This window comes from Neorhizobium populisoli, from assembly GCF_019430945.1.
In the GTDB taxonomy this organism is placed as follows: domain Bacteria; phylum Pseudomonadota; class Alphaproteobacteria; order Rhizobiales; family Rhizobiaceae; genus Neorhizobium; species Neorhizobium populisoli.
In genome coordinates, this window is record NZ_JAHYCB010000006.1 from 1 (window position 1) to 112,346 (window position 112,346).

108 protein-coding genes, 3 tRNA genes and 1 riboswitch (1 of these 112 running past the window's edge) are annotated in these 112,346 nt (G+C 60.9%); of the genes, 54 read left to right on the plus strand and 57 right to left on the minus strand.

Going from position 1 to position 112,346, the window contains the following annotated elements:
- Positions 1-158 precede the first annotated feature (158 nt).
- Positions 159-359: a hypothetical protein gene (locus KX729_RS33550; protein WP_246617676.1), complete on the minus strand. Its 201-nt coding sequence runs from the start codon at positions 357-359 to the stop codon at positions 159-161.
- A 184-nt stretch (positions 360-543) separates the two neighbouring features.
- Positions 544-1,332, minus strand: a complete 789-nt coding sequence (locus KX729_RS17350; protein ID WP_219743755.1) for a DUF4394 domain-containing protein — start codon at positions 1,330-1,332, stop codon at positions 544-546.
- Between the two features lie 205 nt (positions 1,333-1,537).
- On the opposite strand from KX729_RS17350, the gene KX729_RS17355 reads away from it, so the two are divergent.
- From KX729_RS17355 to KX729_RS17375, 5 genes are all read left to right on the plus strand, one after another.
- Entirely contained in the window at positions 1,538-2,083 is a 546-nt protein-coding gene (locus KX729_RS17355) for a sigma-70 family RNA polymerase sigma factor (protein WP_219744246.1), read from the plus strand.
- Positions 2,080-2,775: an anti-sigma factor gene (locus tag KX729_RS17360; RefSeq protein WP_219743756.1), complete on the plus strand. Its 696-nt coding sequence runs from the start codon at positions 2,080-2,082 to the stop codon at positions 2,773-2,775. Before KX729_RS17355 ends, KX729_RS17360 begins: the two co-directional genes overlap by 4 nt.
- 118 nt (positions 2,776-2,893) lie before the next feature.
- Positions 2,894-4,690, plus strand: coding sequence for a chloride channel protein (locus tag KX729_RS17365; RefSeq protein WP_219743757.1), 1,797 nt, complete (start codon positions 2,894-2,896; stop codon positions 4,688-4,690).
- Positions 4,691-4,776: 86 nt separating this feature from the next.
- Positions 4,777-5,724, plus strand: coding sequence for an alpha/beta hydrolase family protein (locus KX729_RS17370; protein WP_219743758.1), 948 nt, complete (start codon positions 4,777-4,779; stop codon positions 5,722-5,724).
- Between the two features lie 64 nt (positions 5,725-5,788).
- Positions 5,789-6,226, plus strand: coding sequence for a universal stress protein (locus KX729_RS17375; RefSeq protein ID WP_219743759.1), 438 nt, complete (start codon positions 5,789-5,791; stop codon positions 6,224-6,226).
- Positions 6,227-6,468: 242 nt separating this feature from the next.
- Here the strand turns inward: KX729_RS17375 and pdeM are convergent, their stop codons facing one another.
- Together pdeM and KX729_RS17385 are read right to left on the minus strand one after the other, a co-directional pair.
- Positions 6,469-7,200 carry a ligase-associated DNA damage response endonuclease PdeM gene (gene pdeM, locus KX729_RS17380; protein WP_219744247.1) on the minus strand — a complete coding sequence of 244 codons (732 nt, stop codon included), beginning with the start codon at positions 7,198-7,200 and terminating at the stop codon, positions 6,469-6,471.
- Between the two features lie 32 nt (positions 7,201-7,232).
- The gene (locus KX729_RS17385; protein WP_376775996.1) at positions 7,233-9,755 is read right to left on the minus strand and encodes a ligase-associated DNA damage response DEXH box helicase; all 2,523 of its coding nucleotides are present in this window, start codon (positions 9,753-9,755) and stop codon (positions 7,233-7,235) included.
- A 145-nt stretch (positions 9,756-9,900) separates the two neighbouring features.
- On the opposite strand from KX729_RS17385, the gene KX729_RS17390 reads away from it, so the two are divergent.
- The 3 genes from KX729_RS17390 (at position 9,901) to KX729_RS17400 (ending at position 11,862) form a co-directional block, all read left to right on the plus strand.
- Positions 9,901-10,689: a pentapeptide repeat-containing protein gene (locus tag KX729_RS17390; protein ID WP_246617678.1), complete on the plus strand. Its 789-nt coding sequence runs from the start codon at positions 9,901-9,903 to the stop codon at positions 10,687-10,689.
- A 160-nt stretch (positions 10,690-10,849) separates the two neighbouring features.
- On the plus strand, positions 10,850-11,350 hold the full coding sequence (locus KX729_RS17395) for an Rrf2 family transcriptional regulator (RefSeq protein ID WP_219743760.1): 501 nt from the start codon (positions 10,850-10,852) through the stop codon (positions 11,348-11,350).
- Positions 11,351-11,397: 47 nt separating this feature from the next.
- On the plus strand, positions 11,398-11,862 hold the full coding sequence (locus KX729_RS17400) for a carboxymuconolactone decarboxylase family protein (protein ID WP_219743761.1): 465 nt from the start codon (positions 11,398-11,400) through the stop codon (positions 11,860-11,862).
- Between the two features lie 104 nt (positions 11,863-11,966).
- Here KX729_RS17400 and KX729_RS17405 read toward each other — a convergent pair whose 3' ends face one another.
- Together KX729_RS17405 and KX729_RS17410 are read right to left on the minus strand one after the other, a co-directional pair.
- Complete coding sequence (locus tag KX729_RS17405) at positions 11,967-12,527, minus strand: YitT family protein (RefSeq protein ID WP_219744250.1); 561 nt, start codon at positions 12,525-12,527, stop codon at positions 11,967-11,969.
- A 193-nt stretch (positions 12,528-12,720) separates the two neighbouring features.
- Positions 12,721-13,650 carry a class I SAM-dependent DNA methyltransferase gene (locus KX729_RS17410; protein ID WP_219743762.1) on the minus strand — a complete coding sequence of 310 codons (930 nt, stop codon included), beginning with the start codon at positions 13,648-13,650 and terminating at the stop codon, positions 12,721-12,723.
- 137 nt (positions 13,651-13,787) lie between these two features.
- Between KX729_RS17410 and KX729_RS17415 the strand changes: the two genes are divergently transcribed.
- The 3 genes from KX729_RS17415 to KX729_RS17425 are packed head-to-tail and all read left to right on the plus strand — an operon-like array spanning position 13,788 to position 15,917.
- Positions 13,788-14,054 (plus strand): DUF6460 domain-containing protein, encoded by a 267-nt coding sequence (locus KX729_RS17415; RefSeq protein WP_219743763.1) that lies wholly within the window; start codon positions 13,788-13,790, stop codon positions 14,052-14,054.
- A 1-nt stretch (position 14,055) separates the two neighbouring features.
- A complete protein-coding gene (locus tag KX729_RS17420; RefSeq protein ID WP_219743764.1) occupies positions 14,056-14,538 on the plus strand; it encodes a CAP domain-containing protein in 483 nt (160 codons plus the stop codon).
- An 11-nt stretch (positions 14,539-14,549) separates the two neighbouring features.
- Complete coding sequence (locus KX729_RS17425; RefSeq protein WP_219743765.1) at positions 14,550-15,917, plus strand: MATE family efflux transporter; 1,368 nt, start codon at positions 14,550-14,552, stop codon at positions 15,915-15,917.
- Here KX729_RS17425 and KX729_RS17430 read toward each other — a convergent pair.
- Positions 15,893-16,984: a quinone-dependent dihydroorotate dehydrogenase gene (locus KX729_RS17430; RefSeq protein WP_219743766.1), complete on the minus strand. Its 1,092-nt coding sequence runs from the start codon at positions 16,982-16,984 to the stop codon at positions 15,893-15,895. The two genes, KX729_RS17425 and KX729_RS17430, sit on opposite strands and share 25 nt — an antisense overlap.
- A complete protein-coding gene (locus tag KX729_RS17435) occupies positions 16,981-17,331 on the minus strand; it encodes a DUF952 domain-containing protein (RefSeq protein ID WP_219743767.1) in 351 nt (116 codons plus the stop codon). Before KX729_RS17435 ends, KX729_RS17430 begins: the two co-directional genes overlap by 4 nt.
- A gap of 84 nt (positions 17,332-17,415) precedes the next feature.
- On the opposite strand from KX729_RS17435, the gene KX729_RS17440 reads away from it, so the two are divergent.
- The 3 genes from KX729_RS17440 (at position 17,416) to KX729_RS17450 (ending at position 19,534) form a co-directional block, all read left to right on the plus strand.
- Complete coding sequence (locus tag KX729_RS17440) at positions 17,416-17,844, plus strand: hypothetical protein (protein ID WP_219743768.1); 429 nt, start codon at positions 17,416-17,418, stop codon at positions 17,842-17,844.
- 87 nt (positions 17,845-17,931) lie between these two features.
- The gene (locus KX729_RS17445) at positions 17,932-18,579 is read left to right on the plus strand and encodes a response regulator transcription factor (protein ID WP_219743769.1); all 648 of its coding nucleotides are present in this window, start codon (positions 17,932-17,934) and stop codon (positions 18,577-18,579) included.
- 289 nt (positions 18,580-18,868) lie between these two features.
- A complete protein-coding gene (locus KX729_RS17450; protein ID WP_219743770.1) occupies positions 18,869-19,534 on the plus strand; it encodes a S24 family peptidase in 666 nt (221 codons plus the stop codon).
- A 48-nt stretch (positions 19,535-19,582) separates the two neighbouring features.
- Here KX729_RS17450 and KX729_RS17455 read toward each other — a convergent pair whose 3' ends face one another.
- The gene (locus tag KX729_RS17455; RefSeq protein ID WP_219743771.1) at positions 19,583-20,461 is read right to left on the minus strand and encodes a transporter substrate-binding domain-containing protein; all 879 of its coding nucleotides are present in this window, start codon (positions 20,459-20,461) and stop codon (positions 19,583-19,585) included.
- Positions 20,462-20,619: 158 nt separating this feature from the next.
- On the opposite strand from KX729_RS17455, the gene KX729_RS17460 reads away from it, so the two are divergent.
- Positions 20,620-22,461, plus strand: a complete 1,842-nt coding sequence (locus KX729_RS17460) for a glycosyltransferase family 2 protein (RefSeq protein ID WP_246617679.1) — start codon at positions 20,620-20,622, stop codon at positions 22,459-22,461.
- Between the two features lie 187 nt (positions 22,462-22,648).
- Positions 22,649-24,643 (plus strand): methyl-accepting chemotaxis protein, encoded by a 1,995-nt coding sequence (locus KX729_RS17465; protein ID WP_219743773.1) that lies wholly within the window; start codon positions 22,649-22,651, stop codon positions 24,641-24,643.
- Between the two features lie 132 nt (positions 24,644-24,775).
- On the opposite strand, the gene KX729_RS17470 is transcribed toward KX729_RS17465, so the two are convergent.
- Positions 24,776-25,696: an alpha/beta fold hydrolase gene (locus tag KX729_RS17470; protein WP_312991117.1), complete on the minus strand. Its 921-nt coding sequence runs from the start codon at positions 25,694-25,696 to the stop codon at positions 24,776-24,778.
- A 149-nt stretch (positions 25,697-25,845) separates the two neighbouring features.
- Here KX729_RS17470 and KX729_RS17475 point away from each other — a divergent pair, with 149 nt between their 5' ends.
- Positions 25,846-26,295 (plus strand): winged helix-turn-helix transcriptional regulator, encoded by a 450-nt coding sequence (locus KX729_RS17475; RefSeq protein ID WP_219743774.1) that lies wholly within the window; start codon positions 25,846-25,848, stop codon positions 26,293-26,295.
- A gap of 74 nt (positions 26,296-26,369) precedes the next feature.
- Here KX729_RS17475 and KX729_RS17480 read toward each other — a convergent pair.
- Together KX729_RS17480 and KX729_RS17485 are read right to left on the minus strand one after the other, a co-directional pair.
- Positions 26,370-26,443: transfer RNA gene (locus KX729_RS17480), tRNA-Gly, on the minus strand.
- A gap of 69 nt (positions 26,444-26,512) precedes the next feature.
- Positions 26,513-27,607, minus strand: a complete 1,095-nt coding sequence (locus tag KX729_RS17485; protein WP_219743775.1) for a 2'-deoxycytidine 5'-triphosphate deaminase — start codon at positions 27,605-27,607, stop codon at positions 26,513-26,515.
- 71 nt (positions 27,608-27,678) lie between these two features.
- Positions 27,679-27,757, plus strand: a riboswitch (SAM riboswitch).
- Positions 27,758-27,801: 44 nt separating this feature from the next.
- Here KX729_RS17485 and KX729_RS17490 point away from each other — a divergent pair.
- The 3 genes from KX729_RS17490 to KX729_RS17500 all read left to right on the plus strand — a co-directional run bounded on the left by KX729_RS17490 (position 27,802) and on the right by KX729_RS17500 (position 31,079).
- A complete protein-coding gene (locus KX729_RS17490; RefSeq protein ID WP_219743776.1) occupies positions 27,802-28,986 on the plus strand; it encodes an O-succinylhomoserine sulfhydrylase in 1,185 nt (394 codons plus the stop codon).
- A 173-nt stretch (positions 28,987-29,159) separates the two neighbouring features.
- The gene (apaG, locus tag KX729_RS17495; protein WP_219743777.1) at positions 29,160-29,552 is read left to right on the plus strand and encodes a Co2+/Mg2+ efflux facilitator ApaG/CorD; all 393 of its coding nucleotides are present in this window, start codon (positions 29,160-29,162) and stop codon (positions 29,550-29,552) included.
- A 144-nt stretch (positions 29,553-29,696) separates the two neighbouring features.
- The gene (locus tag KX729_RS17500; protein WP_219743778.1) at positions 29,697-31,079 is read left to right on the plus strand and encodes a tetratricopeptide repeat protein; all 1,383 of its coding nucleotides are present in this window, start codon (positions 29,697-29,699) and stop codon (positions 31,077-31,079) included.
- Between the two features lie 33 nt (positions 31,080-31,112).
- On the opposite strand, the gene KX729_RS17505 is transcribed toward KX729_RS17500, so the two are convergent.
- The 4 genes from KX729_RS17505 to KX729_RS17520 all read right to left on the minus strand — a co-directional run bounded on the left by KX729_RS17505 (position 31,113) and on the right by KX729_RS17520 (position 35,207).
- Complete coding sequence (locus KX729_RS17505) at positions 31,113-31,814, minus strand: ankyrin repeat domain-containing protein (protein ID WP_219743779.1); 702 nt, start codon at positions 31,812-31,814, stop codon at positions 31,113-31,115.
- Positions 31,815-31,872: 58 nt separating this feature from the next.
- A complete protein-coding gene (locus KX729_RS17510) occupies positions 31,873-32,862 on the minus strand; it encodes an Hsp33 family molecular chaperone (RefSeq protein WP_219743780.1) in 990 nt (329 codons plus the stop codon).
- A 177-nt stretch (positions 32,863-33,039) separates the two neighbouring features.
- Positions 33,040-33,957, minus strand: a complete 918-nt coding sequence (gene argF / locus KX729_RS17515) for an ornithine carbamoyltransferase (RefSeq protein WP_219743781.1) — start codon at positions 33,955-33,957, stop codon at positions 33,040-33,042.
- Positions 33,958-34,010: 53 nt separating this feature from the next.
- Positions 34,011-35,207 carry an aspartate aminotransferase family protein gene (locus tag KX729_RS17520; RefSeq protein ID WP_219743782.1) on the minus strand — a complete coding sequence of 399 codons (1,197 nt, stop codon included), beginning with the start codon at positions 35,205-35,207 and terminating at the stop codon, positions 34,011-34,013.
- A gap of 409 nt (positions 35,208-35,616) precedes the next feature.
- On the opposite strand from KX729_RS17520, the gene KX729_RS17525 reads away from it, so the two are divergent.
- Entirely contained in the window at positions 35,617-36,159 is a 543-nt protein-coding gene (locus tag KX729_RS17525) for a GcrA family cell cycle regulator (protein WP_219743783.1), read from the plus strand.
- 467 nt (positions 36,160-36,626) lie between these two features.
- On the plus strand, positions 36,627-37,055 hold the full coding sequence (locus KX729_RS17530; protein WP_219743784.1) for a PACE efflux transporter: 429 nt from the start codon (positions 36,627-36,629) through the stop codon (positions 37,053-37,055).
- Between the two features lie 678 nt (positions 37,056-37,733).
- Here the strand turns inward: KX729_RS17530 and phoB are convergent.
- The 7 genes from phoB to phoR form a co-directional block, all read right to left on the minus strand.
- Positions 37,734-38,417, minus strand: a complete 684-nt coding sequence (phoB, locus tag KX729_RS17535; protein ID WP_219743785.1) for a phosphate regulon transcriptional regulator PhoB — start codon at positions 38,415-38,417, stop codon at positions 37,734-37,736.
- 74 nt (positions 38,418-38,491) lie between these two features.
- Positions 38,492-39,205 carry a phosphate signaling complex protein PhoU gene (gene phoU / locus KX729_RS17540; RefSeq protein ID WP_219743786.1) on the minus strand — a complete coding sequence of 238 codons (714 nt, stop codon included), beginning with the start codon at positions 39,203-39,205 and terminating at the stop codon, positions 38,492-38,494.
- A 47-nt stretch (positions 39,206-39,252) separates the two neighbouring features.
- On the minus strand, positions 39,253-40,068 hold the full coding sequence (gene pstB / locus KX729_RS17545) for a phosphate ABC transporter ATP-binding protein PstB (RefSeq protein ID WP_219743787.1): 816 nt from the start codon (positions 40,066-40,068) through the stop codon (positions 39,253-39,255).
- A 16-nt stretch (positions 40,069-40,084) separates the two neighbouring features.
- Positions 40,085-41,404 (minus strand): phosphate ABC transporter permease PstA, encoded by a 1,320-nt coding sequence (pstA, locus tag KX729_RS17550; protein WP_219743788.1) that lies wholly within the window; start codon positions 41,402-41,404, stop codon positions 40,085-40,087.
- A complete protein-coding gene (pstC, locus tag KX729_RS17555; protein ID WP_219743789.1) occupies positions 41,401-42,885 on the minus strand; it encodes a phosphate ABC transporter permease subunit PstC in 1,485 nt (494 codons plus the stop codon). Before pstC ends, pstA begins: the two co-directional genes overlap by 4 nt.
- 195 nt (positions 42,886-43,080) lie before the next feature.
- A complete protein-coding gene (locus KX729_RS17560) occupies positions 43,081-44,115 on the minus strand; it encodes a substrate-binding domain-containing protein (protein ID WP_219743790.1) in 1,035 nt (344 codons plus the stop codon).
- Positions 44,116-44,308: 193 nt separating this feature from the next.
- Positions 44,309-45,598: a phosphate regulon sensor histidine kinase PhoR gene (gene phoR, locus KX729_RS17565; RefSeq protein WP_246617680.1), complete on the minus strand. Its 1,290-nt coding sequence runs from the start codon at positions 45,596-45,598 to the stop codon at positions 44,309-44,311.
- A gap of 178 nt (positions 45,599-45,776) precedes the next feature.
- Between phoR and ppk2 the strand changes: the two genes are divergently transcribed.
- On the plus strand, positions 45,777-46,658 hold the full coding sequence (gene ppk2, locus KX729_RS17570; protein ID WP_219743791.1) for a polyphosphate kinase 2: 882 nt from the start codon (positions 45,777-45,779) through the stop codon (positions 46,656-46,658).
- Between the two features lie 32 nt (positions 46,659-46,690).
- Here the strand turns inward: ppk2 and KX729_RS17575 are convergent, their stop codons facing one another.
- Positions 46,691-48,043, minus strand: a complete 1,353-nt coding sequence (locus KX729_RS17575) for a hypothetical protein (RefSeq protein ID WP_219743792.1) — start codon at positions 48,041-48,043, stop codon at positions 46,691-46,693.
- 292 nt (positions 48,044-48,335) lie between these two features.
- Here KX729_RS17575 and KX729_RS17580 point away from each other — a divergent pair, with 292 nt between their 5' ends.
- Positions 48,336-49,292, plus strand: coding sequence for an NAD(P)H-dependent flavin oxidoreductase (locus KX729_RS17580; protein WP_219743793.1), 957 nt, complete (start codon positions 48,336-48,338; stop codon positions 49,290-49,292).
- A gap of 130 nt (positions 49,293-49,422) precedes the next feature.
- A tRNA-Thr gene (locus KX729_RS17585) sits at positions 49,423-49,498 on the plus strand.
- Between the two features lie 178 nt (positions 49,499-49,676).
- Here KX729_RS17585 and KX729_RS17590 read toward each other — a convergent pair.
- The 3 genes from KX729_RS17590 to KX729_RS17600 all read right to left on the minus strand — a co-directional run bounded on the left by KX729_RS17590 (position 49,677) and on the right by KX729_RS17600 (position 52,644).
- Positions 49,677-50,495, minus strand: a complete 819-nt coding sequence (locus tag KX729_RS17590; RefSeq protein WP_219743794.1) for a class I SAM-dependent methyltransferase — start codon at positions 50,493-50,495, stop codon at positions 49,677-49,679.
- 14 nt (positions 50,496-50,509) lie between these two features.
- A complete protein-coding gene (locus KX729_RS17595; protein WP_219743795.1) occupies positions 50,510-51,418 on the minus strand; it encodes a metal-dependent hydrolase in 909 nt (302 codons plus the stop codon).
- 194 nt (positions 51,419-51,612) lie between these two features.
- Positions 51,613-52,644 (minus strand): uroporphyrinogen decarboxylase family protein, encoded by a 1,032-nt coding sequence (locus tag KX729_RS17600; protein ID WP_219743796.1) that lies wholly within the window; start codon positions 52,642-52,644, stop codon positions 51,613-51,615.
- A gap of 164 nt (positions 52,645-52,808) precedes the next feature.
- On the opposite strand from KX729_RS17600, the gene KX729_RS17605 reads away from it, so the two are divergent.
- Together KX729_RS17605 and KX729_RS17610 are read left to right on the plus strand one after the other, a co-directional pair.
- Positions 52,809-53,516 carry a ribonuclease activity regulator RraA gene (locus KX729_RS17605; RefSeq protein ID WP_219743797.1) on the plus strand — a complete coding sequence of 236 codons (708 nt, stop codon included), beginning with the start codon at positions 52,809-52,811 and terminating at the stop codon, positions 53,514-53,516.
- Positions 53,513-54,439, plus strand: a complete 927-nt coding sequence (locus KX729_RS17610; RefSeq protein ID WP_219743798.1) for a dihydrodipicolinate synthase family protein — start codon at positions 53,513-53,515, stop codon at positions 54,437-54,439. The genes KX729_RS17605 and KX729_RS17610 overlap by 4 nt, the downstream gene beginning before the upstream one ends.
- Positions 54,440-54,766: 327 nt before the next feature.
- Here KX729_RS17610 and KX729_RS17615 read toward each other — a convergent pair whose 3' ends face one another.
- Positions 54,767-55,879, minus strand: a complete 1,113-nt coding sequence (locus KX729_RS17615; RefSeq protein WP_219743799.1) for an NAD(P)/FAD-dependent oxidoreductase — start codon at positions 55,877-55,879, stop codon at positions 54,767-54,769.
- Positions 55,880-56,006: 127 nt separating this feature from the next.
- Here KX729_RS17615 and KX729_RS17620 point away from each other — a divergent pair, with 127 nt between their 5' ends.
- The 5 genes from KX729_RS17620 to nadE all read left to right on the plus strand — a co-directional run bounded on the left by KX729_RS17620 (position 56,007) and on the right by nadE (position 60,906).
- The gene (locus KX729_RS17620) at positions 56,007-56,957 is read left to right on the plus strand and encodes a D-2-hydroxyacid dehydrogenase (RefSeq protein WP_219743800.1); all 951 of its coding nucleotides are present in this window, start codon (positions 56,007-56,009) and stop codon (positions 56,955-56,957) included.
- Positions 56,958-56,978: 21 nt separating this feature from the next.
- Positions 56,979-57,812, plus strand: coding sequence for a GNAT family N-acetyltransferase (locus KX729_RS17625; RefSeq protein WP_219743801.1), 834 nt, complete (start codon positions 56,979-56,981; stop codon positions 57,810-57,812).
- 244 nt (positions 57,813-58,056) lie between these two features.
- Entirely contained in the window at positions 58,057-58,314 is a 258-nt protein-coding gene (locus KX729_RS17630; protein WP_219743802.1) for an acyl carrier protein, read from the plus strand.
- A 22-nt stretch (positions 58,315-58,336) separates the two neighbouring features.
- Positions 58,337-59,911 (plus strand): class I adenylate-forming enzyme family protein, encoded by a 1,575-nt coding sequence (locus KX729_RS17635; RefSeq protein ID WP_219743803.1) that lies wholly within the window; start codon positions 58,337-58,339, stop codon positions 59,909-59,911.
- Positions 59,908-60,906: an NAD(+) synthase gene (gene nadE, locus KX729_RS17640; RefSeq protein ID WP_219743804.1), complete on the plus strand. Its 999-nt coding sequence runs from the start codon at positions 59,908-59,910 to the stop codon at positions 60,904-60,906. The genes KX729_RS17635 and nadE overlap by 4 nt, the downstream gene beginning before the upstream one ends.
- Before the next feature lie 71 nt (positions 60,907-60,977).
- On the opposite strand, the gene KX729_RS17645 is transcribed toward nadE, so the two are convergent.
- Both KX729_RS17645 and KX729_RS17650 read right to left on the minus strand, forming a co-directional pair.
- Positions 60,978-62,099, minus strand: coding sequence for a hypothetical protein (locus KX729_RS17645; RefSeq protein ID WP_219743805.1), 1,122 nt, complete (start codon positions 62,097-62,099; stop codon positions 60,978-60,980).
- Positions 62,100-62,205: 106 nt separating this feature from the next.
- The gene (locus tag KX729_RS17650) at positions 62,206-62,598 is read right to left on the minus strand and encodes a PRC-barrel domain-containing protein (protein ID WP_219743806.1); all 393 of its coding nucleotides are present in this window, start codon (positions 62,596-62,598) and stop codon (positions 62,206-62,208) included.
- Between the two features lie 272 nt (positions 62,599-62,870).
- On the opposite strand from KX729_RS17650, the gene KX729_RS17655 reads away from it, so the two are divergent.
- The 4 genes from KX729_RS17655 to KX729_RS17670 all read left to right on the plus strand — a co-directional run bounded on the left by KX729_RS17655 (position 62,871) and on the right by KX729_RS17670 (position 68,535).
- Entirely contained in the window at positions 62,871-64,568 is a 1,698-nt protein-coding gene (locus tag KX729_RS17655) for a long-chain fatty acid--CoA ligase (RefSeq protein WP_219743807.1), read from the plus strand.
- A gap of 142 nt (positions 64,569-64,710) precedes the next feature.
- Entirely contained in the window at positions 64,711-65,955 is a 1,245-nt protein-coding gene (locus KX729_RS17660; RefSeq protein ID WP_246617681.1) for an alpha/beta hydrolase, read from the plus strand.
- 88 nt (positions 65,956-66,043) lie between these two features.
- Positions 66,044-67,669, plus strand: coding sequence for a glucose-6-phosphate isomerase (gene pgi / locus KX729_RS17665; protein WP_219743809.1), 1,626 nt, complete (start codon positions 66,044-66,046; stop codon positions 67,667-67,669).
- Between the two features lie 14 nt (positions 67,670-67,683).
- Positions 67,684-68,535, plus strand: coding sequence for a class I SAM-dependent methyltransferase (locus KX729_RS17670; protein ID WP_219743810.1), 852 nt, complete (start codon positions 67,684-67,686; stop codon positions 68,533-68,535).
- A gap of 3 nt (positions 68,536-68,538) precedes the next feature.
- Here the strand turns inward: KX729_RS17670 and KX729_RS17675 are convergent, their stop codons facing one another.
- The 4 genes from KX729_RS17675 to pyrC form a co-directional block, all read right to left on the minus strand.
- On the minus strand, positions 68,539-69,465 hold the full coding sequence (locus KX729_RS17675; RefSeq protein WP_219743811.1) for a carbohydrate kinase family protein: 927 nt from the start codon (positions 69,463-69,465) through the stop codon (positions 68,539-68,541).
- A 63-nt stretch (positions 69,466-69,528) separates the two neighbouring features.
- Positions 69,529-70,224 (minus strand): orotate phosphoribosyltransferase, encoded by a 696-nt coding sequence (locus KX729_RS17680; protein ID WP_219743812.1) that lies wholly within the window; start codon positions 70,222-70,224, stop codon positions 69,529-69,531.
- Between the two features lie 98 nt (positions 70,225-70,322).
- Positions 70,323-71,504: a GGDEF domain-containing protein gene (locus KX729_RS17685; protein ID WP_219743813.1), complete on the minus strand. Its 1,182-nt coding sequence runs from the start codon at positions 71,502-71,504 to the stop codon at positions 70,323-70,325.
- A gap of 118 nt (positions 71,505-71,622) precedes the next feature.
- Positions 71,623-72,666 (minus strand): dihydroorotase, encoded by a 1,044-nt coding sequence (gene pyrC / locus KX729_RS17690; protein WP_219743814.1) that lies wholly within the window; start codon positions 72,664-72,666, stop codon positions 71,623-71,625.
- A 231-nt stretch (positions 72,667-72,897) separates the two neighbouring features.
- Between pyrC and KX729_RS17695 the strand changes: the two genes are divergently transcribed.
- Positions 72,898-73,824: a tetratricopeptide repeat protein gene (locus KX729_RS17695; protein ID WP_219743815.1), complete on the plus strand. Its 927-nt coding sequence runs from the start codon at positions 72,898-72,900 to the stop codon at positions 73,822-73,824.
- Positions 73,825-73,877: 53 nt separating this feature from the next.
- On the opposite strand, the gene KX729_RS17700 is transcribed toward KX729_RS17695, so the two are convergent.
- Both KX729_RS17700 and KX729_RS17705 read right to left on the minus strand, forming a co-directional pair.
- Positions 73,878-74,915: a 4-hydroxyproline epimerase gene (locus KX729_RS17700; RefSeq protein ID WP_219743816.1), complete on the minus strand. Its 1,038-nt coding sequence runs from the start codon at positions 74,913-74,915 to the stop codon at positions 73,878-73,880.
- Between the two features lie 61 nt (positions 74,916-74,976).
- Complete coding sequence (locus KX729_RS17705; protein WP_219743817.1) at positions 74,977-76,500, minus strand: glycosyltransferase family 39 protein; 1,524 nt, start codon at positions 76,498-76,500, stop codon at positions 74,977-74,979.
- Between the two features lie 152 nt (positions 76,501-76,652).
- Here KX729_RS17705 and KX729_RS17710 point away from each other — a divergent pair, with 152 nt between their 5' ends.
- The gene (locus KX729_RS17710; protein ID WP_219743818.1) at positions 76,653-76,859 is read left to right on the plus strand and encodes a hypothetical protein; all 207 of its coding nucleotides are present in this window, start codon (positions 76,653-76,655) and stop codon (positions 76,857-76,859) included.
- A gap of 103 nt (positions 76,860-76,962) precedes the next feature.
- Here KX729_RS17710 and KX729_RS17715 read toward each other — a convergent pair.
- The 3 genes from KX729_RS17715 to KX729_RS17725 form a co-directional block, all read right to left on the minus strand.
- A tRNA-Arg gene (locus KX729_RS17715) sits at positions 76,963-77,039 on the minus strand.
- Between the two features lie 136 nt (positions 77,040-77,175).
- A complete protein-coding gene (locus KX729_RS17720; protein ID WP_219743819.1) occupies positions 77,176-78,672 on the minus strand; it encodes an ATP-binding protein in 1,497 nt (498 codons plus the stop codon).
- A 170-nt stretch (positions 78,673-78,842) separates the two neighbouring features.
- Positions 78,843-80,885 (minus strand): HAMP domain-containing methyl-accepting chemotaxis protein, encoded by a 2,043-nt coding sequence (locus KX729_RS17725; protein ID WP_219743820.1) that lies wholly within the window; start codon positions 80,883-80,885, stop codon positions 78,843-78,845.
- Positions 80,886-81,401: 516 nt separating this feature from the next.
- On the opposite strand from KX729_RS17725, the gene rpmH reads away from it, so the two are divergent.
- From rpmH to yihA, 4 genes are all read left to right on the plus strand, one after another.
- Entirely contained in the window at positions 81,402-81,536 is a 135-nt protein-coding gene (gene rpmH, locus KX729_RS17730; protein WP_092996667.1) for a 50S ribosomal protein L34, read from the plus strand.
- A gap of 27 nt (positions 81,537-81,563) precedes the next feature.
- A complete protein-coding gene (gene rnpA / locus KX729_RS17735) occupies positions 81,564-81,959 on the plus strand; it encodes a ribonuclease P protein component (RefSeq protein WP_219743821.1) in 396 nt (131 codons plus the stop codon).
- Entirely contained in the window at positions 81,959-83,767 is a 1,809-nt protein-coding gene (gene yidC / locus KX729_RS17740) for a membrane protein insertase YidC (RefSeq protein ID WP_219743822.1), read from the plus strand. The genes rnpA and yidC overlap by 1 nt, the downstream gene beginning before the upstream one ends.
- 140 nt (positions 83,768-83,907) lie before the next feature.
- The gene (gene yihA / locus KX729_RS17745) at positions 83,908-84,567 is read left to right on the plus strand and encodes a ribosome biogenesis GTP-binding protein YihA/YsxC (protein ID WP_219743823.1); all 660 of its coding nucleotides are present in this window, start codon (positions 83,908-83,910) and stop codon (positions 84,565-84,567) included.
- A gap of 90 nt (positions 84,568-84,657) precedes the next feature.
- Here the strand turns inward: yihA and KX729_RS17750 are convergent, their stop codons facing one another.
- The 3 genes from KX729_RS17750 to KX729_RS17760 form a co-directional block, all read right to left on the minus strand.
- On the minus strand, positions 84,658-85,218 hold the full coding sequence (locus KX729_RS17750) for a fasciclin domain-containing protein (protein WP_219743824.1): 561 nt from the start codon (positions 85,216-85,218) through the stop codon (positions 84,658-84,660).
- A gap of 191 nt (positions 85,219-85,409) precedes the next feature.
- Positions 85,410-86,141 (minus strand): anti-sigma factor, encoded by a 732-nt coding sequence (locus KX729_RS17755; RefSeq protein WP_219743825.1) that lies wholly within the window; start codon positions 86,139-86,141, stop codon positions 85,410-85,412.
- The gene (locus tag KX729_RS17760; protein ID WP_219743826.1) at positions 86,138-86,680 is read right to left on the minus strand and encodes a sigma-70 family RNA polymerase sigma factor; all 543 of its coding nucleotides are present in this window, start codon (positions 86,678-86,680) and stop codon (positions 86,138-86,140) included. The genes KX729_RS17755 and KX729_RS17760 overlap by 4 nt, the downstream gene beginning before the upstream one ends.
- A gap of 127 nt (positions 86,681-86,807) precedes the next feature.
- Between KX729_RS17760 and argB the strand changes: the two genes are divergently transcribed.
- Together argB and KX729_RS17770 are read left to right on the plus strand one after the other, a co-directional pair.
- Positions 86,808-87,695 carry an acetylglutamate kinase gene (argB, locus tag KX729_RS17765; RefSeq protein WP_219743827.1) on the plus strand — a complete coding sequence of 296 codons (888 nt, stop codon included), beginning with the start codon at positions 86,808-86,810 and terminating at the stop codon, positions 87,693-87,695.
- Positions 87,692-88,381 carry a transporter substrate-binding domain-containing protein gene (locus KX729_RS17770; protein ID WP_219743828.1) on the plus strand — a complete coding sequence of 230 codons (690 nt, stop codon included), beginning with the start codon at positions 87,692-87,694 and terminating at the stop codon, positions 88,379-88,381. The genes argB and KX729_RS17770 overlap by 4 nt, the downstream gene beginning before the upstream one ends.
- A 14-nt stretch (positions 88,382-88,395) precedes the next feature.
- Here the strand turns inward: KX729_RS17770 and KX729_RS17775 are convergent, their stop codons facing one another.
- Positions 88,396-89,169 carry an isocitrate lyase/PEP mutase family protein gene (locus KX729_RS17775; protein WP_219743829.1) on the minus strand — a complete coding sequence of 258 codons (774 nt, stop codon included), beginning with the start codon at positions 89,167-89,169 and terminating at the stop codon, positions 88,396-88,398.
- A 75-nt stretch (positions 89,170-89,244) separates the two neighbouring features.
- Entirely contained in the window at positions 89,245-90,147 is a 903-nt protein-coding gene (locus KX729_RS17780) for an EamA family transporter (RefSeq protein ID WP_219743830.1), read from the minus strand.
- Positions 90,148-90,253: 106 nt separating this feature from the next.
- On the opposite strand from KX729_RS17780, the gene KX729_RS17785 reads away from it, so the two are divergent.
- A complete protein-coding gene (locus KX729_RS17785; protein ID WP_219743831.1) occupies positions 90,254-90,967 on the plus strand; it encodes a pyrimidine 5'-nucleotidase in 714 nt (237 codons plus the stop codon).
- A gap of 107 nt (positions 90,968-91,074) precedes the next feature.
- The gene (locus KX729_RS17790; RefSeq protein ID WP_219743832.1) at positions 91,075-91,761 is read left to right on the plus strand and encodes an EF-hand domain-containing protein; all 687 of its coding nucleotides are present in this window, start codon (positions 91,075-91,077) and stop codon (positions 91,759-91,761) included.
- Between the two features lie 106 nt (positions 91,762-91,867).
- Here KX729_RS17790 and KX729_RS17795 read toward each other — a convergent pair whose 3' ends face one another.
- Together KX729_RS17795 and KX729_RS17800 are read right to left on the minus strand one after the other, a co-directional pair.
- A complete protein-coding gene (locus KX729_RS17795; protein WP_219743833.1) occupies positions 91,868-93,010 on the minus strand; it encodes a PQQ-dependent sugar dehydrogenase in 1,143 nt (380 codons plus the stop codon).
- Between the two features lie 103 nt (positions 93,011-93,113).
- Positions 93,114-93,974, minus strand: coding sequence for an LOG family protein (locus KX729_RS17800; protein ID WP_219743834.1), 861 nt, complete (start codon positions 93,972-93,974; stop codon positions 93,114-93,116).
- A gap of 136 nt (positions 93,975-94,110) precedes the next feature.
- Between KX729_RS17800 and dapD the strand changes: the two genes are divergently transcribed.
- The 3 genes from dapD to KX729_RS17815 are packed head-to-tail and all read left to right on the plus strand — an operon-like array spanning position 94,111 to position 96,764.
- On the plus strand, positions 94,111-94,965 hold the full coding sequence (gene dapD, locus KX729_RS17805) for a 2,3,4,5-tetrahydropyridine-2,6-dicarboxylate N-succinyltransferase (RefSeq protein ID WP_219743835.1): 855 nt from the start codon (positions 94,111-94,113) through the stop codon (positions 94,963-94,965).
- Between the two features lie 22 nt (positions 94,966-94,987).
- Positions 94,988-96,184 carry a succinyl-diaminopimelate desuccinylase gene (gene dapE, locus KX729_RS17810; RefSeq protein ID WP_219743836.1) on the plus strand — a complete coding sequence of 399 codons (1,197 nt, stop codon included), beginning with the start codon at positions 94,988-94,990 and terminating at the stop codon, positions 96,182-96,184.
- Positions 96,168-96,764, plus strand: coding sequence for a hypothetical protein (locus tag KX729_RS17815; RefSeq protein ID WP_219743837.1), 597 nt, complete (start codon positions 96,168-96,170; stop codon positions 96,762-96,764). The genes dapE and KX729_RS17815 overlap by 17 nt, the downstream gene beginning before the upstream one ends.
- Positions 96,765-96,811: 47 nt before the next feature.
- On the opposite strand, the gene truA is transcribed toward KX729_RS17815, so the two are convergent.
- Genes truA through def form a run of 5 tightly spaced genes read right to left on the minus strand, consistent with a single transcriptional unit; the run spans position 96,812 to position 99,768 of the window.
- Positions 96,812-97,567 (minus strand): tRNA pseudouridine(38-40) synthase TruA, encoded by a 756-nt coding sequence (gene truA / locus KX729_RS17820; RefSeq protein WP_219743838.1) that lies wholly within the window; start codon positions 97,565-97,567, stop codon positions 96,812-96,814.
- Positions 97,567-98,499, minus strand: a complete 933-nt coding sequence (gene fmt / locus KX729_RS17825) for a methionyl-tRNA formyltransferase (RefSeq protein ID WP_219743839.1) — start codon at positions 98,497-98,499, stop codon at positions 97,567-97,569. The genes truA and fmt overlap by 1 nt, the downstream gene beginning before the upstream one ends.
- 19 nt (positions 98,500-98,518) lie before the next feature.
- Positions 98,519-98,938, minus strand: coding sequence for a type II toxin-antitoxin system VapC family toxin (locus KX729_RS17830; protein ID WP_219743840.1), 420 nt, complete (start codon positions 98,936-98,938; stop codon positions 98,519-98,521).
- Positions 98,935-99,192, minus strand: coding sequence for a FitA-like ribbon-helix-helix domain-containing protein (locus tag KX729_RS17835; RefSeq protein WP_219743841.1), 258 nt, complete (start codon positions 99,190-99,192; stop codon positions 98,935-98,937). Before KX729_RS17835 ends, KX729_RS17830 begins: the two co-directional genes overlap by 4 nt.
- Positions 99,193-99,252: 60 nt before the next feature.
- Positions 99,253-99,768 carry a peptide deformylase gene (gene def, locus KX729_RS17840; RefSeq protein WP_219743842.1) on the minus strand — a complete coding sequence of 172 codons (516 nt, stop codon included), beginning with the start codon at positions 99,766-99,768 and terminating at the stop codon, positions 99,253-99,255.
- 111 nt (positions 99,769-99,879) lie between these two features.
- On the opposite strand from def, the gene KX729_RS17845 reads away from it, so the two are divergent.
- The 3 genes from KX729_RS17845 (at position 99,880) to KX729_RS17855 (ending at position 104,608) form a co-directional block, all read left to right on the plus strand.
- Positions 99,880-101,106: a DNA recombination protein RmuC gene (locus KX729_RS17845; protein WP_219743843.1), complete on the plus strand. Its 1,227-nt coding sequence runs from the start codon at positions 99,880-99,882 to the stop codon at positions 101,104-101,106.
- Positions 101,107-101,159: 53 nt separating this feature from the next.
- Positions 101,160-102,059, plus strand: coding sequence for a ribokinase (locus KX729_RS17850; RefSeq protein WP_219743844.1), 900 nt, complete (start codon positions 101,160-101,162; stop codon positions 102,057-102,059).
- A 194-nt stretch (positions 102,060-102,253) separates the two neighbouring features.
- Positions 102,254-104,608, plus strand: a complete 2,355-nt coding sequence (locus tag KX729_RS17855) for a methyl-accepting chemotaxis protein (protein ID WP_219743845.1) — start codon at positions 102,254-102,256, stop codon at positions 104,606-104,608.
- A 63-nt stretch (positions 104,609-104,671) separates the two neighbouring features.
- Here KX729_RS17855 and KX729_RS17860 read toward each other — a convergent pair whose 3' ends face one another.
- Entirely contained in the window at positions 104,672-105,616 is a 945-nt protein-coding gene (locus tag KX729_RS17860; protein WP_219744253.1) for a nucleoside hydrolase, read from the minus strand.
- Between the two features lie 198 nt (positions 105,617-105,814).
- Between KX729_RS17860 and KX729_RS17865 the strand changes: the two genes are divergently transcribed.
- Both KX729_RS17865 and KX729_RS17870 read left to right on the plus strand, forming a co-directional pair.
- Positions 105,815-106,243 carry an Hsp20 family protein gene (locus KX729_RS17865; RefSeq protein WP_219743846.1) on the plus strand — a complete coding sequence of 143 codons (429 nt, stop codon included), beginning with the start codon at positions 105,815-105,817 and terminating at the stop codon, positions 106,241-106,243.
- Between the two features lie 44 nt (positions 106,244-106,287).
- Positions 106,288-106,545, plus strand: coding sequence for a BQ00720 family protein (locus KX729_RS17870; RefSeq protein ID WP_025603158.1), 258 nt, complete (start codon positions 106,288-106,290; stop codon positions 106,543-106,545).
- A 101-nt stretch (positions 106,546-106,646) separates the two neighbouring features.
- On the opposite strand, the gene trmB is transcribed toward KX729_RS17870, so the two are convergent.
- The 5 genes from trmB to KX729_RS17895 form a co-directional block, all read right to left on the minus strand.
- Positions 106,647-107,342, minus strand: a complete 696-nt coding sequence (gene trmB / locus KX729_RS17875) for a tRNA (guanosine(46)-N7)-methyltransferase TrmB (protein WP_219743847.1) — start codon at positions 107,340-107,342, stop codon at positions 106,647-106,649.
- Between the two features lie 81 nt (positions 107,343-107,423).
- Positions 107,424-108,683: a methionine adenosyltransferase gene (gene metK, locus KX729_RS17880; RefSeq protein ID WP_025603160.1), complete on the minus strand. Its 1,260-nt coding sequence runs from the start codon at positions 108,681-108,683 to the stop codon at positions 107,424-107,426.
- 184 nt (positions 108,684-108,867) lie between these two features.
- The gene (locus KX729_RS17885; protein ID WP_025603161.1) at positions 108,868-109,284 is read right to left on the minus strand and encodes a helix-turn-helix domain-containing protein; all 417 of its coding nucleotides are present in this window, start codon (positions 109,282-109,284) and stop codon (positions 108,868-108,870) included.
- Positions 109,285-109,434: 150 nt separating this feature from the next.
- Positions 109,435-111,030, minus strand: coding sequence for an apolipoprotein N-acyltransferase (lnt, locus tag KX729_RS17890; protein WP_219743848.1), 1,596 nt, complete (start codon positions 111,028-111,030; stop codon positions 109,435-109,437).
- Between the two features lie 266 nt (positions 111,031-111,296).
- Positions 111,297-112,346, minus strand: the 3' portion of a protein-coding gene (locus KX729_RS17895; protein WP_219743849.1) for a hemolysin family protein. Its footprint extends 150 nt past the window's final position; 1,050 of the gene's 1,200 nt are visible here — the last part of the coding sequence; the start codon falls outside the window, past its right edge; the stop codon is at positions 111,297-111,299.

Sequence of the window (112,346 nt, forward strand, 5' to 3'; positions counted from 1 at the left end):
AAGTCGTAGAAGAGCTGCGCCGGAGCTGCCTGACATCCCATCATCGTCCAATCCTCCGCAAATCAATGCGGCGATTGAATCATGACAACGCAGCACCGACAACGCCGAGTTTTTCAACGGAATCGGCGCAAAGCAGACGTCACACCAATACGCCCGTTTCAGAGCCTGCGAGCTTCCAGACGCCGCTTATCGCGCGCAACATATTCGGAGCCCATTTCCGTCAGACGGAATTGTCGTTTCTGAAATTCCCCGCGGATAAGGATGAAGCCTTGCTCTTCGGCGTCGCTCAGAGTTTTCAGACTTGTGCCTTTGGGAGGTGACTGCCATTCTGCGCCGGCAGCACTGTGCAGCAATACCATTATCTTGATAATCTCGTTTCTCCATGGCTGATGCCTATCAGCCGGAACGCATAGCTTTTCACCTGGATCGCTGCAATGGCTGCCATTGGCGCAAAGCTGCTGGCATGCTGCATGTCGTCCTTTTTGCAAGTACAAAGGTCGAAAAGAAGGCCGGCGCGATCTGGCCGACCTTCCCTTCTTCGCTTTACATCGCCGGCAGAATGGCGATGTCGCGCACGTCGTTATCGACGCCGGTGATCATGCCGACTTCAGTTGCAGCGCCGGTTTCCAGGTTGACCGTGTAGAGCATCTTGCCGGCGGCGAGATAGGCCGTGTTCTTGCCGTCCGCCATGCCCTGGATGTCGAAGGCATAGGTTGCCGGTTTGCTCGCGATGCCGAGCTTGCCGATTGCCTTCAGCGTGCCGTCGTTCGGCTTGGTCTGCTGGATCAGCGCGCCGATCGTTGCGTCGATGTTATACATGGCGGTTTTTTCCGGCTTGCCGACCGAATTGGTATAGGCGGCCGAGACGACATTCGGGGTTTCGCCCTTGTGCATGTCGCCATCCTCGAAGGCGAGCGTGCCATCGACCGTTACGGCGCCGGTGTCCGGGTGGACGCGGTGGTTGGTCGTGCCGGTCATGAAGCGAAGGCGGTCAGCCATCGGGTTGAAATCGACGACGACGGGCGCCTGCGTCATGGTCAGCATCTTGTCCATCTTGGCGACGTCGGTGGCAGCACCCGTCTCCAGATTGATCGAGACGATGCGGTGATCCGGTGTAACGCCGATCACGGTCTTGTTGCCGGGGCGGAAGTCGATGCCGACGAGTTTGTCGACGCCGGTGACCTCCATCTTCTTGGAAACGGCGGGTTTTGCCGTGTCGAACATGACGAGCGTCTTGTCGCCGGTCAGCCCGAGAACCGGGGCGGCGGACACTGCGGCGGCCGAAAGGCCGAGTGCGGCGGAGGCGATCAGGGCGGTGCGAATGGTGTTCATGTCTTTCTCCCGTACGTTGATCCGTTCGGAAGCTATCCGGCGCTCGGCTCTCGATGCTTCCAATGATGAAGACACGCCGGCAGATGCGTTTGGATGCAGACCTTAAAAATAATTTCTTCGCGCGCATCCATTCGGCCCCTCTCGCGCGTATAGGCATGGAGGGCAGACCGGTCCTCGCCTTCAACGGGAGGACGATGCGATGCTGATGAGTTCAAGGCCCGACGAGCTGGATGTGGCGCTTACCGCCTGCGCCTCCGGCGACCGGGCCGCCTTGCGCCTCATCTTCGATCGGGAAGCGGGCCGCCTCGTCGCCATTGCCGAACGGATCGTGCGGCGGCGCGAGCTTGCCGAAGAGGTCGTGCAGGAAGCCTTCATCCGCATCTGGACCCATGCCCACCAATATGCCCCGGAGCGCGGATCAGCCCGCGGCTGGATCTATGCGATCGTCCGCAACCGGGCGATCAACATGCTGCGCGACGGCCGCCGCGAGCACACGGTCGAGGAAGTGGAAACGCTTCGGGAGACCGAGCAGGCCGACGAGATCATGGCGGCATGGCACCGGCTGGATCGGGAAAGCCGCCTGCGCGACTGCCTTGGCGCGCTGGACGAGACGAAACGGCATGGCATCCTGATGGCCTATGTGGGCGGCTACAGCCATGGCGAAATTGCCGGGCGGCTGCGCATCCCGCTCGGTACCGCCAAATCCTGGATACGCCGCGGACTTTCCGCGCTTCGGGAGTGCATGGCATGACCTTTGATCGCAACGAGATTGCCGGCATCGCCGACGAACATGTACTGGGCCTGCTGGAGCCTGCGGAAGCGGCGGAAATCGAGGCGGAGATGGAACGCGATGCCGAACTGAAAGCCGCGATTGCCGCGAGCCGGGACCGGTTCCTGCCGCTTGACGCCGGCGTCGAGCCCGCGACCGTGGACGAGACATTGTGGCGCAAGATCGAAGCCGCCCTGCCGGCGCAACAGGCCGCCGCGCTGCTGCCCTCCGCCAACGACAACCTGAAAGACGGCTGGCGGCTGACCGCACTTTCCGCGCTTGCCGCTACGCTGCTGCTGGCGATCGGGCTCGGCTGGAGCCTGATGCGGGTGGTGGAGCCGGTGGTGATCGCCGTGCTGATCAACGATGCGGGTGAGGCGCAGGCAGTGGTCGAGGATTTCGGCAACGAAACCGCTACGGTGCGGCTGCTGCGCGATTTCGACGTGCCGGCGGACAAAACGATCCAGGTCTGGACGTTACCTTCCCGCGAAATGGGGCCAATGTCGCTCGGTCTGGTCGACAAGGTTCGTTCGGTCCGGCTGCATGGTCCGACACTGCCGGCGCCGCGCAGCGAACAGCTTTATGAGATCACGCTGGAACAGCAGGGCGGCTCGCCGACCGGCCGACCGACAGGGCCGATCCTGGCCAAGGGGTTTGCAAAACCGGCGCATTGAAGCTGCGCGATAAGGAATGCCGTCTACGCGGCATTTCCGGTCTGCCTCTCGATTCCGGTTTGCTTCTCGGTGCGGCTGCACTAATTAGGCCGCATTGTCCTGCATTTGCATCGCTCCCATGTTCAGCCGCATCATTTCCCGCCTGCCCTCGCCCCGCATCCTGCTCGACCCGGGCGCATTGCGCGTCCTCATCCGGCGCAGTGAATTCGGTCTGATTCTTGCTGCCGCCGTTGTCGGCATGCTTGCCGGCCTGGCGGTGGCGGCGATGAGCTGGGTGTCGCAGGAACTGCACCGGCTGATCTTCAAGATCGAGGTCGGCGAGCGGCTGAGTTCGGCGCTGGAGCCCGACCGGCTGCTCATCCTGATCGGACCGATCGTCGGCGGCGCTCTGATGGGCCTCGTCCTTCTGATCCTGCGCAAGTGGCGCAAGAAACCGATGGTCGACCCGATTGAGGCGAACGCGCTGCATGGCGGGCGGCTATCGCTGACGGACAGTATCGTCGTCGCAGTGCAGAACCTGATTTCCAACGGGTTCGGCGCCTCTGTCGGCCTTGAGGCCGGTTATACCCAGCTTTCCTCCGGCATAGCTTCGAAGCTCGGTTACCTGCTGCAGCTTCGCCGGTCGGACCTGCGCGTGCTGGTCGGCTGCGGGGCGGCAGGCGCGATCGCGGCCGCCTTTAACGCGCCGCTGACGGGCGCCTTCTACGCTTTCGAGCTGATCATCGGCACCTATACGATCCTCAGCCTCGCACCGGTCGTTGTCTCGGCGCTGGCGGCCACCATCGTCACACGGCTTTTCGTCGGCGATGCGTTCATGATCGATGTCGGGCAGTTCGGTGCGGTCGTGCCGGCGGATTACGTGCCGGCGGTGGTGCTCGGCGTGTTCTGCGCCGGCGGCGGCATTCTCATCATGCAGGGCGTTTCGCGCGTCGAGGAACTGGCGCGCAGAAGTTCGATCTCGCCGATCTTCCGGCCGCTGCTCGGCGGTATCGTCGTCGGCCTGCTGGCGCTGATCGACCAGCAGGTGCTGGCGGCAGGCCATGGCGCGCTGCATGAAAACCTCAATCAGAGCATGACCATTCCGGCGCTTCTGGCGATCCTCGCCTTGAAATCGGTTGCCTCGGCGGTGTCGATCGGCTCCGGTTTTCGTGGCGGCCTGTTCTTCGCCTCGTTGTTCATGGGCGCGCTGCTCGGCAAGCTGTTTGCCTATTGCACGCCCTATATCTTCGCGCATGCGACGCTGACGCCGGTCATCTATGCGGTGGTGGGGATGAGCGCGCTGTCGGTCGCCGTCATCGGCGGGCCACTGACCATGACGTTTCTGGCGCTGGAAATCACCGGCGACTTTCCGATCACCGTGCTGGCGCTGGCGGCGGTCATCACCTCCTCGGTCACCGTGCGCTCCACCTTCGGTTACTCGTTCGCGACCTGGCGTTTCCACCTTCGCGGCGAAAGCATTCGCAGCGCCCACGATATCGGCTGGATACGGAACCTCACCGTCGAGCGGATGATGCGCCCCGATGTGCGCACCGCGTCGATCACCGCAACGCTCGAGGAGTTCCGCAAGGATTTTCCGCTCGGTTCCACCCAGCGCGTCATCCTGCTCGACGAGGGCGAAAAATATGCCGGCATGGTTCTCCTGCCGGACATCTATGCGGCGCCGACCGAAGATGCGGAAAACAAGGAAAAGCCGACGCTCGCCTCCTTCGTCAAATACAAGAACGACGTGCTGCTGCGCTCGATGAATGCCAAGCAGGCGGCGGCGATGTTCGACAAGCTGGAGGCGGAAGCGCTGGCCGTCGTCAACAACCAGATCGAACGCAAGGTCATCGGCCAGCTCAGCGAGAGCCATACGCTGCGGCGCTATTCGGAAGAGCTGGACCGCAAGCGGCGCGAAATTTCCGGCGAGATCTGACCGGCATTTTTCGCATGCCAGCCCCTTCTTTCGGATGATTGCGCCGTCTGCCGGCCAAGCTATGGTGCGCGCTGACGGAGGCGGACATGGCAATCGGCGAAGATCGGTCAGCGGCGGAAAGTTCTTTGAAGGCCGCGGTTGCGAGGCCTGCCGGCGAGCGGGTCGTGCTGACCTGCCGCGATGGCGTGTTGCTGCACGGGCATTTCTGGCCGGCTAAAAACCAGGCCATTGCCAGCGTCATCATCAATCCCGCCACCGGCGTTCTTGCCCGCTATTACCATTATTACGCGGATTTCCTCGCCCGCGACGGTTTCGACGTCCTGACCTACGACTATCGCGGCATCGGTCTTTCGCGGCCGCAAACGTTGAGAGGCTGTGGTTACCGCTGGCGGGAATGGGGCGAGCAGGATTTCGATGCGGCACTGCGATATATAGACGAACTGCGCCCGGCTCAGCCGCTGCAGGTCGTCGGCCATAGTATCGGCGGATATCTGCCGGGGCTTTCCCCACGTGCCGGCCGCATCGACCGGATGCTGACCATGGGGGCGCAATACGCCTATTGGCGGGATTACGCCGACGGTCACCGGGCGCGGCTGTTCTGGAAATGGCATGTGGTAATGCCGGTGCTGACGGCGCTTTACGGATATTTTCCGGGAAGGAGGCTCAGCTGGCTGGAGGACCTGCCGGCCGGCGTCGCCAATGAATGGAGTTTTCGCGGGCCGCGGATGGAGTTGACGCATCCAGCTGATGAGCGGGACGATGTGCTGCGGCGCTTCGCGGCGGTGACGGCGCCGATCCTGGCGGTTGCCGTTTCCGACGACGATATCGGCACGCCGGCGGCGATCCGGCGAACGCTTGCCTATTACCGCAATGCCGAGCGGACCGAGGTACTGCTGACGCCGGCTGTCTATGGCCTCGAAAACATCGGCCATTTCAGCCTGTTCCATTCCCGGCACAAGGCCGGTTTCTGGCAGGATACGCTCCGCTGGCTTAAGGACGGCGTCAATCCCTGGGTTGACAACCAACACGGTTGAGCAAGGTCAATGAGGCGAGCGTCCGTATGGCTCACGATGCCTTTGAAAAACCATGGAGGCATTGATGTACAAGCATATCCTGATCCCGACCGACGGCTCGGCGCTTTCGACCCAGGCGCTCGAAAAGGCGCTGGATTTCGCCCATGAGATCGGCGCTGAAGCCACCATCCTCGCCGTCATGGAGCCGCTGCAGGTATTCACCATGAACCCGTCCGGCATGGAAATCGCCTATGCGGAATACGACCGGCAGAACAACGAGGCCGCCGATGGCATTCTCGCCGACGCCAAGGAGGCGGCAAAGAAGCGTCTCGTGGCAGCCGATACGGTGAAGATCGAGAGCATCGACCCGGCCGGCGCTATCGTCGAGATCGCGGAAAAATATGATTGCGACCTGATCGCCATGGCCTCCCACGGCCGCTCCGGTTTCAAGGCCTTCATGCTCGGCAGCGTGACGATGAAAGTGCTGGCGCATTCCAAGGTGCCGGTGCTGGTATATCGGTGAGTTGGGCTTATGCTCCGGTCTCGACAGGCGGGTGCGCGCCATGGGATCGATGAGCTGGCCGCGATGTCCCTTCTCCCCAGCGGGGAGAAGGTGCCGGCAGGCGGATGAGGGGGCTGCGCGGCAAAACGCCTATTGCTGACTTTGATTATTGAAGCTTCGAGGGCAGAGCCCCCTCATCCGACCCTTCGGGCCACCTTCTCCCCGCTGGGGAGAAGGGAAAAGCGGCGCCGTTGGAGCCTCAACTACCCAATCAGGCTGCCATACCGTACCGAATAAATCCGATCCCGACCCAGAAGATGCGCCACCAGCGTCTCGCGGTTGAACAGACCGTGCATGGCCTGATGGCGCAGGTCCAGGCCACCTGCAAGCACACCGAAGGCCGGCATGACCAGACGGTTGCCATCGCTCGCAAAACAGGCGCGGCGGACGGATTTTTCGCGGCGGCGGACGGTCGCGGATGGATGAAGGTGGCCGGCGATTTCGCCCTTGCCGGAAATCAGGCTCGGCTCGTGACGGAAGACGAGGCCGCCGTAGAGGAGTTCGTCGGTGCAGGTGCCGGGCAGGTCGACCGTGCCATCCGGATCGTGGTTGCCGTTGATCCAGATCCAGTCGCGGCCGCGCGCCATCGCCATGATCATCAGGCGCAGTTCCGTCGACAGATGTTCGGAACCCTTGCGGTCGTGGAAATTATCGCCGAGCGACACAACGACCTTGGGATCGTAGCGGTCGATGATGGCGGAGAGGATGTTGAGCGTCGCGATCGTATCGTAGGGCGGCAGCATCATGCCGCGGCGCGCGAAAGCGGCGCCTTTTTCCAGATGCAGGTCGGAGACGATGAGCATCTGGGTTTCCGGCAGATAGAGGCCTCCCATCGGATCGCAGACGGCGACTGTACCGTGCACGACGATCTCTTCCGCGCCGGTGGCGGCTCCGGTCATCAATGTCGAGCGGGCGGCAAGCCCGAGGCGGTGCATCAATTCAACGTCTTCCAATCGGGCGGAGGACATCAGCTCAATGCCTCCGCTATCAATTCCTCGGCAGCCTCCGCCAGCACCGCGTCATGCGCTTCGCCCGGAACACTTTCCTTGCCGATCTCCAGCATGATGGGAACGGCGAGCGGCGAGACGCGGTCGAGATCGCGGTGGGTGATGTGCCCCCTGATTCGTGCCAGCATATCGCCTAACCGGCTCAAATCCAAAAGACCGGATGCCGCATCTCGCCTCGTCGCCTCCAACAATACGTGGTCCGGTTCGTGGGAACGCAGCACGTCGTAGATCAGATCGGTCGAAACGGTCACCTGCCTTCCGGTTTTCTCCTTGCCCGGGTGGCGGCGCTCGATCAAACCGGAAATCACGGCGCAATTGCGGAAAGTGCGCTTCAGCATGTAACTTTCATCGAGCCAGGCTTCCAGATCGTCGCCCAGCATGTCCTCGTCGAAGAGGTCGGAAAGGCTGAGACGCCCCGCATCGATCATCGCGCCGATATCGTTCAGCCCCCAGACTGCCAGCGAATAATCCGTCGCGACGAAACCGAGCGGTCGGGCGCCGGCGCGTTCCAGACGCCGGGTCAGAAGCATGCCGAGTGTCTGGTGCGCCAACCGACCTTCGAAACAATAGGCGATCATGAAGAAGCGTTTGCCGCGCGGAAAGGTCTCGATCAGCAGTTCGTCCTGTTTGGGCAGCATGGAGCGTTCGAGCTGGATGGCCAGCCAGTCGCGTACCTGATCCGGCAGCGCGGTGCGTCGATCGGGATCGGCCAGCATGGCGCGTACCTGGTCGGCGAGATAGGTGGTCAGCGGAAACTTGCCGCCGGCATAAGCGGGGATCTTTGGGTCGAGCGAATGGGCATTGGAAACGAGGCATTCGTTCTCCCGGATGCCTTCGAAACGCAGAACCTTGCCGGCGAAGAGGAAGGTATCGCCCTGCACGAGCTGTTCGAGAAAGTATTCCTCGACCTTGCCGAGCGACATGCCGCCGCGCCCGATGGTCCCTTTGGCATTGCGCTTCACCAGCCGCACATTGAGCTCTGCAGCCTCGACGATCGTGCCGAGGTTCATGCGGTATTGCTGGGCGATCTGCGGATTGGAGACACGCCAGCGGCCATCCGCCATCTTGCGGATCTTCGCGTAACGCTCGTAAGAGCGCAGCGCATAACCGCCGGTCGCGACGAAATCGACGATGCGCTCGAACATTTCCCAGGAGAGATCGGCATAGGGCGAAGCCGAGGTGATCTCGTCGTAAAGTTCGACCGGATCGAAGGGTTCGGCGCAGGCCATGCCGAGCACATGCTGGGCGAGCACGTCCAAAGCGCCCTCACCGACCGGCGGCGTGTCCTGCGCGCCGAGATAATTGGCATCGAGTGCCGCCTGGCATTCCATCACCTCGAAGCGGTTGGCGGGCACCAGGATCGCCTTCGACGGCTCGTCCATTCGGTGGTTGGAGCGGCCGATGCGCTGGGCGAGACGTGACGCCCCTTTCGGCGCGCCGACATGCACGACGAGATCGACATCGCCCCAGTCGATACCCATGTCGAGCGTCGAGGTAGCGACCACGGCGCGCAGTTTATTGGCCGCCATCGCCGCTTCCACTTTGCGGCGCTGACCGGCGTCGAGCGAACCGTGATGCAGGGCAATCGGCAGATTATCGTCGTTGATCGTCCACAGGGTCTGGAACAACAGCTCCGCCTGGAAGCGGGTGTTGACGAAGATCAGCGTCGTCTGATGGCGCTTGATCTCCTCATAGACCTCGGGGATCGCGTAGGTGGAAACATGGCCAGACCAGGGAATGCGGTCCTCGGTGTTCATGATGGTGATGTTGGGTGCCGCACCGCCCGTGACATGCACGAGGCCGGCGGGTGGGGCCGGTTCCTCGCCCTGGGGTACAAGCCAGCGCTGCAGGTCCATCGGGTCGGAGACGGTGGCGGAAAGACCGATCGTGCGGACATCCGGCGCGTGCCGGCGGATGCGCGCCAGACCCAGCGACAGAAGATGGCCACGTTTGGAGGTTACCAGTGAGTGCAATTCGTCGAGGACCACATATTTCAGGTCCTTGAAGAAACGCTCCGCCTCCTTGTTGGCGAGGAGCAGGGCCACCTGTTCGGGCGTGGTAAGGAGGATGTCCGGCGGGTTTAGTTTCTGGCGCTGGCGTTTTGCCTGCGGCGTATCGCCAGTGCGGTTCTCGATGGTGACGGCAAGCCCCATCTCGGTGACCGGCTTCATCAGGTTGCGTTCGATATCGACGGTCAGCGCCTTCAACGGCGAGATGTAGAGCGTGTGGATGCCGGTAAAGGCCGAGCCCGGCGGAATCTTGCCGCGGCGGGTGAGATCGGTGAGCGACGGCAGGAAGCCGGCCAGCGTTTTGCCGGCGCCGGTCGGGGCGATCAGCAGCATGTTTTCGCCGGCTGTCGATCGCGCGAGAAGCTCCAGCTGGTGAGCGCGCGGAGACCAGCCCTTTTCGCCGAACCATTTCAGGAAAGGACGGGGCAGCAGCGCGGCATCACGGCCGGGAGATTGGGCTTCGACGATATTCACCTCGGTAAGATAAGCGGAGGCAACGGAAAATGAAGACTCGGAGTTTAGGTAAAATCTCCATGATCACGCCCAAGAATGGGTGATTTTTTGTTTGCGATCTCCATATCGATATATGAGATAGGCACACTTATCGATGAGCAGGAACATGGACCGAATGGGCAGGCGGTTTACGGCAATTCCAGCAAAAGTGCTTAGCGGCTTTGCATTCGGAATTGCGTCGAAACAAAACGGAGCATTTCAGGCACGTATCCTGCTGGCGCTGGCGGCGCTGGTCTGGTTTGCCGCAGCACCTGCATCCCAGGCGCAGAACTGCCGGTCTGATCCCGGCCCAAGCATCGACTGGCGCGGCTGCAACAAGAAAACCCTGATGCTGGATGGCAGCGATTTCACGCGCGCCAATCTGACCGGCACCGATTTCAGCTATACGGACCTGCGTCACTCGATCTTTGCCGGCGCCGACCTCACCAAGGGCAAGATGATACGCGCCCTCCTGAACAACGCTTCGGCCGACAATGCCATTTTCGAACGGGTCGAAGGTTATCGGGCCACACTTCAGGACGTGCGGGCCAACGGGGCGTCGTTCAAGTCCGGCGAGCTGCAACGGGCCAATTTCACCGGTGCGCAGCTTAGAGGCGCCAATTTCGAAAAGGCCGATCTCAGCCGTGCGGTATTCGACAAGGCAGTGATAACCGGCGCCAATTTCGTCTACGCCAATCTGTCGCGCGCCTCGCTTTCCAGCGCGGTTTTCGAGGGAAGCCTCGATTTCAAGAATGCCTTCTTCCTGTTCGTGCGGATCGAAGGCGTCGACCTGTCCCAGGCTGAAAACGTGACCCAACAGCAGCTGGATATGGCTTGCGGCGACAATGCCACCAAGCTGCCGGCCGGCCTGACCATGCCGTCACAGTGGCCCTGCCCGGAAGAAGCCAAGGACTGAGCAGCCGATTTTATCGCTGACGGACTGTCTTCTGCCCGCCTGTAGGGCGGCAGGGCGCGATCGATGCCAGTCGGGTTCCCTTCATAAAAGCGCCTAAAACAATCGGCTTGACGCCCCATCATAATCATGGATATATTTTATCCATAATAGGGAGATGGCAATGAAACTTGGAGACGGCGTCGAACAGGCGATCCACAGCGTCAGCATGCTGTCCGGTCTCTCGGATGGCGGCGTGCTGTCTGCCGCAGCCCTCGCCGATTTCCACGGGGTTTCGACAAGTTATCTGCTGAAGCACCTGCAGGCGCTTTCCGGCGCAAAGCTGGTAGAGACGGTGCCGGGGCCGAAGGGCGGTTACCGGCTGGCCAAGAAGCCGGCGGATATCAGCCTGCTCGACATCGTGCTGGCCGTCGAGGGGCCGGCACCGGCCTTCCGTTGCGCCGAAATCCGCCAGCGCGGGCCAAACCCGCTGCCGGGCCGCTATTTCACCAAACCCTGCGGCATCAACGCCGCAATGCTGAAAGCCGAAAAAGCCTATCGCGCCGAACTCGCCAAGGTGACGATCGCCGATATCCTGGCGGACCTGAACGCGACCGACGACGGCGGGATCGCCGCCCGCGGTTGCGCCTTTCTGGACATCAACGAACGCAAAGCGGCCCGCTAGACGTCGCGAAACCAATCTTCACCGCGAATAACCCAAGGAGAACGTCCATGCATCAGCCCCGTTTCAATTTCGCCAAGGCTTCGCAGGAGGCCTACAAGGCCGTCGCCGCCCTGGAGCAATATGTCCAGACCTCGGGCCTCGAGCGCCGCTACATTGACCTAATCAAGCTGCGCGCTTCGATCATCAACGGCTGCGCCTATTGCGTCGACATGCATTCCAAGGAAAGCCGTCATGACGGCCTTTCCGACCAGTGGATCAACCTGATGAGCGTCTGGTGGGAATCGCCGGTGTATGACGACAAGGAACGCGCGCTGCTGACCTGGGTCGATTCCGTGACGAAGATTGCTGAGACGGGCATTCCGGACAGCGCCTATGACGCGCTCAAGGCGCATTTCTCCGAAGAAGAGATGACCAAGATCACCGTGGCGATCGGCGCGATCAATGTGTGGAATCGGCTTGCGGTGGGTTTTCGTGCCCAGCATCCGATCGATAAGCCGGCTCAGGCGGCTTGATTGGACGAGCCCCTCCCCCTTGTGGGGAGAGGACTTCACTCTGGGTAAAAACCCCTCCCGCCTGCCGGCCACCCTCCCCACAAGGGGGAGGGTTAAGAATGACCCTACCGCACCACGATATACCGATCCGACCGGTGGTTCACCGCCAGCAGCAAGTTCAGCACCACAGCGCTGAGCAGCGACCAAGCTACCGTCTCCGGGCTGACGATGAAGAAGGCAGCCATCATGACACAGAGGTCGAAGGCGAGCTGCACCAGTCCGGCCGGGATCTTGAACCGATCCTGCAGATAGATCGCCAGGATACCGATACCACCGAGCGAGGCGCGGTGACGGTATAGGCCCAGCAGGCCGTAACCGATCAGGATGCCGCCGAGCAGGGCTGCCCAGAGCGGATGCAGGTACTGGATCAACAGAAACTGTTGCTCGATTTCGGTGATGACCGACACCATGACGATCGCCGCGAAGGTCTTCACCGAGAAGGCGAGGCCAAGGCGCTTGAACGACAGGTAATAGAACGGCAGGTTGACAACGAAGAACAGCACGCCGAACGGCAGGCCGAACTTATAGTGCAGCAGGAAGGCGACGCCCGCCGTGCCGCTGGTGAGCAGGCCGACCTGGTTCAGGAGATAAAGGCCAAGTGCTGCCGTCATCGCGCCGATGATCATGCCCTGCACATCCTCGACCGGCGTGTGCTGCGACGGATCTGCGCTGTAGAAGCCGAGATTGCGCTTCTGGATCTGCTTTTCTTCAGCCAATTCGGTGCCCTTGCTCTCGCGCTATATTGCGCTGCAATATAATTGCTATCAAGAGCGTTCAAGTACTCCTGAGCCGGCAAATGAAAACGCAAGAAACCTGCAGCTAGCCGGGCTTTTTCGACAGAAACAGAATGCCGTTGATCGGTTTTCCGGCATCCATGCGAATGACGGTATTTCGCGTTTCCAGAAGCTCGAGGCCATAACGGGCAAGCAGGCCACGAATGAAGCTTTCCGAATGGGCGTAGCGCAGGGAATCCCGCAGTACGTAGCCTTCGCCCGCGCCGGCATCCTCGACCGAAAAGGCAAACAAACCAGCCGGCGCCAGCAGATCCTGAACTAGGGGAAACACGGTTTCTAACGAGCCGAGATACATCAGCACATCGGCGGCCGAGACGAGGTAGGCACGGTGTTTCGGCAGGTCGGTCGAGAACAGGCCGGAGGCTTCGGCGGAGAGGCTGAGATCGGACTGGCCGAGATGATCGTAAAGGCCCTTGGCGTCCGCTTTCGCCAGCATGTTGGCAGAGAGGTCGAAACCTTCGAGGCGTTCGGTCCGCTCACGGATTTCCGCGCCGAACAGACCTGTGCCGCAGCCGAGATCAACCGTGTTGCGGAACGGCGCGAAGAGCGCGACCAGATCGGCGAGCTTGCTGGGGACGGAATATTCGAGTTTTTCGACCAGTGCCGTATCGAACCGATCCGCGTAGTCGTCGAACAGGCCTTCGACATAACGGCTCGGCGGCTGGTCGGGGATCGCCTCAGCACCGAGCAGCGCCAGCTTCAGGCGCGCGCCAAAGACATCATCCGGTTCCAGCGCCAAAGCCTGCCGGTAGGCATCGGCTGCCGTATCGAGCGCTGCCTTCTCCCGATATTCGCCAAGCCGGAACCAGCCGGCCGCCCAGCCGGGCGTAATCTCCAGCGCCTGCTCGATCAGTTCGGCGGCGGCGGCAAAATCGCCGCCTTCGGCCAGCATGCGGGCGTAATCGGCGCGGCGGTCGGCGATCACGTCGCCGGAAGAGAACTGGTTGGCTGGCATGGATCTTTTCTCAAAAACTCGCCGGTCTTCGCCGAAGCCACAAAAAAACTCAAGTTCTATCTAAGGGAGCATTGAACGGCTTGCGGCTTCGAGAGTGGCCGACTATCTCTCATTTGCAATTTCGGAGAAGGACAAGAATGGCGGACGGGGTCAACAGGATACTGGGCGATACGCCGGGTCGCACGATCGTCAAGCTTCTGGTCGTGTGCCTGATCGTTGGCTTCGTGCTGGCCTTTTTCGGCTTCACGCCGGACAATATCGTCGGCGAGGTCCGCTATTGGTTCCTCGACCTCTGGTATAACGGCTTCCGGGCGCTCGGAAAGGTCGGCAATTACCTGGTACTCGGCGCGATCATCGTCATTCCGATCTTCATCATCCTGCGCCTGATGAGCTACCGTCGCTAAGATGACCGCCATCCTCCACCCTTCCCGACGGCGCTTCCTCGTGTTGTCGGGCCTCGGCCTGATCGCCGGCTGTTCCACCACCACCGTGCTGACGCCGACACCCGGGGCAGACGACGAGACCGTCCAGGCCCTGCCGATGGTCAACAAGCTCAGGCAATCGAAAGGCCTTTCGGCCTTGACGCTCGACGTGCCGGCCCGCAAGGCCGCCGTCATCCAGGCGATTCGTATGGCCAAGGCCGACGAGATGAAGCACCTGATCGGCCTCGGCGACGATTTCGGCGCGCGCATGAAGCGCAGCGACGTGGCACTGCCGGCCGCCGAAAACATCGCCACCGGCCAGACTTCCGTAGATGCCGCCGTGCAGGCCTGGATCGATTCTCCGAAACATCTTGAAAACATGCTCGGTACCTATCGCGGCCTCGGCGTCGCCATGGCGCGTGCCAGCGACAACCGCCCCTATTGGGCCATGGTGCTTTCCGGCTGAGGGGCTGACGAATGGACGGGCGGGGGCCAGAGGTGGAAGAACAAGCGGGACAGTCCGTCAGGCCGTTCGAGGTGACGCACCGTCTGGTGCTCGGCATCGCCATTCCCATGACGCTGGGATTCCTGACGACGCCGTTGCTCGGCCTCACCGACACCGCCGTGGTCGGTCATCTCGGTCAGGCCGAAGCTTTGGCTGGTCTGGCGATCGGCGCGATCATCTTTGACCTGATCTATGGCAGCCTCAGCTTCCTGCGCACCTCCACCACCGGGCTTGTGGCGCAGGCCTTCGGCCGCGGCGACCTGCGGGAGCAGCAAGCCGTCTTCTGGCGGGCACTCCTGAGTGCCGCCGGCCTCGGCATCCTCATGCTGGCGCTGTCGCCGATCATCCTCGCGTTTGCGCCGGACCTGATGACCAGCGATGCGGGTGTGGCCGCCGTGACGCGGCAATATTTCGGTATTCGAGTGCTCACCAGCCCGGCGACCTTCGCCAATTTCGCCATCCTCGGCTTCGTGCTCGGCCGCGGCCAGGGCATGCTGGGACTGGTGCTGCAGATCATCCTGAACGGCACGAATATCGTGCTCGCCATTCTGCTCGGCCTCGTCCTCGATTACGGCGTTGCGGGCGTTGCGTGGGCGACGGCTATTGCGGAAGTCACGGCAGTCATGATCGGACTGGTGATCATCAGCCGCCAATTCTCCGCCGAACACCGTCCGAGCCGCGTCGATATCTTCGATACATCAAAGCTTAAACAGCTCTTCCAGCTGAATGCCGATATCCTGATCCGCTCGCTGGTCCTCAACGCCTCCTACGCATTGCTAACCCGGATCGGCTCGAGCTTTGGTGCCGTGACGCTGGCGGCCAATGCGGTGCTGATGAACATCTTCATGCTGTCATCCTTCTTCCTCGACGGGCTGGCAGGCGCTGCCGAGCAGATCACCGGTCGGGCTGTCGGAGCGCGATACCGCCCGTCATTCGACAGGATGCTGAAACTGACCGGCCTCTGGTCCTTCATCATGGCGGGCGCGGTCGGCCTGTTCTTCATCGCCTTCGGAACGCCGCTCATCCATCTCCTCACCACATCGGAAGAGGTACGGCAGGAGGCCTATATCTATCTCGGCTGGGCGGCGATAACGGGGCTTACCGGTGCGCTCGCCTTCCAGATGGATGGCGTGTTCATCGGCGCCACCTGGTCGCGAGAGATGCGCAACATGATGCTTCTATCCTTCGTCGGATATTGCATCGGGCTCGCCGTGCTCGTGCCGCTTTTCGGCAATCACGGGCTCTGGCTGGCGCTGAACATGTTTCTGCTGATGCGCGGCTTTTTCCTGGCGGCCATGGTGCCGCGCAAGGCGCGTCAGAGTTTTCTGTCGGCCCAATAATCGGTGCGGGTATCGCGCAGCTCACGGATCGACGAGACCTTTTCGCGGTCGATCAGCGACGAGAGACCCTTGACGATAACGGAAGCCAGTGCCGGGCCTTCATAAACCATGCAGGAATAAAGCTGCACGAGGTCCGCGCCGGCACGGATCTTTTCCAGCGCGTTTTCCCGGGTCGCCACGCCGCCAACGCCGATGATCGGCAGAGCCGGCCCGACACGCTGGCGCACCTTGGCGAGCACTGAGGTGGCGCGCTCGAAAAGCGGCGCGCCGGAAAGGCCGCCCATCTCCTTCGCCTGCACCTGATCCTTCAACCCGTCGCGAGCGAGCGTGGTGTTGGAGACGATCAGACCATTCAGTGCATGCGAAGTTGCCTCGGCGGCAATGTCGTCCAGCCCTTCTTCCGTCAGATCCGGAGCGATCTTCAACAGGACCGGCACGGAACGGCCGTGGCGCACAGCCTCTTCGTCGCGAGCCGCGAGTACGGCTTCGAGCAGCGTCTTCAGGCTGTCGCGCGCCTGCAGGTCGCGCAGGCCGGGCGTGTTCGGCGAGGAAATGTTGACCGTGAAATAGGTGGCGAGCGCATAGAACTTGCGGATACCCGCGACATAATCCGCCACACGATCCACCGCATCCTTGTTGGCGCCGATATTGACGCCGACGATGCCCGGCGCATTGTGGCGGGCCATCAGGCGCGCAAAGGCGGCATCATGGCCTTCGTTGTTGAAGCCGAGGCGGTTGATGACGCCGCGATCCTCGACCAGCCGAAAAATGCGCGGCTTGTCGTTTCCGGCCTGCGGTTTCGGGGTCACGGTGCCGATTTCGGTAAAACCGAAACCGAGGCGCAGAACGGCGTCCGGCACTTCGGCATTCTTGTCGTAACCGGCGGCAAGGCCGAGCGGGTTCGGGAATTTTATGCCGGCGATCGTCTGCACCAGCCGCGGATCGGCGGGCAAGCGGCAGGCAGGCAGAAGCCCGCTCTTAAGCGCCTTGATCGACAGGCCATGCGCCTTTTCCGGATCGAACGCGAAGAGGCTGCGGGAGGCAATGCCTGAAAACTGACCGATCATGGCATTTTCTCCGGAAAGGCATGGGCGCCGTCGACGCCGAGCAGAAGCGGCATTTCCCAGAGTACCGCCGAGAAAGGCAGCACGCCATAAAGATGCGGGAAAAGATCGCCGCCGCGCGATGGCTCGAATTTCAGAGCATCGCCCAGCAGCAGCGCATTGACCGCCACCAGCATCAGGCCCGCGACGCCGGCGAAATAAAGCCGTGCGGTCTCCTTGGCCTGAGTGCCGGTGGAGAAATGAATATAGCCGTCCTTCAGGTCGATCTCGGCGCCTTCGAAAACGCCTTTTTCCTTCGACTGGCGCCAGAGCGTTTCCGGCACGATCTTGTACACTATATCCGTCATCATCAGCTCTCGAAGCTCTGTTATTTTACGGGAGCGTTTGCCGCAAAGCCCGGCACTTGTCCACCCGGACCACAGGAGGATCACCTCATGAAAATGCTGACATTGGTTATCCCGGCCGCATTTCTATTCGCAGGCGCAGCATTCGCGCAACAGCCCAAAGCCACAGCCGGCGATCCGCAGAACCGCTTCCAGCTGGAACGCACCGAGCACGGCGTCGTCCGGCTGGACCGGCAAACCGGCGAAATGACGCTTTGCCGCGACGAGAACGGCACGCTCGCCTGCCGGATGCAGCCCGACGAACGGGCGGCCTATGACGACGAGATCGACCGGCTCGAAAAACGCGTCACCGCGCTTGAGGAGCGGTTGAGCCAGACGCCGCCCAATGCATTGCCGACCGATGCCGAGGTCGACCGCTCGCTGTCGATCATGGAGCGTTTCATGCGCACCTTCATGGGGATCGTCGGCGAGTTCGAGGACCGCAAGAAGCCGGACGAGCCACAGCCCAACCGTACCTGAAATCCCGCACTTGTGTCGGGACGGCGGTCGGTTTACAACTTCTAAACAAGCAATAGCACGACTATGCTCTTGGGAGGGGGCGTGGGAATGCAGACACTCTCTATCATCATCGCGGACGACCATCCGCTTTTCCGTGGCGCCTTGAGCCAGGCGGTGCGCGGCATCGCCCAGGAACTCGTGATCATCGAGGCCGGCGATTTCGATGCGGCGCGCCAGGCGGCCGCAAACAATCCGGACGCGGATCTGATGCTGCTCGACCTCGCCATGCCAGGTGTCAGCGGCTTTTCCGGACTGATGACGCTTGGGGCGGAATTTTTCGGCCTGCCGATCATCATTGTCTCGGCCACCGACGATTGCAACACGATCCGTCGGGCGCTGGAGCTCGGCGCTTCCGGCTTCATCTCGAAATCTTCGGGCCTCGACGATATCCGCACTGGCGTACAGACGGTGCTGGACGGCGACATCTGGGCGCCTAAGGGCGATCTCAGCATGCCGGAAGAAGATCCGGGCCTCGCCGAACTGATCGACCGGCTGAAGACGCTGACGCCGCAGCAAAGCCGCGTGCTTGCGATGTTGGGCGAAGGCCTGCTCAACAAGCAGATTGCCTATGAGCTCAGCGTTTCCGAAGCAACGATCAAGGCGCATGTCTCCGCCATCCTGCTGAAGCTGAATGTCGACAGCCGCACTCAGGCGGTGATCAAGCTCGGCAAGATCAACATGGCGTTGGTGGCCTGAGGCAAATCCCTGCCGGTGCGAAGACCCTGTCGTATCCAAGTCTAGGCGCTACCCGGATACCGATGGTTTCCGGGCAGTTTGGCCTATATCAGGCAGGATTTTATTCCTCTTTCATCTTTACGAAGTGCCGCAGCTCCGCTAAAATAACGGTGTTCCATACGGCTTGCCGATCTTCGCGGGCCGGGTGAATGGGTTTCGACTGATGGGCGCCGAGCGCCGGCTTGTCCGGCCCGTCTCGCGCACCGGTCGCGGGTCCGGCATTTCGGTCCGGAAGAGACGGGTAACGGCCATGCTGTCACATGAGACGATCTGGACTGCGATCGATACGCTTGCCGAACGTCACCAGATGACGCCATCGGGCCTTGCGCGTCGTGCCGGCCTCGACCCCACCTCCTTCAATAAATCGAAACGGCTTGGTCCGGACGGCCGTCTGCGCTGGCCCTCGACGGAATCAATCGCCAAGGTTTTGGAAGCAACCGGCGCGTCGGTCGACCAGTTCATGAGCTACCTGCCGTCGCCGGTCGGTCGCTCCTCTTTTCCCGACGGGAATTTTCCGCCGCAGGGCGGCACGATCCCGCTTCTGGGCTTTGCGCAGGCGGGTGCCGGCGGCTTTTTTGACGATGGCGGTTTTCCGGCCGGTCAGGGCTGGGATGTGGTGGAATTCCCGGTCGACCCCTCCCGCAAGGCCGGCGTCTATGCGCTGGAAGTCCAGGGCGAGTCGATGATGCCGCTTTATCGCGATGGCGACGTGCTGATCGTCGAGCCCGGTGCGCAGGTGCGCCGCGGCGACCGCGTCGTGCTGAAGACCAAGGAGGGCGAGGTGATGGCGAAAGTTCTGGCTCGTCAGAGCGCCCGTTCCGTCGAGCTTCTTTCGCTCAACCCGGAACATGCGAACCGCAGTTTCGATATGGCGGACGTGGAATGGATGGCGCGTATCATCTGGGCAAGCCAGTAAACCGATCCCCGACCATTCGATAGGAAAGAATTCTTTGGAAGCCGCCGCTCAATAAAGCCCGTTCGGAAAATAGCGCAGGTAGATATCCTGCAGGCGGCCATTGCGCGAGAGAGCATTGAGCGCCTGATCGAAGGCGGCATTCAAGACAGGATCACCCTTGCGCATCATTACCGACAGGCCTTCGCCCAGGAATTTTTCAGACAGATAGGACCCGTCGAAAAGGGCGCAACATTTTGCCGATGCTTCGCCGGCGATCCAGAAGGGCAGTCGCAGACCATCGGCAAAGACAGCATCCACCTTGCCGGTTTTCAACGCATCCAGCATGGCCTCGAACGTATCGAAAGGCGTTGCCGTCGCCTTTGGGAAAAAGGCTTTCAGCATCACTTCATGGGCGGTGCCCGCCACGACCCCGACGGTTCTGCCGGCCAACGCTGTGGCCGTATTGCCATTGATCTTTGCAGCATTGTTGACCGCAAAGCGCGCCGGGACGCTGAGATAGGGACGGGAAAAGGCGAAACGCTTGCGCAGTTCCGGTGTCACGGCGATACCGGCCATGACCGCCTCGCCCGCGCCGCCTTCCAGCGTCTTTTCGAGATCAGCGAACGGCAGGGCCTGGATCTGGCATTTTGCGGCGATCTGAAGCTCTGTGCAGATTTCGCGGGCAAGATCGATGTTGAAACCGGAAAGCCGACCTGTCTGGTCGGCGAAGTTGAAGGGCGGAAAATCGACCGACGTGAGGATCCGGACGCGCAACACGGTTGACAGGTCCGGACGCGAAAGACGTTCCCTTGCGTCGAATGTCAGCGGCATATCGCTCCCGGCTGCAGAAACAGAGGAGCTGGACGCGAAAACCCCGGCAACAACGACGAAAAGCCGCAGCAAGTTGAAAAACCCCCGGATTTTCGGGGATGCAATCATGGGGTGCATCTCTATGATCCATACTGGAACAGATTGGGGGTGCCTTCGCAAGACGGGCGCCGGGGTATTGGTGTAACAGAGTCATGCGGTTAGGGGAATATCCACCGGCGGCGATACCGGCGCGCGACGATGTGCGGCCGCGTTTCCTTCAGGCCATCGAGCCATCATTGGATGACAGAGCCCGGGACGACAACGATCCGGAGCTTGCAGCACTTGCCAGCCTCGGCTTTTCCAAGCCGCTGCTTGCCACGCTTTCCGAGCGGGCAAGCCGAAACGGAACCAGTGTCGAAAGCGAGCTGCTTCAAAGCGGACAGGTGGAGGAAACCGCCTATTACGCCGCCATGGCGCGTTTTCTGCGCCTCGATTTCCTCGAAACCGTAGATCCGGCCTTCGTCGCCGACAGCCCGGTTCTCGATACCCAATTGCATCTGCCCAATTCGATCCGCATCGCCTATCGCTACCGCGCGCCGCAGAATGCGATCGTGCCCGATGCGGCGCGGCTTGCCGATCTTGCCGCCACGCTCCAGACGCTGCCGCAGCTCAGGCATGGCCTGGCGATCACCACGCCCTCCGCAATCCGGCGCGCGGCCTGGAAGGCCGGGGGCGACCGGCGGGCACGCGACGCCGTCCGCCATCTCTTCGATCGTTTTCCGCTGTTTTCCGCCCGCATCGTGCTGGCCGGACCGCAGGGGTTTTATGCAGGGCTGGGTTTTGCAATCCTGCTTTCGGCTCTGGTCGTCATCCCGGTCGAAACGCTCGATTTCCTGCATGTGGGACTGTCGCTCATCTATCTCGCCTCGCTGCTCCTGCGTCTTCTCGCCGTGGCGCTGCAGCGCATCTCGCCGCGGCCGCATATTCACCTTGCCGATCCTTCCGGCCCGTTGCCGCATTATACGGTCATGGTGGCGCTTTATCGCGAGGCGGCCGTGGCCCGCCAGCTCGTCGACAGCCTGAGACGGATCGACTGGCCGCATTCGCTGCTCGACATCAAGCTCGTCTGCGAGGAAGACGATCACGCAACGATCGCAGCGCTCAGCGCCCTCGATCTCGAACCGCATTTCGAAATCGTCGAAGTTCCGGATTTCGGACCGCGCACCAAGCCCAAGGCGCTCACCTATGCGCTGGTCGCTGCCCGTGGCGAATTTCTCGCCATCTACGACGCGGAAGACCGGCCGCATCCGCAACAATTGCGGGAAGCCTATCGGCGTTTCCGCAACGTAGCGGACAGGATCGCCTGTCTTCAGGCGCCGCTCGTCATCACCAATGCGCGGGAAAGCTGGATCAGCACACTGTTCTCGATCGAATATTCCGGGCTTTTCCGCGGCCTTCTGCCCGTGCTGGCCCGTTTTGGCATGCCGCTGCCGCTCGGCGGTACGTCCAATCATTTCAGGACGGCTGCTCTGCGGGCTGCCGGCGGATGGGATCCGTTCAATGTCACGGAAGATGCCGATCTCGGCCTCAGGCTTTACCGGCTGGGTTACCGGGCCGAAACGCTGGTTCGCCAGACACTGGAGGACGCGCCCACCGAAGCAGGCGTCTGGATGGGCCAGCGCAGCCGCTGGTTCAAAGGCTGGCTGCAGACCTGGCTGGTGCTGATGCGCTCACCTTTGCGGCTCCGGCGTGAAATGGGGACCGGGGCCTTCTTTGTCTTCCAGCTGATGATCGGCGGCATGCTGATGTCGTCGCTCATGCACCCGCTGATCCTCGTCTTTGTCGGCATCGGCGCCTATGCAATGATGGAAGCGCCGGTAGAAGGGGTTTCGGCCCGGGTATTTTCGCTTTTCGTCATCGATCTCACCAATATTCTGGGCAGTTATGCCGTGTTCATGGCACTTGGCATGGGTTCGATGATCCCGCATGAGAAACGGATGGTCGGATATCGCTGGGCCGGCCTGCCGCTCTACTGGCTGATGATCTCGGCGGCCGCCTGGCGGGCGGTGCTGGAGCTGCGCACGAAACCCTTCTACTGGAACAAGACGCCGCACAAGCCTGCGGGAAACCGGCCCTGAAGCGTCTGAAAGGGCAAGCTCTTGGCCTCCACCATTAGGGCAGCATTAAACATTCTCCCTTTTAGTATTGTATGACAAACGGCCAACCGGCCAGACGCATGATGCGGCGTGTCATGCCTCTTCGAGGCGGTTCACAATTTCATAATCCATTACGGCGACGGACAGGCTCCGGCGCGGGCAGGACTCCATGTTGAAGAATATGAAAATCCGGACGAAGATCCTTTCGGTCGTCGTTCTTCTTGGCCTCGTTTCGGTCGCCGGTCTCATCTACATCGTCCACGAATTCAAGGGCGCCGACCAGCAATACGCCACGTTCATCGACCATGAGGCGCTGGCGGCCATGCAGGCCTCGCGCGCCAATGCTTCGGTCCTGTCCTCCGTGCTGCAGGCGAGCTTTTCCTTGAACCTGCCCGCCGGCTCGAAGGAATCGGAAGCAGCCGCCAAGGCCGCCTCGAAATTCGGCCAGGCTCGCGAACGCCTGCAGTCGGCAGCCGAACTGGTGCCGAGCCGCAAGGCCGCCTCCGACGAACTGATCGCCGAAGTAACCGCGCTCGAACAGACGACCCTGAAGGCGCTCGACGTGCGTAAATCCGGCGACGAGAAGGCTGCGGCGGAAGCGATCGCCAAGGTCAGCGCCGGCATTGCCGCGCTGACGCCGAAGATGATCGCCAACAACGACGCGCTGATGAAGCTGCTCGATGATGGCGGTGATGAGCTTTCCGATACCGTCAACAGCCGCATCAACCTCTGCTTCGCCATTATCGGTCTCGCCACGCTGGCGCTGATCGGCTTCGGCATCTATGTCGCCCAGGCCGGCATCACCTCGCCGCTCAACATGCTGCGCGAGCGCATGAAGTCGCTCGCCGACGGTGCCACGGACGCGGAAATCCCCGGCCGCGAACGCCACGACGAAATCGGCTTGATGGCCGAGGCCGTGCAGATCTTCCGCGGCAACGAGATCGAGCGCGTGCATCTGGAAGCCCGCTCGGCTGCCGACCGCGACCTCAGCGACCGTGAACGCCACGACCGCGACACCCAGCGCAATTCCGAACAGCGTGAGCTGGAACAGGCGATCAACTCGCTCGGTGATGCGCTGCAGCGGCTTTCCGCCGGTGACCTTGCCTCGCGAATCGATACGACGTTTGCCCCGAACCTCGACTCGCTGCGCCACGACTTCAACAATTCGGTCGGCAAGCTGAACGAAACGATGCTTGCCGTCGGCGCCAATACGGCGGCGATCAATGCCGGTGCCAACGAAATCCGCTCGTCGGCCGATTCACTATCCAAGCGCACCGAACAGCAGGCAGCTTCCGTCGAAGAGACCGCGGCTGCGCTGGAAGAAATCACCACGACGGTGAAGGATGCCGCCAAGCGCGCTGCAGAAGTCAGCGCGCTCGTCACCCGCACCCGCAGCGGTGCGGAAAAGTCGAGCGAAGTCGTCCGCAAGGCGGTCGGCGCCATGCACGAGATCGAAAAGTCTTCGGGCGAGATCTCCAACATCATCGGCGTCATCGACGACATCGCCTTCCAGACCAACCTTCTCGCTTTGAACGCAGGTGTCGAGGCTGCCCGTGCCGGTGAGGCCGGCAAGGGCTTTGCGGTTGTCGCCCAGGAAGTCCGCGAACTTGCCCAACGCTCCGCCAATGCGGCGAAGGAGATTAAAGCGTTGATCACCGCATCGGGCGCGCATGTCGAAACCGGCGTCGCTCTCGTCGGCGAGACCGGCAAGGCGCTGGAGACGATCCTGCACGAAGTGCTCGAGATCAACGGCCATGTCCACGCCATTGCCGACGCTTCGCGCGAACAGTCGATCGGGTTGCAGGAGATCAACACCTCGGTCAACGCCATGGACCAGGGCACCCAGCAGAACGCCGCGATGGTGGAAGAATCGACCGCCGCCAGCCACACGCTTGCGACCGAGGCGACCTCGCTTGCCAACCTGCTCGGCCAGTTCAAGTTGACGGGTACGGGCGGGTATGTGTCGACCTCGGCACCTGCTACCCATCGCCCGGTCTCTCGCCCTGCGCCGGTTGCTGCAAAACCAGCCGTACGCGCCGTTACCGGCAACGAAGCTCGCCCGGCCGCATCGCCGGCCCGCGCGCTCAGCCAGAAACTCGCCGGCGCCTTTGGCGGCGGGGCTTCTGCTGCCGCCAGCGACAAGGCGGAGTGGACGGAATTCTGAGCTTTAGCCGCATACTCTACCGCTCGAGGAATGGCGCCCCGCAAAGGGCGCCATTTTGTTTTCAGGCACGGTTCTGCGCAATCAGGAAACATCCCGCAATGCGACTGCGTGCAGCCAACGATGATGCGCGTACTATGTCCGGTTGAGGAAGTCGCGGATCAGTCCGGAAATCTCTTCCGGCTTATCCTCGAAGCAGTAGTGTCCTGCATCGGGCAAGATTTCGATCGGGGCCTCGGGAAAGAGTTCTGCAAAGAGTGGCAGGAAGTGTTCCGCGTGAAGTGTCCGGTCCGCCCCGCCCCATATCGCCAAGGCAGGCTTTCCACGGATTTCGCGAATGGCTGCGGCATCGGGCACCTCAAACCGATGTGTGCCGTTTGCAAATCCCTTCGCCCAGCCGATCGCTCCGAGGCAATCGATCGGCGTTGCAAACGGTGCACCATAGGCGTCGATGAAACTATCGTTGATGATCGCATTGTTCTCGAAGCCGTTCAGTTTCAGCGTGCTCAGGATATTGTAGCCGAGCTGCTCGAGAACGGTCTCGAGAGTGCCCTCGCCTTCAGCTTTGAGAATCCACTGAAACCACGGCGAGATTGCCGTATTTGCCTTGGCGCGATCGAACATGCCCGCCTGGCCGAACGGCGTGGGTCCATTCGCCGGGATGACGCGGCGGATACGGTCAGGGTAACGGGCGGCGATCCCCATCCCCACCGGCCCGCCAAAATCGTGCATGACAAGCGTAATATCACGCAGATCGAGCTCCAGAATAAACCTCTCCAGATTGTCGATGTGATCATGGAGCCAATAGCTGCGGTTCGAAGGGGTCTCGCTTTTACCGAATCCCATGTGATCCGGAACGATCACCCGATGCGTGGGGCGGAGCGTGGCAATCAGGTGGCGGAATAGATAGCCCCATGTCGGTTCGCCATGCAGGCAAAGAACAACCTCGCCGTCACGCGGCCCCTCATCGACATAGTGCATTTGAAATCCTGCAGCCGCGGTGAACTGCGGAGCAAAGGGGAAAGTCCCCGAGAAATTGGCATTGGCATGAATCACAATCGTTCTCCAGATGTGGTTTTAATTTGCAACCGCACGGTTGATAGCTCTTGTGGTTTTAATTTGCAACCGATATATGATCGAAGGGCCGGTCGAGACGCTTACGCACACTCCGCCGGATCGAGATGTCCGATGAAAGCGGGTTCGCCATGGCCAAGAGAGTTAGTCACCAAAAGTCCCTTTGCGGTGTGGCCAGACCACTGGACGCGATCGGCGACTGGTGGTCGCTGTTGATTATCCGCGATGCATTCGATGGATTGAGCCGCTTCGGAGAATTTCAGAAGAGCTTGGGCCTGGCGAAGAACATCCTGTCAGCGCGACTTCGCAATCTGGTATCGCATGGGATCATGGAGACCATCCCGGCGTCCGACGGCGGCCCCTATCAGGAATACGTCCTCACCGCGAAGGGGCGCAGCCTCTTCCCGGTTCTCGTAGCACTTCGCCAATGGGGAGAGGAATTCTTCTTCGAACCCGACGAACCGCATGTGATGCTGGTGGATAAGCTCAATGGAATTCCGGTAAAACGCCTGCAGCTTCACGCCGAAGATGGCCGTGTTGTCGATTCAACCGATACCATAATCAGGTTTCCGGTGATCTAAAGCGATCGATCGAAACGGAAGCGACATGATCTGACAGAAGCGACGTGTCGTTGATTTTGAGGTTTTGAAGAAGCTGGAGCGGGTGAAGGGAATCGAACCCTCGTATTCAGCTTGGGAAGCTGCTGCTCTACCATTGAGCTACACCCGCGCGATGGCGCCAGACTTCCAACAGAAGCGGCCGGCTGTCAAGACTATCTCCTTGGCCGGCCATCTCTCGTCAGACGCGAAAATGCTTCGAGAGCTTCAGGCCCTGGGCCTGGTAGTTGGAGCCGACACCGGAGCCGTAGAGGCCTTCGGGGTGTTCCATCATGTGCTCGTAGACCAAGCGTCCGACGATCTGGCCGTCTTCGAGGATGAAGGGGACTTCGTGGCTGCGAACTTCAAGCACGGCACGGCTGCCGCGGCCGCCGGCGGCTTCGTGGCCGAAGCCGGGGTCGAAGAAGCCGGCGTAGTGAACGCGGAATTCGCCGACCAGCGGGTCGAAGGGGGTCATCTCGGCTGCGTAAAGCGGCGGCACGTGGACGGCCTCGCGGGAGACGAGGATGTAGAACTCGTCCGGATCAAGGATCAGTTCGTTGCGGCCGCGACTGTAAAGCGGCTCCCAGAAATCGAAGAGATCGTGCTGCGCCTTCTTGTCGACATCGACGACCGCCGTGTGGTGTTTGCCGCGATAACCGATCAGGCCTTCCTTGTCGCCCGACAAGTCGATGGACAGCGCGATGCCGCCACCGGAAACATTCGGGTTCGAGGCCGCAACCAGCGTCTCGTCATTGTGGAGTTGCTGCAGTTCCGGCTCGCCGAGCAGCGCATTGCCGATGCGGAAGCGGATCTGCGACAGGCGCGAGCCGCGGCGCACGACGATCGGAAAGGTACGCGGCGAGATTTCGAGATAGAGCGGTCCGGAATAACCGGCCGGGATCTTGTCGAATTCCTGGGCGTAATCGGTGATGACGCGCGTGAAGATATCGAGGCGTCCGGTCGAGCTTTTCGGATTGGCGGAGGCCGACATGCCGGTCGGCAGGTCAAGCTTTTCCATCAGCGGCACGATATAGACGCAGCCGGTCTCCAGCACCGCGCCTTCCGACAGGTCGATGACGTGCAGCTTCAGCCGGTCGAGCTTGTCGGAAACGAGATGGTTCGGCCCCGGCATGAAGCTTGCGCGCACGCGAAAAGCCTTGGCACTGAGCCTCAGATCCAAGCTTGCCGGCTGTATCTGGTCGCGGTCCAGCTCCTTCTCGGAGGAGAGCCTGCCACTGTCGAAAAGCGCCGCGATTGCGCGGTCCGCCAGAATTCCTGTTTCGCGAGCCATCATGTCTCTTTCATTGTTGAAGGGACAAAACCAAAAGCGGGGCATTGACGCAAGTCGCGCTCAAGCGTATGCCAATCTTATCCCGTGGTGATTTGGCCGGTCGGCTTGCAGCCACGTTAAATAAGTGGCTAAAAAGACCGGGTGCGAAACCGGTCTGCTATTGCGACCGGTTTTTTTGTTCTGAATGGGGAACACGCATGACTAAGAATTGGCGCCCGGCAACCCAGCTCGTACATGGCGGCACGTTGCGCTCGCAATATGGCGAAATGTCCGAAGCGATCTACCTGACGCAAGGGTTCGTCTACGAGAATTCCGAAGCTGCCGAAGCGCGCTTCAAGGGCGAGACGGAAGGTTTCATCTACGCCCGCTATGGCAGCCCCACCAATGACATGTTCGAAAAGCGCATGTGCATGCTGGAAGGCGCCGAAGACGCCCGCGCCACGGCATCGGGCATGGCCGCCGTTACCGCCGCCATCCTCTGCCAGCTGAAGGCCGGCGACCATATCGTTGCGGCCCGCGCCCTGTTCGGCTCCTGCCGCTGGGTGGTCGAGACGCTCGCTCCGAAATACGGCATCGACTGCACACTGATCGACGGCCGCGACCTTGCCAATTGGGAAAAGGCGATCACGCCGAAGACCAAGGTGTTCTTCCTGGAAAGCCCGACCAACCCGACGCTGGAAGTGGTCGATATTGCCGGCGTCGCCAAGCTCGCCAACCAGATCGGCGCCAAGGTCGTAGTCGATAACGTCTTCGCCACCCCGCTCTTCCAGAAGCCGCTGGAACTCGGCGCGCATATCGTCGTCTATTCCGCCACCAAGCATATCGACGGCCAAGGCCGCTGCCTCGGCGGCGTGGTGCTGTCCGACAAGGCCTGGATCGACGAGAACCTGCACGACTATTTCCGCCATACCGGCCCCGCCATGTCGCCGTTCAACGCCTGGACGCTCCTGAAGGGCGTCGAGACGCTGCCGCTGCGCGTCAAACAGCAGACGGCCAATGCCGCCAAGGTCGCCGACTTCCTGGCCGACCAGAAGCAGGTCGCCAAGGTGATCTATCCGGGCCGCAAGGACCATCCGCAGGCGGATATCATCGCCCGGCAGATGACGGGCGGCTCGACGCTGATCTGCTTTGAGCTGAAGGGCGGCAAGGAAGCGGCCTTCAAGCTGCAGAATGCGCTCGATATCGTCACCATCTCCAACAACCTTGGCGACACGCGCAGCCTGATCACCCATCCGGCCACGACGACGCACAAGAACCTGTCGGACGAGGCCCGCGCGGAACTCGGCATCACGCCCGGCACCGTGCGTCTTTCGGCCGGTATCGAGGACACGGACGATCTCCTGGAAGATTTCGCCAAGGCGCTGGCCGCCGTCGGCGTATAATTTCGGCGGTCGGCCGTATGACTGAGAAATGATGAATCCTTGCGGAAGGATTTACCATTTCAGTTATCCCTAACTTCAAGAAGTGCTCACGCCTGGTTGTTCAAGTCGCGAGATTTCTTGACGTTTCCGCTCCCACGTACAATATCGGATACCTGAGTATCGTGAGGGGCAGTATGTACCGCGCCCGGACAAGAGACATCGAAGTGGCTGTCGAGCCCTTTTATCTGGAGGAGCAATCCAGTCCGGAAGACAGCCGCTATGTCTGGGGTTATCGTATCGTCATCGAAAACCATTCGCTGCTGACGGTGAAGCTCGTGCATCGCTACTGGCACATTACCGATCAGAATGGTCTCGTCGACGAAGTCGACGGCCCCGGTGTCGTCGGCGATCAGCCTCGGCTCGAGCCGGGTGACAGCTACGAATATTCATCCGGCTGCCCGCTGGACACGCCTTCCGGCATGATGTTCGGCCATTACGACATGCAGACCGATGAAGGTGAGACCTTCAAGGTAACGATCCCGGCCTTTTCGCTGGACAGCCCCGGCCTGATGCGCGTCCTCAACTGACGCTCCTCTCATCAACTCCTCCCTTGGTCATCTGATCATTTCTGAAAATCTGAGCTGCGTTTCGTTCGACGCAAGCTTCCAGCACGCTTGCGTCGATATTCCCGATGGGGTTGAGCAGGCGTTGCAGTTGATCAAGGGATTTGAATGACAACGAGTGATAAGGGTGAGGCCGCGGGTCTTGTCGGGCGGTCTCTGAACGAAGCGATGCATTTCCATGCTATGGGAGATCTGGATCGCGCCGAAAAACAATATGTTCAGGTTCTGTCGAAAGAGTACCGCACCACGGACATCCTGCCGCTTCTGGCAAGCGTCGTGGCCAAGCGGGGCGATGCGGAAGCCGCCATCTACTACTGGGACAAGCTGCTCGCCATCGATCCCCGGCATCTGACCGGCTATCTCGAAAAGGCAAATCTGCTGCGCGGCATGGGCAAGACGGCGGAAGCCATCACCTGCTACGAGATCGCGCGCACGATCGCGCCGGAAAACCCGCTGATCCGCAACAATCTCGCCGTCACGATGGCGGAATTCGGCCGCAAGGACGACGCGCTGCAGGAATTCAACCACGTGCTGCGGCTGCAGCCGGGCAATATCAACGCGTATCACCAGATGCGCCGGCTTTCGACCTCGATCGTGCCCTTCTGGCATGTGGCGATGATGAATGACGTCTCACGCAACGACGCCTTCGAAGCCGCCATCCTGAAGGCGATCGAAATGCGCGGCAAGGATGCCCAGATTCTCGATATCGGCTCCGGCAGCGGCCTTCTGTCGATGATGGCGGCCCGTGCCGGCGCCACCAATGTCGTCACCTGCGAAAGCGTGCCGGTGATCGCCCGCATGGCGGAAGCCATCGTCGCAGACAATGGTTACTCCGAACAGGTGAAGGTGGTGTCGAAACCTTCGACGGGTCTTTCCGTCGGCAAGGAGCTCTCTGCCAAGGCGGAAATCCTGGTCTCCGAGATCCTGTCGAGCGACCTTCTGGCCGAGCATGTGCTCAGCACGTTCGAGGATGCGCAGAGCCGGCTTTTGACCGACGATGCGATCGTCATCCCCCAGCGTGCCGCCGCCATCGGCTGCCTCGTCTCCAGCCAGACGCTGACCGACTACAGCCATGTGAAAACTGTTTCCGGCTTCAACGTTCAACGCTTCAACGGCCTCGCCCCGATGGCTCTGCCGATCCACGGCACGATGAGCGACTGGACGCGCCTCTCCGACGACTTCGAGATCACTTCGGTCGATCTCACCCGCAAGACCTTCGAGGCCGAACTGCGACAGGTGGCGATCCCGGTCACGACCAGCGGCACGGTCGTCGGCGTTGTGCAGTGGATGCATGTCGACCTGCTCGACGACATCACCTTCGCCAACCACCCGGACGATTATCACGACGGCGGCTGGCTGCAGATCCTGCACCCCTTCCCCGAGCCGATTGCGGTAGAAGCTGGCTCAAGCCTTAATCTGCTGGTCGGCCACGACAAGAAGAGCCTGATCGTGCTTCCGGGACCGCAAAAGCGGGCGGCGTCAAAGAACTGATGACAATGAGAGCGGCGGGAAAATCCCGCCGTTTCATTCCTGCGCCGGTAGATTCTCCAAGAGGGCCATCGCATCCCGGCGCCACTCAACTTTCGCATGATCGGCCGCCGTTTGTTCCTTCTTATCTCTAAGGCCCGGGTCCGCGCCATGCTTCAACAGGCTTATTACAGTAGCTGTGGAGCCATATCCTGCAGCCATCATCAGCGCCGTCTCACTTTTCTGGTTCTGAAGGTTAGGGTCGGCGCCATGTTTCAGCAGGTTTTCAACGATCGCCATATTCGCGAATCGAACCGCAACCATGAGCGCCGTCTCGCCGGTCTGAGTCTGACGATTGGGATCCACTCCTTTTGCCAGAAGGAATTCCACGTTGGTTTCGGAACCTTCACCGACAGCCAGCATCAGCAAAGTGTAACCTGATCCGGTTTCCTGATGCACATCTGCGCCGTGACTGAAAAGAATTTGTCCGAGCGCAGGATCAGCGAACGGTTTTTGGCATCCGGTATTGTCGAAATACTGAAAAAGCGAAAGTCCATCAAACGACCAGCCCGGCATTCTTGCATTGATGTCCGCCCCGTGAGCAAGAAGGCGATAGACACCAATCGGATTGCCGGAGCAAACTCCGGCAGCGACAGATTCTGGAAGAATCCAAGGGCGTGTAAAATTCAGGAAGCCCGCCACCCAAAGACCGACGATAACGATAATCAATCGAATAGAAAATCTATAGAGCCGCTTCATTCGCCCCCACGACATGACAGCCACAGAAAAGGCGGGAGAAAACCCCGCCTTTTGAAATTCAAGCCGCAGCGAACTCCGCCACTTCATACCGATAGGTGGTCGAGCAGAACTCGCAGGTGACGGCGATCTCGCCGTTTTCCTGGCTGGCTTCGATCTCTTCCGCCGAAAAGCCGGTGAGCACGCCCTTGATCTTGTCACGCGAGCAGCTGCAGCGGTCGTGGACCTTCTGCGGTTCGTAGACGCGCACGCCGCGCTCGTGGAACAGGCGGTAGAGCAGCCGTTCGATCGGCACCTGCGGATCGGTCAGCTCATCCGTATCGATCGTTTCGACCAGCGTGCGGGCTTCCGACCATGCATCGTCTTCCGCCATCTCGAACTCGCGCTCATCGCCGTCACCGCCATGCAGATCCGGCTGGCGCATGCGCTCCGGCGCCTGTGGCAGGAACTGGGAGATAAGACCGCCGGCGCGCCAGTTATGACGCGGCTTGCCGTCAGTACCGCGATCGAACAGTTCGGCAACGCCGAGGCGCACCTTGGTCGGGATCTGTTCCGACTGGCGGAAATAGACGCCGGCAATTTCTTCCAGCGACGAACCGTCGAGGGGCACGATGCCCTGATAGGGCTGCATTCCACGACCCTGGTCGATGGTGAAGGCAAGGATACCGTTGCCCAACAGGTCGGCCGGCGAAGTCTGGCCTTCCTTGACGGCAGCAGCCAGCGCTTCCTCGTCGTAACGGGCATAGGCGCGCAGAGAGTCCGGCGACGAAAAATCAGCCACCAGCAGATCGACCGGACCGTCGCCCTTGGTCTGTACCGTGAACTTGCCGTCGAACTTCAGCGAGGTGCCGAGCAGCGCCGTCAACACGATCGCCTCGGCGAGCAGGCGCGCGACTGGCGCCGGATAATCGTGGCGAGCAAGGATCGTGTTCAGGAGCGGTCCGAGCTGCACCGCGCGGCCGCGCACATCGAGCCCTTCCACCTGGAAAGGCACGACACGGTCGTCGCCGGCAAAATCGAGCTGGTCCAGTTCAACATTCGCTTCGGCCATCATTTCACTCCTTCGCGTCGACATTTCTACACGAGCGCGCGCCCGAGCGGAACCGCGGGCGGGAGGAAAAGATATCGACGATGTGTGTTGAGGCGTCGTGACACTGCGGAACACAACGCATTCGGGTTTGACCGGTAGATGGTCCCGGCCATCCGCAAAATCAAGCCGCCGGGTTCCTCAGATGGCGCCGAAGCACCAGGCGAGCACGGACTTCTGGGCGTGAAGCCGGTTTTCCGCCTCATCGAAGACGACCGATTGCGGGCCGTCGATGACGGCGTCGGTAACTTCCTCGCCGCGATGGGCCGGCAGGCAGTGCATGAAGAGCGCGTCCTTGTCCGCCTTCTTCATCAGCGCCTCGTTGACCTGATAAGGCTGGAAGATGTTGTGGCCGCGGGCCTTGTGTTCCTGGTTCATCGACACCCAGGTATCCGTGACGATCATGTCGACGCCGGCAACCGCGCGATCCGCATCGTGGCAGAGCATAACCTCGCCGCCGTTGTTGCGCGCCCAGTTGAGGAATTTATCGTGCGGCTCGGAGCCCATCGGCACAGCCATATTCATCTTGTAGCCGAAACGGGCAGCACCCTCGACGAAGGAATGCAGCACATTGTTGCCATCGCCGGTCCAGGCGAAGGTCTTGCCCTTTACCGGGCCGCGATGCTCTTCGAAGGTCATGATATCGGCCATGATCTGGCAGGGATGCGTATCGTCCGTCAGCGCGTTGATGACCGGCACGGTGGCGTGCTCGGCAAGCTCCAGCATGCGGGCATGGTCTGTGGTGCGGATCATGATCGCATCCACGTAACGCGACAGGACCTTGGCAGTATCGCCGATCGTCTCGGCCCGACCGAGCTGCATTTCAGTGCCTGACAGGAACAACGTCTCGCCGCCGAGCTGGCGCATGCCGACATCGAAGGAAACGCGGGTGCGTGTCGAGGGCTTTTCGAAGATCATCGCCAGTACCTTGCCGGCGAGCGGCTTTTCGGCGGTGCCGGCTTTAGTCGCCTGCTTGCGGACCTTGGCGTCATCCAGAATGGTGCGCAGGTCCGACGAAGAGACGGCGGAAATATCGAGAAAATGCTTCGGAGATGCCATTAGAATGTTCCCTATGAAGAGGGAACCATCAATGGCGCCCCCTTCCCTGCCCCTCAGGCCGATTTCTTCATTTCGACGGCGGCGAGTTTTTCAGCCGCCTTTTCGAGACGGGCGAGGCCTTCGCGGGCCTCTTCGACCGTGACCGTCAGCGGCGGGATCAGGCGCACGACATTGTCGCCGGCCGGAATGCCCAGCATCTTTTCGTCGCGCATCGCCAGCATCAGTTCAGCCGCCGGGACCTTGGCCTTGACGCCGAGCAGCAGGCCTTCGCCGCGAACATCTTCGATAACCTCAGGGAAACGGTCCTTGAGGCTCGCAAGCCCCTGACGGAAGATCAGCGAGACGTCGCGGATATTTTCCATGAAGCCGTCGGCCAGCATGACATCGAGCACGGCATTGCCGACGGCCATGCCGAGCGGATTGCCGCCATAGGTCGTGCCGTGCGTGCCGGCGGTCATGCCCGATGCGGCCTCTGCCGTTGCAAGGCAGGCGCCGAGCGGATAACCACCGCCGATGCCCTTGGCGAGCGCCATGATATCCGGCGTCACGCCAGCATATTCATGCGCGAAGAGCTTGCCCGTGCGCCCCATGCCGGTCTGGACTTCATCGAAGATCAGCAGCAGGCCGTTATCGTCGCAAAGCTGGCGCAACGTCTGCATGAATTCCTTCGGCACCGGTCGGATACCGCCTTCACCCTGGATCGGCTCGATCAGGATTGCGGCGGTCTTTTCGGTGATCGCCGCCTTCAGTGCGTCGAGGTCACCGAACGGCACCTGATCGAAACCTTCGACCTTGGGGCCGAAGCCCTCCAGATATTTCGCCTGGCCGCCGGCGGCGATGGTCGCCAACGTACGGCCATGGAAGGCGCCTTCGAAGGTGATGATATGGAAGCGTTCCGGGTGACCCTTCACATATTGATAGCGGCGTGCGGTCTTGATCGAGCACTCCAGCGCCTCTGCGCCGGAATTGGTGAAAAACACCTTATCCGCGAAAGAGTTGTCGGCGAGACGCCGCGACAGGCTCTCCTGGCCAGGCACTTCATAAAGGTTCGACACATGCCAGACCTTCTCCGCCTGGCTCTTCAGCGCCTCGACGAGATGCGGATGGGCATGACCGAGAGAATTCACGGCAACGCCCGAGCCGAAGTCGAGATATCGCTCGCCCTTTTCCGTCACAAGCCATACGCCCTCGCCGCGCTCAAAGCGCAGCGGAGCCCGGGCAAACGTGTCGAAAAGCGCGGCTTCAGCCATGGCGACATCACTCCTCTAGGCAGTACCTGAAAAGCCGGAACAACCGGCCGGAAAAATCAAAAATGCCGCCCTCAGGGCGGCGCGGGCACTATCGGGGCTTGAGGCCGGAATGTCAACAAAGCTCGGCATTTTCGCCATCTTTCGGCGCTAAAACGACGATCCACAGCCTCTGTGACAAAAATGACTCGCCCGGACAGCAAGTTGGGGAAAACCGCGAAATCGATTCACCATGATTCGCCCGACTCTTGCCACGGAGTCAGCCTCACACTAGGTTAATACTCAATTACTAGAACGCATGCGGCGGAACTAGTCACCCACATCCCAGATATTGTGTTCGCCTGAAGATGATCTTCGCGGCGAGGGTGAAAGGATTCTGCTTGCCGGCGACGTTCAAAGGCGGAGAACGGGCATGAACTGGACAGACGAGCGTGTCGAGAAACTGAAACGACTGTGGTCGGAGGGCCTCAGCGCCAGCCAGATCGCAGCACAACTCGGAGGCGTAAGCCGTAATGCCGTGATCGGCAAGGTGCACCGCCTTAGCCTGCCCGGCCGAGCGAAGGCCGGCGGCACTGTGGCGACGAGCCGTACCAACAACACGGCTGCGAAGCGCACCACGTCCGCGCCACGCGCCCCGAACTATGCGTCCCGTGTCACCACCCGCACCGTCGCCCGCGCTGTCGGCGCGACTGTTGTGAAGGAAGAGATCGAGGTCGAAACCTATCATGAGATGGAATATCGTCCCGCCTCTAACGTGGTCGTGCCGATTTCCCGCCGCCTCGGCCTGACGGAACTCACCGAGCGCACCTGCAAGTGGCCGGTCGGCGACCCGCTACAGGAAGACTTCCATTTCTGCGGCTGCGAGTCCCCGGACAGCTCGCCGTATTGCGGTTACCACGCCAAGCTGGCCTATCAGCCGGTGCATGAGCGCCGCAGGGCAGCCGTCCGAGCCTGATCAAGGCTTCCGGCGGCACTCACGAGGACGAGATGGAAAGCGGGCTTACGGCCCGCTTTTTTGTTGGGTTGCGATCGGCTCCAACCGCATCGGGCGATGCATCTCCGGTGGATCGCCCGATGCGGAAGGCTTTCCCTTCTCCCCAGCCGGGAGAAGGTGGCCTGAAGGGTCGGATGAGGGGGCCGAGTTCTCCACGTTCAGTAAGGATATTGGGGGTTGTTTCGCGCGGCCCCTTCATCCGCCTGTCGGCACCTTCCCCCGCTGGGGAGAAGGGAGGCCAACCTCGTCCGTCGCGCAATAACTCGCTGTCCGACAATATGCCTGCCCGCCCGCCGCGCATAGCAGCCCTGCCCCGCCAGCCCTTGCCCCAGCGCACCCAATCACCTATTTCAAACCAGCGAGGACGACCTCCCCCGTATCGGGCATGAACTCCGGGACGACCCGGAACCTACCCACAGGGGTTCACCATGCGCTCGACACGAGACCGCATTCGCCACGCCATCAGCTTCGAGCTTATCGCGCTTCTCATCGTAACGCCGGTCGGCGCGCTGCTGTTCAGCAAGCCGATCTCGGATATCGGCGTCATCGCCATCGGCGGCGCGACGATCGCGACGGGCTGGAACTATCTCTACAATCTGGGTTTCGACCACCTGATGCGACGGCAGACGGGCAGCACCCGAAAATCGCCGGCCATTCGCGTGGCGCATGCGATCCTGTTCGAACTTGGATTGCTGGTGGTGCTGTTGCCGTTCGTGGCCTGGTATCTGCAGATCAGCTTGTGGGAGGCGCTCGTCATGGACGTGGCATTTGCGCTCTTCTACGTCGTCTACGCCTTCGTTTTCAACTGGGGCTACGACCGGGTCTTCCCGTTGCCGGAATGGCAGATGGAGAGCTAAACAACCACGCTTGCAAGCAAGATTCGAACACGTCAGGGTTGCCAACTAGATAATAAGCTGCGCTTCATCAGCTTGAGTTATTTTCCCTAATCGTTTTTTGCGACTGATGGTGATATCGCGTCGAGTATCTCTCGGTGCCTCTACCAAGACAAGCGCTTACCGAAGTTTCAAATATCTTGCGACTGAAGGTACATACAATCCTGTTAACGCTCATTTTACCCGGTATGGCCAATGAACCCCAGACTTAAAAAGCATATCATCTTTTTAAGCCTAGCCGTTTCTTTCGCCTATTGCACTTTCTCACATAACCCGGCGAATTGGGATCAGAGCATCGAGAGTGCAAGTTTTGAAGATTATGAGAAAATGTTTGGACCAGCCACGTCCAAATGCTTTGAACCCGGAGTATGCTATACATGGGTCTCCGGGATAAAATTTTTTGACGGGTATCTTTTCGCAAGTTTGATGAGCGTCGATTACGACTTCGAAACACAAAAGATGGTAAAATCAGTCACTTACTTACCATATAGCGATAGCTTACTTTTGTTTGTCCGAAATAAAGTTTTTGGATTTGGATTAGCCGGATAAAAAATGAAAGCCGCTCATCCGCAGGAACAATCCTGGAAAGAGCGGCTTCAAGCGCGTTATCTCTGGCCCCTCAGAGCGAGGCTGAGAGAATGATCAAGATTCCATCGAATATCCCGCGCCGCGGACGGTGCGGATGACATCCTGCATGTTGGAGAAGTTCAAAGCCTTTCGCAGGCGGCCGACATGCACGTCGACGGTGCGTTCGTCGACATAGATGTCGTGACCCCAGACACCATCCAGCAGTTGGGAGCGCGAGAAGACGCGACCCGGAGAGGCCATCAGGAATTCCAGAAGGCGGAATTCCGTCGGTCCGAGGCGGACTTCGCGGCTCTTGCGATGCACGCGATGCGTCTCGCGATCAAGCTCTATGTCGCCGCAGCGCAGGACGCTGGAGAGGACTTCGGGCTTGGCACGGCGGAGCATGGCCTTGACGCGGGCCATCAGTTCCGGCGTCGAGAAGGGCTTCACCACATAGTCGTCGGCACCGGTGGCGAGACCGCGAACGCGTTCGCTTTCTTCGCCACGGGCGGTCAGCATGATGATCGGCAGGCGCTCGGTTTCAGGGCGCATGCGCAGCCGGCGGCAGAGTTCGATACCGGAAACGCCGGGCAGCATCCAGTCGAGGATCAGAAGATCCGGTGTCCGCTCCTGAAGTCTGATTTCGGCCTCGTCGCCCCTAAGGATCGTCTCGACCTCATAACCTTCAGCTTCAAGATTGTAGCGAAGAAGCACGCTGAGTGCTTCTTCGTCTTCCACAACGGCGATTTTTGGCAGCATTTCAGATATGCTCCGTCACATTCCGTATTTTACGCAGGCCATGTTTACGCAGGCCCTCACTCTTCGGGGCGGCCCTATTCGGTGACCGCGCCGACCGTGTTTGCCGTATCGTCCTTCGGACGATCGCCTTCCGGCTGAGCACCCGTCGTCATGTAGTAGATGGTCTCGGCGATGTTGGTCGCATGGTCACCGATACGCTCGATGTTCTTGGCGCAGAACAAGAGGTGCGTGCAGGTGGTGATGTTGCGCGGATCTTCCATCATGTAGGTCAGGAGTTCGCGGAACAGCGAGGTGTACATCGCGTCGATCTCTTCGTCGCGGCTACGGATCGCCTCGGCCTTTTCGGCAGAACGCGTCGAGTAGACGTCGAGAACGTCCTTGAGCTGCACCAGAGCGAGATCCGACAGATGTTCCAGGCCGCGGGCGAGCTTGCGTGGGACGCCGGTGCCCTGAACCGCGATGACGCGCTTGGCAGTGTTCTTGCCAAGGTCGCCGACGCGCTCGAGATCAGCCGCGATACGCAGCGTGCCGACGATCTCGCGAAGGTCGGACGCCATCGGCTGGCGCTTGGCAATCGTGACGATCGCCTTGTCCTGGATTTCGCGCTCAGCGTGATCGAGGATCACGTCGTCGGAAATCACCTTCTGCGCCAGGGCTGCGTCGGAATTGACGAGCGCGCGCAGAGCGTCCGAGCACATCTGCTCGGCAAGACCGCCCATTTCGGAAATGCGGCGGCGCAGGTATTTCAGTTCATCGTCGTAGGCCGACAGAATATGGGTCGATGCCATCTTCTTATCCTTAAATAGGTGAAATTCAGGCGGCACAGTCCGGCATATCAGCCGAAACGACCCATGATGTAGTCCTGGGTGCGCTGGTCGTCCGGGTTGGTGAACATCTTGTCGGTATCGTTCTCCTCGACGAGGTTGCCGAGATGGAACATGGCGGTGCGCTGCGAGACGCGGGCAGCCTGCTGCATCGAGTGCGTCACGATGACGATCGTGTAGTTGGCGCGCAGTTCATGGATGAGTTCTTCAACCTTGGCAGTCGCGATCGGGTCGAGAGCCGAGCAGGGCTCGTCCATGAGGATGACTTCCGGCGAGACGGCGACGGCGCGTGCGATGCACAGGCGCTGCTGCTGACCGCCCGAAAGGCCGGTGCCGCCTTCGTGCAGGCGATCCTTGACTTCCGTCCAGAGGCCGGCGCGCTGAAGGCTCGCTTCAACGATCTGGTCCATGTCCGCCTTGTTCTTGGCAAGACCGTGGATGCGCGGACCGTAGGAGACGTTCTCGTAGATCGACTTCGGGAACGGGTTCGGCTTCTGGAAGACCATGCCGACGCGGGCGCGCAGTTCGACGACGTCGATCTGCTTGTCGTAGATATCGTCCGTGTCGAGCGTGATCTTGCCGGTGACGCGGCAGTTCTCGATCGTGTCGTTCATGCGGTTGAGCGTCCGCAGGAAGGTGGACTTGCCGCAGCCCGAAGGGCCGATCAGCGCGGTCACGGTGTTTTCGCGGACGTTGAGGTTGACGTCGAACAGAGCGCGCTTCTCGCCGTAATAGACGGAGACGTCCTTGCCGATCATCTTGTAGGAAACTTCGCTCATCTTCTGGTCCAGCGCCTTTTCAACTGCTGATTCTGACATCATGTTCATCTCGAGTTCCCTCCTTCTACCAGCGACGTTCGAAGCGACGCCGCAAGAGAATTGCGCCAACGTTCATTAGGATGAGGAACAGGAGCAGGATGATGATCGCTCCCGAAGTACGTTCGACGAACGCACGTTCCGCTTCGTTTGCCCACATGTAGATCTGTACCGGCAGGGCCGTCGACGGATCGAGCGGCGTCGTCGGGTAGTTTGCTACGAAGGCGACCATGCCGATCAAGAGCAGCGGCGCGGTTTCGCCGAGTGCGTGGGCAAGGCCGATGATCGTGCCGGTCAGAATGCCCGGCATGGCGAGCGGCAGGACATGGTGGAAGATGGTCTGCATCTTCGAGGCGCCGAGACCGAGAGCCGCAGCGCGGATCGACGGCGGGACGGCTTTCAGCGCGGCACGGGTCGCGATGATGATGGTCGGCAGCGTCATGAGCGTCAGCACGAAGCCACCGACCATGGAGGCGGAGCGCGGCAGGCCCATGAAGTTGACGAAGACAGCGAGGCCGAGAAGACCGTAAACGATCGACGGAACGGCCGCGAGGTTGTTGATGTTCACTTCGATCAGGTCGGTGAACTTGTTCTTCGGCGCGAATTCCTCGAGGTAGATCGAGGCGGCAACGCCGATCGGCAGTGCCAGCGCCAGAACGATCAGCATCATGTAGAAGGAGCCGATCAGGGCGACGCCGACGCCGGCTGCTTCCGGACGGCTCGATGCGCCGTTGACGAAGATGCCGCCGTTGAAGTGCTTGCCGAGCGTGCCCGCTTCGGCCATCTGGTTCATCCACTTGACCTGCTGGTCGTTGACCTTGCGGTTTTCCTGGGAGACCTTCAGGTCAATCTGGCCCTTGAAGGCGGAGTCGATGTCACCGGAGGCGAGCAGCGAAACCGTCTGCGTGGTGCCGATCAGCGCCGGGTTGGCGACGACCATGTCACGAAGCTGGGCACGGACACCGTCCGACAGCATCTGGCCGACCGAACGGGCAGCGACGCGGTCGTTGACATCGGCGCCAAGCACCTTGGCGAGCGCATTGCGGGCGACGATCGGATAGTTGGCCGTCATCAGCTTCTGCGGATTGGTTGTGCGCTCGTTCTGCGGGTCGATGACCTGCTGCGAGAACTCGACCGGGATGGTGATCATCGTCTGCTGAAAGGCGGTATAGCCCTTGGAGAAGACGGACCAAAGAAGCATCATCAGGAAGATGATGCCGAAGGATAGAGCGGCGATCCCATAGGCCCGGAAACGACGTTCTGCGGCGTAACGGCCCTTGATGCCGATATCACGGCGTCCTGCCTTGGGCTTGGAGATGCCTGCAATGGGAGAGGTAAGATCGGTCATTCGTACTGCTCCCGGTATTTGCGCACGATGTAAAGCGCGTAGATGTTGAGGCAAAGCGTGATGACGAAGAGCGTGATGCCGAGCGCGAAGGCAACCAGGGTCTGCGGCGAGGTGAATTCAAGGTCACCCGTCAGCTGGTTGACGATCTTGACGGTCACGGTGGTCATCGGCTCGAAGGGGTTGAGCTGCATGCGGGCGGCAACGCCTGCTGCAAGAACCACGATCATGGTTTCGCCGACGGCACGCGAAGCGGTCATCAGCAACGCGCCGACGATGCCCGGCAGGGCGGCCGGCAGAACGACCTTCTTGATCGTTTCCGAACGGGTCGCACCGAGGCCGAGCGAACCGTCACGCAGAGCACGCGGCACGGCGGTGATGATGTCGTCCGACAGCGAGGAGACGTAAGGGATTAACATGATGCCCATGACGAAACCGGCGGTCAGAACGCTCTGTGCCTGAATGAAGTTCGAATAATCGCCGGTGACGAGGCCGTTGAGCTGCGAGGAAAGGTCGCGCAGGAACGGGCCGACGGTCGTCAGGGCGAAGAAGCCGTAGACGATGGTCGGAATGCCGGCGAGGACTTCGAGCAGCGGCTTGGCGATGGAACGCACCTTGGGAGAAGCGTATTCCGCCATGTAAATGGCCGAGAACAACCCGATCGGTACAGCGAAGAGCATCGCTACGAAACCGATATAGAGCGTACCGAGCAGCAGCGGGATAAGGCCGAACTGGCCTTCCGAACCGCCGGAACCGGCAGCGGCGAAACGCGGATCCCAGACCGTACCAAAGAAGAATTCCCAAGCCGGGACATGCGTGAAGAAGTGAGTGGCTTCCGTCAGCATCGACAGGACGATGCCCACGGTCGTCAGGATGGCGATCGACGATGCAACAACGAGGCTGACGAGGATGACCTTCTCGACGCGATTGCGGGCGCGGAAGCGCGGCTCGATCTGGCGATAGGCGAGGAAGCCGCCCGCGACGGCCGCGACCAGCACGACGATCGTCATGGTGATCCGGCTGATGTCGGTCATGATGTTCAGGTCGCCGGCAGCCTTGACCATGTAAGGCTTCGGATCGCCGGCAAGCGGAACGCCCTTGGCGCCGAGCGCTGCGCGCAGATCCACCGGATTGGCGCCGACACGCTCGATTTCCTCGTTGGTCAGCGCGTTCATGCCGCGGGCGATCGAGGAAATCATGCCATAGGCAAGACCCTGCTCCGCCTGGGACTGCGCTTTCACGTCATCCGGAAAAGCGCTGCGCACCGACGAGCTGATGTAGAACGGGCTGGCAACCAGCCACACGAAAAGAATAAGCACGGCCGGAACGACGGCCCATACGGCAACGAAGGAGCCGTAATAGCCAGGCCGCGAATGGAGCTTGGACGAAAGCCCTCCGACCAGCGCCATGGCATGACGGCCGCCGGCGACGTAGCCCGCAATGCCGATGATTGCCACAATCAACAATATCAATGATGTACTCATCATAATCCCCCGGCTACCGCCTGCGGCGGCACCTTGACCGCCCAGCTCCGCTCATCGGAGCCGATCGCATTCGCCGTTACGCGAAAAGCGCAACCATCACCGCGTCAAACGCGGCACCGACCGGCGCCCCTCTCGACTGCCGATCGAAGGAAAATCGGCGCCACCCCGAAAGGCGGCGCCGACCCTCAAGACGGATTACATGGTCTTGCCAGCGGCAAAGTCCTTGCGAGCCTGTTCGCGCTGTGCGTCCGGAGCGGCAACGAGGCCGTATTCGACCAGCGGGGAGTCCGGGCCGACCATGTCGTCGGACTGGAAGAATTCTACGTATTCCTTCAGGCCCGGAACAACGCCCAAGTGAGCCTTCTTGACGTAGAAGAACAGCGGACGGGAAACCGGGTAGGTGCCGTCAGCGATCGTAGCGGAGGTCGGCTTGATGCCGCGCATGGTGGCGACCTTCAGCTTGTCCATGTTGTTTTCGAAGAAGGCCAGGCCGAATACGCCGAGGCCGGTCTTGTTGGCAGCGATACGAGCAAGCGTCTCGGTGTAGTCGCCGTCGATGTCGACTGCGGCGCCGTCCTTACGAACAGCAATGCAAGCCTTGCCCTGAGCAGCCTTGTCGGCGATTTCCTTGGCGATAACGTCCTTAGCGCCAGCATCCTTGCAGCCTGCGTCCAGAACGTTCAGTTCGAAGACTTCGCGGGTGCCGTGCTTTTCGCCCGGGATGTAGGCAGCGATCGGGCCCTTCGGCAGGGTCGGGTTGATGTCGGACCAGTTCTTGTACGGGTTGTCGACGAGCTTGCCGTCAACGACAACCTTGGCGGCCAGAGCCTTGTAGAGGTCCTTCGGCTCAAGCTTCATGTCGCCGTTCGAAGCGTCGGTTGCGAAGACGATACCGTCGTAACCGATGCGGATTTCCTGGATGTCGGTGACGCCAGCTGCCTTGCAGGCATCGGCTTCAGACTTGTTGATCGGACGCGAAGCGTTTGCAACGTCGATGGTTGCTTCGCCAACGCCCTTGCAGAATTCCTTCAGGCCAGCGCCGGTGCCGCCGGACTCAACGACCGGGGTCTTGAAGTTCGGGAAGGTTTCGCCGAAGGTCTCAGCAACGATCTTCGCGTAGGGAAGAACGGTGGACGAACCGGCAACCTGTACCTGGTCGCGTGCGGCGGCAGCGCCGGCAAACGCGACAGAAGCCACCAGGGCAGCTGCGGAAAGTTTCAGGATGTTCATGAGGTATCTCCCGTCATGGGCTTGTGTGAATGCGGACGTGCGCGGCTCTCGCTCTCGCCGTGCTCGGCCCGCTTGTCTTAGCGGTTGTAGCCCGCTTCTTTTATGTCACTTCGGTGAAACATTTGTGACAATTTAAGTATTTGAAATATAACGATAACCCAATTGCACAGCCTTGCAGTACGTCAGGTTTATGTCAAAACCTGACGGTGAACTTGCTGCCCTTGCCGACCTCGGACTTGACGATCAGACGGGCCCGGTGGCGGGTCAGAATATGCTTGACGATGGCAAGCCCCAGACCGGTCCCTTTCTTGGAGCGGCTGTCGGCGACGCTGACGCGATAGAAGCGCTCTGTCAGGCGCGGAACATGCTCGGCCGGAATGCCCGGCCCCTGGTCGACGACCGTGACTTCCACGGCGTCGGAGGGCGCGTTCTTGAGATAGACATCGACGAACTTGCCTTCCTGACCGTATTTGCAGGCGTTTTCGATGAGATTTTCAAAGACCTGAACCAACTCGTCGCGATCGCCGAGAACTTCCACCTTGCCTTCAGGCAGATGCGTACGGATTTCGACACCGAGATCGTCGGCCAGCGGCAGAAGTGCATCGCGCACGTGGCCGATCAGTGGCTTCAGGTCGATCGTCTGGTCCGGCGCGATATGCGACTTCAGCTCCAGACGCGAAAGCGACATGAGATCGTCCACCAGACGGCTCATGCGCGTCGCCTGGTCGAACATGATGCCGAGAAACCTTTCATGGGCGGCGGCGTCCGATCGGGCCGGCCCCTGCAGCGTTTCGATGAAACCGCGCAGCGACGCAAGCGGTGTGCGCAGTTCGTGGCTGGCATTGGCGACGAAATCCGAGCGCATGCGGTCAATGCGGCGCAGTTCGGAAATATCGCGGAAAGAAAGCAGATAGAGCTTTTCCTTCAAGGCCTGGGAACCGTTTATCGCCTGGCTGAGGTCGACCGGCGCGACACGCAGCATATAGACCCGTTCGGAAGGGAGCCGTTCGGAATGTTCGATCTGGTTCGGCTCTTCGGTAGTAATGGTTTCCCGAACCATGTCGAGAATACCCGGCGAGCGGAGCCGTGCCGAAAGATGCGAACCGACGGCGAGTGCGCCGAAAGCCCTCTCGGCCGCCTTGTTCTGGAAAAGCACTGTGGCCTCGCTGTTCAGGAGGAAGGCCGGGATGTCCAGCGCACCGAGCGTGGCGGCGACCTGCGGCAGCGGATCGAAGACAAGCTGCTCCGGCTGCGGAATTGGTGGCTCTTCCACTTCTGGCAGATCGGTTCGGCGACCGAGCACCGAAAGTGACAGGACCAGCCAGACGACCAGAACCGCCAGCCAGTCCGTATCCGCGACGATGGCGATCAGTGCTACCAAGGCAAGCAGCAACAACAAGGGGCGCTCCCGGCGCATCCTTGCGGCCATCGCCTTCAGGCGCTCACGCCATTTTCCCTCCACCGGCTCCACGCTTTTACCCATCGCTCCCAAGGTTTAAACAGCGGCTCATATATAGGCTTTGTGACAGATGTTCATCGCCTTCGATGAATATCGTAAAAATCCCCAACGGCGGACAGATGGCCGAACGCTATATTTGCGTTACATAGAACCAGATCGACCGGACGTGCTGGAGCCGGTTGCGCAGGGAGATACCACGATCATGGCAGATGCAGCCGAAAGCCGAGCAATCAACCTTGAGATCAATGGCAAGTTCAAGCAGTTCGACATCGACAATCCCGAACTGCCGGCCTGGATCGACGAGCATGCGCTGGGTTCAGGCGGTTATCCCTATGACGACAAGATGGACAAGGACAAATACGAGAAACAGCTGGAAAAGCTGCAGATCGAGCTCGTCAAGGTGCAGTTCTGGCTGAAGGCCAGCGGCAAGCGGATGATGGCGCTGTTTGAAGGCCGCGATGCGGCCGGCAAGGGCGGCACGATCTTTTCCATCCGCTCCTATCTCAATCCGCGCTCGGCACGCACTGTGGCGCTTAGCAAGCCGACAGAAACCGAAGCCGGACAATGGTATTTCCAGCGCTATATCGCGCATTTCCCGACCGCCGGCGAAATCGTGCTGTTCGACCGCTCCTGGTATAACCGCGCCGGGGTCGAGCCGGTCATGGGTTTCTGCACACAGAAACAATACGAGGATTTCCTGAAAGCCGTGCCGCGCTTCGAGGATACGATCCACGATGAAGGGATCATCTTCTTCAAGTTCTGGCTGGATATCGGCCGCGAAATGCAGCTGAAGCGCTTTCACGATCGTCGCCATGATCCGTTGAAGATCTGGAAGCTCTCGCCGATGGACATTGCAGCGCTGACCAAGTGGGACGATTACACCAAAAAGCGCGACGCCATGCTGGAGGCGACCCATAAGAAGGAAACGCCGTGGACAGTGGCGCTGTCCAACGACAAGCGGCGCGCTCACCTCAACATCATCCGCCATATGCTCCTGTCCCTGGACTACGACGGCAAGGACAAAGACGCGATCGGCGAGATCGACGACAAGATTCTCGGGTTCGGGCCAAAGTTCCTGAAGTAGCGCGGGGAACCCTCGCGCTACTTCAGAACTTTTTATTGGCCAGGCAGGACGCGTACCGAATAGACCAGAACCGGCCGGTCCGCGCCGTCGATGCCGCTGTTGAGGATCAGGCGTCCAGGCCGGGTGGGCGCCAGCGACCGATCGAAGCTGACCCGGAACAGTGCTTCCAGCTTTTCCTGCGTCGCAGTAAAGCGGTGACGGCTGCATGTGCCAAGGCTGCCGAAATCGCAGCGGACGGAAAGCTGGGTCAGATTGTTGCCGCCCGATTGCAGGGTCAGCGCCACAGTCGAGCTCTTGCCGGCCATGTCGCGCAGCACTTCCACGGGCACGTCGATCGAGATGTCACCCCCCTCACCCGAGGTCGCCGACAGGATACGCACAGCCTGGCCCTCCGACGCAGCGACCGCTTCGACACGAGCTTGCGGCCCCGGCTTCATGGCAGCGACCTTCGACGGCGCGAAGATCTCCCGCCATTCGTCCGAGAAACCGCGACGCGGATCGAAACCGGCGGGGTTTTGTCCTTGCGAGAAAAGACCGCCCGGCTGATCGGCCGCCTTTTCGGCTTCCTCGATGAAGGACTGCACCATGCCGGACTGATAGAACCACCAGCAGCCGGCTGCGACGATGGCAAGCGTAATCATCCACGTGAGAAGATGCGACAGGAAACCACGGCGCTTGCGCGGCTTGGCCGACCGCTCCGGTGGAATATTGAGGCCGGTATCCGTCGCCGCGGCGGCCTTGCCCTTAACCCTTTTCACCTTGACGGGTTTCGGCTGCTTGCCTCCAACCTTGGACTCGCTCCGCTCGAATTCCAAATGCTCGGAGCGATCGACGGCGACATTACCGAGATTGCCGGCATCCTGCACGGCCGACTGGCCTTGCTGGGCGCGCATATCCGGAGCGACTTCGGCGGCAATCGGCTGGGCGACAACAGAAGGAGCGGCGACCGAAGGGTTGGCAGGTGCAGCGGCCGCGACCGGCGGAGCCTGACGCGCGAAGCCCGGCTCGGGCCGCCTATCGCTATCGACGGAAATCTGCGGTTCGCGCTGGGCAGGTTGCGGCCGTGCGGCCTGGCGAGGCGGATCGACAAAAACCGGGGCAGGCTCGGGCTCAGCCGCATAGGCCAGATCGCCGTCCACATCGACTTCGATCGGCTCTGCTGCCGGTGCTGCAAGGCGACGTTGCTCTTCCATCTCGATATCGTGGATCTTGCGATCCAGCAATTCGTGCTGCTGCATGATGATGAGGCGGTCGGAAACGCCCTGCTTGCGAAGACCGGCTTCCAATGCCTGGCGCGCCGACTGGTAGATGCGCGACCTTGTCTCGCGATCCGCCCGATCCGAGCGATCGAGCGCGTTCCTGATAGCCGTTTCCAAACCGCTCACTGCCGGTCCTTTTGCTTCTCGATCCCACAATGCAGGAAATTTACGTTTCGGTAACCGCTCCGGGCCGGAACTGCAAGCACTGCATGACCGGCGAACGATCAGGAAAAATAAGGAAAGGTTATGTCCAAGCCCCAGGACATGTGCCTTCCGGCACGTTCGCCAGGTCCACGTCGGGAGGTTTTCCACCGGCTTTTGACGCAATCTTTTCCGCGGAGGACAGCTTTTCGGTGACGGCGGCTTCTGCTAGACAGACTTACGTTTGCGTAAAGGTAAATCGGGAGGATTTCCGTCTATGCTTCCAGCCGTCCTGAAAGACAGGCTCCGCCTGCCCGTGGTCGCTTCGCCGCTTTTCATTATCTCCCATCCGGAACTGACGCTGGCGCAATGCAAGGCCGGCGTGGTCGGCGCGTTTCCGGCACTCAACGCGAGGCCGGAAGCCCAGCTCGACGAGTGGCTGGCGATGATCACCGAAGAGCTTGCAGCCCACAATGCCGCAAACCCGGAAAAACCTGCTGCACCCTTCGCCGTCAACCAGATCGTCCACACGTCCAACAAGCGGTTGGAACACGACCTGATGATGTGCGTGAAATATAAAGTGCCGATCGTCATCTCGTCGCTCGGCGCCGTGCCGGAGGTGAATGCCGCCGTACATTCCTATGGCGGCATCGTGCTGCATGACGTGATCAACAACCGCCATGCCAATTCGGCGATCCGCAAGGGCGCCGACGGGTTGATCGCGGTTGCGACCGGTGCCGGTGGCCATGCGGGCACGCTCTCCCCGTTCGCGCTGGTGCAGGAAATCCGCCAGTGGTTCGACGGCCCGCTGCTGCTGGCCGGCGCAATCGCCACCGGCGGCGGCATACTCGCCGCCCAGGCGATGGGTGCCGACATGGCCTATATCGGCTCTCCCTTCATCGCCACGCACGAGGCACGTGCCGCCGAAGGCTACAAGCAGATGATCGTCGATTCGAACGCCGCAGACATCGTCTATTCCAACTATTTCACCGGCGTACACGGCAACTACCTGAAGGGCTCGATCACTGCCATGGGCATGGATCCGGACGCGCTTCCGATCGCCGATCTTTCGAAGATGGATTTCGACCAAGCCGTCAGCGGCCCGAAAGCCTGGAAGGAAATCTGGGGCGCCGGCCAGGGCGTCGGCGCTGTAAAATCAGTGACATCCGTCGCCGAACTGGTCGACCGGCTGGATGGCGAATACCGGGATGCGCGGACGCGGCTCGCGCTTTGACACGCACCCAGTATCCCGCGCTCTTTTCAGGAAAAATGACGGAGAAGCAAAAACCCGGCTTGAAATCGGAGTTCATTGCCTGTATCAGCGCCCTCACCTGCAGCCCGGCCTTGCGCCGCGCGTTGCCCGTGCCGCTTTAGCTCAGTTGGTAGAGCACGTCATTCGTAATGACGGGGTCACGTGTTCGAGTCACGTAAGCGGCACCATTTCTCTTTCCCGATACTCAATAGCTTGCAAAGCAGGCCATCATTTCTGCCGGCGGAAGCGCCGCGGCTGTCCGTTTGGCTCGATGCCGAGCTTTCGAGGATCGAAGAACAAGCTGGCGGTTCACAGGATAGCTCATCTTCGCGTCAGCCTGATATCGCTTGGCAAGCTATCGCGGGCTCATCGGGCTTTCCGATACCGCCGCGCCACATAGACCACGCTTCCACTCTTCAGCCCCTTGTAAAGCACTGAGCCCTTGGAGCCGGAAAACTCGCTCATGAAGCGGCGCAGCAGGCGGGATTTGCCGATGCGTTCGCTTTTGCGGGTTTCGGCGGCGTCCAAGGCAGCGATGACGCGAGGGGTGATGTTGCGGTGCTCGACAAGTTCAAGACCGGGAGCGCCGAGCTGGACGTCGAGGCTGTTCAGCTGGCTCTTCGGCCGCATGTCGGCGAAGGTGAACCAGCCGCCGGATTTCAGGACGCGGGAGACCTCGCGGGAAAAGGCCGGCACGTCGCCATAACAGTGCGAGGACTCGATATTGACGATTATGTCGAAGGAGCCGTCGGCGAAAGGCATATTTTCGGCATCACCGTTTTCGAAGGAGAGCACCGGAGTATCGTCATTAAGACGGCGCGCGCGACGGACGGTTTCTGGCGAATAATCCATGCCGGTGACGGCGGCCGGGGCATAATAACGAGCGATATAACGCGATCCGCCGCCGCGGCCGGAGCCGACTTCCAGAACATGCTTGCCTTCCAGTTCCAGACCGGCGACCGCCTGCTGATAGAGACCGATGAAGACGCGTTCCGGCTCGTCCTCAGGCTTCAGCGGAAAAGGCTCGCCCTCCGGCAAATAACCGTAGTTCATGAAACGCCAGTCGGCATCGCTCCAGAACAGGGAGAGGATGTTGTAGACCCGTCGCCAGACCCATTTCTGGGTGCGCGGAAACCTGCCGGGCGTGGCGATGTCGAGAACACTGGAAAACAGGCGGCTGCTCATGGGAGAAATGACCCTCAACCGGCCTGCGGGGGGGCTTCCTGCGCCTTAAGCGCCGAAAACTCCTTGTAGAGCCAGTCGCGCCCCTTGCGGACCAGTTCGTCGTCGTCTTTGTTCAACGGATTGAAGTACGGCATGTAATACTTCATCACCAGCGGCGCGCATTTGCGCCAGTAACCGGGATAGATGAAAACCACCTTGAGGAAACGTAGCCAGAAGGCAGGCCCGGTTTTCAGTCCATCGGCCTTGGCGAAGAGTTTCATATTGCGCAGCGTGATGATGAGGAAGTTGAACGCGACGCCGTTGAAGGCCATGGTGCGGAGCAAATAACGCTTCCAGCCGGAGACGCCCTTGGTCGCCGACTCCAGGACATCGAGCGCCACCGCCTTGTGCTCCAGCTCCTCCAGCGCATGCCACATCCAGAGGCGGCGATAGGCGGGCGCAGCATTGTCCAGGATTTCCGGATGACGCAGCGTCACCGTGGAAAGCGTTGCCGTCAGATGCTCGATGGCGCAGGTCACCGCCAGCCGCAGGACCGGATTCTTGTCGGCGCGCAACACCCGCTTGACCGGCTCTTCCATCCTGTCGACATCGTAGCCGAGTTTGGCGAGGCCGCGATTGTAGTCTTCGTGCTCGCGCGTGTGGAAGGCTTCCTGCACCGCATAACCATTGATCTCGGCGGCAAGCTGCTTGTCGTTCAGCTTGCCCGCATAGTGCTTCAGCGCACGGATAAAGTAACGCTCGCCTTCAGGAAGGAAGATCGAGAGACCGTCGATTAGGACCGTCTTGTGGAAGTCGCCGTCCAGCCAGTGGCGGACAGGATTGGCCAGAATGCCGAAGCGAATGTCGCGCGGGATGATGTCCTCGTCGTCATTGCCGGGGGATGCGCCATCCCATTTCGCGCCGCTGCCGGAAACCGCTGCCATAGTCGTCACCCGATGTTCTGGCCCAAATCTTCTAGGCCGTCTTGTGGGGGCTAATACCCCATCTCAATCAGAGGGGACAATAGCCAATACGGCAGACGCGGGCAACATGAGGGAACAAGTACAGATATCCCAGCCGTGCCGGCTCCCCGACGGGAAAGCCGGCAACGACATCCGAATTCGACGTCGGAAAGGCCTCAAGCCGCGCCGTCGAATTCGCGCCGCATGATCTTGGCGCCTTCCACCATGGCCCGCATCTTGCCGAAAGCGACTTCGCGCGGCAGATATTTCATGCCGCAATCGGGCGCCACGATGATGTTTTTCGCCTCGACATAGGGAAGCGCACGGCGGATGCGGTTGGCGACCAGTTCCGGGGTTTCGATATTCATGTCGGACAGGTCGATGACGCCGAGCATCAGCGTCTTGCCGGAAAGGCCGGTCAGCGTCGAGCAATCGAGGTTCGATTGTGCGGTTTCCAGCGACACCTGATGGCAGGAGCAACCGGAAAGCTGGTTCAGGAACGAATACCCCGTCGGGCGCTCGTGAATGATCGCCGCGTAACCGAAGCAGATGTGAACGGCCGTCGTCCCCGTGACACCGTCCAGCGCCCGGTTCAGCGCGTTGAGGCCATATTGCTCGGCCTTTTGCGGGCGGGCCTGCATATAGGGTTCGTCGATCTGCACAACATCGGCGCCGGCGGCGAAAAGATCCTTGATTTCCGCATTGACCGCGTCGGCATAATCATAGGCCGCCTCTTCCTCGGTCTTGTAGAAATCGTTCTGGGCCTGCTGCGACATGGTGAAGGGGCCGGGAACCGTAATCTTGATCTTGCGGTTCGTGTGGCTGCGCAGGAATTTTACGTCATCCACTTCCACCGCATGCTTGCGACGGATCTTGCCGGTGATGCGCGGCACCGGGTTCGGATGACCAGAACGGTCAAGCGCCGAGCCGGGATTGTCCAGATCGACGCCTTCGAGCGCGGTGGCAAATCGGTTGGAATAGCTCTCGCGGCGGATTTCACCATCGGTGATGATGTCGAGGCCGGCTTCTTCCTGCGCCTTGATCGCCATCAGCGTCGCATCATTCTGGGCTTCGGCCAGATATTCCTGCGGAATGCGCCAGAGTTCGCGGGCGCGGACACGCGGCGGAAAACGGCCGGCAAGTTTTGCACGGTCGATCAGCCATTCGGGCTGCGGATAGCTGCCCACCAAAGTCGTCGGAAATAACATCGTCATCCTCCCATCTGCCAATGTTGAAAGACGTTATACGACGATCAAGCCGTGCCGTGTCAACAAAAACGGCGACATAGTTTTCTTGACGAATTGGAGCATGCGAACGAATATCCGGCCGCTGCCGGTTCATGGCGGGCCAGAAAATTTCCCGAGGAGAATACATGTCGCTCGATCCGCACGTCGTCGAAACCCTGAAAGGCGTCTCGACCGCCACGCTGACCACGGTGCTTTTGAAGAAAGGCCTCCGAAACGTCTGGATGCGCGGCACCAAGCCGATCAAGCCCGGTCAGGGCCGTGTCGTCGGCAAGGCCTTCACGCTACGCTTCGTGCCGGCCCGCGAAGACCTCGCAACGCCCGCAAGCTGGGCATCACCGATCTCGACCCGTGCGGCGATCGAAGCCATGCCGGAAGGTTGCATTGCCGTGGCCGATGCAATGGGCGTCAGCGATGCCGGCATTTTCGGCGACATCCTTTGCGCCCGCATGGTCAAGCGCGGCGTGGCCGGCTTGATCACCGATGGCGTCGTGCGTGACGCGGAAGGCGTGCTCGGCACCGGTATGAATGTCTGGTGCAATGGCGTCGCCGCCCCGCCGTCGGTCGCGGGCCTGACCTTTGTCGGCTGGCAGGAGCCGATCAATTGCGGCGGTGTCGCAGTTTTCCCGGACGATATCGTCGTGGTCGATGAAGACGGCGCCGTGCTGATACCGGCCGCCTTCCTCGACGAGGTTCTGGCCGAAGCGCCTGAGCAGGAGCAGATGGAAGCCTGGATCATGACCGAGGTGGATCGCGGCGTGCCGCTGCCGGGCCTCTACCCGATGAATGCAGAAACCAAGGCCCGTTACCAGGCCTGGAAGGACGGCCAGAAATGACATTCGGCATCAATTCGAAAGGCGTTTACGCCATCGCCACCACGCCGTTTTTCGAAGACGGCTCGATCGATTTCAACTCGATCGACAGACTGACCGATTTCTACGAGGAAAGCGGCTGCACCGGCATCACCATTCTCGGCATCATGGGCGAGGCGCCAAAGATGGAGCCGGACGAAAGCCGGGCGATCGTCAAGCGCGTTGTCTCGCGAGCAAAAGTGCCGATCATCGTCGGCGTCTCAGCACCGGGTTTTGCCGGCATGCGCTCGCTGGCGCGAGAATCGATGGAGATGGGGGCCGCCGGCGTGATGATCGCCCCGCCGCCGGCACTCCGCACCGACGACCAGATCGTCAACTACTTTGCCGGCGCCGTGGAAGCGGTCGGCGAGGATGTGCCCTGGGTGCTGCAGGATTATCCGCTAACGCTGACCGTCGTGATGACGCCGGGCGTCATCGCCAGGATCATCACCAATCATCCGTCCTGCCTGATGCTGAAACATGAGGACTGGCCGGGTCTGGAGAAGATCACCAAGCTGCGTTCGCTGCAGAAATCGGGCGATCTGCGCGACTTCTCGATCCTGTGCGGCAATGGCGGCATGTTCCTCGACTTCGAGCCGGAACGCGGCGCCGACGGCGCGATGACGGGCTACGGTTTCCCGGACATGCTGACGGAACTGGTGCAGCTGTTTGCGGACGGCAAGCGGGATGAGGCGCATGACCTGTTCGACGTACATCTGCCGCTGATCCGGTATGAACAGCAGCTGGGTGTGGGTCTTGCGATCCGCAAGCATGTGCTGAAGCGGCGCGGGGTGATAGCCACCGATGCGCAACGCAAGCCGGCGCAGATGCTGACGCCGACCGCCAAGGCGGAGGTGGATTATCTGCTGGCGAGGATGGCGAGGAAGGATAAGCGCGCGGCGTTTTGAGGTTGGATCGGTTGCGATGTGGGGCGGCTTCAGATCGGCTCAGGCCGAACCCGGAGCCCCCTCACCCGGCCTCCGCTACCGCTCGGCCACCAACCGGGGACGGGTCGCTTGCCCGTTCCGTCCTTCGCCCCCTAAGGGGAGAGGGGAAACGGCAGCGTTGCGGCACTCTCCTTTCTCCCCCCTTGCGGGGGAGATGTCGCCGGCGGCGACAGAGGGGGGTGGTTCAGCGCATTCTACCGTCGGGTTCGTGGCACCACCCCCATCTGTCAGCTCCGCTGACATCTTCCCCGCAAGGGGGGAAGATGGGAGCTTGCGGCACTGCCGAAGCTACAAAACCAACCCCCGCACCCTGTGTGCAATTGCCATCGACGCCGTCAGCCCTGGGCTCTCGATCCCATAGAGCGCCACATAACCCGGATGCCCTGTTACCTCCGGCCCCTGAATGACGAAATCCCCTCCCCCGCCGGCATCAGGACCCGCCACTTTCGGCCGCATCCCTGCGTAAGCCGGCTGCAGCGCTCCGTCCGGCAGATCCGGCCAATACCGACGGATCGCGGCATAAAACTTGTCCGCCCGGCGCGGATCGACGTCGTAGTCGATCGTTTCCACCCATTCGACATCCGGACCGAAGCGCGCCTGGCCGGCGAGGTCGAGCGTCAGATGGACGCCGAGGCCGCCCGGTTCCGGCACGGGGTAGATCAACCGTTCCGCCGGAGCGCGGGAAGCGAGCGAGAAATAGCAGCCCTTGGCATAATGCCGGGCGGGGATGGTGGCGCGGTCTAGGCCCGCAACGGATTCGGAAACCGCCCACGCATTCAACCCTGCAGCATTCACCACCAGCTTCGCTTCGATCTCGACCGGGTCACGCCCACCGACCGAAAGCCGCACCGTGTCATTCAGCAATTCGCCCGACAGAACCGGCGAATTCAGGGCGATTGCGCCACCGCGGCTCTCGATATCGGCGATATAAGCCTCCATCAGGCCATGGCTGTCGATGATGCCCGTCGAGGGAGAAACGAGCGCGGCAAAACCTCTGATCCGCGGTTCCAACCGGGCGAGCTCGACGCCGTCGATCAGACGGCAATCATCGACGCCGTTCGCTTCGGCCTGTTTCAGCAGCTTTTCGAGATAGGCGACTTCCGCCTCGTTCGACGCCACGACCAGCTTGCCGCAGCGCCTGTGCGGAATGTGCCGCTCGCGGCAATAGTCATAAAGCTTGTGCTTGCCGGCGACACAGAGCTCTGCCTTCAGGCTGCCGGTTGGGTAGTAGAGACCCGCATGGATGACCTCGCTGTTGCGGGACGAGGTGATGCTGCCGGTCATCGCTTCGCCTTCGAGCAACACGACCTCGCGGCCCGCCATCGCCAGTTCGCGCGCGATCGCCAGTCCCACCACGCCGCCGCCGATCACGACGCAATCGAGCTGCAGCACTTCCGTCATTCCATTCCCCGCGTTTTTGCCTTCCGGATCGCAGGCGGGATGATATACGAGAAAACCATGGCGGCCAGCACTTCGGCCGGGACGGATTCGGTTTGGGAGGAATTTGAATCATGCAGGAATTTTCGCGATGAAGGTGGTGCTTCTCGACCGCGACACGATCGGCCCCTCGGTGACGATCACAAAGCCGGCCTTTGCGCATGAATGGGTGGAATACGGCAAGACGCCGGCGGAAGAGGTCGCCGCGCGCATCGCCGATGCCGATATCGTCATCACCAACAAGGCGCCGGTGCGCGAAGCCTCAATATCAGATGCACCGAAGCTGAAGATGATTACGGTGGCCGCCACCGGCTATGACGTGATTGATCTCGCCTTCGCCAAAGAGCGCGGTATCACCGTGTCCAACGTACGCGGTTATGCGGTCAACACCGTACCGGAACACACATTTGCGCTGATCTTCGCGCTGCGTCGTTCCATCGTCGGCTTCCGTCAGGATGTCATCGGCGGCGAATGGCAGCGGGCCAACCAGTTCTGCTTCTTCAACCATCCGATCAAGGATCTCGCCGGTTCGACGCTCGGCATTTTCGGCCGCGGCACGCTCGGCAAGTCGGTAGCGAAGATCGCCGAAGCCTTCGGCATGAAGGTGATCTTTGCGGCCCGCAAGGGCGCTGACAAGGTCGAGCCCGGCTACACGTCCTTCGACGAGGTTCTGGAAACCTCCGACATCATCACCTTCCACATGCCGCTAACGCCGGCGACGCGCGACATGATCAGCTTGGCTGAATTCCAGAAGATGAAGCGGCATCCGCTGATCATCAACACGGCACGTGGCGGTCTGGTGAACGAGGCCGATCTCGTAACGGCGCTCGACGAAGGCCTGATCGGCGGCGCCGGTTTCGACGTGCTGACCAAGGAACCGCCGGCACCGGATAACCCGCTGCTGACCATTCTGGAACGGCCAAACGTCATCGTCACGCCGCATGTGGCCTGGGCCAGCGACGAGGCGATGCAGACGCTCTGGGCGCAGGTCATCAGCCATGTCGAGAATTTCCAGAAGGGCGCACCCACCAACGTGCTCTGACCGCCGATCCGGGGATTTCCGATGACCGTCCTGCGCCGCAGACTGTCCGAATGCAGCCTGGAAGATGCCGCCGCCGGTTTTACCGAGGGCTTTTCCGGCTATGTCATGCCGATGAACGTGACGCCGCACTCGATCGAGCTTCGAATCGAGCGTGACCATGTCGATCTCGACGAAAGCCTCGTCTTTTTCGACGGCGATAAGCCGGCCGGCATCCTGATGATCAACCGGCGCGGTGCAACGACCCGCATCGGCGCCATCGGCGTCGGCCCGACGATACGCGGCCAGGGTTTCGGACGAAGCGTCATGCTGGAGACGATCGAAAAGGCCCGGGCACGCGGCGATGAAAAGCTGATCCTCGAAGTGATCAACTCCAATATCCGGGCACGCGATCTCTATCTGTCGCTCGGATTCGAGATCAGCAAGAAGCTGGTCGGTTTCGGCCGCAGTCGCAAGCGGCCTGTGCCGTATGTGGCGCCTCCGCCCGAATGCGATCTGGCCGAAGCGGCAAGAATGGCCCGGGTTTTCTCCGACACCGGCCTATCCTGGCAGACCGATCCGCGAAGCTTTGAGCGCGTCGGCCCGACGCTCAAGGGTTTTGCGATCGATGGCAAGGCCGTCGCCATCCTTGACGATACCGGCAAGGGCGTGCGCCTTTTCAGCCTTGCCGTCGATCCGGCCCATCGCCGCAAGGGGCTGGGCCGTGCGATGGCGGATGGTCTTGCGGCGCGGTACCCCGGGCAGAAGCTGTTCTTTGTCGCAAACGTGCCGGCGGGATTGCTTGATCGTTTCATGCGGCGCCTCGACTGGCGCAAGGAAAAGATCACGCAATCGGAAATGGTTTTCACTTTTCGATAAAATATCGCAGTGCCCCTAGTATTGATGGCGCAGCTTGACTTCAGACCGGCCATTTTTCTGCTTGAAAAACAACGACCGGCACAGTCGATGCCATGCAAAATCGGGAATGATTAAAATCTAAATTAGTGGCTTAGCGAAAGATTTAGGGTTCTCGGCAAGGATGCGGATAGTCGTTCCGCGCATGTCTTCGGTCTGCCCAAAGACCGCATGAAGCGCGGACAAGCTTTTTATAGAGGACGGTTCGATGACTGAACGTTTCGAAAGCACTGTGCGCGAGTTTATTGCAGAAAACTTCCTGTTTCGCGCCGATGTCGAGGTCTCCAACAGCCAGTCGCTCTTGGAAACCGGTGTGATGGATTCCACCGGCGTGCTTGAGCTGATCGCGTTTCTCGAACAGACCTACGGCATTACCGTTGCCGATAACGAGATCATCCCGGAAAATCTCGACAGCATCGACAACATGACGCGCTATCTCGCTTCCAAGGTTCCCATGGCCGCCTGATCAGGCGAGAGGAGCCGGACCGATGCGCCTCGAAGCAAGGCTGAGCGAAGCTGTTTTACGGTTCGGTCCGAAGACCGCGCTGGTCGCCGGCGATATGCGGCTGACCTATGCCGAGCTCGATGCATCGGCGACCCGGCTGGCTTCCTCGCTTGCCCGCGCCGGCGTGGTTGCCGGCGACCGGGTGCTGATGGTGCTCGACAACGGCCATGAGGCGGTGATCGGCTTTTTCGGCACCTGGAAACTCGGCGCCACCGCTTGTCCCGTTCATCCGTCCATCAAGTCAGATAAACTTGCGGGCATCATGAGCAGTATCGAAGCTGCGGTGATCATCACGCATCCGCGGATGCGCACCACCGTCGAGGCGGCGCTTGCGACTGCCAGGCTGAAGCCGCTGCTGGTCGTCATCCAGGCTGGCGACGATCTGGGCACTGCCCTTCGTTTCGAGGACCTGATTGCCGCACAGGCCGACGAATTGCCGCCCGCGCCGCTGGACGAAGAAGGTCTGGCGCTGGTCATCCACACATCCGGTTCCACCGGGCGCCCCAAGGGCGTGATGCTGACCCATGCGAATGTGACCGCTGCCTGCGAGGCGATCGTTTCCTATCTCGGCAATACGCCCGATGACACCGTGCTCAGCGTCCTGCCGCTGTCCTTCGGTTACGGCATCACCCAGGTCGTCACCATGGTGATGGCCGGCGGCACGCTGGTGCTGGAAAAAAGCTTTGCTTTCCCGCGCAAGATCATCGAGCGGCTAGCCGAGGAGAAGGCGACGGGCTTCCCGCTCGTCCCGCCGATGGCGGCACTGATCACCGGCATGAAGGATCTGGCGCCGGGTTTTCTGCCGTCGCTGCGTTATATTACCAGCGCGGCCGCGGCCCTCCCGCCTGCCTTTACCGAGCGGCTGCAGCATCTGCTGCCGGATACGCAGCTTTTCATCATGTACGGCCAGACCGAATGCATCCGCGCCACTTACCTTTCGCCGGAAGAAGCGATGCGCCGTCCGCTTTCCGCTGGCCACGCCATTCCCGGCACGCGGGCTTTCGTGGTCGATGACAATGGCGAACCCGTTCCGCCCGGCGTGATCGGCGAACTCGTCATCGAAGGCCCGCATGTGATGCGCGGCTACTGGGACGACCAGCTTTCGACAGCACGGACACTGTCACCGGCGCTTGGGCCTCGCCGCCTCAATACCGGCGACCTGTTCCGCGCCGATGAGGACGGTTTCCTCTATTTCATTAGCCGGCGCGACGACATCATCAAGACGCGCGGCGAGAAGGTTAGTCCGCAGGAAGTCGAGCGGGCGATCTACGCGCTGCCCGGCATCAAGGAAGCAGCGGTCGGCGGGGTCGAAGACGCCGTCTTCGGCCAGGTCGTGCGGGCCTATGTGGTGCTGGAAGAGGGCGTGACGCTCACCGAGCGTGAGATCATCCGCCACTGCGCCGGGCTGCTGGAAGACTACATGGTGCCGAAGGGCGTGGAGTTCATGACGGCGCTGCCGCGTACGGTGACGGGCAAAATCCGCCTTGGCGCGGAACAGCAGGCCGAACAGGCTCCGATCGAACAAAAGAACGAAGTGATACAAGGAAACGTAGCATGATCCAGACTGCGCAGCGCCTTCCCCTAACCGAGCGGTTTTCCGCCGAAACGCTGAAGCTCGATGCGCAGGCCGAGATCGAGCGCATCTGCGACTGGATCCGCCAAGTGGTGGCTAAGGACCTGCGCAAACGCGGTGCGGTGCTCGGACTGTCCGGCGGCATCGATTCCAGCGTCACGGCGGCGCTTGCGGCGCGCGCGCTCGGCCAGGGCAAGGTCACCGGCATCTTCATGCCGGAGCACGATTCCGACCCGGAAAGCCTGCGGCTCGGCAAGGCGCTGGCGGAAGCCGTGGTCGTCGAGACGGTGCTGGAGGATATCGGCCCGTCGCTTGCCGCAGCCGGCTGCTATACGCGTCGTGACGGCTTCATCCGTCAGGTTGTGCCGGAATTCGGTGAGGGCTGGGGTTGCAAGGTGGTGCTGGAAGATGCGCTGACCGGCCGCGGCTACAACATCTCCTGGCTGGTCGTCGCCAATCCGGCCGGAGAACAGAGCCGCCACCGCATGCCGCTCGATGTCTACCTCGGCATGATCGCCGCCGCCAACATGAAGCAGCGCACCCGCAAGCAGATCGAATATTACCATGCCGACCGGCTGAATTTCGCCGTTGCCGGCACGCCGAACAGGCTGGAATACGACCAGGGCTTTTTCGTCAAGAATGGCGACGGTGCAGCCGATTTCAAGCCGATTGCGCATCTCTACAAGAGCCAGGTCTACCAGCTGGCTGAAGCGCTCGGCGTGCCCGCCGAGATTCGCAGCCGCCCGCCGACCACCGATACGTGGTCGCTGCCGCAGGGCCAGGACGAGTATTATTTCTCGCTGCCCTATGGCCGGATGGATCTATGCCTTTACGGACTGGATAACGGGATTGCTCGGGAAGAGGTCGCGGAAGCGGTTTCGCTGACGCCGGATCAGGTCGATGCCGTGTGGCGCAATATCGCCTCGAAGCGAAAGGTGGCGGACTATCTGCATGCGCAGCCGCTGACGATGCTGAGATGAGCCGCTGATCCCAGACATTTATTCGGAAATCTCACCCTTCAGGTCAGAACCGGCCTGAAGGGTTTTGCATTTCAATCGAAACGATCCCCGATCAGCCGCATCCAGCCCTCGCCGGCAATGCCGCTGACCAGCGCCTGACCTGAGCGTATCGGCTCCAGTAGGCTCTTGTCACGCGCAGCCGCGACATAAAACGAGCGGCTGTGGAAGAAGCTGCGCCGTGTCATCAGCGCGGGGATGAGCCATGGATGAGCTGCGCCGCGGAGCGCTGCCGTTCCCATCTCGTAGGCATGGGCGAAAAGATCATCAACGAGATCGCCGGTCAGGGCGGGTGTCGACAGCGCCTGCAGAACCCAGCCGATACCGCCGGGGTTGGTGAAATAGGCGTAAGCCGCAAGTGGGCGATTATCGGCGGAATAACCCACCCGCCATTCCGGATAACCGAAATTGCGCTTCTGTTCGGCCTGTTCGATAAACCAGCGAATGCTTGCTTCGTCCCAACGAGGCCGAAGTGGGTATAGGTCTTTCAGAGAAAGAAGCGCATTGCCGAAAACATCCGGCGTGACGTCTTTGAATTTGATCTTGCTGTTCTCTCCGGAGCTGAACGGCACTTTTCGACCGAAATACATCAGACGATCGGCAACCCGGCCGAAGGGGCGGAGAATGCGCGCGGCGCCGACGCGTCGCTCGGCCAACTGGACCGCGGTCGAAGCCGGCCGCAACACGCGCAACCAATTCAGGCTGTAAGCCGGATCGAGCGGATTGCCGGACTTCTGCAAAAGGTTCATCGCCGTCTGGTTGGCGGTCTCCGTCAGGGAAATATCCTGCGGGCCGTTCAGGAAGGCACGTACCAGCCGCGCGCCGGCCAGCGGATTTTCCTTCGGGTTTTCCACCATCAGCGAACTGGCAAAGGCTGCCCTGAGCGGGCGGCCTTCAAGTTCCAGCCGGGAGGAAAATATGCCGACAAAACCGGTGATCGCGCCATTTGCTTCGACGAAGACCTTGGATCGGATATCCGGCTCGTTCCAAGGATGATCGAAGAATACATCCGCCAGATGCGCCATTAGCGCCGGAGACTGGGTTTTCGAGCCGCGAAAGGTTTTCTGGAAAAGCCGCGCCACGGCTTCGATATCATTCCGCTCGAAATCGCGGACCGTTGCCGCTTCGGTTTTGCCCGTCCCAATTTTGCCTGTCATGGGCAATCTCCTGCTGTTGAGCTGGAACTTGCATGAGGAGAATTAAAATAAACGAAAAGGCCCCGCGAAATGCGGGGCCTTGAATGGGATTTTCCGGCTGTAGACGTTACATCCAATACGGCGGAACGCCGTAATAATCGTAGATCGTCCGGCCCTTGTCGTTATACCAGGTATCGTCGTCGAGATCCTTGTAGCGCGGGGCGCCGGTGATCTGGTCCTTGGTCAGGTCGATGCGGTAGCCGTCGAGCTGTTCGTCATAGTGGAGCTTTTCCCACGGCAGCGGATAATAGTCGTCGCCGATGCCAAAAAAGCCACCGAAGCTCAAGACCGCATAACCGACGCGGCCGCCGCGCTTTTCGAGAAGCACGCGAGCGATGGAGCCAATATGCTTGCCGTCTGCGCCATAGACCTTGGTGCCTTCCACCTTGTCGCTGGCGATCAGCGACGGGGTGTCCTTGACGTAAGGGTTCTGGCCAGCTCGTGTTTCCTGATGCAGCATGATGCACCTCCATGTTTTTCTTGATTTATTGTCACAGCAGGAGAACGTGTGCCCGCAGCGGAGGTTCCGAGAATTCCGCTTTAGCCGAGCCTTTGTCGGCAATCACACAACATTGACGTTTACGTCAAAGTTATTTAGCTGTCACATCATGCCTCTGGCTTGAAGCCATCACGTCGTGGCATAATCTGTTTCTCGCGGCAAAGTGGAGGACTTTGCCGCTGGCGCGCTTGGGAAGGCGTGAGATAACAAGAAGAACGAACGAGGAGGTCAGCATGAACGAAGTCACCGCCCGCACCGAGGCCCATCCCGGCAGGACATGGCTCGCCTCTTATCCGCCCACCGTGCCGGCGGAGATCCCGCCGCTGAAGCACAGGTCGCTCGGCGAGCTCTTCGAGGAAAGCTGCGCGCTTTATGCCGACCGGCCGGCTTTCTCCAGCATGGGCAAATCGCTGACCTTCCGGCAGCTCGAAGCCGAAAGCCGCAAGATTGCCGCCTGGCTGCAGGCGCAGGGCCTCGTCAAGGGTGACCGCGTTGCGGTCATGCTGCCAAACATCCTGCAGAACCCCGTCATTGTTTACGGCATCCTGCGCATCGGCCTCGTGGTGGTGAACGTCAACCCGCTCTATACGCCCCGCGAACTGCAGCATCAGCTGAAGGATGCCGGCGCCAAAGCGCTGTTCACGCTGGAGAATTTTGCCCATACGGTGCAGCAGGCACTGCCGAACACAGACGTCAAGCATGTGGTCGTCGCGACCATGGGCGACATGCTCGGCCTCAAGGGTCATATCGTCAATCTCGTCGTGCGCCGGGTGAAGAAGCTGGTGCCGGAATGGTCTTTGCCTTCGGCAAAAAGCTTTAAGCAGGTTCTGGCCGAGGGCGCGGCCAAGGCCATGAAACCCGTCGAGGTTTCCGGCCCGGACATCGCCTTCCTGCAATATACCGGCGGCACGACCGGCGTTTCCAAGGGAGCGATCCTGACCCACGCCAACCTGCTGGCCAACAAGGAGCAGATGGGCTTCTGGCTGGATACGGCTTTCCTGAACAAGCCGCGCCCGGAGCAGATCCAGTTCCTGTGCGCGCTGCCGCTCTACCACATCTTCGCGCTGACGGTGAATTCGCTGATGGGCATCGCCACCGGCGGCCACAATATCCTGATCGCCAACCCGCGCGACATCCCGGCCTTCGTCAAGGAGCTGCAGAAGTACAAGATCCACGTCTTCCCGGGCCTCAATACGCTGTTCAACGCGCTGATGAACAATGCCGAGTTCCAGAAACTCGACCAGTCTTCGCTCATCCTCGTCTTCGGCGGTGGCATGGCGGTGCAGCGGCCGGTGGCGGAACGCTGGATGAAGATGACCGGCTGCCCGATCACCGAGGGTTACGGCCTGTCGGAAACCTCGCCCGTCGCCACGGCCAACCGGCTCGACAAGACGGACTTTACCGGCATGATCGGCTTGCCGATCTCGTCGACCGAAATCTCGATCCGCGACGATGACGGCCAGGAGGTCGAGCTCGGCCTTGTCGGTGAAATCTGCATTCGCGGCCCGCAGGTCATGGCCGGTTACTGGAACCGCCCGGACGAGACCGCCAAGGTGATGACGGCGGACAATTATTTCCGTACCGGCGACATGGGCTATATGGACGACCGCGGTTACACCAAGATCGTCGACCGCAAGAAGGACATGATCCTCGTCTCCGGCTTCAACGTCTATCCAAACGAGGTGGAAGAAGTGGCGGCCATGCATCCGGGCGTCCTGGAATGCGCGGCGATCGGCGTTTCGGACGAACATTCCGGCGAGGCGGTGAAGCTCTATGTGGTCAAGAAGGACCCGAACCTGACGGAAGCGGACCTGAAGGCCCATTGCGCCGCCAATCTCACCAATTACAAACGGCCGCGTTTCATTGAGTTCCGCAGCGAATTGCCGAAGTCGAATGTCGGGAAAATCCTGCGGCGTGAACTGCGTGGATAGTTCCAGCGTTGCAAGCGAGCGACAGGCGGTAACCAAGCGTGCCACCATTCGTCGAAAACCTCGGCGCGGTGATGGACCTCGCGGCGATCCTTGATTAGCCATTCCTACGGGGATGGGCCGGGCAGGATTTGTTGGAGTTCGCTTGGAAAACCGCGCCGGATTTTCGTCACGTCTGATAACCGCGCTTGTCGTGGCCGTGCTGCTTGCCGGTTGCGCCGGCAGGCCAGAAGGTGTGCTCATTCCGACTGCAACCCAGGCTGCCGGCGCCTCGAAGGTCGATGTGCTGGTCGCCACGACACGGCGGCCGAGCGACACACCTGGCGTGCTGTTTTCCGGCGAGCGAGGCAAGGAACCGCAGGTTACCGAGATTGCCGTTTCCATTCCGCCGGACAAAACCCGCGAAGTCGGTCAGGTGCAATGGCCGTCGAAATTGCCGGCCAATCCGGCCAAGGAATTCGCGACCGTTTCCGTCACACCGCTGAAGCCGGAAAGCGCCCGCAGTTGGCTCGCCGCCAACCTGCCGAAAAGCCGGCGCGTCATGGTCTTCGTCCACGGGTTCAACAATCGCTACGAGGATGCGGTCTATAGGTTTGCGCAGATCGTCCATGATTCCGGCACGGATGTCGCGCCGGTCCTGTTCACCTGGCCGTCGCGCGGCAGCATCTTTGCCTATAACTACGACAAGGAAAGTACCAACTATTCCCGCGATGCGCTGGAAATGATGTTGCGGCGGCTGGCCACGGCCCCGAATGTCGGCGAGATCACCGTCATGGCGCATTCCATGGGAAGCTGGCTGACGGTCGAGGCGCTGCGGCAGATGGCGATCCGCGACGGGCGTGTGGCGCCGAAGATCACCAATGTCATTCTTGCCTCGCCGGATCTCGATGTCGATGTCTTTGGCCGGCAGCTTGCGGAGCTCGGGGCCAAGAAGCCGCATTTCACTTTATTCGTTTCGCAGGACGACCGGGCGCTCAGCCTGTCGCGCCGCATTTCCGGCAATATCGACAGGCTCGGCCAAGTGGACCCGACCATCGAGCCCTACCGAACCGAATTCGAAAAGGCCGGCATCGTGGTGCTCGATCTCACCAAACTCAAGGGTGGCGACAGCCTGAACCATGGCAAGTTCGCCGAAAGCCCGGAAGTGGTGAAACTGATCGGCAACCGACTGATAGCGGGTCAGGCGGTAACCGATAGCGATGTGGGTCTGGGCGAACGGCTCGGCGCCGTCGCACTCGGCACGGCCCAGACCGTCGGCAGTGCGGCAAGCGTCGCCGTCAGCACGCCGATCGCTATCTTCGACCCCAATACACGGCGTAACTATAACGACCAGGTCGACCGGTTCGGCAATTCGATCGGCAATACGGTCCAATCGGCCACCGGGCAATAAACGCATTGTCCTCAAGGGCCGTGCTTGATTTGACATGGAAAGGGAATAGGTTCCCGTCGATCCCATTTGACGCATCGAGGAATCATCCATGCAGGCCATCGTCCAAGAGCTGAAAGCTGCCGCCGCCAAGACCAATGCCACGGATATCCGTGCGGCCTTTGCCGCCGATCCGCAGCGTTTCGAAAAGTTCAGCGTAAACACCGACGATCTGCTGATGGACTATTCGAAAACGGCCGTGAACGACGAGGTTCTGGCTCTGCTCGAGAAGCTCGCCGAAGCCGGTGGCGTCGCTGCCAAGCGGGAGGAAATGTTCTCCGGCGTTGCGATCAACTTCACCGAAGGTCGCGCCGTCCTGCACACCGCGCTTCGCAACCGCACCAACACGCCGGTGCTGGTTGACGGCAAGGATGTGATGCCGGACGTCAATGCCGTGCTGGCCGCCATGGGCAAGTTTGCCGACGGTATCCGTTCCGGCGCACTGAAGGGCGCGACCGGCGAAAAGATCACCGACGTCGTCAATATCGGCATCGGCGGGTCCGACCTCGGCCCGGTCATGGCAACGCTGGCACTTGCACCATTTCATGACGGCCCGCGCACGCATTTTGTTTCCAATGTCGATGGCGCCCATATCGCCGACACGCTGAAGCTGCTCAATGCCGAGACGACGCTGTTCATCATCGCGTCGAAGACCTTCACAACGATCGAAACGATGACAAACGCGGCCTCCGCCCGCAAGTTCATCGCCGACAAGCTGGGCGACGCGGCCGTCAAGCACCATTTCTGCGCCGTTTCCACCGCGCTCGACAAGGTCGCCGCCTTCGGCATCGAGGAAGAGCGTGTGTTCGGTTTCTGGGACTGGGTCGGCGGCCGTTATTCGATCTGGTCGGCAATCGGCCTGCCGCTGATGCTCGCCGTCGGACCTGAAAATTTCGGGCATTTCCTCGACGGCGCTCATGCGATGGACAACCATTTCCGCACTGCGCCAGTGCGTCAGAACCTGCCGATGCTGCTCGGCCTGATCGGCTTCTATCATCGCAATGTCTTAGGCTACCCGACCCGCGCCATCCTGCCCTATGACCAGCGACTTCTGCGCTTCCCGGCCTATCTGCAGCAGCTCGACATGGAATCGAACGGCAAGGGCGTGACGATCGACGGCACGCCGGTCGAAGGCAATTCCGGCCCGGTCGTCTGGGGTGAGCCCGGCACCAATGGCCAGCATGCCTTCTACCAGCTCATCCACCAGGGCACGAGCATCATCCCGGCCGAGTTCATGATCGCCGCCAACGGGTTCGAACCGGAACTGCGCCACCAGCACGACCTCCTGATCGCCAACGTTCTGGCCCAGTCGGAAGCGCTGATGAAGGGCCGTAGCTTCGAGGAAGCCAAGAAGCAGCTGACCGACAAGGGCATGGACGACAAGAAGGCCGATTTCATCGCGCCGCACCGCGTCTTCACCGGCAACCGCCCGTCGATCACCTTCATCCATGACAAGCTGACGCCGTTTGCTTTCGGTCGCCTCGTGGCGCTTTACGAACATCGCGTCTTTGTCGAAGGCGTGCTGTTCCGCATCAACTCCTTCGACCAGTGGGGTGTCGAGCTCGGCAAGGAACTGGCGACCGGCCTGCTTCCCGTCGTCGAAGGCAAGGAAAGCGCTGCCGGCCACGATAGCTCGACGCAGGGCCTCGTGAAGGCGCTGCTCTCCGCGAAGAAGTAAGCCGGAGCAAAGCCATGGATGGCAGAGAACCGAGCCGCACGGCAAAGCAGGTGGCCGGTTCCCGCGCCGCCCATCAGCTTATCGACAATGCATCCGTTTTCATGGACCCGTTCGCGCGGCTGATCCTCGATGCCGAAGCGCTGGCCGCAGCGGATGAAAAGGCTCGCGAACCGGGCAGCAAGCCATTCCGCCTGTTTCTTGCTGCCCGCAGCCGTTTTGCGGATGATTGCATTGCCGACGAGGTCGAGGCCGGATTGCGGCAAGTGGTCGTGCTCGGTGCGGGGCTTGATACGTTCGGCCTGCGCAATCCCTATCGCGATCTCGGCCTCAAGGTCTTCGAAGTCGATCATCCGGCGACGCAGACCTGGAAACGGGAACGGCTCGCAGCGTCGAATATCGCCCTCCCCTCCGAACTGAGCTTCGTGCCGGTCGATTTCGAGCGGGACGATCTGGCGGAAAAGCTTGCAGCCAGCGGCTTCAACAAAGCCGAGCCCGCTCTTTATATATCGCTCGGCGTCGCGCCCTATCTTGAGCGGCAGACGGTGTTCTCGCTGCTGAGGTTCGTCGCAGGCTCGACCGATACCGGCATCGTCTTCGACTATTCGGAGCCGCTGGAGAATTATGCGCCGGAAAGACGGGCGCATGCGGAAGCGATGGCCGCAAGGGTGGCAGCGGCGGGCGAGCCGTGGATCACGCTGCTCGATCCGATAGAGCTATCGGACGAGCTGATCAGGATGGGTTTCCGCGACGTAGAAGATCTCGATCCCACCCGCATGGCAGAACGTTATTTCGGTGTCCCGGCCGGAGGGCCGGATCGTGGTGCCGGCCCGCATATTCTCTATGCGAGCACGAAAACCGAAGACTGAGGCTTACAGCCCGATCTCATGCGCAAACGGCGGGTTGGCTCCCGCGCGAGACACCGTAACCGCAGCGGCCTTCGCACCGAGCGCCAGCGCTTTGCTCACCTGATCTTCGGTCAGCGCGGCGATCTTTTCCTTGGTCAGCAGGTCCTGCATCTTGAAGGATGCAAGAATACCGGCATCGAACGTGTCGCCGGCACCGACCGTATCGACCACAGTCACGCGCTCGCTCGGCACCGAGACCTTGAAGTTTTTGGTATAACCGGTCGCGCCATCGGCACCGCGGGTAAGGACGACGAGCTTGGCGCCTTCGTTCAGCCAGTGGGCGGCAAGCGTGTCGTGGTCGCCTTCCATGCCGAACCAGTCCAGATCCTCGTCGGAGAACTTGATGATATCGGACATGGCGGCCATGCGGCGCACGCGATCCATATGCTTGGCCTTATCCTTGATGAAGCCGGGGCGGATGTTCGGGTCGAAGGAGATGACGCGGCTTTTGTATTCACGCACCATCAGCGCCTCGTAGGTGCCGCCGCAGGGTTCGGGGATGAGGCTGATCGCGCCGAAATGCATGGCTTCACAATCGTCGCCGAGCGCCGGCAGGTCGGCCTCGGTGATCATCCGGCCGGCCGTGCCTTCGTCGTAGAAGGCATAGGTCGCCTGACCGTTGACGAGTTTGACGAAAGCAATCGTCGTCGGGCGGGAGGAGACAGCGGCGAGGCTGTAGTCGACATTGCTCTTCGCCAGCGTCTCGCGCAGTACATCGCCCATCATGTCGTCGGAAATGCCGGTGAAGAAGCCCGTCGGCTGGCCGAGGCGGCCGAGCGCGATGGCCGTATTGAACACCGCACCGCCGGCATAGGGTGCAAATCCCTTTTCGCCGAGCGTAGTCTCACGCGGTAACATATCGATCAGGGCTTCGCCGCAGCACAAAATCATGAATTCCTCCCGGGAGCAGCTCGCTCATTCATGCACAGGAATAAGCGAGCTTTTGTAAATTGACTAGAGCGAAAGCTCAGTAATGCCGCCATTGCGGCCGGACCATGCGAGCGGCGCATCGAGGAAGGATTCGACCTCGGAGAGGGTCCGTTCGTCGAACAGTTTCTGTTCGCGCGCCACGGCGAGCACATTGCGCCATGTCGCGAGATAGTGGAACTGAACCTTGCCGTTCGAGAAGCGCTCGGCGACCTGCGGATACATGTCGTAGAAGAACAGCGCCATGCCGTGATCGACGACACCACCGGCCGCGCGGATCGCATCGATGAAGGTGAACATGCCACCGCCGACCGTCGTCAGGTCTTCGATGACCAGAACGCGGGCGCCTTCCGGCATATGGCCTTCGATCTGGGAATTGCGACCGTGGCCCTTGGGCTTCTTTCGAACGTAGATCATCGGCAGGCCGAGGCGTTCGGAGAGGAAAGCGGCGAAGGGGATACCGGCCGTCTCGCCGCCGGCGATGCAATCGAATTTCTCGAAGCCGGCGTCCCGCAGAATGGTGGCGGCTGCGAAATCCATGATCGCCGAGCGGATGCGCGGATAGGAGATCAGCTTGCGGCAATCGATATAGACCGGGCTCATCATGCCGGAGGATAGTTTATAGGGCTGTTCGGCGTTGAAATGGACCGCTCCGATCTCCCAGAGCATCTTCGCCATCAGCTCTGCCATTACGCCGCGATCTGTAAATGTGGTCTGTATCATCGTGCCCATCCTCGCTTGTCAAAACCACGCGCCGCAATAGCAGCATGCGGCGCGAGGCGCCAGATAAGACGGCGCGGATAGTTCAAATTAAGGATGGATCAGGCGCTGGTGCGGGTTTCGCCAAGCCCGACGGAACGCAGATAGCCCGCAACTTCGACGCGGTCGCGCCCGGCGCGCTTGGCTTCGTAAAGCGCATTGTCGGCAAGGCTCAACACCGCATCGAAAGGCTGGCCGCCGATCACGCCGATTGCAACGCCGGCGCTGACGGTGCAGCGCAAGGGCGCATCGGCACCGACATCGATTTCGCGCGCGGCAAAGCGGCGGGCAATGTCATTGGCGATGCGCTCGGCCCGACCGGGCAAAGCATTGTCGAGGATCATCGCGAATTCCTCGCCCCCCAGCCGCCCGACGACGTGGCGGGTATTCGTGCCGTTGTTGAGATCCTCGGCGAAGAGGCGCAGAACATGGTCGCCCATGGCGTGGCCATGCTGGTCGTTGATCGTTTTGAAACGGTCGATATCGAAGACGATCACCGCCATGGACGGCGTGATCAGCCTGTTGCCGTATTTCTCGAACAGGGCGCGACGGTTCAAAAGCCCGGTCAGCGAATCCGTGATCGCCTCGCGGCGATGATGGGCGGCCAGCCGCCATTGATGCAGCGCCAGCGACAGCGAACCGATACCGGTCATGCCGGCGATGCAGACGCCGATATTGAGGTTTTCGGCCCAATTGTCCGGCGCATGGCCCATTACCCACTGACGGCCGTCAATCAGCACCACGGCACACAGCGCAAACGATATGGCGCTCAACGCATAGAGAGCGGCAATGCCGCAGAGCGGACCGGGCGCCTCGTGTCGCGCCATCCAATATTGCCAGGCGGTGCCCATCAGGAGCGCGGTGGTGGCAATATTCATAACGATCAGGCCGAGGCCGTCATATCCCGCTATCAACAAAGGCAGGCCGAGCGCCGCATTGATGACGCTCAGCATCGAGGCAAGCGCCCAGGGCTTGGCGCCGCTGCGGAATTGCACCGCTGCCGCATAGGCCATGCTGAAGCCTGCCATCAGGAAGGTATAGGCGACGGAGACGCGCAAGATGCCGGTTTCGACCGTATAGGAACTATAGGCGAAAATGCCGGAAACGATCAGGCAGAGCGCAACGACGAGAGTGAGAAGAAAGGAATCCGTGCGACGGGAAAACCAGGTGCCGAACATCGTCACCATCAGGCAGGCCGCCGAAACGCCGAGCGCCAGCAGAAGAGAATGATAGTCAAGCATCATGCCAAGCTTTCTCTTCGGGCAGGACCCGCGGAAAATTCTGGCGCCAAAGCTAAACCCGGATTCTCTCCAAAAGGTTACCGGATCGATCCAAATACTATCAATTCAAGGCAAATCGATTTTAGTTCTCAACGACTTGCCAGTGAAGCGGGAAGGTCGGATCGAAGACGGTGATAGCACCCGCGCCGGTTTCACGCTTGTCCGGGAAGACAATCGGCTGGTCGCGCCTTTCAAGCACCATCGTCTCCTCGTTCGGCTGCAGGCCGTACCAGGCCGGGCCGTTCAGCGAGGCGAAGGCTTCCAGCTTGTCGAGCGCATTGTCCTGCTCGAAGACATGCGCCAGGCAGCTCATCGTGTTGATCGAGGTGTAGATGCCGGCGCAGCCGCAGGCGCATTCCTTCAGGGGATCGACATGCGGGGCGGAATCGGTGCCGAGGAAGAACCGCGCGTCGCCGGAGGTCGCGGCAGCGCGCAGCGCCAGGCGATGGTTCTCGCGCTTGGCGACCGGCAGGCAATAATAATGCGGGCGGATGCCGCCGACGAGGATGTTGTTGCGGTTGATGATCAGGTGATGGGTGGTGATGGTACCGGCGAGATTAGCCTTTGACGACTTGATGTAGTCGACGCCGTCGGCGGTCGTGACGTGCTCCATCGTCACCTTCAGTTCCGGCAGGCGCTTGCGCAGCGGATCGAGGATCGTTTCGATGAACACGGCTTCGCGGTCGAAGATATCAACCTCAGGCGTCGTCACTTCGCCGTGCACGCAGAGCGGCAGGCCGATCTCCGCCATGCGCTCCAGAGCCGGCATCGCCTTGTCGAAATCGCGCACGCCGCCATGGGAATTGGTCGTGGCACCAGCCGGGTAAAGCTTCACGGCGGTGATCAGGCCGCTCTTCTTGCCCTCTTCCAGATCGTCCGGATCGGTATGCTCGGTGAGATAAAGCGTCATCAGCGGTTCAAACCGGTCGCCCTTCGGCAGGGCGGCCATAATCCGCTCGCGATAGGCTTTCGCATCCGTGGTGGTGACGACCGGCGGCACTAGGTTCGGCATGATGATGGCGCGGGCAAAGTGCCGGCTCGTATCGCCGATCACGCCTTCCAGCACGGCGCCGTCGCGCAGGTGCAGGTGCCAGTCATCGGGGCGGCGGAGCGTGAGCGTCTTCATGGGGAAACTTCCGAATGTGATCGATCGCCCGCCATACCATCAATAGGCCGGGCAAAACAATCCGATGACGACGGGAACAGTTGATCCGGAGGGCAGAACGAATATCAGACTTCACGCAAATGTGCGGGCTACACATGCCCTGCGTGGCGGAAAGCGAAATGGGTTAAGGAACCCGCGCCCACTTTCGGCGTTCGTTAAGCAATCTTACGAATCTCTGAATCGGAGCGCACAATGAAAGCCCGGAGTTCCAAAGTCAACAAGGGTTTTGCAATTGTCACAGGTACTGCCGTCGCGCTTTGTGCTTTGACGGCAACTCTCGGCGCGGAAGAGCGAGCCAGCCTCACCCAGGTCGCCGTAACGCAGAACGATTGCGACCGGCTTGCGGGCAGCCCTTTCGACCAGCAGCGCAATAACGAATTCGCGCCGGTCGACATCGTCGACATCGATCAATCGGCAGTCGGCGTCTGCCGCACCGCATTCGAGGCGACCGGCAACCCGCGTTTCGCATACCAGCTCGGCCGGGCGCTGAACAAGACACAGGATGCCGATCAGGCGATGACCGCTTATGATACCGCCGTGCAGGCGGGTTACCCTGCTGCGAAGGTGAATTTCGGCATGTTGATGGGCCGCCTTGGCGACGCACAGGCCGAGTTCCGGCTTTATACGGAAGCGGCCCAGAGCGGCAACGTGCTGGCCGCCTACAATCTCGGCGTTGCCTATCGCGATGGCCTCGGCATTCAGCCTGATGTCCAGCAGGCACTCGGCTGGTTCGAAAAGGCTGCCGCGGAAGGTGATGACACCGCAGCCTTCAATATCGGTGCCATCTATGACGAAGGTCAGCTTCTGCCGGCCGACGACCAGACCGCAATCGCCTGGTACGACCTTGCCGCGCAGCGCGGCAACAAGGATGCGATGATCAATCTCGGCCTGATGTACGAAGCCGGCGAAGGTATCGAGGCCAATGCCCAGAAGGCTGCTGAGATGTATCGCAAGGCGGCTGAAAACGGCGACATCTTCGGCGCTTATAAGTATCTGCAAATGCAGGAGCTTGGCGTGGTGCCGGCCCCGGCCGATCCGGCCGCCCCGGAAGGCGTCAATTCGCTGGTGCTGAAGCCCGGCGACATGGAACAGACCACGGTTTCCGCCAAGGAAATCTGAGCCTAATACTGTGACGATTGAAGCCGCTACGTAACTGCGTAGCGGCTTTTTGCTTAGATATCGCCGGCAGACGGACCCCAGACGTCCGTCATGGCAAAGCCCTCCGAAAGCGGATCGAACGGATCGAGCGCGATCTGATGCAGGCCGAAAGTGAAGCCTCGGCCGGTAATAGTTGGGATGATCGCCGGCTTTCCAGCAACTGTAGTCTCTGCGGCCAGTCCGACTTCAAACTGCGAACCGATGATCGAGCGTGACTTGAACATGTCGCCGACCTTGACCTTATCGCGCGCATGCAGCGCTGCCAGATTGGCGGAATTGCCGGTGCCGCAAGGCGAGCGATCCGCCCGGCCCGGCCACATCGTGGTGCAGGTGCGCACCGTGCCGTCTTCCTCCGTATCCCGGAACATCACGTAGGCGACGCCGGAGATTGCCGGGATTTCCGGATGTACGACTGGGATCTGTTCGTTGATCAGCGCCTTCAGCACCATGCCCGCCTGCACAAGAGCGGCGGCATTGGCCTTCTCGATCTTCAGGCCGATCTGGCCGACATCGACGAGGCCGTAGAAGATGCCGCCATAGCAGAGGTCAAGCTTGATCTCGCCCCATTCGGGCGTCTGCACCTTGACGTCCAGCTGGTGGACGAAGGACGGCACCATGGTGAGCTTGACCTTTTCGCAACGCCCGTCCTTGCAGGTCGCCGTCGCCTTGACGAGGCCGGCCGCGGTTTCGAGCGTCACGACGGTTTCCGGCTCCTGCATCTCGACAATGCCGGATTCCAGCAATGCTGTCGTCACGCAGATCGAGTTGGAACCGGAGCTGGCATGCGCCTGGTCCGGCTGCAGGATGATAAAGGCCGCATCAGCATCCGGATGTTTGGCCGGCAGCAGAAGATTGACCGAGCCGATCGGCGCACCGCGCGGCTCGAGGCAAAGGAAGCGACGAAGCTCCTGGCCTTTCGGATCGGTGTTCAGCCAATGCAATTGGGCGGCTACCGTCTCACCCGGAATTTTCGGCACGCCGCCGATCGCGACCTTGCCGATTTCACCTTCGCAATGAACGTCCAGAAGCTGGATCGTGCGCTTCCATCTCATGTCCTGTACTCCAATCGGGCGCTCATCCGCGCCGTTGTCGCGAACAGATATATCGGCCGTCTCAGCGAAGCCAGAGATAACGCAGGGCAAGCTGCGTCTTTCCGTCGCCATAATAGTAGGGAAGCGAGACGGCTTTCACCGGTTCTGCCTTGAGGTTCAGTGCGTTGATCGAGGAAAGGTCGATCGGCACGCCACCCGATCCTTGGCCATTGTCGATCCAGATGGCAAGAACCGGCCCCTTCATCGCCTCCGGCTTCGGAAAGCCGGCGATCGGCTGTTCGGAATTGATCACCGGCGCATGTGGTAACTGCAGCCGCATATTGCCGGCCAGATGCATGCCGCCCGCGATGATGACCGCCGGCTCGCCTTCTGCCCGGAGTGTTTCGGCCATCGATGCGAAAGGATAATTGATGCGCGAATATGAGCCGGTCAGCCCGCCGGTGAATGTCTTGCCCGGCAGCGGGATCAGGGTCACGATCAGGATGACGAGGAAAACCGGAACGAAGCGCCTGAGACTGCCGTCGATATCCGCGCCTGCGCGATCGAGCTTCAGCAGCAGATAAAGCGGCAAGATCAGCAGATAGGGATCAAGCCAGCGCTCGGTAATCTTGGTGGTTCCGGCAATCAGGATTACCAGCACCACGCCCAGCAGCGAAACGAGCATGATCAGGCCGAGCAGCCGCGTCCAGCGATCGGAGGTCTTCAGCGCCGCCTTGAACTGACCCTTATAGGCGATCGCAAGGATCACCACCGTCAGCGCGCCAAAGGCAAGGCAGGCAAGCAACAGCGAACCGAGTGCGCGGGCAATGCGGGCGGCGCCATGCGGTGCATTCGCCTCAACCATTTTACCGATCGTGCCTCTAGTTGCGAGATCGACATTGCCGATGAGCCAGAGCGCATGCGGCAGGACGATCAGCAGGCTGATTGCGGCGGCCAGCAGAATCCGCGGATCAAACAGGCGGGCGCGCCATTCCCGATCCAGCAGAACCGCGATGATGGTCGCGGCCGGCAGGAGCACGAAATTGTATTTCGAGATCGTGCCGATACCGATCGCCAGCCCGAGGATCGCATAACCCTGCCAATCGCCACGCTTCAGCGTGCGGAACAGGCCATAGAAGAACAGCGAGGTCGCCATCAGCACGGCCACGGTATGCGTCAGGTCCTGCTGCGGCATGTAGGAGACCTGCGGCAGGGTAACGAGGCTGAGCATCGCCATTGCGACAAAGCCTGGTCGCCCATCGAGCTCCCGCGCTGCCAGGCCGAAGAATACGTAGACGAGCAGCAGCATGGCGAATTTCGGCAGCGTCAGAGAGAAGAGCGAAATGCCCAGGACACTGACGACGGTATTCTGCAGCCAGTTGTAGAATGGCGGCTGCGGCCCGTAACCGGCCAGCCAGTATTGCGAAAACAGCGATTGCTCGGCTTCGTCGAGCGTCAGCGAGTTGGGGAGGATCAGCCGGGCAACGATGCTGAGGGCGAAATAAGCCGCGAGCAAGACGGTGGCGGGGCCAAGCCCGCCTGCGAGAAACTGCGCCGTCTTCGAAGATTTTTCGCGCAGCAAAGCCGTGCCGTCCTGACGATCCATGTTCATTCCCACGGAAAATGCCGTTGGCAGCAGGTCGCACGGACGGGCATGCAGATCAACAGGGAAATGCTATGCTGATGCAGCACCGGCCAAGTGCCGAGGCCCGGTTAGAACTCGCATTCGGACAAGGCCACCTTCAACGGAGCTTCAACATGACAGATATGCAGGAAGAGCATTCGTCCGCAGTTCCCATGCATCCCGAGGAGATCAAGTCGGTATTCGATCTGCGGGTGGGAAAACACATCAGCCTGCAGGGCAGCGCCAGAATAACACCTGTAGGCGTGCTCAGCACCGGGATTGCGGTCGCCGCGATGGCCGTCGGGCTGGGATATCTTGCAGCGTCGTTGCGCCGTCGTTGAGGCCCAAGCCAAGCGAACGGTACCGATGGCGCGGGGCAAGCAAAATGCTTCCGAGAGATGGAAGAAGCTGCTGCATATTGTAAAGGAAATCATTGGGAAAGAATGGCGCACCCGAAGAGATTCGAACTCCTGACCCCCAGATTCGTAGTCTGGTGCTCTATCCAGCTGAGCTACGGGTGCGTCTGCAAGTGGCTGAACCGCTTGCGTGGCGATCCTCTAAAGGCTGGCGCGGAGGATTGCAAGCGGTTTTACGGTGCGTCGCGTCATTTTACTGTCACTTCTTTTCCAAGCCATTGAAAAAGAAAGAATATTTCAATCACGCCCGAGCGCGGTAGTCCTCAAGCGAAACTGGGCGGTCGGGAATTTCGATACGGAACTGGGTTCCGGGGCCGGGCTTTTCGACGAGCGCGATCGTGCCGCCATGGGCGAGAACAAGCTCGCGGGCGATGACCAGGCCAAGGCCGGTGCCACCGGAGCGCGCCGAGCCGCGGAAGGCGGAGAAAAGGTTTTCGCGCGCCTTGCGCGGCATGCCCGGGCCGGTGTCGTCGATGGTGATGCTGACCACGCTGCCCACCCGGTGAGCGGTGACGGTAATGCGGCGCACCACGGCGGTATCTTCCGGATCGAGATTGATCAGCGCCTGGTGGGCGTTGCGGCAGAGGTTGTGAATCACCCGGAAAAGCTGTTCGCTATCGCAATCCACCTCGAGATCGGCGGCGATCTGCTCGATGAATTCGATACCGCCCTCAGCGTCGATGCCAAGCATGTCGCGCACTTCCTGCGACAGCGCCTCGAAGCGGATGCGACGGCGACGGGGTGCTGCTTCGGAGGCCTGGCCGTAGGCCAGAACCTCGCTCGTGTATCCGACGGCGCGGTCGATGGTGCGCAAGAGCTTCGGTGCGAAACTCCTGACCATCGGATCCTCTACATCCGTCAGGCGGTCGGACATCAGCTGCGCCGAAGCGAGGATATTGCGCATGTCGTGATTGATCTTGGAAACCGCGAGGCCAAGATCGACGAGGTTCTTCTGCTGTTTCAGGGTGCGCTGCAGCTGCACCTGCATGGCGGTCAGATGCCGGCCGGCGACGGCAAGCTCACCGCGGGAACGGTCGCCTTCGAAGACGCGACCGGGATCCTCCGGATGTTCGGAGAAAAGCTGCATGCTCTTCGTCAACCGGCGGATCGGCATGATCATCATCCGGTTGATGGCGAGGAAGATGAGCACCGCCGTGATCAGCGAGATCAGCAGCGAGATCAGGAACATCATCTTCGAATATTTCAGCATGTCCTTGCGCAGCGCATCGTCGGTCATGACCAGTTCGATGATCATGTCGCTCTCGCCGATCGGCCCGTAGACACGGATGATGCGGCCGCCGCCGAACACAAGCGTATCCAGCGCGTCGCGCATGGAGCCCAGCATCGAGGTCTTGGAAAGGTCGAAGACCTCGTCCACCTGTGGCTGGGTGTCGGTGGCGGCAAGCAGCCGCGAGGTGCCGTCCTTGCGCAGCGCCAGCACTTTGGTGCCGGTGGCAAGCAGCGTATCGTCCTGCACGGCGCGGGGAAGCTCGGCAGGCTGCAGACCGTCGATGACAATGCCGGCGGCCGCGGCCGTATCCAGCCGGTCGCGCAGCCAGTTCATCCGCATCGTGGCTATGGTGGGAACGAAGATCAGCACTTCCGCCATCATCACGAAGATGACGGTCAGCCAGAGGAGTCTTCCGGAAAGGCCACGGAAAAGACGCGGCATCGGCTCCGGGCCTGCGCTATCCGGCGCGGCCCCCGAGCGGCCCGAGGTGTGAACCTCGTCGTCCATGCGGGTCTCCGTGTTGAAATGCCACCGGGGTCTTGGGCAAACCGGTGGTTGGCCAGTCATTTTAGAGCTTCATCGGCAATTTACCAGCCCCTCTTTGCCGCACCGCAAAAGAGAAAGCGGAGAAGGTTTCCCTTCTCCGCTCCCTTATTCGTATCAAATGCGTGATCGGATCAGAATTCTTCCCAATCGCTTGCTGCAGCCGGTGCAGCGACCGCGACCGCAGCACTGCCGCCACCGAAGGCGCGGGCGAGCGCTCCGGTCATGGCCTTGACCGGCGAAACGCGGGCACGATGCGTCGGAGCAGCTGCGATCGGGCGCGCTGCCCCACGCGAAGGCTCGGCGGCGACCTGATGGCCTTCGTGGCCGATGTTGAACTTCGAGACGAGCGCGAAGAGACTGTCGGCTTCCGAGGAAAGCTTGGATGTTGCAGCCGAGGTTTCTTCCACCATCGCGGCGTTCTGCTGGGTGACCTGGTCCATCTGGTTGACGGCAGTATTGACCTCCGCCAGGCCGACCGACTGCTCGCGCGAGGCGACGGCGATCGAATGGATGTGGTCGTTGATGCTCAGAACGCGGGTTTCGATCTCCGACAGCGCTTCGCCGGTCTTCTGGACCAGTTCGACACCGGCTGCGACTTCGCTGCCGGACTTGCTGATCAGGCCCTTGATATCCTTGGCGGCACTTGCGGAGCGCTGAGCCAGCTCACGAACTTCCTGGGCGACGACCGCGAAGCCCTTCCCGGCTTCACCGGCACGTGCTGCTTCGACACCTGCGTTGAGAGCAAGCAGGTTGGTCTGGAAGGCGATTTCATCGATGACGTTGGTGATCTGGGCGATCTCGCGGGAAGCCTGCTCGATGCGACCCATGGCGTCGACCGCATTACGCACGACTTCACCGGACTGGACAGCGCTCTGCTTGGCTTCGCCGACCATGATCGTTGCCTCGTGAGCGCGCTCGGTCGAGGTCTTCACCACGGCCGTGATCTGGTCGAGCGCAGCAGAGGTTTCCTCCAGTGCTGCAGCCTGCTGTTCGGTACGGCGCGAAAGGTCGTTTGCAGCATTGCTCAGTTCGGCGGCGCCGCCGTTCATGGAGCCGGTTGCGGCGCGTACGTTGGACATCGTGTTGCGAAGCGTCGCCATCGTGGCATTGACGTTGTGCTGGAGCTCTTCGAAAGCGCCCTTGAAGCTGCCGCGCATGTTGTCGGTCAGGTCGCCATCCGCCAGGCTCTTCACCACACGACGGGTTTCCGACACGCCGGTATCGACGCTGGCAACCAGATGGTCGACATCGCGAGCAAAGCGGTCGAGGCTTTCCTCGCCCCATTGCATGTCGATGCGGCGGGTGAAATCACCTTCGACCGCGGCGGAAACCACGGAGGCCATCCGGGTCTGCAGATCGTCGCTCTTGGCGCGCAATGCAGCTTCCGAGGCATTCATGCGGGCGACTTCGATGCCGTTCTTCTTGAAGACTTCGACGGCAACGGCCATGTCGCCGATCTCGTCCTTGCGTCCGGCAGGAATGGCAGCAGCATAATCGCCATCAGCGATCTGCTTCATAGAAGAAGTCAGGCTCAGAATCGGCAGGCTGAGCTGCTTGCGGCCGATATAAAGACCGGATGCAGTGCCGCCGGCAACGCCGAAAAGTGTTGCGACGAGAACGCTGTAGAACACGAAATTGCCGAAGGCATCCATGCCGTCGCTCAGGATATCGAGCTCGGACTGGTCCATCTTCACAACGGCATCGATCTCAGCCTGATAGGCCTTGCGGTTGTTGCGGTTCGCGTCGTTATTGCCCTGGACGTTGGCGGCCTGCGGACCTTCCGTCTGGCTCAGCCGGACTGTCTCGCTGCGGAACGCCTTGAACTCCTTGGCGCGGTCGGTGAGCTTGTTGAACGTATCGCGTTGGGCCGCCGGCACTTTCGGCTGCCACTGGGCAAGCAGCTTGTCGATATCGTCCAGCGACTTCAGCACGCCGTCGCCGAACTGCTTGGCAGCCGCGGAGTCCTTGGCAGCATAAATGCCGCGGGCGTCCATGACTACGGCGGTGACCAGTCGGTTCAGATGCTCGCCCTTGTAGGCACGATCCGCGACATCGGCATATTGTTGAGTCTGATCGTGATATTCTTCCACGGCAAACAGCGAGAGCCCGCCGATAAAGCAGGCCACGAGGCTCATCACGCCGACGAGGAGATTGATCTTGGCTCTAATCTTCACCGCAAGTCCCCCTTGCAATTACACTTGAACACAGGGGTGCGGACACATGTATATCAGGCCGCCTGCCCATCGCTTAGTGCTAAAATTAGCACTGAGACATTAACAATGTTTGAGCATGCGCAATCATCGGCGGGCGAAAGCCCAGGTACAAAATATCAGGATTTTTGGGAATTTCGGAAAATTTCCTGTCAAATGCCAGGTCCAAGGCAGCGTATCTGATATTTTATCGCCAACTTCCGGCCATGCGTCATCATCAGCTGACGAAGCGCAATCTTTAATGACATTTCTTCAATTATACTCATTGTGGAAGATACTAAGCCGGCAGCCACCTTTGGCGCTGCGGAAAAGCCCGTGCGAGATTGACTTTTCCGCCGGAGTCCTCTTATAAGCCGGCCACGTTCAGCTCCGGCGGGCTTCGACGAATGCTTCCGCCTGTGCAGATCGTTTTTCAGAAACGCTCTTGCCGTCGTGATGACGGCAAACTTCAAGAAGGGCCGCACACCGCGGTATTAAAAAATGAAGCGTACCTACCAGCCGTCCAAGCTTGTCCGCAAGCGTCGTCACGGTTTCCGCGCCCGTATGGCCACCAAGGGTGGACAGAAGGTTTTGGCTGCTCGCCGCGCGCGTGGCCGTGCTCGTCTCTCGGCTTAAGGCCGGGATGCCCGGGATAAACGGGCGATGACGACAGAAACAAAAACCAAAAAAGCTGTCGGGCGGCTGAAAAGCCGGCCGCAGTTTCTGGCTGTCCGCGAAGGCGAAAGCCGCAGAGGCCGGACCTTCCTTCTGGAGGTTCTGGACCGCAAGACACCGGACGAGCCGCCCCGCGTCGGTTTTACCGTGACGAAAAAACACGGAAACGCGGTCGAGCGCAACCGGATGCGCCGGCGCCTGAAAGAGGCGGTGAGACAATCCGCCGGATTTGCAATGCATAACGGACACGACTATGTGATCGTCGCGCGGCGGGACGTGCTGACGGTGCCCTTTGCGGATATGACGGCACAGCTTATCGAACGTATCTCGACAGCCAAGCCGAAACACAAGCGGTCTGAGAGGACTGATTCCAGGAAAGCATGATGGAAAAGAACCGCAATTACTTCATCGCGATCGCCCTTTCGGTGGTGATCGTCCTTGCCTGGCAGTTCCTCTATATGAACCCGAGGATGGAAGCCCAGCGCCGCGCCGACGAGGCACAGCAGGCGCTGCAGGGCGAGGCCCCCAAGCCCGCCAATGGCGAAAGCCCCGGCGCGCAGGGCACAGGCACTTCCTCCGGCACGTTGCCGGGCGGCACCGTGGCGGCCCAGACGCCGGTCACCCGAGACCAGGCGCTCGAGAAGTCCAAGCGCGTCCAGATCGAGACCCCTGCCCTGATCGGCTCCATCAACCTCACCGGCGCGCGTTTCGACGACCTGAAGCTGCGCGAATATCATGAGACGGTGGATGACAGGAGCCCGCTCATCACCCTTTTCTCGCCGTCCGAAACCACCGACGGCTATTTCACAGAAATCGGATATCTCGCAGGTCCTGAAGTCGGCGCCGGTCCTGTCGGCAATACCCAGTGGACCGTTGCAAGCGGCGACAAGCTGACCCAGCAGACCCCGGTCACTCTGACCTATACCAATGAAAAGGGTGTCACCTTCACCCGTACGATCTCGGTTGACGACCACTACCTGCTGACCGTCGCCGACAAGATCGAGAACAAGTCGGGCGGCGCCGTGACGCTGACGCCCTATGGCCGCGTCCTGCGCAACAACAAGCCGGCAACGCCTGCCGTCTGGGTCGTCTTCGAGGGCTTTATCGGCGTTCTCGGCGAAGCGGGCAGCCTGAACGAGCATACCTACGCCAATATCGAAAAAGAGCAGTACACCAACCCGAAAGCGACCACCGGCTGGCTCGGGATCACCGACAAGTATTGGGCTGCGACCATCGTGCCGCCGCAGGCCGTGCCTTATGTCGCTCGCTTCTCGCATTTCACCACCGGTCAGGCGAGCTATCAGGCCGACTACAAGAGCGATGACGTCGTCATTCAGCCCGGCCAGTCGACCGAACTGAAGAACCTCGTCTTCGCCGGCGCCAAGGTCGTGCCGCTCATTTCGCAATACGAGACGAATAACGCCATTCCGCAGTTCAACCGCCTGATCGACTGGGGCTGGTTCTACTTCATCACCAAGCCGATGTTCCAGCTGATGGATTTCCTGTTCCGTCACGTCGGCAATTTCGGCCTCGCCATTCTGGCGACTACCGTCGTGGTCAAGGCACTGTTCTTCCCGCTGGCCAACAAGCAGTACGCTTCGATGGCCAACATGAAGCGCATGCAGCCGAAGATGGAAGAGCTGAAGGCCAAGCACGGCGACGACCGCATGGCCCTGCAGCAGGCGATGATGGCTCTCTACAAGGACGAGAAGATCAACCCGATCGCCGGCTGCTGGCCGGTGCTCCTGCAGATCCCGGTCTTCTTCGCGCTCTACAAGGTCATCTACGTCACGATCGAAATGCGGCATGCGCCGTTCTTCGGCTGGATCCAGGACCTTTCCGCACCGGACCCGACCTCGCTGTTCAACCTCTTCGGCCTGCTGCCCTACGACGTGCCGCATGCGCTGATGATCGGCGTCTGGCCGTTGATCATGGGCATCACCATGTTCTTCCAGATGAAGATGAACCCGACCCCGCCGGATCCGACCCAGGCGATGATCTTCACCTGGATGCCGGTCGTCTTCACCTTCATGCTGTCCTCCTTCCCGGCCGGCCTCGTGATCTACTGGGCCTGGAACAACACGCTGTCGGTGACCCAGCAGGCGATCATCATGAAGCGCCACGGCGCCAAGGTGGAGCTCTTCGACAACATCAAGAGCCTGTTCCGACGAAAGCCCGCGGCCTCGAAATAGTTTTGAAAAGCCCCGCTTCGGCGGGGCTTTTTGTTTGAGGCAGATGAGGGGCAAACTCTCAACTCTACCGCCAAACCTTGACTTTGCCGCCCAAAACCCCGAAGCCCTTGCGCTTCAAAGACGAACAGGACGACGAACCGATGACCGCAGACAGAAACACGGACGACAAGCCGCTCTTCGGCCGCCCCTGGATCTTCATCCGCGGCGTGCCTGCGATGAAATTCCTGCCGCCGGAAGGCCCGCTGGAAGTGGCGTTTGCCGGCCGGTCGAATGTCGGCAAGTCTTCGCTGATCAATGCGCTGGTCGGCCACAAGGGCCTGGCCCGCACGTCCAATACGCCTGGCCGCACCCAGGAACTCAACTATTTCGTGCCGGACGGTTATTCCGGACAGGCCGGCGACCTGCCGCCGATGGCGCTGGTCGACATGCCGGGCTATGGTTATGCCCAAGCGCCGAAGGAACATGTGGACGCCTGGACCAAGCTTGTCTTCGACTACCTGCGCGGCCGCGCGACGCTGAAGCGCGTCTATGTGCTGATCGACAGCCGCCACGGATTGAAAAAGAACGACGAGGAGGTTCTAGACCTGCTCGACAAGGCGGCCGTCTCCTATCAGGTCGTGCTGACCAAGACGGACAAGATCAAGGAACCGGCCGTGCCGAAGCTGGTGAGCGAGACGCTGGAAAAGATTCGCAAGCGGCCGGCCGCCTATCCGGAAGTGTTGTCCACGTCGTCCGAAAAGGGCAATGGGCTCGATGAGCTGCGCGCCGCGATTTGCCTGACCGTCGGTCATTCGGCCTGACAATTCGGCCAAACAGATATAAAAAATCCGGCCGCTCGGGGCGAGAGCGGCCGGATCGAGATGCAAGAGCGCCGGGTGGCGGGGCGGCTCTTACATCTTGGGAAGCAGAACCTTGTCGATGACATGGATGACGCCGTTCGACTGCTTGACGTCGGCGATGGTGACATGGGCGACACCGCCCATTTCGTCGGTCAGAGTGATCTTGCCCATGCTTTCCTTGGCCTTCAGGATGCAGCCGCCGACGGTCTTGACGTCATGGGTGCCCTTGTCGTCCTTGATCATCTTTTCGATCGTCTTGGACATGGCATCGGCCGCGACCACGTGGCAGGTCAGAACCTTGGTGAGCTGCGCCTTGTTTTCCGGCTTCAGCAGGGTTTCGACCGTGCCCTTCGGCAGGGCTGCGAAGGCTTCGTTGGTGGGTGCGAAGACGGTGAACGGGCCTTTGCCCTGCAGCGTATCGACCAGGCCGGCGGCCTTGACGGCGGCGACCAGCGTCGTGTGATCCTTGGAGTTCACGGCATTTTCGACGATGTTCTTGTTTTCATACATCGGTGCGCCGCCGACCTGCGGGTTTGCGGCATGGGCGCCGGCTGCGGCAGCGGCGGAGATGGCAGCTGCGATATAGAGTGTGCGGAGCTTGAAATTAAACATGATCGTTTCCTCTTCCTCTCGAAGTATTTGATCGCCCCGGCGCGGATGCGCGCCTCCCAAGGCTTGGCGTCCCGTTTTCGCCGGGGACAAAACAAGTGACGAGCGGCCGCGCGGAAAAGTTTCAGGAATATTAAAAAAGCGGCTGAGAAAACCTCAAGCCGCTGTTTTTATTGTAATATTTTATCTGAATTCTAGATATTCTTGGCGAGGCCGGATGCAACCACCGGGCCAGTCGGCTGGCCGGTCGGAGAGCCACCCAGCGGCTCAACGCTGACGGCGAAGGTGACGCCATCCTTGAGGCGCGGACGCACCGCGGCCGGGATTTCCACCGTGCCGTCGCCGGTCTGCGGCACGACGCCGAGCGAGATCGCCGGATTGCCGCCGCCGGGCACCAGCCAGAGCTGCAGCGAGCGCTGTTCAGCGACCTTGGCGGCGACGGGCGTCAGCCGTAGCTGGCCGTTGCCCGCATCGTATCGGGCCAGAAGGCCGATCGTTGTGCCCTCGTCGCCGGTCAGGCGGGCGACCAGAGGCTGGGAGGGGGAAAGACTGCCGATCCAGCCGGACTGGAGCGAGGCATAGGTGATCAGCAGTGCCAGCGACGCAAACGCGAGGCCGCGCCACAGAAGAAGGGAATTCCACCAGCTGCCGGCGGCAGCCAGTTCCATCGCAAACGAGTTTTTCGGGAAAAGCCGCGCCTCGATCTTCGAAAAGGCTTTGGCCGGCGGCACCACATCTTCGTAATCGTCGTTGAAATCGGCAAGGTTTTCCTGCCAGCGGGCGACGATCCGGGCAAACGACTTGTCACGGGAAAGACGCGCTTCGACGCGGGCACGATCCGCCAGTGAGAGCACGCCGAGAACGTATTCTCCGGCGAGCAGCTCGTCGCGGGAGCGGTCTCCCTCGCTTTGGTCCGGCTTCGTCATCGGTCTAGACACTCTTTCAGCTTCATCAGACTGCGCCGGAGCCAGGTGCGCATCGTGTTGAGCGGCACGCCATGGCGTTCCGCGAGTTCCTGATAGCTCAGGCCCTCCACATAGGCACTCCTCACTGCCATTGCCCGATCAGATTCCAACTCTTCCATACACCTGTCAATGCGTTTGCCTTCGCCTTTCATCACAGTTTCCGCCTCCGGGCCGGGGGCGGAGTCGGCGATATCGAAACTCTCCTCGATACTGTCGCTTACCGGCTTGCGGGCGCGCAGCACATCGATGGAGTGATTGCGCGCCACGGCCACCAGCCAGCCGATCGGGCTGATGCCGGTTGCTGCAAAACGATCGGCGCGCTGCCAGATTTTGACGAAGACTTCCTGCAACGCATCTTCCGCATCGCTCCGATCCTTGAGGATACGAAGACAGACGGAAAAAAGTTTCGGGGCGATGGCAGAATAGAGCGCGCTCAGCGCCGCGCGATCGCGCAGCGCCACTTTGCCGATCAGGACAGCGATGTCGGCGTCGGTTGCCAAGCAGGTTCCTCCCGCTGCAAAGCAGCTTATTGCTTATCACACACTACGCGCAAAACTTGGCATTGGATTATTTCCCCCGTCAAAAACATGCGCTAAAACGCCCCCACTTTAAATCAAGGGGAATTCGATGACGGCTTCCGAGAGCGAACTTCAGGCCAAGCTTCTGGCGCAGGCGCTGCCTTACATGCAGCGTTACGAGAACAAGACGATCGTCGTGAAATACGGCGGCCATGCCATGGGCGATGTCGAACTCGGCAAGGCGTTTGCGGCCGATATCGCGCTGCTGAAGCAGTCGGGCGTCAACCCGATCGTCGTCCACGGCGGCGGCCCGCAGATCGGCGCCATGCTGACCAAGATGGGCATCGAATCGAAATTCGAAGGCGGCCTGCGCGTCACCGACCAGAAGACCGTCGAGATCGTCGAGATGGTTCTCGCCGGTTCGATCAATAAGGAAATCGTCGCGCTGATCAACCAGACTGGCGAATGGGCGATCGGCCTGTGCGGCAAGGACGGCAACATGGTCTTCGCCGAGAAGGCCAAGAAGACCGTCGTCGATCCGGACAGCAATATCGAGCGCGTTCTCGATCTCGGCTTCGTCGGCGAAGTGGTGGAAGTCGACCGCACGCTGCTCGACCTGCTCGCCAAGTCGGAAATGATCCCGGTCATCGCTCCGGTCGCCCCCGGCCGCGACGGCGCCACCTACAATATCAATGCCGATACGTTTGCGGGCGCCATTGCCGGCGCGCTGAACGCCACGCGTCTGCTCTTCCTTACCGACGTCCCGGGCGTGCTCGACAAGGACAAGAACCTGATCAAGGAACTGACGGTCGCGCAGGCGCAGGCGCTGATCAAGGACGGCACGATCTCCGGCGGCATGATCCCGAAGGTCGAGACCTGCATCGACGCCATCAAGGCCGGCGTGCAGGGCGTCGTCATTCTGAACGGCAAGACCGCCCATTCCGTGCTGCTCGAAATCTTCACCGAGCATGGTGCGGGCACGCTTCTCGTCCCATGAGATTTGCCTGGATCGCCGAACCGCCTTTCAATTTCCGGAAAGGCAGTTCGCTGACGGGCTGCGACGTCGAACTGGCTCGATACGTGTTTTCTCTTCTGGGAGAGACGTTCGAGCCTGTGGAAACCGAGTTCGGCGATCTTCTGGACGGGCTGGCCGACGAGCGCTGGGACGTCGCGACAGGTATGTTTTTGACGCCCGAACGAATGACGCGTGCGCCATTCACGATATCAATCTGGTCTCTTCGAGATGGCCTGCTTGTCCAGAGAGCCGAGGCAGGCACGATAAGCGGCTACCGGGATATCGCGCGCAACGGTTTCAAGCTTGCCGTTCTCGAAGGGCAGCTTCAACACCGGACGGCACTGGATCTCGGTGTGCCGGACGCCGATATCGTTGTCATGCGAAACTACGAGGACGCGGCACAGGCCGTGGCGACCGGCACGGTACTGGCCTATGCAAGCGTCGAGCTGGCACATCTCGCGCATATCGAACACAACGGTGCTTTGGCCTGCGTGCCCGTCCCATTGGAGGAAAGGCCTCCCGAGGAGGGCGGATTCGCGTGCCGCAATGCCGCGATCCGCGACCGTTTGAATTCGGTACTCGCCGATTTCATCGGCGGCAACGAACACGCCGCCCTCCTGCGGTCCTTCAATCTCGATCCGGAAGCATTCCGCCTCGCATCCCGCTAAGCCGATATGGACAATCAGCCTGCGGCGGCAAACACCGCCGCGGCATCCTCTTTCAGCTTCGCCATCATCGCTCGATAGGGGCCGGGACCATAGCTGACGCGGCCGACGCCGAGTTCGGCCAGCCGCTTCGGCGCAGAAACGCTGCCCATCATCATGATATTGACCGGCAGGGCCACGGCTTCGCAGAGCTTGGCGATCAGCGCGTCATCCGCCAAACCGGGCGCGAAGAAGCCGCTGGCGCCTGCTGCGGCATAGGCCTCGGCACGGGCGATCGCCTCGTCGAGAAGGCCGGCATGTTTGGCCTGATCGCCTTCCTTCAAGAAAAGATCGGTGCGGGCGTTAATGAAGAACGGGATATCGCGGCCATCCGCCATCGCCCGGATGGCGCGGATGCGCTCGGCCTGCTGCTCGACAAGATAGACACCCGAGCCGCCCACGATCTGGTCTTCGAAATTGATGCCCACGGCACCGGCGTCTATAACCTTCGAGACATTCTGTGCAAGCTGCGCCGGGTCTTCCGCGTAACCGCCCTCGAAGTCGACGGTGAAAGGCAGATCGACGGCCGTGGTAATCGATTTTGCTGTGGCGAGCAGCACGTCCATCGGCAGGTTTTCGCCATCGGCATAACCTTGCGCGGCGGCGACCGACCAGCTGCCGGTGCCGAGCGCCTTGGCGCCGGCATCCGCGACGGCCTTGGCCGTGCCGGCGTCCCAGATATTGTAGATGATGACCGGGTTGCCCTTCTGATGAAGAGTGCCGAATGCGGCGGCCTTGTCCTTCTGAGACATGCGTGATCCTCCCGTTGTTTCGCGCATCCTAGCCGGATTCGAAAACGGGTGTCGCCGGAAATCGGGCGTCTATTTCTAAGAAAAGATCAGTCCGAGGATGCCGCAAACGATCAGCAGGCAGCCGGCGATTTCCATGCGGTTGACCCGCTCGTGGAACAGGAAATAGGAGGCCATGAAGGTGAAGACGAGTTCGATCTGGCCGAGCGCCCGTACATAAGCCACCTGCTGCAGGGTCATTGCCGTGAACCAGCCCGCGGAACCGACGACGCCGGCCAAACCCACCAGCGAGGACGACCGCCAGGTGACGAGCACCTGAACGATCTCGCGCTTGTCCTTCCAGAGCATCCAGACCAGCATGAAGGCGGTCTGGAAGGTGGTGACGCAGGCAAGCGTCATCGCCGCCTCCATGACCGGTCCCGGGCCGCCGAGAGATAGCGAGGCCGTGCGATAGGCGACGGCGGAGATGCCGAAGACGGCGCCGGAAGCGATGCCGATCAGCGCCGTGCGGCTGGTCATCGCCACGGCCAGGTTTCGCCACGACAGCGGCAGACGCGCCATCGAAATCATCATCACGCCGATGACGCCGACGACGATTGCCATGATCGCGCCACCGGTGAGCTTTTCGCCGAGCAGCACGAAACCGAAGATCGCCGCCTGCACCGGTTCGGTCTTGGAATAAGCCGTGCCGACCGCGAAGTTGCGTAGCGAGAACAGATGGACAAGCAGGATAGTCGCAAAGATCTGCGCAAGGCCGCCGATCACCGCCCAGAGGGCAAAGGTCCAGTTTGGTGTCGGAAAACTGTACCCGACGAAAAAGTGCAAGCTAAGGACGTAGAAGATCGCCACCGGGAAACCGTAACCGAAGCGCACGAAGCTTGCCGCGCGCGTGCCAAGCTTTCCCTGCAGATGTTTCTGCAGGGCGGAACGCAAGTTCTGCAGGAAGGCAGCGGCGATGGTGATAGGGATCCAGAGTTCCATATCATCGCGGTATCATGCGCTGCGATCCATCGCCAAGGCCGGTTTGAGGCAAAACAGGTCGTCTTTTTCGATTTTCTTTGCCGCTGAGCCGGTGCATAAAGCGGCGATGGAAAAGAAGCCGAAGACCTCGCCCGAGCCCGCCGATTTCGCCCATATCCGTGACTGGGTGTTCGATCTCGACAACACGCTCTACCCGCATCACATCAATCTGTTCGCGCAGATCGACGTCAACATGACGACTTATGTGCAGGAATTGCTGCAATTGGAGCGGGACGAGGCCAAGGCGCTGCAGAAGCGTTATTACCATGAACATGGCACGACGCTGGCCGGGCTGATGATCAACCATGGCATCAATCCGGACGGTTTTCTGGAGCGGGCACACGCCATCGACTATTCGGCGCTGATCCCGAACCCGGAACTCGGCGAGGCGATCAAGGCGCTTCCGGGCCGCAAATTCATCTTCACCAATGGCAGCGTGCCGCATGCGCAGGCGGCGGCCCGGGCGCTGGGTATTCTGGACCATTTCGACGATATCTTCGACATCGTCGCGGCCGACTATGTACCGAAGCCGGCGGGTGCGACCTACGACAAGTTCGCCAGCCTGCACCGTGTCGATACGAAGAATGCCGTGATGTTCGAAGACCTGCCGCGAAACCTGCAGGTGCCGAAGGCGCTCGGCATGCGCACTGTGCTGCTCGTACCGCGCAATCTCGATGCGGTGCTGATGGAGCGCTGGGAAAAGCTGTCGACCGAGGACGATCATATCGACTACGTCACCGACGATCTCGCCGGCTTCCTGGGTGGCATCCACGCCGGTTGATCTTTTCGGCTTACGAAAAGTTCATCCACATTACACAGGTTTAAGTGGTCCATGCCGGTTGCGGTGCCTACCTTAAGGCTATCGAAGCAACCGGAAAGGACCCCTCGATGACCGCTAAGAAGATCGTTATCGCGACGCTCGGCGCCGCCCTGATCGCAGGCGCAGCCATCCCCGCTTTCGCTGCACCCGGCCGCGGTGGTCCGGATCGCGGACATATGGGTCCGATGGGTGGACGTGGCGTGATGCAGGACGTGATGTTCGTCCGCCTGCTCAAGGCCGCCGACACCAACAAGGACGGCAAGGTCACCAAGGATGAGATGACCGCCTTCCAGGACAAGCTCTTCACCGAGATCGACGCCAACAAGGACGGTTCGCTGACCCGCGGCGAGATGCTGGACTATCGTCAGGCCAAGATGGAAGAGTTCCGCAAGAACAACCCGCCGCCGGCTATCGCCAACACCGCCGACAACAAGGACCAGGCCAAGCCTGACGACCAGAACAAGATGGCGGACCAGCGCGGCGATCACCGCCGTGACCGCGACCGCGATCATGCCGGCTGGGGTCGTCATGGCGACAGAGACGGTTGGGGCCGCCACGAAGCCCGCTGGGATCGTCATGACCGCGACGGTCGTCCGATGATGCGCGGCGGCATGTTCCGCATGCTGGATGAAGACCGTGACGGCAAGGTCACCAAGGCCGAAGCCACAGCCGCCGGCGACAAGCTGTTTGCCCGCATGGACACCAACAAGGATGGCACCATTTCCATCGACGACCTGCCGGACCGCCCCCTCTAATTCCGCCCCCTTAGGGTCACGCCCCCGACCCTGGAATTAGTCCCGACAGTCGTCGTCTGAAGGACCCGCCCTTTCCCAAGAGGGCGGGTTCTTTCTTTTTGAAAATTCAGTTGGTCCCGCGCGGCGTCAGGCGAAGCAGCCGCCCCGGGCTATCGTCCTCGATCACCCATACCGCGCCGTTCGGCGCCACCGCCACGTCGCGGATGCGTGCTTCCATTTCCCAGCGGTCAGCCTCATCGGCTCCGCCTTTGCCGTCGAAGGTGACGCGAACCAGGCTCGTCGCGACCAGACCGCCAATCAGCGCCGAGCCGCGCCATTGCGGGAACATGGTGCCGTTGTAGAAGGTCAGTCCCGCCGGCGCGATGACCGGGTTCCAGTAGAGTGGCGGCGCGGCAAATTCCGGACGCGTCGAATGCCGCGGGATTTTCGAGCCGCTGTAATTGTCGCCGTTGGAGACCTCCGGCCAACCGTAGTTCTTGTCAGGCTCGATTAGGTTCAGCTCGTCGCCGCCACGCGGTCCCATTTCGTGCTCCCACAGCTTGCCGTCCGGCGCGAAGGCAAGGCCGTAGGGGTTGCGGTGGCCCATGCTCCAGGTCAGTGCCCGCGCCCCGCCCGCCTTTGCCTGCGGATTGTCGGCCGGTACCGATCCGTCGAGATTGAAGCGCAAGATTTTTCCGAGAGCCTGATCCGGGTCCTGCGCGGTTGCCGGGCGCATGCGGTCGCCCGAACTCAGGAAAAGATGCGTGCCGGCCGGATCGAAGGCGATGATGCCGCCGGGCTGACCGCCCGATCCTTTCGGTTCCTGCCGCCAGATGACCTTGAGATCGTCGAGGCTCGCCTTGGTATCCGAAGCGGTCAGCGTCGCGCGGGCCAGCGCCAGACCGCTGCCGCCCTGCCCCGGCTCGACATAAGTGACATAGACCTGCCGGTTGGAGGTGAAGCCGGGAGCCACGGCAATGTCCAGAAGCCCGTTCTGGCCGGATGCTGCAACCTTTGGAACGTTATCAACCTGCGTCTTGCGGCCGTTCTGGGTGACTAGAAAGATGCGGCCCGGCTTTTCCGTCACCAGCAAGCTTCCATCGGGCAGGAAGGCGATCGCCCAGGGCGTATCGAAGCTCGCCACCTCGCGCGCCGTGAACGGCTTGGAGGTCTTGGCCTCGCGGTCGCCGGCATTGATGCTTTGGGCCGATGCTGCGCCGGCAAGCAAGCAGGCGCAGGCGAGTGCGGAAAGGCTGAGGCGAAACGGCATGATCTACTCCCGAGGACTTCCTGATCGGGAATAGATCGAACACCATCAGCGCGAGTGCAATCCACGCGGTGAACACGTTCGATTGAACGCTGCACGCTTCATCTCAAAGCTCGTAGAAATCCGCGATGATCTTCCACGCCTGCTCAGCCGTCTCGACGAAGCTGATCAGGTTGAGGTCTTCGGGCGCGATCGTGCCGAATTCCGCCAAGGCCTCGAAATTGATCAGCCCGCGCCAGAATTTTTCCGCAAACAGGATCAGCGGAATGCGCTCCATGCGCTTCGTCTGGATCAGCGTCAGCGCTTCGAACATCTCGTCCAGCGTGCCGAAGCCGCCCGGGAAGACGGCGACCGCTTTGGCGCGCATCATGAAATGCATCTTGCGGATCGCGAAATAGTGGAAGTTGAACGACAGTTCCGGGGTGACGAACCGGTTCGGCGCCTGCTCATGCGGCAACATGATGTTGAGGCCGATGCTTGGCGCGCCGGCTTCCGCAGCACCGCGGTTTCCTGCCTCCATGACGCCCGGGCCGCCGCCGGTGACGACAACATATTCCTGATGGTTGAAACCTGCGGAATGTTTGCCGCAGAGCGCTGCGAACTTCTGTGCTTCCTCGTAATAGACGGAAGCCGCTTCGAGGTTCTTCTTCTGCGTTTCGTTGCGGGCCGCCCAGGCGTTCTGGCCCGGAGCGGGAATCCGCGCGCCGCCGAACAGCACGACGGTCGACTTGATGCCGGCCTCGGCCAGCATCATCTCCGCCTTCATCAGTTCCAGCTGCAGGCGGATCGGGCGGGTTTCCTCGCGGCAGAGAAAATCCTCGTCGGCATAGGCAAGGCGATAGGAGGCCGACAGCGTCTGCGGGGTCTTCGGCTGGCCTTCGGCCGCCTGTTTGTCCGCCTTGTTGTCCTTCAGCGGATCCCAGACCCCATCCTTGCGCCGCGGTCCGTCCTTTTTCGCTTTTGCCATCGCACTATCCTTTGAGGCGCCAACATTGGGTTGACGCCAATTCACATTGACGCTTGAGTGGCGGTCGCCTAGAGCAATGATACCCAGAGCGACCTTCCTCACCTGCACGATATAGAGCGACGTTTAAGGATTCCCCATGAGCAACCCTGACTTCTCTTCCCTCGAAAAGACTATCGAGACCGCCTTCGACAATCGTGACAGCGTCACGATCTCCACCAAGGGCGAGATCCGCGATGCGGTGGAAGAGTCGCTGAAACTGCTCGACGGCGGCAAGGCCCGCGTCGCGACCCGCGGCGCAGACGGCGCCTGGACCGTGCATCAGTGGCTGAAGAAGGCGGTGCTGCTCTCCTTCCGTCTCAACGACATGGAAGTGGTCAAGAACGGCCCGGGCGAATCCACCTGGTGGGACAAGGTGCCGTCGAAGTTCGAAGGCTGGGGCGAAAACACGTTCCGCGCCGCCGGCTTCCGCGCGGTGCCGAACTGCGTCGTGCGCCGCTCGGCCCATATCGGCAAGAACGTCATCCTGATGCCGTCCTTCGTCAATCTCGGCGCCTATGTCGATGAAGGCACGATGGTCGACACCTGGGCCACCGTCGGTTCCTGCGCCCAGATCGGCAAGAACGTGCATCTCTCCGGCGGCGTCGGCATCGGCGGCGTGCTGGAGCCGATGCAGGCCGGCCCGACCATTATCGAAGACAATTGCTTCATCGGCGCCCGTTCGGAAGTCGTCGAAGGCTGCATCGTGCGCGAAGGCTCGGTGCTCGGCATGGGCGTCTTCATCGGCAAGTCGACGAAGATCGTCAATCGCGCCACCGGCGAGATCAGCTATGGCGAAGTTCCTCCCTATTCCGTCGTCGTGGCCGGCTCCATGCCGGGCAAGCCGTTCCCGAACGGCGAGCAGGGCCCGAGCCTCTATTGCGCCGTGATCGTCAAGACGGTCGATGAAAAGACCCGCTCGAAGACGGGCATCAACGAACTGCTCCGCGACTGATAGACAAGACCGATATCCGATAATGTCCTCATCCAATCCCGTCGCCAATCTTCAGGCCCTCATCCGCTGCCCTTCGGTCACCCCGGCCGAAGGCGGCGTGCTTTCCGCTCTGGAAGCGATGCTCGCTCCCCTCGGCTTCAAGGTCGAGCGGATGGTGGCGACGGAACCGGGCATGCCGGATATCGAAAACCTCTATGCCCGGCTGGGCACGGACGGTCCGCATCTGATGTTTGCGGGCCATACGGATGTTGTGCCGCCGGGTGACGAGACCTCCTGGAGCCAGCCCCCCTTCGCGGCAGAGATCGTCGGCGACATGCTTTACGGGCGTGGCGCCGTCGACATGAAAGGCGGCATCGCCTGCTTCGTGGCAGCGGTCGCCCGCCATATCGAGATGCATGGCGCGCCAAAAGGTTCGATCTCCTTCCTGATCACCGGCGACGAGGAAGGTCCGGCCGTCAACGGCACGGACAAGCTGCTGAAATGGGCCGCCGAAAAGGGCGAGCGCTGGGATGCCTGCGTGGTGGGCGAGCCGACCAATCCGGACGTGCTCGGCGACATGATCAAGATCGGCCGCCGCGGCTCGGTTTCCGGCAAAGTCACCGTACACGGGGTGCAGGGCCATGCGGCCTATCCGCATCTGGCCGACAGCCCGGTGCGCGGGCTTCTGCCGCTGGCAAGCGCGCTGATGGACCCGCCTTTCGATGGTGGCACGCCGGAGTTTCCGGCCTCCAATCTGGAAGTAACGTCCATCGATGTCGGCAACCCGGCCACCAATGTCATTCCGGCCAAGGCGACGTTCTCGTTCAACATCCGCTTCAACGACACCTGGACCGCGGACACGGTGAAGGCTGAAATCCTGCGCCGGCTGAATGCAGCGGCAACCGACAATCCGCTTCGCCCGGACCGCGAGCCGACCCGCTACGAGATCGTCTGGGCCGAACGGCCGAGCCACGTGTTCCTGACCCGTAACAACGCGCTGATCGCTTCGCTTTCCGGCGCGGTCGAGGCGGTGACGGGCAAGAACCCGCAGCTTTCGACCACCGGCGGCACCTCGGATGCGCGCTTCATCAAGGATTATTGCCCGGTGGTGGAATTCGGCCTCGTCGGCCAGACCATGCATATGATCGACGAGCGCGTCGCTCTTGCGGATCTGGAAACCCTCACCCAAATCTACGGGACTTTCATCTCCCGCTGGTTCGACAATGCCATCCATTCATGAAGTCAGGCTTTACCTGAGTGGCCTCTGGCTGCTCATCAAGGGCGACGCACAGGGTTTTCGCCTGCTCGACGTTTCCGATCGCGGCATGACCCGCTCGTTCTGGGCTTTCGCCTGGTGCCTGCCGGCGGCGATCGCCTCCTGGCTCTGGCTGCACCAATTGATGCTGGATGGTTTGCCGCAGGGCACGCGGCTTGGGCCGCTGTTCTTCGTGCGCACCGCGATGCTGGAGGTCATGAACTGGCTGGTGCCACTCATCCTTGCTGGGGTGCTCTGCCTCCTGACCGGTATCCAGCGCAAGTTTCCGGTGATCGTCGTCACCATGAACTGGCTGTCTGTGCCGTTCTCCTGGGCCTATGGGCTGATGTGCGTGATGATGCTGCTGGCGCCGCGCATGCTGCCGGTGGTCGGGCTTTTTCAGCTTGTGCTGCTTTTCGCGCTAGTCGTGTCGTTTTCCCGGATCATCCGCATGATCCACGGCAAGCAGCCGCTGATGATCACCGCTTTCGTGCTGGTGCTGATGGTGCCGAACATGATCCTGACCGAAGCGCTGCAACGCTTCCTGGGCATCTATCCGTTCTGAGCCGGCTAACCACCTTTCGATAAATGGCGATCATGGATCGATGGCGATCACAGATCGCCTGGATAATCGACCTTCATGAAATAAAGCCCCTCCGGCGGTGCCACGGGCCCGCAGGCGGCACGGTCTCGCGCGTCTAGTGCAGCCCGCACATCATCCGGCGTCATCTTGCCTTGGCCCGCTAGCTTCAGCGTGCCGGCAAAAGAGCGGATCTGGTTGTGCAGGAAGCTCTGGGCGCTGGCGCGGATTTCAATCAGTTCACCGGTGCGCGTCACATCCAGACGGTCGAGCGTGCGGACAGGGCTCGTCGCCTGACAGTGAATGGAGCGGAAAGTCGTGAAATCGTGACGCCCCACCAAGGTCTGCGCCGCCGCATGCATGACCTCATGGTCGAGATCGCGCGACACCCACCAAGCGCGCTTCGCCTCGAGCGCCAATGGCGACGGCCGGTTGAGGATGCGGTAAAGATAGTGCCGGCGCTGCGCGGAAAACCGCGCATCGAAAGCGTCGTCGACCGATTGCACATCGATGATCGACACCTTCTCACCCGCAGTCATCAGGTAGGCATTGACTGCATTGCGCAGTTTGTCGGGCTGCCAGTCGCGGGTAAGATCGACATGCGTGACCTGGCCGACGGCATGAACGCCGGAATCGGTGCGGCCGGCGCCACGGATCACCACGGTTTCGCCGGTCAGCGACAGGACAGCGTTCTGCAAAGCCGATTGTACGGAATGGCCATTTTTCTGTCGCTGCCAACCGACATAGGGTGTGCCGTCATATTCGACGGTCATGCGAAAACGCGGCATCAGAACCTCGTTCCGGCGGGCAAGGCCGTGCCACGTAGGAAGTCCGTAACAGGCAGAGGCTTGCCGCCGGCCTTCTGAAGCCTCGTTAGCCGCACAGCACTTTCGCCGCAGGCAACCGTCAATGCGTCATCCAAAACCGTACCGACTTCGCCCTGCCCTTCGCCAAGTTCTGACGAGAGCACCTTGATCCGCTCCGGCTTGCCGTTGATCTCAGCCTCGAACCAGGCACCCGGAAACGGCGACAGGCCACGGATGTGATTATGCACTTCGCGCGCCGGCTTCGAAAAGTCGATGCGCGTTTCGCCCTTGTCGATCTTGGCGGCATAAAGCACGCCTTCGGCCGGCTGCGGCGTCAACGGCAGGTCGTCCGCCTCGAGTTTTTCCATGGCCTCGACCATGGCACGGGCTCCGGTTAACATCAGCTTGTCATGCAGCTCGCCGGCCGTCATGTTTTGGCCGATCTCGACCTCCTTCGTCAGCGCGACCGGCCCGGTATCGAGACCTTTTTCCATCTGCATGACCATCATGCCGGTCTTGGCGTCGCCGGCCATGATCGCCCGCTGGATGGGAGCAGCACCGCGCCAGCGCGGCAGCAGCGACGCATGGCCGTTATAGCAGCCGAGCCGTGTGCCGCTCAGGATCGCTTCCGGCAGCAGCAGGCCATAGGCGACGACGACCGCGACATCCGCCTCGAAGTCGCGAAAGGTCTCGCGGTCTTCCTCTGCCTTGAAGTTCAGCGGCGTCAGAACCGGAATGCCGAGCAGTTCGGCGGCCTGATGCACCGGCGACTTGACGAGGTCCAACCCGCGCCGACCACCCGGCCGCGGCGGCTGGGTGTAGACTGCAACTATTTCGTGGCCGGCCTGTTTCAGGTTCTGCAGGGTTGGCACGGAAAATTCCGGCGTGCCCATGAAGATGATGCGTAGTGACATTGAATTGTCGCCTGTTTGTTCAGGCGCCTTCAAACGGGTTTACCAACCGAAGATCAAGCCCCTTGAAGTCTTTTACATTGCGCGTGGCAAGTGTCGCGCCATGGGAAAGGCAGATCGCGGCGATCACGGCGTCTTTTGCCTCCATAGGACGCCCCATGTGTTTGCGCCTCGCACGAAGTACGCCATAGTAACTGGCCGACTGCAGCGAGAAGCCTAGTATCCGCCCCAGAAATCGCTCTTGAACCGTATTGAGCGCTTTCAACAACTCCTCTTGTCGTCGTCCTTGGGGCAGTAGTTCCAGCCCATAACGCATCTCCGCAATGACGACCGTCGTTAAGAACAACGTCTCCCGTTCATATTGAGAGAGCCACAATAGTAGATGCTCGCTGTGCTTCCGTCCCTGAAGCTCCGAGACGACATTGGTGTCAAGGATGATCATTCGTCGAACCGTGGCGGTTCACGCTCGGGTTCATGGCGTAAAGCGTCGATCGCCGCGATCTCTTCCTCAGTCAAGCGCTCTTCGCCCAATGCAGAGCGCAGCCAATCACCGGCGGAACCAGAACGTTCCGTCATGAGATTTTGGCGGATGAGATAAATCGCCTCTTCTGATAAGCTACGCCCACTCCGCCTAGCACTATCTTGAAGCTGCTGCTTCAGGCCATCATCCAAATTCCGGATCAACAAATCGCCCATAGGCACCTCCTATGATATCGGCGATATCATAGGCATGATCCGAGTAATTTTCAACGAAACTCAGATCGCCTTCGACTTGGCAGCCTTGGTGAATTTCTTGATCACCATCTCGCGCTTCAGCCGGGAGATATAGTCGATGAACAGCACGCCGTTCAGGTGGTCGATCTCGTGCTGCAGGCAGGTGGCGAGCAGGCCGTCGGCTTCGACCAGATGTTCCTTGCCGTCGCGGCCGATATGCTTGACCGTGACGATCGCCGGGCGTTCCACTTCGGCATAATATTCCGGAATGGAGAGGCAGCCCTCTTCATAAACCGAGCGCTCGTCGGATGACTTGACGATCTCGGGATTGATGAACACCTGCGGGTTCTTTTCATCGCCTTCGCGCGCAACGTCGACGACGAGGATGCGGCGCGCCACGCCAATTTGAATGCCGGCAAGACCGATGCCGGGAGCATCGTACATGGTCTCCAGCATGTCGTCGGCCAGTTTCAGAACGTCGGCATCGACCTGCTCGATCGGCTTGGAAACCTGACGTAGGAGCGGGTCGGGAAGGATAATCAGCGGCTTGATGGTCATGGCCTCCCATAACCCATCTTTTTTTCCGATGGAATAGAAATTGCTCAACCTCAACACGAAATGTTCACGTTTTGATCTTTTCATGAGCGGGATTTCTGTTAAGTTTGATCAATGAATGAACTTCTCAACCGCGTTTCATCTTTTCTTGCCACCCAACAAGCGATGGCGCTGATCGCTGGTGCCGGCGTTATCCTGCTCGTTGTTCTGTTGATATTCCTGAGGGCTGGCGGCCGCCGGCAACGGGAATCCGTCCAACAGGCGGCCGATGCGGAAGCGCGGCTGTCCGAATTGATCCGCCTGCAGAGCGAGATGCAGGGGCGACTGTCGACCATGGCGGAAACGCTGTCGACGCGGCAATCGGAGCTCAATCATACCGTCAGCCAGCGGCTCGACGGCATGTCGCACCGGATCGGCGCGTCCATTACCGAACAGACCAAATCGACGCACGAGAACCTGAGAAGGCTGCAGGAGCGGCTGGCGGTGATCGATGCTGCGCAGAACAATATCCAGACGCTCGCCAAGGATGTCGTTGGCCTCCAGGCCATTTTGTCCAACAAGCAGACGCGCGGCGCCTTCGGCCAGGGGCGCATGGAGGCGATCATCGCCGATGGCCTGCCGATGGGCGCATACGGTTTCCAGACGACGCTTTCGAACGGCTTGCGGCCGGATTGCACCGTGAGAATGCCGAACGGCGCGCCGCAGCTTGTCATCGACGCCAAGTTCCCGCTGGAGGCGTGGAACGCCTTTCGCGAGACGGCGGCGCCCGAGGCGCGGCGCGCGGCAGGGCAGGCCTTCAAGCGCGATCTGGAAGTGCATATCCGCGATGTTTCGGAGAAATACCTGATCCCGGGCGAAACGCAGGACATGGCCTTTCTGTTCGTGCCGTCGGAATCGATCTTTGCCGAAATCCACGAGCATTTCGAAGCCGTGGTGCAGAAGGCGCAGCGGTCCCGTGTCGTCATCGTCTCGCCTTCGCTGCTGATGCTGTCCATTCAAGTCATCCAGGCGGTCCTGAAGGATCAACGGATGCGCGAGCAGGCCCACCTCATCCAGGGCGAAGTGGCGCTGCTGATGGACGATCTCGGCCGGCTGGACGAGCGGACCCGCAAGCTGCAGGCGCATTTCCTCGCCGCGCAGAAGGATGTCGAGTTGATCGTCACCTCCACTGAAAAGCTCGGCCGGCGCGGCGCTAAAATCGGCGCGCTGGAGCTGGAAGCTCCAGTCGAAGCAGGTCAGCCGCGCGAACAGGCACAGCCACAAGCGCAAGCCCAGCCGGCGGCCCGCAGCGTCGAAAGCCGGACGGGTCTTCTCAAGCTTCGGGTGGTTGACGAGGAGTGACGCTCTCGGGCAGTGTCGCGCGACTTTGAAAGCTCAAAAAAGCAGGCCCGCCCATGATCACCGTTCTTGGCTCCATCAACATGGATCTCATCGCCACAACCGAGCGCCTGCCGCAGCCGGGCGAGACGGTCGCCGGGTCCGGCTTTTCGACCGCCGCCGGCGGCAAGGGTGCCAATCAGGCGCTGGCTGCACGGCGTGCCGGAAGTGCTGTGCGGATGGCAGGAGCCGTTGGGGAAGATGGTTTCGCCAAGCCGGCCCTTGCATTGCTCGATGAGGCATCCGTCGATCTGTCCGCCATCGCACATACCGGTGAGCCCACCGGCACGGCGCTGATCCTGGTCGGCGGCACCGGCGAGAACATGATCGCCGTCGTGCCGGGTGCCAATGGCACGGTGAACGTCGCGCAGGCAAAAGCTGCCATCGATGCGATGCAGGTAAGCGATATTCTGATGCTGCAGCTCGAAATCCCTGTCGAAACGGTGGAGGCCGCGTTGACCGCGGCAAAGGCGAAGAAGATCACGACGATGATCAACACCGCTCCTCTGACCGCCGATGCAGCCCGCCTGGCGCGGATGGCAACCATCGTCGTTGCCAATGAAACGGAATTCGAGCTGTTCGCCGGCCGCAAGATCGCAGACGCGGAAGTGCGCCGTCAGGTGCTGGAAAAGCTGCATGGGGAAACCGGCCAGACGCTGGTCGTGACGCTCGGAGCAGACGGTGTCGTGGCAATCCGCGATGGCCTTTTTTATTCTGCACAAGGTCTGAAAATCGAGCCGGTCGACACCGTCGGCGCCGGCGACACGTTCTGCGGCTATCTTGCGGCGAGCCTCGAACAGGGCCTGGACTTCGAAAGGGCACTTCGCCGCGCGGCAGTCGCGGGCTCGCTCGCCTGTCTCACCCCTGGCGCCCAGCCTTCCATACCACTCGCCGAAGCAGTCGATATGCGACTTTGACCGTTGCATTGCCGACAAAGTGTAAGATTTTCGCCGCAATGCGATAGAAGGCAGGCTTAATTTTAGTCAAATTTAAGGATGTCTTCTTAGCGTCTGGATCGACATCTCCGCGGGGATGGGATTCGGGCTAAGAGACCCGCCTCGCGAACGGCTCCATGAAGGGGCATCACCCTCCGTTCGTATTGCGAGGCACCATGTTTTCGCTGAAGATCAAATCGCTCTCCACGAAGCTCATTCTGGTGACGAGCCTGGCCATTGCCGCCGTTCTCGTCGTCTCCAACCTTGTCCTGATTTCCCAGACCCGCAACCGCGTCTCGTCGCTCACCATGGGCCAGGCGGAAGCTGAAGCCCGCTCGATCGCCAACCAGGTTGCGGTCGATATGGGCCAGATCGCCGGCGCCGCGCGCTCGATCGGCGGTGTCATCGGCCGCGGCCATGCCGGCGGCTATCTCGACCGCAAGGCGGTCGTTGATGCGCTGAAGGCCAATCTGGAGCAGAACGCTTTCGCTTACGGCGGCTGGTTCGCCGAGGCCCCCGGCCAGTTCGACGGCAAGAATACCGAGTTCGTCGACAAGAAGGACATGGGTGGCAACAAGAAGGGCGAACTTGCGCCCTATTGGACGAAGAGCAAGACCGGCGAGATCGCCTACAGCGTCTTCGACATTGATACCGCCGCCGAATGGTATGCGCTTGCCGCCAACTCCAGGAAGGGTGCGCTGACCCAGCCTTATGTGGAAAGCACCACAGGTGATGCCACTGCCATGAGCTCGGTGGCCTATCCGGTCATGTCCGGCTCGAAATTTATCGGCGTTGCCGGTCTCGATGTATCACTCGCGACGCTTTCCAAGAAGCTGCAGGCCATGAAGCCGTTTGGCTCCGGCCGCGTGCTGCTCGTTTCCCAGGGCGGTGCATGGATCGTGCCGGTCACTCCGGACAAGCTGATGAAGCCGGTGGAGGGCGAAAAGGCGAGCGAGCTGCTCACCGCGCTGAAGTCCGGCCAGCTCGCCCGGCTCGACAATATGAAGGCCGACGCAGCCGAACCGTATGAGCGGGTCGTCTATCCGTTCAGCGTGCCGGACGTCAACGCCACCTGGGCGATCGTTCTCGACGTTCCGCAGAGCGTCATCGCCGCACCGGTTCAGGACCAGACGCTGATGATGATCCTCGGCGGCCTCGTCATCATGGCCGCCTGCATCGCAACGCTTTATTTCGGCAGCTCCGCCTTCGTGCGCCGGCCGCTGGGTGCGCTGCTGAACAGCGTCGAACTGCTGGGCCAGGGCCGTTTCGGAGAGAAGGTCGAGGGTCAGGGGCGCACCGACGAAATCGGCTCGCTGGCGAAATCGCTGGAAGGCTTTCGCCATACGCTGGCCGACGGACGCCGGATCGAGGCGGAAGCGGATGCGCAACGCCACGCGGCGGAAGACCAGCGCCATCGCTCCGAAAACGAGCGGGAAGCCAATGTCCAGGAACAGCAACGCGTCGTCGGCTCGCTGGCCAAGGGCCTGTCGGAACTGTCGCACGGCAATCTCGGCTACCGTATCCAGGACGAGTTCCCAGGCGACTATGCCAAGCTGAAGGTCGACTTCAACAAGGCGCTGGAAAGCTTGGAAGACACGATCGCGACGGTCAATTCCACCGTTTACAATATCGGCAACGGTACCCGCGAGATCACCTCCAGCGCGCAGGATCTATCGCGCCGCACCGAGCAGCAGGCTGCCAGCCTAGAAGAGACCGCCGCAGCCCTCAACGAGCTGACGGCGCAGGTCAATTCCAGCGCCGACAATGCGAGCTCGGCCGCCAGCACGGTCAACCTCGCCTGTGACGACGCGGAAAAGTCCGGCGAAGTGGTGCAGAAGGCCGTCGCCTCGATGGAGGGCATCGCCCAGTCTTCGCAGGAAATCTCCCGTATCATCGGCGTGATCGACGAGATCGCCTTCCAGACCAACCTCCTCGCCTTGAACGCAGGTGTGGAAGCGGCACGCGCCGGTGAAGCCGGCAAGGGCTTTGCCGTCGTGGCGCAGGAAGTTCGCGAACTTGCCCAGCGCTCCGCCAATGCAGCAAAGGAGATCAAGGCGCTCATCAATGCCTCGACCAACCAGGTCAAGGACGGCGTGGAACTGGTCGGCAAGGCCGGCGACACGCTGCAGAAGATCGCCGTGCAGGTCATGCAGATCAACGGCCTGATCCGCCAAATCTCCGCCTCCGCCAGCGAACAGGCCGTCGGCCTTAAGGAAGTCAACTCGGCCATCAACCAGATGGATCAGGTGACGCAGCAGAACGCCGCGATGGTCGAGGAGACCACGGCGGCCAGCACGGTGCTGAGCACGGAAGCGGAAACGCTGAAGTCGCTCGTCGCGCGCTTCCAGGTCTCGTCGCATGCAAGCAGCTCCAGTCACAGCGCACCCCAGGCCTTGCGCCAGATGGCACAGACCATGCGGGCTCCGCAGGCCAGCCAGCCGGCGCCGCGCGCGGCCAAGCCGGCACCGCGTGTCAGCTACGCTACGCAGGGTTCGGCGGCAGTCGCTTCCGATGATTGGCAGGAATTCTGATCGATCCACCGCCCAAGAAAAGCCGCCGGAAACGGCGGCCTTTTTGTTTCCACATGTCGTCGCTCAGAGCCGAGCGACGCTCTCCGCCAAAAGATCGAAGAAGCCGTCGGCATCGACATCCCTCATGACCTTCACATTGCGCGGCCGCTCGGTGACGTGCCACCAGTCGACCACCGTCATGCCGACAGTTAGCTCCGATTCCGTCTCGATTTCGACGTTGCAATCACGCCCCGAGAAGAGTTCCGGCTTAAGCAGGTATGCGATCACCGACGGATCGTGCAGCGGGCCGCCGTCCGAACCGTATTTTTCGATATCGAAGCGCTCGAAGAATGCCAGCCAATCGACCAGCACCTGCGCCGGACGGGCGCCGAGCGCGGCGATTTTCGCGACACGCGCCTTGGTGGTCAGCAGCTGGTGGGTGACGTCGAGCGGCATCATGACGATCGGCATGCCGGAAGCGAAGACGATCTTCGCGGCCTCAGGATCGACATAGATATTAAACTCCGCAGCCGGCGTGATGTTGCCACCTTCGAAGAAGCCGCCGCCCATCATCACCAGTTCCCTGGCGCGGCCGGCGATATCCGGCGCCTTGGTCAGCGCCAGCGCGATATTGGTCAGCGGACCGAGCGTGCAGAGCGTCACCGTGCCGGCCGGTTCGCTGCGTAGCGTGTCGATGATGAAATCCACCGCATGCTTGGCCTGCGCCGCCATGACCGGCTCCGGCAATTCGACGCCATCCAGGCCTGTGCGGCCGTGCACATGCTCGGCAGTGACCTGCGGCCGGTTGAGTGGCTTCAGCGCACCTTCATAGACCGCAGCGTCGGGCCGGCCGCAGAGTTCGCAGACGATGCGCAGGTTGCGGCTGGTAAACGACAGCGGCACGTTGCCAGCCACCGCGCAAAGCCCCAGTATCTCAAGCTTTTCGGGGTGGGCGAATGCCATCATGATCGCGGCGGCATCGTCCTGCCCCGGATCGGTGTCTATGATGATCTTTCTGCGGTCCATGATCTGGCGCCCCCTTGCTTTTCTCGGGTTGTTACCGCTCAAAGTGGGAGTGTCAAGTACGGCCGCATCTACATAGACGGATCGTGACCAGGCCTGCTCAGACAATCCTTGCGGTTGCTGGCGCAACTCACCATATAGCGTGTCGAGCCGGCGGGCCGAATTTCGGGCGGCGGCATGGTCGCTTGTTGCAAGGACTGGACGATGACCCGGATTACGCCGTTCGCAAGCCCCCTGCTTCTGGGCTTCGACGCCATGGAAAAGACCCTCGAGCGCCTGGCCAAGGCGAATGATGGCTACCCGCCCTACAATATCGAGCGCGTGCGCGCCGACGCTTCCGGCGCACCGGAAAGATTGCGCATCACGCTCGCCGTCGCCGGCTTCTCGGAAGCCGAACTGGACGTGACGACCGAGGAAAATCAGCTCGTCATCCGCGGCCGTCAGGTGGAACAGGGCGAGCGGGACTATCTCTACCGCGGTATCGCGGCCCGTCAGTTCCAGCGCGTTTTCGTTCTGGCGGACGGAATGCAGGTTTCCGGCGCCACACTAAAGAACGGCCTTCTTTCTGTCGACCTGATCCGCCCGGAACCGGAGCGTATGGTGCGAAAAATTAACATTTCCGTCTCAGAGTAGGTCAACGGCGTTAATGCCGTTGCACCTCAATGCTGGAGGCTGGAATGCTCCTGAAAGAAGCGAATACGCGTTTGACGCAATCCGAACTTGCGCATCTGGGTACTGGCGAAGTCGGATATATTCGCAAAATGCGGTCGGAAGAAGTAACTCGTTGCTTCCCCGAAGCTCCCGATATCGACCCGACCCTGGACCTTTGGGCCCTGTTCGGTGCCGATGGTACCCCGATCCTCCTCACCGACAATCGCTCCAGCACCTTTTTCAAGGCTGCTGAAGACGACCTGAAGACCGTCAGCCTGCACTGACTGTCCAAGCACTTCCTGCGGCCGCGCGACGCGGCCTGCGCTCGGATTTGCGTATGTGGAGATATGAACGATCACGCTTCCCCAAGAGAAGCGGGACCGATCTAACCTCTGACGAACGTCAGATAGGCCGAGGACCGGCCTTCGCGGCGGGCCTTGTTTTCGTATCGCGTACCTGGCCAGCCGGCGAACGGCGTCAGCCAGTCGGATGACTGCTCCGCAGTCCATTCGAAGCCGCCATGCCTGCTGCAATGGATCAGCGTCCAGTTGACATAGGTATCTATGTCAGACGCAAAGCAGAATAGACCGCCCGGCTTCAGCACACGGTGAAAGCGGTCCAGATTGACCTGCGACACGAACCTTCTCTTCCAATGCTTCCGCTTCGGCCATGGGTCCGGATAAAGCAGATCGATGCGGTCCAGCGATGCTTCCGGCATCCAGTCGAGAACCTGCGTCGCGTCGTCGTCATAGACCCGGATATTTTTCAGGGCCAATTCCTCGACGCGCGAAAGCAGCTTCGCCATGGAATTGACGAAGGGTTCGACACCGATGAAACCGGTCTCGGGGTTTTCCTGCGCGCGGTGAATGAGGTGCTCGCCGCCGCCGAAGCCAATCTCCAACCGGCGATAATTGATCGCAACCGGAAACAGCGCCGCCAGATCCTTCGGCGCCTCGGCGGCCAGATCCAGCTTAAGAGCCGGCAACAACGTCGCCATGCCTTCCGCCTGGCGTTCGCGAAGCGGCTTGCCCTTGCGCCGTCCGAAGAAGGCTTCCGTCGCGCGGCTGGGATGATCGGTCATGTCGTTCTCGTCTCAATATAAAAGCGGATGCCTTGGAAGGCACCCGCTTTACAGTTTTCAGAAGCTGTAAGTAAAGCCTGATCAGGCAGCCTTTGCTACATCGCCCTTCAAAGCATCCTTGAGCGGCTTCACGAGGTCGGTCTTCTCCCAGGAGAAGGAACCGTCGCGGCCGGCCTTACGGCCGAAATGGCCGTAAGCGGAGGTCTTGGCATAGATCGGCTTGTTGAGGTCGAGGTGACGGCGGATGCCGGTCGGCGACAGGTCCATGACCTGACGGATCGCGGCTTCGATCTGGTCTTCCGTCACGCTCTTGCCGGTGCCGTGCAGGTCGACATAGATCGACAGCGGCTGAGCGATACCGATCGCGTAGGAAATCTGGATCGTGCAACGCTCTGCAAGAGCGGCGGCAACGACGTTCTTGGCCAGATAACGGGCAGCGTAGGCAGCCGAACGGTCGACCTTGGTCGTATCCTTGCCGGAGAATGCACCGCCGCCATGCGGAGCAGCGCCGCCGTAGGTGTCGACGATGATCTTGCGGCCGGTCAGGCCGGCGTCACCATCCGGGCCGCCGATGACGAATTTGCCGGTCGGGTTGATGTACCACTTGCAATCCGCATCAATCGGCAGGTCGCCGAGCGCCTCGCGGATATAAGGTTCGACGACCTGACGAACCTTCTTGGAATCCCAGCTCTCGTCGAGGTGCTGGGTGGAAAGAACGATTGAGTCGACGCCGGCCGGCTTGCCGTTTTCGTAGCGGACGGTCACCTGGCTCTTGGCATCGGGGCCGAGCTTGCCGGCATCGCCTTCGCCCTTTTTACGGGCGGTGGCGAGGAGCTGGAGGATCTTGTGGGAGTAATAGATCGGCGCCGGCATGAGGTCCGGAGTTTCCTTGCACGCGTAACCGAACATGATGCCCTGGTCGCCTGCACCTTCGTCGCCCTGCTTGTCGGCGGCGCTATCGACGCCCTGGGCGATATCGGCTGATTGCGAATGCAGGAGAACGTCGATCTTGGCGGTCTTCCAGTGGAAACCGTCCTGCTCGTAGCCGATTTCGCGGATCGCCTTGCGGGCAGCAGACTTGAACTTGGAAGGATTGATGACGTCCTTGCCGTCCTTATCCTTCTTCATCAGACTCGGCGGCAGGCGGACTTCGCCAGCGATGACGACGCGGTTGGTGGTGGCAAGCGTCTCGCAGGCGATGCGCACGGTCCACGGGTCTACACCGGTCTTGGCCGCTTCGCGGTACACAAGGTCAACGATTTCATCGGAAATACGATCACAAACCTTGTCCGGATGACCTTCGGCAACGGACTCGCTGGTGAACAGGTAACTTGCGCGCATTACGGGATTCCCCTCAAAGAAACGAACGCTCTCGTGCTAGTGATTTCCAGCGACAAAACAAGCGTACAACGACATAAATATATCTTTATGTGTACAGCTCTGCAATCCGGTAACACCTCGAAACTGGTCAAAAAGCATAAAAAAAGCGGCCCGGAGGCCGCTTTCGCACAAAATCGAGTTTGCCTTATTCGCCTTCAGCGTCAGCAGCGAGAGCCTTGACGAGGTCGACCACGCGACGGCGCACCTTCGGATCGGAGATCTTAACGAAGGCGCGATTGAGCTGCAGGCCTTCGGAAGACGACAGGAAGTCGACGACGTAGTTGGAGCTCGAAGCCTCGGCCATACCCGACTGGCCCGACTGATCGCCCGGGGCGTCTTCAAAAAAGAAGGAGACCGGCACGTTGAGGATCGAGGAGATGTTCTGCAGACGGCTTGCGCCGACGCGGTTGGTGCCCTTCTCGTATTTCTGGATCTGCTGGAAGGTAATGCCCAGGCTTTCACCCAGCTTTTCCTGGCTCATGCCCAGCATGGTGCGACGCAGACGAATCCGGCTGCCGACATGGATGTCGATCGGGTTCGGCTTCTTTTTGTTTTCAATCATAACGGTGTCCTGACGAAGTTCTTGGTTCAATCTCACAACCCGGGTCTGCGTGTGGAGATACACTTCGCGCGATTGGTCAGTTCAGGCGCAACGTTTGAAGCATATGCGAGACGAAAGGCACAACCACTATGCAATTTTAGGGGTTTTTGGTCAATTCGTCCGGAAATTAAAACCAGTGCGCGAGACGATTGCAATCAGCAACATAGATAGCAGGACCAACCAGAAGTGATTTTCCCGGGCACGAGTGCTCCAATATGGAGCAAAACCGCCGCCCAGAGTTGAGTCCATCACACCTTTTTGATTGTAGCCGATACCCTTTATTAGCCTACCGAAGGGGTCGACAACGGCCGAAATGCCGGTATTGGCGGCGCGAATCAGTGGCCGGCCGTTTTCGACTGCGCGAATCCGCGCCTGCTGGAAATGCTGATAGGGACCAGGCGTAGCACCGAACCAGCCATCATTGGTGACGTTCAGGAGGGCTCCCGCTTTCGCCACATCATCGTCGATCTCATCGGGGAAAATCGCCTCGTAGCAGATCAGCGGATAAAGTGTACGACCGCCCGGAAGGGTCAGCATCGCGCGCTGGGGAGCGGCGGTAAAACCGCCTGGCATGGCGATCGCATCCGTCACACCGAGATTGCGCAGCAGGTCTTCGTAGGGCACGTATTCGCCGAACGGCACCAAATGCACCTTGTCGGCGGCCGAAACGATCTGGCCGTTGCTATCGATGACGTAGATCGAATTGTAAAAGCGCGGCGCAAAACCGGCGCCGGCATCTTCCGAGCGCACCACGCCGGTGACCAGAACCTGTCCATCCTGCAGAACATCGGCAATGCGGGTGAGCGCATCCGGGTTCTGGGTCAATATGAAGGGGACGGACGTTTCCGGCCAGACGACGATATCCGGCCGCTTGCCGCCATTCTCCGGCGGAAGAGCAGTCAGCGCCAGATGCTCTTCGAATATCGAGGCACGTTCAGCATCGTCGAGCTTGCGAGACTGGTCGATCAGCGGCTGGACAATACGCACAACTGGCTGGTTTTCGGCCGCCGGCATCTTATCGGCCATTTGCAGGCGATAGGCGCCATAACCGAGATGAGCGCAAAACAGCAATGCCGCGAGCGCCAGACCGGCCGTCATGCCCTTCTTGGTGCCGAGCAGCGCCGGGGCTGAGAACACAAAGACAGCCAAGGCGGAAATGCCGAAAATACCGAAGAAGGCGGAGGATTGCATCATCAGCGGGATCGGCATGGCGCCATAACCGACCGCATTCCAGGGAAAGCCCGTGGCGACGAAGCCGCGCAGCCATTCGGCCAGCCCAAAGGCCGCGCCCAGAGCCGCCAGCCTGCCGAAACCGTCCGACCAGAGGATGCGGGCAAGCGCCGTGGCAAGGCCGTAGAACAGCGCCAGATAGGCGGGAAGGCCGAGCACCGCGAGCGGCAGCGCCCAGGCGAACTCATCCGCGTCGATCAGCAGCGCATTGCCGAGCCACCAGAGGCTGGCGACGAAATAGCCGAAGCCGAAGACCCAGCCGATCCAGAAGGCGGAGCGGAGACGCGCGAACCAGCCGCCATCCGGATTGCCGGTGGCACCGTCCATCAGCCAGACAAGGATCGGGAAAGAGATGAACAGGACCGCGAAGAAGCCGAAAGGCGGCAGGGCGAATGCGCCTATCGCTCCGGCAAAAAGGGCAATGACTGCACGAGGGAAGCCCCAGAGAAGCATGATCCTGCCTGCCAGCCGCTGCATGGATAACCCCTTCTTCCCCGAATCAGCCGGTGCAGTGTTTCAAAAAATGGGTGGCTTGTCGTGAGGGCAAAGATGCACGGTTAGTGAGGGTGTTGGTAAAGTTGGCACAAAGCCCCTCATCCGCCTGCCGGCACCTTCTCCCCGCATGCGGGGAGAAGGACTTCGCGGCAACCCATCCGTCCCTCTCCAATGTCGAGCAGGGCACGTCCCCTCTCCCCGTTTCTACGGGGAGAGGGCTAGGGTGAGGGGCGAATCGGGAAACAGGACTACCGCCCCGCGCGATCGCCTTCCGGCGACGTCGAAGGCGGCGGCAGCAGGATGGTCGGAGTCTGGTCGGTGATCAGAGCTTCGCCCTCACCCTTTGTGCGACGGCGGGTGAGCGCCTTCTTGCGCATGATGCGGACCCGCTTGATGCGGCGCGGATCTGCTTCCAAGATCTGGAATTCGAAGCCCGGCACTGCCTGGACGAGTTCGCCGCGGACCGGAATGCGCCCGAGGGCGGAGAAGATCAGGCCGCCCAGCGTGTCGACATCCTCGAGCCGGTCCTTGATGTCGAAATCCGGGCCGATCGCCTCGGCGATCTCTTCCAGTTCGATACGGGCATCGGCCAGGAACACGTCGTCGCTGGTGCGCGAGAACATGACTTCATCATTGTCGTGCTCGTCCTCGACATCGCCGATGACCATTTCGACGATGTCCTCATGGGTGACGAGGCCGTCCGTGCCGCCGTATTCGTCGATGACGAGGGCAAGCTGCGTGCGCGCCGCCTGCATGCTGGCCATCAGGTCCGAAGCGAGCATCGAGGGCGGCACGAAGAGGATCTTGCGGATGATGCCGGCTTCGGCAACCGTCTGCTCCAGATCGACACGGCCGAGATCGAAGGCCGGGCGCGGCTGGCGGATGACCTTTTCGGTCTTTTCCGCCTTGTCGGCCGCGAGCGGCATCGGCTGTGAGGGTGCCGCCTTGGCGGTGACGTTGCGCGGGTTCGTGCGGCGCTTGTTGCGGGCCTGTTTGGCGATATAGGAATGGAGGTCGCGGATATGCACCATGCCGCGCGGATCATCCAGCGTATCGCTGTAGATCGGCATGCGCGAACGGCCGGTTTCCTCGAAATGGATCATCAACTCACCGATCGTCATGGTCATATCGACCGCTTCGATATCGGCACGTGGCACCATGATATCCTCGACGCGGACTTCGCGAAACCGGAGGATATTGTGCAGCATCGCCCGTTCTTCGGGCGAAAAGGCGCTGCTGACACTGGTGTCGGTCATCAGCGCGTCGGCAAGGTCTTCGCGAAGCTGCTCGCCCTGCGA

Bases quoted from the DNA above. Each gene is read 5' to 3' on its own strand.
- KX729_RS33550 (WP_246617676.1), bottom strand. From the start codon at position 359: ATGGTATTGCTGCACAGTGCTGCCGGCGCAGAATGGCAGTCACCTCCC.
- KX729_RS17350 (WP_219743755.1), bottom strand. From the start codon at position 1,332: ATGAACACCATTCGCACCGCCCTGATCGCCTCCGCCGCACTCGGCCTT.
- KX729_RS17355 (WP_219744246.1), top strand. From the start codon at position 1,538: ATGAGTTCAAGGCCCGACGAGCTGGATGTGGCGCTTACCGCCTGCGCC.
- KX729_RS17360 (WP_219743756.1), top strand. From the start codon at position 2,080: ATGACCTTTGATCGCAACGAGATTGCCGGCATCGCCGACGAACATGTA.
- KX729_RS17365 (WP_219743757.1), top strand. From the start codon at position 2,894: ATGTTCAGCCGCATCATTTCCCGCCTGCCCTCGCCCCGCATCCTGCTC.
- KX729_RS17370 (WP_219743758.1), top strand. From the start codon at position 4,777: ATGGCAATCGGCGAAGATCGGTCAGCGGCGGAAAGTTCTTTGAAGGCC.
- KX729_RS17375 (WP_219743759.1), top strand. From the start codon at position 5,789: ATGTACAAGCATATCCTGATCCCGACCGACGGCTCGGCGCTTTCGACC.
- pdeM (WP_219744247.1), bottom strand. From the start codon at position 7,200: ATGCACCGCCTCGGGCTTGCCGCCCGCTCGACATTGATGACCGGAGCC.
- KX729_RS17390 (WP_246617678.1), top strand. From the start codon at position 9,901: ATGGACCGAATGGGCAGGCGGTTTACGGCAATTCCAGCAAAAGTGCTT.
- KX729_RS17395 (WP_219743760.1), top strand. From the start codon at position 10,850: ATGAAACTTGGAGACGGCGTCGAACAGGCGATCCACAGCGTCAGCATG.
- KX729_RS17400 (WP_219743761.1), top strand. From the start codon at position 11,398: ATGCATCAGCCCCGTTTCAATTTCGCCAAGGCTTCGCAGGAGGCCTAC.
- KX729_RS17405 (WP_219744250.1), bottom strand. From the start codon at position 12,527: ATGATCATCGGCGCGATGACGGCAGCACTTGGCCTTTATCTCCTGAAC.
- KX729_RS17410 (WP_219743762.1), bottom strand. From the start codon at position 13,650: ATGCCAGCCAACCAGTTCTCTTCCGGCGACGTGATCGCCGACCGCCGC.
- KX729_RS17415 (WP_219743763.1), top strand. From the start codon at position 13,788: ATGGCGGACGGGGTCAACAGGATACTGGGCGATACGCCGGGTCGCACG.
- KX729_RS17420 (WP_219743764.1), top strand. From the start codon at position 14,056: ATGACCGCCATCCTCCACCCTTCCCGACGGCGCTTCCTCGTGTTGTCG.
- KX729_RS17425 (WP_219743765.1), top strand. From the start codon at position 14,550: ATGGACGGGCGGGGGCCAGAGGTGGAAGAACAAGCGGGACAGTCCGTC.
- KX729_RS17430 (WP_219743766.1), bottom strand. From the start codon at position 16,984: ATGATCGGTCAGTTTTCAGGCATTGCCTCCCGCAGCCTCTTCGCGTTC.
- KX729_RS17435 (WP_219743767.1), bottom strand. From the start codon at position 17,331: ATGATGACGGATATAGTGTACAAGATCGTGCCGGAAACGCTCTGGCGC.
- KX729_RS17440 (WP_219743768.1), top strand. From the start codon at position 17,416: ATGAAAATGCTGACATTGGTTATCCCGGCCGCATTTCTATTCGCAGGC.
- KX729_RS17445 (WP_219743769.1), top strand. From the start codon at position 17,932: ATGCAGACACTCTCTATCATCATCGCGGACGACCATCCGCTTTTCCGT.
- KX729_RS17450 (WP_219743770.1), top strand. From the start codon at position 18,869: ATGCTGTCACATGAGACGATCTGGACTGCGATCGATACGCTTGCCGAA.
- KX729_RS17455 (WP_219743771.1), bottom strand. From the start codon at position 20,461: ATGCACCCCATGATTGCATCCCCGAAAATCCGGGGGTTTTTCAACTTG.
- KX729_RS17465 (WP_219743773.1), top strand. From the start codon at position 22,649: ATGTTGAAGAATATGAAAATCCGGACGAAGATCCTTTCGGTCGTCGTT.
- KX729_RS17475 (WP_219743774.1), top strand. From the start codon at position 25,846: ATGGCCAAGAGAGTTAGTCACCAAAAGTCCCTTTGCGGTGTGGCCAGA.
- KX729_RS17485 (WP_219743775.1), bottom strand. From the start codon at position 27,607: ATGATGGCTCGCGAAACAGGAATTCTGGCGGACCGCGCAATCGCGGCG.
- KX729_RS17490 (WP_219743776.1), top strand. From the start codon at position 27,802: ATGACTAAGAATTGGCGCCCGGCAACCCAGCTCGTACATGGCGGCACG.
- apaG (WP_219743777.1), top strand. From the start codon at position 29,160: ATGTACCGCGCCCGGACAAGAGACATCGAAGTGGCTGTCGAGCCCTTT.
- KX729_RS17500 (WP_219743778.1), top strand. From the start codon at position 29,697: ATGACAACGAGTGATAAGGGTGAGGCCGCGGGTCTTGTCGGGCGGTCT.
- KX729_RS17505 (WP_219743779.1), bottom strand. From the start codon at position 31,814: ATGAAGCGGCTCTATAGATTTTCTATTCGATTGATTATCGTTATCGTC.
- KX729_RS17510 (WP_219743780.1), bottom strand. From the start codon at position 32,862: ATGGCCGAAGCGAATGTTGAACTGGACCAGCTCGATTTTGCCGGCGAC.
- argF (WP_219743781.1), bottom strand. From the start codon at position 33,957: ATGGCATCTCCGAAGCATTTTCTCGATATTTCCGCCGTCTCTTCGTCG.
- KX729_RS17520 (WP_219743782.1), bottom strand. From the start codon at position 35,207: ATGGCTGAAGCCGCGCTTTTCGACACGTTTGCCCGGGCTCCGCTGCGC.
- KX729_RS17525 (WP_219743783.1), top strand. From the start codon at position 35,617: ATGAACTGGACAGACGAGCGTGTCGAGAAACTGAAACGACTGTGGTCG.
- KX729_RS17530 (WP_219743784.1), top strand. From the start codon at position 36,627: ATGCGCTCGACACGAGACCGCATTCGCCACGCCATCAGCTTCGAGCTT.
- phoB (WP_219743785.1), bottom strand. From the start codon at position 38,417: ATGCTGCCAAAAATCGCCGTTGTGGAAGACGAAGAAGCACTCAGCGTG.
- phoU (WP_219743786.1), bottom strand. From the start codon at position 39,205: ATGGCATCGACCCATATTCTGTCGGCCTACGACGATGAACTGAAATAC.
- pstB (WP_219743787.1), bottom strand. From the start codon at position 40,068: ATGAACATGATGTCAGAATCAGCAGTTGAAAAGGCGCTGGACCAGAAG.
- pstA (WP_219743788.1), bottom strand. From the start codon at position 41,404: ATGACCGATCTTACCTCTCCCATTGCAGGCATCTCCAAGCCCAAGGCA.
- pstC (WP_219743789.1), bottom strand. From the start codon at position 42,885: ATGAGTACATCATTGATATTGTTGATTGTGGCAATCATCGGCATTGCG.
- KX729_RS17560 (WP_219743790.1), bottom strand. From the start codon at position 44,115: ATGAACATCCTGAAACTTTCCGCAGCTGCCCTGGTGGCTTCTGTCGCG.
- phoR (WP_246617680.1), bottom strand. From the start codon at position 45,598: ATGGGTAAAAGCGTGGAGCCGGTGGAGGGAAAATGGCGTGAGCGCCTG.
- ppk2 (WP_219743791.1), top strand. From the start codon at position 45,777: ATGGCAGATGCAGCCGAAAGCCGAGCAATCAACCTTGAGATCAATGGC.
- KX729_RS17580 (WP_219743793.1), top strand. From the start codon at position 48,336: ATGCTTCCAGCCGTCCTGAAAGACAGGCTCCGCCTGCCCGTGGTCGCT.
- KX729_RS17590 (WP_219743794.1), bottom strand. From the start codon at position 50,495: ATGAGCAGCCGCCTGTTTTCCAGTGTTCTCGACATCGCCACGCCCGGC.
- KX729_RS17595 (WP_219743795.1), bottom strand. From the start codon at position 51,418: ATGGCAGCGGTTTCCGGCAGCGGCGCGAAATGGGATGGCGCATCCCCC.
- KX729_RS17600 (WP_219743796.1), bottom strand. From the start codon at position 52,644: ATGTTATTTCCGACGACTTTGGTGGGCAGCTATCCGCAGCCCGAATGG.
- KX729_RS17605 (WP_219743797.1), top strand. From the start codon at position 52,809: ATGTCGCTCGATCCGCACGTCGTCGAAACCCTGAAAGGCGTCTCGACC.
- KX729_RS17610 (WP_219743798.1), top strand. From the start codon at position 53,513: ATGACATTCGGCATCAATTCGAAAGGCGTTTACGCCATCGCCACCACG.
- KX729_RS17615 (WP_219743799.1), bottom strand. From the start codon at position 55,879: ATGACGGAAGTGCTGCAGCTCGATTGCGTCGTGATCGGCGGCGGCGTG.
- KX729_RS17620 (WP_219743800.1), top strand. From the start codon at position 56,007: ATGAAGGTGGTGCTTCTCGACCGCGACACGATCGGCCCCTCGGTGACG.
- KX729_RS17625 (WP_219743801.1), top strand. From the start codon at position 56,979: ATGACCGTCCTGCGCCGCAGACTGTCCGAATGCAGCCTGGAAGATGCC.
- KX729_RS17630 (WP_219743802.1), top strand. From the start codon at position 58,057: ATGACTGAACGTTTCGAAAGCACTGTGCGCGAGTTTATTGCAGAAAAC.
- KX729_RS17635 (WP_219743803.1), top strand. From the start codon at position 58,337: ATGCGCCTCGAAGCAAGGCTGAGCGAAGCTGTTTTACGGTTCGGTCCG.
- nadE (WP_219743804.1), top strand. From the start codon at position 59,908: ATGATCCAGACTGCGCAGCGCCTTCCCCTAACCGAGCGGTTTTCCGCC.
- KX729_RS17645 (WP_219743805.1), bottom strand. From the start codon at position 62,099: ATGACAGGCAAAATTGGGACGGGCAAAACCGAAGCGGCAACGGTCCGC.
- KX729_RS17650 (WP_219743806.1), bottom strand. From the start codon at position 62,598: ATGCTGCATCAGGAAACACGAGCTGGCCAGAACCCTTACGTCAAGGAC.
- KX729_RS17655 (WP_219743807.1), top strand. From the start codon at position 62,871: ATGAACGAAGTCACCGCCCGCACCGAGGCCCATCCCGGCAGGACATGG.
- pgi (WP_219743809.1), top strand. From the start codon at position 66,044: ATGCAGGCCATCGTCCAAGAGCTGAAAGCTGCCGCCGCCAAGACCAAT.
- KX729_RS17670 (WP_219743810.1), top strand. From the start codon at position 67,684: ATGGATGGCAGAGAACCGAGCCGCACGGCAAAGCAGGTGGCCGGTTCC.
- KX729_RS17675 (WP_219743811.1), bottom strand. From the start codon at position 69,465: ATGATTTTGTGCTGCGGCGAAGCCCTGATCGATATGTTACCGCGTGAG.
- KX729_RS17680 (WP_219743812.1), bottom strand. From the start codon at position 70,224: ATGATACAGACCACATTTACAGATCGCGGCGTAATGGCAGAGCTGATG.
- KX729_RS17685 (WP_219743813.1), bottom strand. From the start codon at position 71,504: ATGATGCTTGACTATCATTCTCTTCTGCTGGCGCTCGGCGTTTCGGCG.
- pyrC (WP_219743814.1), bottom strand. From the start codon at position 72,666: ATGAAGACGCTCACGCTCCGCCGCCCCGATGACTGGCACCTGCACCTG.
- KX729_RS17695 (WP_219743815.1), top strand. From the start codon at position 72,898: ATGAAAGCCCGGAGTTCCAAAGTCAACAAGGGTTTTGCAATTGTCACA.
- KX729_RS17700 (WP_219743816.1), bottom strand. From the start codon at position 74,915: ATGAGATGGAAGCGCACGATCCAGCTTCTGGACGTTCATTGCGAAGGT.
- KX729_RS17705 (WP_219743817.1), bottom strand. From the start codon at position 76,500: ATGGATCGTCAGGACGGCACGGCTTTGCTGCGCGAAAAATCTTCGAAG.
- KX729_RS17710 (WP_219743818.1), top strand. From the start codon at position 76,653: ATGACAGATATGCAGGAAGAGCATTCGTCCGCAGTTCCCATGCATCCC.
- KX729_RS17720 (WP_219743819.1), bottom strand. From the start codon at position 78,672: ATGGACGACGAGGTTCACACCTCGGGCCGCTCGGGGGCCGCGCCGGAT.
- rpmH (WP_092996667.1), top strand. From the start codon at position 81,402: ATGAAGCGTACCTACCAGCCGTCCAAGCTTGTCCGCAAGCGTCGTCAC.
- rnpA (WP_219743821.1), top strand. From the start codon at position 81,564: ATGACGACAGAAACAAAAACCAAAAAAGCTGTCGGGCGGCTGAAAAGC.
- yidC (WP_219743822.1), top strand. From the start codon at position 81,959: ATGGAAAAGAACCGCAATTACTTCATCGCGATCGCCCTTTCGGTGGTG.
- yihA (WP_219743823.1), top strand. From the start codon at position 83,908: ATGACCGCAGACAGAAACACGGACGACAAGCCGCTCTTCGGCCGCCCC.
- KX729_RS17750 (WP_219743824.1), bottom strand. From the start codon at position 85,218: ATGTTTAATTTCAAGCTCCGCACACTCTATATCGCAGCTGCCATCTCC.
- KX729_RS17755 (WP_219743825.1), bottom strand. From the start codon at position 86,141: ATGACGAAGCCGGACCAAAGCGAGGGAGACCGCTCCCGCGACGAGCTG.
- argB (WP_219743827.1), top strand. From the start codon at position 86,808: ATGACGGCTTCCGAGAGCGAACTTCAGGCCAAGCTTCTGGCGCAGGCG.
- KX729_RS17770 (WP_219743828.1), top strand. From the start codon at position 87,692: ATGAGATTTGCCTGGATCGCCGAACCGCCTTTCAATTTCCGGAAAGGC.
- KX729_RS17775 (WP_219743829.1), bottom strand. From the start codon at position 89,169: ATGTCTCAGAAGGACAAGGCCGCCGCATTCGGCACTCTTCATCAGAAG.
- KX729_RS17780 (WP_219743830.1), bottom strand. From the start codon at position 90,147: ATGGAACTCTGGATCCCTATCACCATCGCCGCTGCCTTCCTGCAGAAC.
- KX729_RS17785 (WP_219743831.1), top strand. From the start codon at position 90,254: ATGGAAAAGAAGCCGAAGACCTCGCCCGAGCCCGCCGATTTCGCCCAT.
- KX729_RS17790 (WP_219743832.1), top strand. From the start codon at position 91,075: ATGACCGCTAAGAAGATCGTTATCGCGACGCTCGGCGCCGCCCTGATC.
- KX729_RS17795 (WP_219743833.1), bottom strand. From the start codon at position 93,010: ATGCCGTTTCGCCTCAGCCTTTCCGCACTCGCCTGCGCCTGCTTGCTT.
- KX729_RS17800 (WP_219743834.1), bottom strand. From the start codon at position 93,974: ATGGCAAAAGCGAAAAAGGACGGACCGCGGCGCAAGGATGGGGTCTGG.
- dapD (WP_219743835.1), top strand. From the start codon at position 94,111: ATGAGCAACCCTGACTTCTCTTCCCTCGAAAAGACTATCGAGACCGCC.
- dapE (WP_219743836.1), top strand. From the start codon at position 94,988: ATGTCCTCATCCAATCCCGTCGCCAATCTTCAGGCCCTCATCCGCTGC.
- KX729_RS17815 (WP_219743837.1), top strand. From the start codon at position 96,168: ATGCCATCCATTCATGAAGTCAGGCTTTACCTGAGTGGCCTCTGGCTG.
- truA (WP_219743838.1), bottom strand. From the start codon at position 97,567: ATGCCGCGTTTTCGCATGACCGTCGAATATGACGGCACACCCTATGTC.
- fmt (WP_219743839.1), bottom strand. From the start codon at position 98,499: ATGTCACTACGCATCATCTTCATGGGCACGCCGGAATTTTCCGTGCCA.
- KX729_RS17830 (WP_219743840.1), bottom strand. From the start codon at position 98,938: ATGATCATCCTTGACACCAATGTCGTCTCGGAGCTTCAGGGACGGAAG.
- KX729_RS17835 (WP_219743841.1), bottom strand. From the start codon at position 99,192: ATGGGCGATTTGTTGATCCGGAATTTGGATGATGGCCTGAAGCAGCAG.
- def (WP_219743842.1), bottom strand. From the start codon at position 99,768: ATGACCATCAAGCCGCTGATTATCCTTCCCGACCCGCTCCTACGTCAG.
- KX729_RS17845 (WP_219743843.1), top strand. From the start codon at position 99,880: ATGAATGAACTTCTCAACCGCGTTTCATCTTTTCTTGCCACCCAACAA.
- KX729_RS17850 (WP_219743844.1), top strand. From the start codon at position 101,160: ATGATCACCGTTCTTGGCTCCATCAACATGGATCTCATCGCCACAACC.
- KX729_RS17855 (WP_219743845.1), top strand. From the start codon at position 102,254: ATGTTTTCGCTGAAGATCAAATCGCTCTCCACGAAGCTCATTCTGGTG.
- KX729_RS17865 (WP_219743846.1), top strand. From the start codon at position 105,815: ATGACCCGGATTACGCCGTTCGCAAGCCCCCTGCTTCTGGGCTTCGAC.
- KX729_RS17870 (WP_025603158.1), top strand. From the start codon at position 106,288: ATGCTCCTGAAAGAAGCGAATACGCGTTTGACGCAATCCGAACTTGCG.
- trmB (WP_219743847.1), bottom strand. From the start codon at position 107,342: ATGACCGATCATCCCAGCCGCGCGACGGAAGCCTTCTTCGGACGGCGC.
- metK (WP_025603160.1), bottom strand. From the start codon at position 108,683: ATGCGCGCAAGTTACCTGTTCACCAGCGAGTCCGTTGCCGAAGGTCAT.
- KX729_RS17885 (WP_025603161.1), bottom strand. From the start codon at position 109,284: ATGATTGAAAACAAAAAGAAGCCGAACCCGATCGACATCCATGTCGGC.
- lnt (WP_219743848.1), bottom strand. From the start codon at position 111,030: ATGCAGCGGCTGGCAGGCAGGATCATGCTTCTCTGGGGCTTCCCTCGT.